The following is a 114936-nucleotide window of genomic DNA, read 5'->3' on the forward strand; positions in this document are numbered from 1 at the left end:
CCGCAATAGGCGTGGGCTCCCTGCTCAACCACGACGAGGACATCTGGCACGACTGGGCTCGGTCGACGATCAATGACACTCGCTCCCGTGGGTTCCTCAGCTACGCATCCCGGGTGATCGCCGACCTGGCCGAAGCCGGCGGCTGGGACGCCGAATACCCGCGCGATGTCTGGCGCATGCGCCGGCTCGGCTACGACGGAGACCGCACGCTGCGGTTCGGCGGTATTCCGCAGCCGTGGCTGCGGGATCTGGCCAAGCGGTGGGCCCGGTGGCGGCTGTCGACCGGATTGGGCCTGGAAGCCGGCGGCGGCAGGCCGGTCGTTGTGCTCACCCGCTTCGCCGGGTTCCTCGCCGACATCGGCGTCGAGAGCATCGACCGGATCGACCGGCCGGTGCTGGAGCGCTATCTGGCCAACCTGCGCGGCGACTCCATCGGTGCCCAACGTCGCGGGACCCATATCGGGCTGCTCAACCGGTTCTTCGCCGCCGTTCGCCAACACCGTTGGGACACAGACCTTCCCGCAGACGCGATGTTCTTCGCCGAGGACTACCCGAAACGCGACGAACGGTTGCCTCGGGCACTGGCCGAACAGGTCATGGCTCAGCTCGAGGATCCCGACAACCTCGCCCGATTCACCGATCCTGCCCACCGGTTGATCACGATCATCTTGATGCGTTGCGGGCTACGGATCACCGATGCGCTACGGCTGCGCCGCGATTGTGTGGTCGCCGACGCCGAAGGTGCTCCGTATCTGCGCTACCTCAACCACAAGATGAAACGCGACGCGTTGGTGCCCATCGACGTGCAGTTGCGCGAGCTCACCGCCGAACATCGCAACCGCACCGCCCAGCGTTGGCCGGCAGGCACGCCGGTGTTGTTCCCACGGCCGACGAAGAACATTGACGGCACCCACCCGATCGCCAGCCCCACCTACCGGATGGCGCTGTTGCGCTGGCTGTCCGTCTGCGACATCCGTGACGAGCACGGCCAGCCGGTGCACCTAACCCCGCACCAGTGGCGCCACACCCTGGGCACCCGGCTGATCAACCGCGACGTCCCACAAGAGGTCGTGCGACGCATCCTGGACCACGACTCCGCGCAGATGACCGGGCATTACGCCCGCCTGCACGACACCACCGTGCGCCGCCAGTGGGAGGCGGCCCGCAAGGTCGACATCCACCGCACCACAATCATTTTCGACCCGTCCGGTCCGATCGCCGCGGCCGCCTGGGCCAAACAGCGCCTCGGCCGAGCCACCCAGGCCCTACCCAACGGCTACTGCGGACTGCCGGTGCAGCAGAGCTGCCCGCACGCCAACGCACCGTTGACTGAACTAACTGGCCCAGCCGCGTGGCGTGGCGCGGCGTAATGCGCCGGCCCCGATAGCTTTCGGCCATGAACCAAGAGCCAGTACAAACCAGGGATGTAGCCCGTCTTGTTGTTTCTCGCTGTGGGGAGCTCGCCTCAACCGGCGATCTGGGTGAGCCTTACCGGTTGATCGACGCCGAGGGCGCCGTCGTGGAATCAGTGGCCGCGTTTCTACGGGAGCTGCTCGCGGCTGGGCGTTCTCCAGCGACGCTGCGTTCCTACGGCATGGACTTGCTGCGGTGGTGGAGATTCCTCGGCGCGGTCGATGTCGATTGGCGCCGCGCGACGCGGATCGAAGCGCGCGATTTCAGCTGTTGGATTCAGCTGACGGTCAAACACCGGAGAAGGCCATCGTCGGACCAAGTGGTTGCAACCGTGGAGTCGGTTGGGCCGCCGAACCCCGTAACGGGCAAGGCCGCCCTCGGCCCCGGGTATGCCCCGGCGACGATCGCTCACAGCGAGACGGTGCTACGCGGCTTCTACGACTTCCAGCGTGACCTCGGTGCCGGACCGATCTTGAATCCGTTTCCCCTCGATATCGCACGTCGGTCGGAGCGGGCGAATGCCCACCACAACCCGATGGAGGCCTGGAAGCACGACCGTGTAGGGCGCTATCGCCCCAAAATGCCGCAGCGGATTCCGCGGGCGATACCCGACGATCGGTTCAACACGCTGTTCACCGCGCTGCCGTCGAATCGGGACCGAGCAATGGTTGCATTCTGGATCTCAACGGGAGCCCGCGCGTCCGAGCTGCTGGGGGTTCGCCAGTGCGATGTCGACCCAGGCCAACAACTGATCACCGTGGTGCGCAAGGGTTCCCGCGCCATACAGCAACTGCCCGCGGCGGCGGACGCATTTGTGTGGCTCCGCCTGTATCAGCAAGACCTGCAGGCCAAGTTGCCGCGTGGCCGGACCCGGCCGCTGTGGTGGACACTACGCCGACCACACCGTCCGCTGACCTATCACGCCGCGCACAGGATGTTCGAGCGGGCCAATGCCTGCCTGGGCTCGGATTGGACGTTGCACGACCTGCGGCACAGCGCCGCGATGCGGATGGCGCGGGATCCGCAGATGACGTTGAGCGACGTGCAGTGGGTGATGGGCCACGCCCACTTGACCACCACCGAGTTGTATTTGACGCCCTCCAAAGAGGAGGTCGTAGCGAGTGTGCTGGCTCACCACGCGCGGCAAGCGGCGCGGCGCGAAGATCCGGTTCCACCGCCGCCGGCGCCGGGCTACGACCCGCAGTCGCTGAGCGTCCTGTTCGGGAGGTCGATGTGACCACGATCGCCAAACACGTTGCGCGCAAACCACTTGCCGTGGCGAATGCGACCAAGACTCAGATCAGCGGGCGGAACAAGCAGCTGCGCGAACGGTTCCCCGCCCGTCAGCCCGAGCATTGTGGGGCAGCCACGGCCGGAACCGCCCAGGACACCATGGTCAGGCTGACCTCCGGATTGTTTACCTCGGATGTCAAGGGGACCCAGGCGGGTCGACGACGCGGTGTGACCAAGCTGCTGGACTGGCTGGCGACGTTTCCGGGCGACACCTGGCAACAGCGTTGGGAACTCAGTGGCGTCGAGCAGCATCCCGGCAAGACCTGGACCGGGCTCTCACTGAGGTGGCTGCAGGAGCGCGGTCAGGACGCGTCGTACGACGTCGACGATCTGGCCTCGGGCCTGCTCGTGTTGATCTGCGGCGACGTCATCCGTCCGGGTGTGCCGTGGATGCTTACCCGCACCCACGCCCGGCTGGCCGGTGCGATGGCGCACATCAGAGACCCGCAAGGGTTCGCCCAGCTGCGGCGACTCGCCGAGACCCAACCGGCCAGCTCCGCCGTCGACGCGCGGGTCGCGGCGACCAGGATCGCGACCATCCTCGCGTGCAAGGGCGGACGTGTCGCCGACATCACTGTCGGCGACTGTGTCGAACTGGTCGACACCCTGCGCCAGGTACACGCTCGCGGCGGACAAAAGAAGGTCGACTTCTACCTACGCCTGCGTGCGATTGGCATCTTCCCCGACGATGCGCCGCACACGATTCGCGCATTCGGGCAAGCCACCGGGCGACTCACGATCGAAGAATTAGTGGATCGATATCCGTTGCGTTGCCGACCCATTCGCGACCTGCTTGTCGACTACCTGCGGGAACGTCAGCCGTCGCTGGACTTCGCCAGCATCGACGCGATCTCCCGCAGCCTGGCCGGGCTGTTCTGGGCCCGCATCGAAGCCATCGCACCGGGCATCGACACCCTGCAGCTGCCCCAGGACGTCATCCGGACCTGGAAGGACGACCTGGCCACCAAGAAGCGAACGATCACCAACGCCGCCGGTGAGCAGATCGAGGTCGCAACCCCGCGACTCAACGCCAAAGACGAACTACTCCGGGTGCGAGCGTTCTACCTCGACATCGCTCAATGGGCCGTCGACGATCCCGCCCGATGGGCCCGGTGGGCGGCTCCCTGCCCGATTGGCGACGCCGAGATCCGACGAGCCAAGGAACGCAAACACCGCAAGGCTCGGATGGACCAGCGCACCCGCGAACGACTGCCTGTGCTGCCGGTGCTGGTGCGCACCGCGAACGAGCGCCGCCGCACCGCACAACAGTTCTTGCAGGCCGCTGACCAGACGGTGTCTGGAACCCTGATCCCCGGCACCGACGCCAAATTACGGAAAGCGCACGTCCCCAAAGCCATAGGCCGCCACGTCTGGGCCGACGACACGGCCACGGGCAAACGGCGCAACCTGTCCTACGAGGACGACGAGGCGTTCTGGGCGTTCGCGACGATTGAAGTATTGCGACTGACCGGCATCCGCTGTGAGGAACTGCTTGAACTCAGCCACCACAGCATCACCGAATACCGCCTGCCCTCCAGCGGCGAAGTGGTGCCGCTGCTGCAGATCGCCCCCTCCAAGACCGACACCGAACGCCTGCTGCTCGTCAGCCCCGAACTCGCCGACGTGCTCAGCGCCATCATCACCCGCCTCCGCGCACCAAGCGGTGCGATACCCCTGGTGCCGTCCTACGACACCCGAGAGCGAGTCTGGAACCCGCCGATGCCGCTGCTGTTCCAACGCGCCATCGGCAACGAGCACCGCCCCTTCACACCCAGTGCGATCCGCAAACTGCTCATCGACGCACTCGCCGCCAGCGGGCTCACCGACGCCACCGGCGAACCGCTGATTTTCTCGCCCCACGACTTCAGAAGGATCTTCGTCACCGACGCAATCATGAGCGGGCTACCACCGCACATCGCCCAAATCATCTGCGGGCACAAGACAATTGACACAACCATGGGATACAAAGCCGTCTACCCCATGGAAGCGATCGAAGCCCACCGAGCGTTCATCGCTCGCCGACGGGCAACCCGACCCAGCGAGGAGTACCGGACCCCGACCGAGGACGAGTGGGACGACTTCCTCGCCCACTTCGAGAAGCGCAAGGTGTCGGTCGGGACGTGCGGCCGCGCGTTTGGAACGCCGTGTTTTCACGAGCACGCTTGCGTCCGATGTTCGCTTCTCCGGCCGGACCCAGCGCAACGACCACGCCTGGAAGAGATCCGCAGCAACCTCGAGGACCGAATCGAGGAGGCCAAACTTCACGGCTGGCTCGGCGAAGTCGAGGGACTCCAAGTCAGCCTCGCCGGGGTGAAAGACAAACTCACTCAGATCGACACGAGCCGTCGCCTCGCGGTCGACCTCGGAACCCCCTCCCTACCAACAAATGCGCGGCCACGATGAACGGATCGCTAAGTGCCCCAGCTAAGTTCAGAGAAGCCTGTCTGACCTGTCCGATGTTCCTCACCACCGCCGAGTTCCTGCCCCAGCACCACCAGCAGCGGCAACAGAGCCTGCAGCTGATCACCGCCGCCCAAGCCCGCGGACAACAACGTCTGGCCGAGATGAACCACCAAATCCTGCACAACCTGGACAACATCATCACCGCCCTCAACGATCCACAACCAGGGAAGGCCAAACATGCCGGCTGACAACAGCATCCACCTCATCCACGCCGCCCAGCAGCGGCACGAACACACCCGCGCCAAGGCCATCGCTGCGATGCACGAACTCGACCGGACCGGCGCCCTGCTCACCTTCGAATCCGTCGCCCGCCACGCCGGTGTCTCCCGCTCGTGGATCTACACCCAAACCGACCTCAAAGACGAGATCCGCCGGCTCCGCACCCAACACCGACCCGAGCCAAGCACACCGTTACCCGCCCGACAACGCGCCAGCGACGACTCCCCGCGGCAGCGCCTCGAAATCGCCAACCGCCGCAACCGCGAACTCGCCGACGAGAACCGGCGGCTACGCCGCCAACTGGCGTGCGCCCTTGGCCAACTCCGCGACGACACCGGCCGACATCATGAACCGACGCATCGCGATTCGGTAACAATCGGGCCGTGCTAACCGCCAAGCGATATCCATCTCCAACCGCGTCATGGACACCCTCCACGACACAAACCTGCAGGTCACAACAGCTACCGCGGCCAGAACTCCAGATAACAATCGAGTCACTCAACGCCCGCTACCGACGGGCGATCAAGGCTCGCGGCCATTTCCCCTCGGAGGCCGCGGCGCTGAAGTGCCTGTATATGGTGACTCGCTCCCTCGATCCCAAGGGCACCGGCCAGCAACGCTGGGCGGTCCGCTGGAAGCCCGCTTTGAACGCGTTCGCAGTAACATTCGCCAACAGAATGCCCGACCTCAACCGAGGATAGGGAAACGCCACTTACACCGAATTCCGGATGGACCCGTCGGCGAAGTGCGCGGCCACTTCGCCGGTCGTTAATCCTTTAGCGGTCAACGACAACACGATCTCGTCGATGCCGGTCAGCCGACGTTGGCGCTTCTTGACGATCTGCGGATCGAACGAGCTGTTGGTATCGCGCGGCACCTCGATCTCGACCGGTCCGATCTCGGTGAACACCGTCTTGGCCCGGGTGCCGTTGCGGGCGTTGCCGCTGCCACGTCCGACCGGGTCGTGCTTGTCATAGCCGAGGTGCTCGGCCATCTCTGCGTCCAGCGCGGTCTCCAATACATTCTTGGTGATCTGGTTGAGTAGCCCGTTCGGGCCGACCAGCTCCACGCCCTGCTCCTTGGCCTGGGCCAATAGTTGTTCAGCGAGCTGCTTTTGATCCACCTCGGTAGCCATGGGCTCGAGTGTTTCGGACATCATCAGTCCTTCCCGCCAAGCTCACGCTCGGCGTGTCAGACCAAGGTCAGATCCACCGCTGTTCAGACAGTCCCCATCCTCAGTTTCGATTGCAGGGACCAGATCTTGTTGAGCAACAGTGCCTTTGTGTCGTAACGGTGGTAGCCGACCACGGTGCGCACGATCGCCCAGTTCTTCTGCTCGACGTGGCAGCCGTCGTTTTTGTTTCCGGGCCGCGAGCGGGTGAAGGTGATCTGGCGCCGCTCGCACCAAGCCAGCAGGTGGTGGTTGATGAACTCGCTGCCGTTATCGAAAGCCCAGGATCGGGAAGGGCATGGTGGTGGCGATCGAGGTGCCTCACCAAAAAGTGAGCGCGAAGCGTGGGCTGGTGCCTCACGCATGGTGAGCGCGTGGGGGCTTGCACTACTTCGCCTTGGCCAATCGGTCGATTGACGGTTGCAATGCTTCCAGGTCGATGTGGCGGGCGGCGGCAAGGGCGTCGGTCTTGGTCTTGGCCAGGTCCAGTAGCTGCATTTGGATGGTGTTGATCTGCCGGGTCAAATCGGCCGGGTTGATGCCCTCGATTCGGGCGGACACATGCGAAAGCTGTTGCGCATCAAGTATTCCCGATTCCTGCAGACGTTGCCACGGCGTGGCCGGCGTGTCGTAGATGCGCGTGCGGCGACTGGCCGCGGTGGTGCTGTAGCCGATGGGCTTTTTCGTCGGGGTGAAGAAGTTGCACCGCAGCGACACCAGCTTCCACAGCCGGTTGAGCAGCTCCAGCTCCTCGGAGGTGTCGTAGCGCCAGTAGAACGCGTGTTTGCGCACCACGTGGTTGTTTTTTGACTCCACGTGCGCTTGGTCGTTCTTCTGGTACGGCCGCGAGTGGGTCTGGGCGATGTCGCGGGTCTGCAGCCAGGCGGCGACCTCGTGATTGATGAACTCACCGCCGCAGTCCAAAGCGAAAATCACCAGATCGAACGGGAACCGCTGTTGCAGCTCGTCGATGCCGGCCGTGATCCACTTCGAGGCGTTGTTGCGGATCGAGAAGTTCTCGGTCCAGCCGATCACCAGGTCGGTCATCGTCAGCGTGCGGGCGAACTCGCCGATCAATGTCGGGCCGCAGTGCGCCACGGTATCGGCCTCGATCACCCTCGGGGCCTCAGGTGCCTCATCGGCGCAGGTACGGATGGCGATCGAGTTACGCAGCAGCGGCGACGGTTTGGTCGTCGAGATGCCCTTGATGCGCATCCTGTCCCAGGGCCGGTTTCAGGTAGCGGTCCAGGGTGGCCGCGCTCATCGCCTTCAGCTCCGCTGATGCCGCCTCGGTGGCGAACGGCCTGTCAAGATCACCGGATTCAGCCAGCAGCGGCAGCCACAGACCCACCATGACCACCAGGTACTTGCCGCACGGCATGCCCATCAAGGCCCACACATACTCCAGCAGTGCCCTGGCGTCGTCGCTGAAGCCCCGCGGCCGCAACGTACGCCTGTCAACCTGCTCGGCCGGGTCCGGCAGCCTCGGGCCGGTCAGCATCCGCCGAGCCGTCGAGCGGCCCATCCCCGTGGTGGACACCACCCGATCCAAAATCTTGCTCTTGTCCGCCTTCAACGCCTTGCGGTACTGACCTCGCAGTTTGTTCGCTACCTGCCGCCTCGCAGCCATGTCGATCTTGCCTTCCACATCGGGCAGGCCTTCCGGGCCACGCGCTCAAAATAGGTGAGGCACCACCGCCGGCCACGCGCTCAAACTCAGTGAGGCACGCCGGACTATTGACAATTGGTCGATCTTTGTAAAAGATTGGTAATACCGTCTGTCCGGGGTATTCGGGAGCAGCCAGTTGCCCGGTCGACGGCCGTCAGTATCCGGGAATGACGGGCAAGGGATCCACGCTATGCAAAGCACTATGCAAGACGTTCCGCTTTCTGTGACATCGATCGTCAAGCATGCCAACTCCATTCACGCCGACCGCCGCGTCGTCACACCGACCGAGTCGGGCTACCGGGCCGCGACCTACGGCGAGGTCGGCCGGCGGGTCGGTCAGTTAGCTAATGCGCTGCATGACCTTGGCGTCACCGGCGATCAGCGTGTGGCTACCTTCCAGTGGAGCAACCAGGAACACTTGGAGGCCTATTGTGCGGTGCCGTCGATGGGCGCGGTGTTGCACACGCTCAATATTCGTCTTACCGCCGAGCAGCTTGGCTACATCGCCAACCACGCCGACGACAACATCGTCATCGTCGACATGTCGTTAGCGCCGCTACTTGCGCGTTCTTTGCCGGCCATATCGTCGGTGCACACGGTGATTGCGGTCGGTGAGGGCGATCCCGAGCCGCTACGGGCGGCCGGCAAGGCCGTCGTTTCGTACGAAGACCTGATCTCGACACATCCCACCGAGTTCGACTGGCCTGAACTCGATGAGACGTCGGCCTCGGCGATGTGCTACACCAGCGGCACCACCGGAAACCCCAAGGGCGTGGTCTACAGCCACCGATCCACCTACCTGCATTCACTGGCCGTCTGCACTGGCAACGGGTTGGGCATCGCTGAAGCCGACCGCATCTTGGCTATCGTGCCGATGTTTCAAGCCAATGCGTGGGGCCTTATCTATGCCGCGCTGATGGCGGGGGCCGAACTGGTACTCCCGCACCGATGGCTACAACCTGGAGCGCTGGTGGCCATCATCGAGGACACCCGCCCGACCGTGGCCGGTGCGGTGCCCACAATCTGGAATGACGTCCGGCACTTCCTGGGCTGCGAGCCCGGTCATGACATCTCGTCGCTGCGTCTGGTCGCGTGCGGCGGATCGGCGGTACCGGTGTCACTGATGCGCGGCTTCGAACGCGACCACGGCGTACCGATCGTGCAGGCGTGGGGAATGACCGAAACCTCGCCGCTGGCCACGGTGGCCAAACCGCCGACTGGGCTCGACGAAGACCAACAGTGGGCGCTGCGTGCCACCCAGGGCCGCCCGATATGCGGCGTGGAAATCCGGCTGCGCAACGACCAGGATCGCACCCTGCCGTGCAACGGAGAAGCGGTCGGCGAGATCCAAGCCCGCGGGCCGTGGGTAACTGGCTCTTATTTTCGCGACGACGACGCCGACAAGTTCGACCAGGGGTGGCTGCGCACTGGCGATGTCGGCCACGTCGACGAGCATGGCTTCTTGACGCTGACCGACCGTGCCAAAGACGTCATCAAGTCCGGCGGGGAGTGGATTTCGTCGGTCGAATTGGAGAATTTGCTGATCGCCCATTCCGGGGTACATGAAGCCGCGGTCATCGGTGTGCCCGACGAGAAGTGGCAGGAGCGTCCACTCGCTCTAGTGGTGGTCAAACCCGGCGCCGATATCACGCCAGATGAGCTACGTGCCTTCTTAGACGGCAAAGTCGCTACGTGGTGGATCCCGGAGCGCTGGGCCTTCGTCCCCGAAATCCCGCGAACCAGCGTCGGTAAATACGACAAGAAAGTGCTTCGGGCATGTTACACCGCCGGTGACTACAACATCGTGGAATTCGTCTAGCGACCAAGGTTCGCTAGACCCGGCAATGCAGCCGAATAATTAAGGAGGTTACATGGCAACCACACGTTACCATTCGCTGGGTGCCGGCGGGCTGAACTGGGAAAGCGTGCCACTCAGGCTGTTCGCTGGCGGCATCGCCAAACTCTGGGACCCCGCCAATATCGACTTCTCCCGCGACAGCGCCGATTGGGAGGCGCTTTCCGACCGCGAACGCGTGTACGTCACCCGATTGTGCGCGGGCTTCATTGCCGGAGAGGAAGCAGTCACCCAGGACATCCAGCCGTTCATGGCCGCAATGCGGGCCGAAGGCCGGCTCGGCGACGAGATGTACTTGACGCAGTTTGCGTTCGAGGAAGCCAAACACACCCAGGCGTTCCGCTTGTGGCTCGATGCCGTCGGGGTGCGCGACGACTTACATAGTTTCCTCGATCAAACTCCGGCATACCGGCAGTTGTTCGACGAGGAACTTCACGAATCGCTCAACACGCTCTATGTGGATCCCTCGCCGGCTGCCCAGGTTCGCGCTTCGGTGACGTACAACCACATCATCGAGGGCATGTTGGCGCTGACCGGCTACTACGCCTGGCACAAGATCTGCGTGGAGCACGGCATTCTTCCCGGCATGCAGCAGCTGATTCGGCACATCGGCGACGACGAGCGACGCCACATGGCATGGGGCACTTTCACCTGCCGGCGCCACGTCGCTGCCGACGACACCAATTGGACGGTGTTCGAAACGCGCATGAACGAACTCATTCCGCTGGGGCAGCGCCTGATCGACGAGGGTTCTGCACTGTATGGCGACGACATACCCTTCAATCTGTCAATCGACGAGATGAGGACCTATGCCACCGACAAGGGGATGCGCCGGTTCAGCACGATCAGCAGCGCCCGCGGGCGACCGCCCGAGGAAATCGACCTCGACTACTCGCCACTGCAGCTGGAGGACACCTTCGCGGACGAGGACGCGAGGGTGCTGGCCGGTTCGGCCTGACTTCGACGAGATCGGCGCCAGTGCGTAAAAACGCGGAATTTTTGCGCTGGAGTCGATTCGGCACTGCGAGTACCAACACTGCTCCAGCTTAGTTGCCGTCGCCGGTGCCACTATCTCGGCACGCTTCAAAGATCCGCGATGGCGCAACGCTCCAAGCGGCGGCGAGGCCAGTCATTGACCGCACGACCCGGAGGAGACGACACACGATGCGTCGACCACTTGAGGACGGCTACTTCACGATGCCCAACGGCGATGAGCAGCCGCGGTTGATCGGTTCCTATAGCCCTGCTGCCGACAAGTACTTCTTCCCCCGCCGCCGCCGCTGTCCGTTGACGGGCGGCCCGGTCGAGGATGTCCTGCTGTCACCAACCGGCGAACTGTACGCCTGGACCTACGTCGAGTCGGCGTGGATGGGCAAGTCCCGGTTCGGCTCCACAGGCGACGGGCACGGTGTCGGCCAAGTTGACCTACCGGAGGGCGTGCGCGTGCAATCCATCCTGCGTGGCGAGATGGGCGACTGGGAGATCGGCATGCCCATGCAGCTTGAGGTCTACCCCCTCATGACCGATGCCGATGGCACTGAGCTGTGCTCGTTCCGCTTTTGCCCTACTCGACGGGGGGCATCTCGGTGATGGCCCGCGACGTCTATGTGATCGGCGTGGGGATGGCCCCGTTCGGCCAGCCGGACGCCAACGCGGCCGACTTGGGCTTCGGGGCCGGTGTCAACGCGCTCGGTGACGCCGGCATCGGCTTCGATGAAGTCGGCTACCTCTACAACGGCTACATCGGCGCCGGTCTGCTCACGGGTGTCACCCTTGCGAAGGATCTCGGGCTTACCGGCATCCCGATCACCCACGTCGAGAACGCGTCGGCCACCGGATCGTGCGCCTTCCATGAGGCGGTCCAGGTGGTGGCGGGGGGGAGCGTCGATATCGCGATGGCGCTAGGGTTTGACGACCTCAATCGCGCCACTCGAGCTATCGGGGGCAGCAAGCCCGGCATTGGCCAGGTGATCCTCCCGGCGGCGTTTTTCGCCATGTGGGCGACACGTCGCATGCACGAAGTGGGCACGACGGTCGAGACCTTCGCCGCCATCGCGGCAAAGAATTGGAACCATGCGCGGCTGAATCCCTACGCGCAACGTCGGGCCGACCATGAGGTCACCGTCGAAGAGATCCTCGCCTCGCGCATGATTTCCTACCCGCACACTTCGAAGATGGCCTGCGCCGCTGGCTCTGGGGCTGCGGCCGCGATCGTCGCGAGCCGCGAGGCGGCAGAGCGCGTGGCCGGTTCACGCCCGCTGGTGAAGGTGGTCGCCAGCCAGCAGCAGTCCGAGCAGTTCGTTGACGGCCACATTTTCATGGGTGCGGTCGTCGGTCCGGGCGAGCTCACCGCGGCCACGGCAAAGGCCGCCTACGACGAGGCCGGTGTCGGGCCGGCCGACCTCGACCTCGCCCACGTGCACGACGCATTCCCCATCGAGGAACTGATGTATTACGAGCTGCTCGGGGTGTGCGCGGCTGGGGAGGGGGACAAGCTCGTCTCCGAGGGCGCGACCAGCCTGGGTGGTCGTATCCCGTTCTCGACCGACGGCGGGCTGATCGGGCGCGGTCATCCCGGTGGGCCGACCGGCCTGGCCCAGATCTGGGATGTGACACGGCAGCTGCGGGGCGAGGCGGGCCCGCTGCAGGTCGAAGGCGCTCGAACCGGGCTTGCTCACATGATGGGCGCGGGCTCGGTCTGTGTCATCCACATCCTGCAGGCCGGGCGGTGACGTCATTCAACACATCCGATAAGAGAGAAATCGCCCTGCGGGGCGACAGCATGGAAGGGAAATCGCGTGGCTGAGCTTAGCTTCGACGGGAGGGTCGCCATCGTGACCGGGGCGGGAAACGGTCTCGGCAAGGAGCATGCGATGCTGCTTGCATCACGCGGCGCGCGCGTGTTGGTGAACGATCTCGGCGGCAGCGTCGCCGGCGTCGGCGCGGACCTGACCGCGGCGGAGGCCGTCGCTCAGGAGATCGAAGCCGCCGGCGGTATCGCGGTCGCCGATGGTCACAGCGTGGCGACCCGAGAAGGTGGGGCGGCCATCGTGCAGGCGGCTCTCGACGCCTTCGGGCGGGTCGACATCGTCGTCAACAACGCGGGCATCCTGCGCGACAAGTCCTTCCACAATCTCACGCCGGAGCTACTCGATCCGGTGATCGATGTCCATCTCTACGGCACCATCTGGGTGACCCAGCCGGCGTTCCTCAGGATGCGCGAGCAGGGCTACGGCCGGATCGTCAACACCTCCTCCGCCGCCGGGATTTTCGGCAACTTCGGTCAGACCAACTACGGGGCCGCGAAGATGGGGGTCATCGGCTTCACACGGGTGCTCGCCCAGGAAGGCGCGAAGTACAACATCAAGGTGAACGCGATCGCGCCGATGGCGCGGACCCGGATGACCGAGGAACTCCTCGGGCCGATCGCCAAGAAGCTGGACCCGGCACTGGTCGCCCCGGTCGTCGCGTATCTCTGCCATGAATCCTGCGATCTCACGTCGAGGATCTTCTCCGTTGGGGGCGGGCGAGTGGCCGAGATCTTCATCAGTGTGACGAAGGGCTTCTCATCGCCGACGCTCGATATCGAAGCGGTCCAGGACAACCTTGAGGCGATCTGCGACCGAGAGGGATACCAGACTCCAACGCAGGCCAACGACGAGATCGGCCTCGTGCTTCAAGCGCTCGGCTGAACACGTACGTACGTTGAGGAGGACCATGCCATGGCCGTGATCGACCTGCTGCGCCAAGCGGTAGAGGACCGACCGGACAAGACCGCCGTCATCGCCGAGGACGGCGCGGCCACTTTCCGCGAGCTCGACGCTGCCAGCAGCCGGGTCGCCCAGCAATTGCACGCCGCTGGGGTGAGCCGCGGTCACAAGGTGGCGATGCTGCTCGCCAACGACCAAGCGATGCATTTCAATGCAGTGTATTTCGGCATCCACAAACTTGGTGCCGTGCCGGTGCCGCTCAATACCCGGTGGGCAGCGCCGGAAAAGCTGTTCGTGCTTGAGCACAGCGACGCCGTGGCGGTGATCACCGGTCTCGCCCACCGGGAGGTTCTGGTTGCGCTTGCCGAAGGCGAATCTGTCGAGATCGGCGGCCGTCCCGGTAGCTTCCAACTTGAGCACTTCTTCGTGACCGGCAGCGAGGCGCTGGATGGATTCACCCCCCTGGGCGACGTGGTGGGCGCGGGCTCTGCGGACGTGCCGCTCCTCGAGCCTTCCCTGAGCGCCGACGACCCGGCGGATCTGCTCTATACGTCCGGCACCACCGGGATGCCCAGGGGCGTGCTGGTGCCCGAGGGCAACCTCGCCGACGAGCCCGGCCAGGCGAGCCTCGGGCAGCTTCTCGGCGCGATGTTCGGCGAGAGCCTGCTTCATGCGGTGCCCTTGTTCGGTTTCACGGGCTGCCATGGCCTGATGCTGCTAAGCATTCGTGCCGGGGTCACGCAGATCGTGTTGCCGCGTTTTGATCCCGAGCAGTTGCTCGCGGCGATCGAGCGCTACCGCGCCACGTCGATCATGGGTGTGCCGACAATGCTGAATTTGGCCATGAAGCACCCCACGGTGGGTGATCACGACTACAGCTCGCTGCAGCTCGTGTTTTTCGGGGCGGCGCCGATCCAGCCCGACACCGTGCGCAAAATGCGGCAGGTGTGGCCCGGAGCGAAGATGCTGAACGCTTACAGCCTCACCGAGGCCGGTGCCGGCGCGGCCTGCATCCTCGGTCCCGACCCAGATGACATCCTTGCCCGGCCGGGCTCGGTTGGCAGGCCCGTAGGATGCGAGGTTGTCGTCGTTGATGACTACGATAACCCACTCCCCCCAGGCAAGGTCGGCGAGATCTGCTTTAAGTCGAAGATAGCTCGGCGCAGCTACTACAAGGGGGAGCAGCCCACCGCGGAACTTTGGAGCGGTGGACTGTTGCACACCGGCGACGTGGGTTATGTCGCTGACGATGGCTACGTCTATCTGACCGAGCGCAAAAAAGACATGATCCTGCGCGGCGGCTACAACATCTTCGCCATCGAGGTCGAGCGCGTGCTGCTCGAGATGCCCGAGGTGCTCGAGGCCGCAGTCATCGCGGTGCCGCATTCGGACCTCGGTGAGGATCTCCTAGCGGTGATCGCGCCCAAGCCCGGGTTCAGCGGCGGCGAAGGCGAACTCACCGCGGAGCGGATCAACCAGTTCTGCCGCCAGCACCTCGCCGACTACAAATGCCCGCGCCACATGGTCGTAGTGGACGAGCTACCGAAGAACGCCATGGCCAAGGTCATGAAAAACGAACTCCGACAGCGCTTCCGAGATCACCTGTTCGATCAAGGGGCCGAAAACAAATGAATGCTCCTTGAATATCGGCTTAACAGCGCGACGGCGGCCATTCCGAGCAGTGTCCGGCGCATAGCCACAGAAGAACCGTAAAGCGAGCGGATGGGGACGGCGGAAGATGCCAAGGCCGGTGAGACAGTGCTTACGCGGAATTGATGAGCGCTTCGGTGTGTGGATTGGTCGATCCAGGCGACGGTAAGGCCGTCCCTATTTCTTTTCGCGACAACAACTGTTTGAAGAGAAGATGAGGTGCCATGTCATGGATTTCATGCTCAGTCCAGAACAGGACGATTTCCGCCAGACTATACAGCAGTTCGTTACCGAACTGTCACCGCTGGCCAAGGTTCGCCAGGCGGTAACAACTGCGCCGGGATATGACATCGACCTTTGGTCTCGCATGAGTCGGGAACTGGGGCTGCCGAGTCTGCTCGTACCGGAGGAGTACGGCGGTGCGGCAGCAACGATGATCGAGGCTGCTGTCGCCATCGAGGAGCTTGGACGCGGCATCGTGCCGTGCCCGCTGTTCGCGACCGTCGCGCTCGGTGTCGCGCCGATCTTGATCGCGGCCAGCCAGGAGCAGAAGAGAGAACTGCTTCCAGAGATAGCCGCGGGCGCTCGTACAGTCACGACTGCTATCAATGAACCGGGTTGCGTTGACGGCTTCGGTGCTGTAGCCATGCGAGCGGCGACAAATGGCGACGCCGTCACGCTGTCTGGGACCAAGATTCATGTGATCGACGGCCATAGTGCGGACACCCTGCTGGTGCTCGCTCTGCCGCCCGGTGACTCCGCTGAGCCGGCATTGTACCTCGTTGACGGTAACGCCGTCGGCCTCACCCGTACACGCGTCGAGACCCTGGACATCACCCGACCGCTGGCCACCCTGACCTTCGACGCCGTCTCTGCGGTTCCCTTGGCTGGCGCGCACGGCGTCGCGCCCATACGCCGTGCGTTAGATGTCGCGAAGACGTTACTCGCAGCGGAGATGGTTGGTGGCACCGAGGGCGCTATGACCATGTCCGTCGAATACGCCAAGGTGCGTCACCAGTTCAATCGGCCCATCGGCTCCTTCCAGGCGATCAAGCACCGATGCGCCGAGATGGCAATCGAACTGGACAGTGCTCGTGCAGTCACTCTCTACGCGGCTCATCTGGCAGCGGAGGAGAGCGCTGACCTCGCCAAGGCGGCCCCCATTGCCGTGGCAACCGCCGCGGCCGGATTTGACTTCACCGCATCGTGGAATGTGCAGATTCACGGCGGGATCGGGTTCACCTGGGAGCACGACGCACACCTCTACTACCGGCGGGCGAAAGCCGACCGGGTACTGCTGGGCTCAGTACGCGAGCAATGGCTCGAGGTCGCTGACCGCATCGGGCTCTAAACACCGCCACATACTTCGTCGGCACGAACAGAGAAAGATGACATGTGGATGGGGACCCCCTCAGCTCAGACGCTCGTTGATATAGGCGTTAGAGGAATTTTTCAGGAGCTCGAGGAGGTCCCGATGACGATGGTAGGCGGTTTCGACGTGCGGCGACAGCAGATCACATTCGATTACGTCGATTATGACGGCTTGTTGCGCTGGGGTCAGATCGGTCCGGCGACCCGGAAAGCGTTGCGGAACTGGCTGGCTGAGCACTGCAGCGATGGGGACGGCCAGTTCGCGCTGGAGGGCTGCCCGGGGTGGCGGTATGTGTGCGAGGAGCTGGCCGCTGCTGGGATCTGCGCGCACCTGGGGGATGCGGCCGAGATTGCCGTCTTACCGGAGCCCAAGAAGCGCGCCAAGACCGACCGCGCCGATACTCGGTTGCTGCGTACGCTGTTGTTCGAGGACCGGTTCCCCGAGTCGTGGATCCTACCCGCACACATGCTGGAGATCCGCACGCTGGGCCGGTTGTACTACACGTTGATGGACGAGCGGCGGGCCTGGCAGCAGCGCATCCATGTCCAGCTGTTCCATCAGGGCTGTCCACCGATTCGGGCGCTGTTATCCGGCGCAGGCCGCGCGGCGCTGGACAGCGTCGACTTGTCGGCGGCGGGCCGGCGGTGCGTTGACACTGCGCTACGGCGCATCGATCAGCTAAGCACCGAGATCGACCCGCTGCCAAGCCAATTAGTCAACTTCGCCCGACGCCAAGCCGGGTGTCAGGCAATGCAGCGCCATTACGGCATCGGTTGGTTGTGCGCGGCGATCATCTGGTCCGAGGTCGGTGATGTCCGCCGATTCAGCAGTTCCCATCGGCTGGTGCGGTTTGCTGGGCTGGATGTCACCGTGTACTCCTCTGATACCAAACGCTCACCAGGGCACCTGTCGCGAGAGGGCTCACCCGAGCTGCGCTGGGCGGCGTTTGAGGCAGCCGAGTGCGCGAGCCGGCGCCGTTCCCTTGATTACGGTTACTACCACAAGCTGGCAGCCAAGCGCGACGGCCACAACGGCAAGAATCCCCACCCTGGCGGTGGAACGCAAAATTCTGCGCCGATGCTATCACCCGCTGCGTGCGTTCGAAGATGGCGCCCTGGCGCTGCCAGTCCCCGAACGCCAGGAGGTGGCCTCTTAAATGATGCGTTGCGCGCCTGCCATGCCCATTAATCACCTGATGCTAATCACCTGATGCCTGCGGCCAGCGCCCGTGTGGTTCCTGTCGCCACTCCGCTGTTGGGTGGACTTCCCGGAAAGATTGAGCGGCCGCGCCTTCGTTGCCCGCACGTCGGGCACCCCATCGATCATCAAGTTGCCGGATATCGTCCGTGGACTCAGATAAGGCTGGGCGCCGGCACACGCGACGCGCGTCTTTCGCCCCACATTTATGCACCGGAGGGCAGCAGATGACTTGAACCACACCGTCTTTTCCTGTTCCCCGGCGGCCAAGTATGCGGCGGATCCTCGTCGGTCTCAAGGTCGTTCGTCCTCGCTACGCTGCGGGCGCTCCGCCTTGACCCCGACCGCGGTCCACCGCCTTCAAGCGGTCGAAAACGAAGCAAAACACGCAAAAAATAACCCAATGGATCCACCTTTACGCGGGTCCTCAACACAGATAAGGGACGACGATTCGATATGGACCTGTCTTATCCCCCGTCAGCTGAGGCGTTCAGGTCACGAGTGCGCGACTTCATCACCGCGAACGTCCCTGCCGACTTCGCTGGAATCGGGGCGTTGGATCAAACCCGGCGGAAGGAGTTCATCCGAGAGTGGCGGAAGACGCTCGCGGACAACGGCCTACTCGCCGTGTTGTGGCCAAAGCGATATGGCGGAGCGGGACTGACCCCACTCCACCAAGTCGTGCTGGCCGAGGAGTTTGCTCGCGCCGGGGTACCCGCCGGAACTGAGAACGACATGTTCGGGATTCAGCTGCTTGGCAACACGCTTGTCGTCTGCGGCACCGAGGACCAGAAGAATTGGTTCTTGCCGCGAATTCTGTCCGGTGATGATCGGTGGTGCCAGGGGTTTTCCGAACCCGACGCGGGATCGGATCTGGCCAGCCTGCGGACGAGAGCGGTTCTTGATGGCGACGAATGGGTCATCAACGGGTCCAAGATCTGGACTTCAGTGGGACACCTCGCCAACTGGATCTTCGCACTGTGCCGCACCGACATGGATGCTCCCAAGCACCGGGGGATCTCATTTCTGCTCGTGCCGATGGATCAGCCCGGCGTGGAGGTTCGACCCATCAAGAATATAGTGGGCCAGTCGATGTTCAACGAGGTGTTCTTCACCGACGCCCGAACCGCTGCAGACAACGTTGTCGGGGAAGTGAACGCAGGATGGTCGGTGGCCATGACGCTGCTGGGTTTCGAGCGTGGAACAAGTGTCACCACCGACGCGATTCGCTTCCAAGCTGAGATCGACCGGCTCTTCGAGCTGGCGAAAGAACGAGGTAAGACTAACGACCCGCATATCCGTGAGCAGCTCGCTTGGTGCTATGGTCGCGTCGAGATTATGCGGTGTCGTGGGTATCAGGCGTTGACGCGCTTCTTACACGGTGAGTATCCAGGTCCCGAGGCCGCGATGACCAAGATCCTCTGGAGCGAGTTCTTCCAACGCGAGACCGAACTGGCGATGGAGATCCTCGAGACGGACGTGTTGACGCTGTCGGGCACGGGAACGAACGGCGCCTTGGCGACTGCGGATGTCGGAACACCGAATTCGTCGCTCGCGTGGGTTGAGTCGGCATTGGCGGCGCGAGCCGCCACGATTTATGCGGGCAGTTCACAGGTGCAGCGCAATATCATCGGCGAGAAACTGCTCGGCCTGCCCAAGGAACCGCGCCTCTAGGATCCGAACAATGCCGGAGCCCGTAGACACCAGTAGTGCCGCTTCCGGTAGATGGGCGGCCATCTCGAATGCGGAATACCTGCGCAAGTGGCTGGGCCTTGGTATCGCGATCGGCACTCGGCGACGCCTGAAAACTGACCCCGTGTCGACGCAGATTTTGACCCCTTCGACCGATTCTCGGCTTGGGCCGAGAGGAGAAAGGAGTTGTTGTCAGTGGACGATTGGCTGAGATCCGCAGACCGCCGCTGTTGAAGATGTTGCCGAAAAGCGGTTCTCCGCGCAGCGGTCACCGTGCCGGTGATGGGTGCGACCAACCGATAATCCATTTTGATGATCATCACCGGCTCGTCGTGACGAAGTATCTTGCGGGAACAGCGGATGACACCGGACCGGATCCGCAGCGTCTTAGGACGATGCGGGCTTGCTCTTTGAGCAGCAAGGCCTCTGTCAATGGCCATTTAGAAGTGTCGCTTGCCAGGGTGATGGGGCCACCTGATTGCCAGGGGGATGGGACCACCGTGGCGCGTTATTGAGGAAGCTCGTCGTCGTGGTCTGGGTCAAGCTGGCTGGGTCGGGTGCGTTGACGGTAGGACGGTCCTTCGATGACGAGGGTGTGGGCGGTGGCCGTGAGTCGGTCGATCGCTGATTGGGCCAGCAGGGTGTCGGCGGTCATGGTCAACCATTCGGAGGGTTCTCGGTTGGAGGTCACGATGGTCGTTTTGGCGCGGTGGCGTTCGACGATGATTTCGTAGAAGTCGCTGGTCTCTGTGGCGCCGAGGGGTCTGAGCGCAAAGTCGTCGATAATGAGGACGTCGATGGTGGTGAGTCGGCGGATCTCGGCGTCGACGGTGTTGTCCAGGCGGGCGGCGCGCAGCCGGGTGAACAGCTTGTCGGATCGGGCGAACAGTACGGAGTTGCGTCGGCGAATTACCATGTGTCCCAATGCTGTTGCCAGATACGTCTTGCCTACTCCGACCTCGTGTCAATGGCCAAGTAGAAGTACCCGCTGGTGGCCGGATAAAAGTACCCACCCCGTGCAGTGATTCTTAGATTGGTTGGGGGTTCTCCTTCCGGTGTTGGGCGTCCTTCATTCGGTAGGACTGGCCGTCGGTGATGACGACGGTGGCGTGATGCAGGAGCCGGTCCAAGATGCTGACGGCGGTGGTCTGCTCGGGCAGGAATCGACCCCACTCTTGGAAGGGCCAGTGCGAGCCGATGGCCAGGGAGCGGCGTTCGTAGGCGCCGGCGACGAGGCGGAACAGCAGCTGGGTGCCGGTGTCGTCGAGTGGGGCGAAGCCCAGTTCGTCGAGGATGATCAGATCGACACGGAGCAGGGATTCGATGATCTTGCCGACGGTGTTGTCGGCCAAGCCGCGGTAGAGGGTTTCGACGAGGTCGGCGGCGGTGAAGTACCGGACCTTGTGCCCAGCATGAATCGCAGCGACCCCCAGTCCGATCAGGGTGTGGGACTTGCCGGTCCCAGCCGGTCCGATGATCGCCAGATTCTGTTGTGTGCGAACCCATTCCAGGCTCGACAGGTAGTCGAACACCTTGGGCTGAATCGACGATGCGGCCACGTCGAAGGACTCCAAGGTCTTGGTGACCGGGAACCCGGCAGCCTTGAGCCGGTTGACGACGTTGGAGGCATCCCGTGCCGCCAGTTCGGTCTCGACGAGGGTCCGTAGCACTTCTTCGGGGGTCCAGCGCTGGGTCTTGGCGGTGATTAGGACTTCGGGGGCGGTGCGCCGGATCGCGGCGAGCTTGAGCCGCCGCAGCCCGGCGTCGAGATCAGCGGCGAATTGCGGAGTGGACAGTGGTGCAACGGGTTTGGTTGCCTTGGCTGGCGTGCCGTTCATGACGTGGCACCACCGTCTGCGGCCGGGTTGACCGTGTAGGCAGCCAGGGATCGGGTCGGGGCGACTGGGAGGTCCAGGATCAACGCATCCCCGGCGGGGCGGGGCTGCGGCGTTCCGGCGCCGGCGGCCAGGATGGACCGCACGTCGATCGCGCGGAACCTCCGGAACGCGACCGCCCGGCGAAGCGCGCCGACCAAGGCGTCGGTGCCGTGGGCGGCGCCCAACGCCAGTAGGACTTCCAGTTCGGAGCCCAGCCGAGTGTTGCCGATCGCGGCGGCCCCGACCAGGAATGCTTGAGCATCCTCGCCGAGTGTGCAGAACTGTTGCTCAGCATGAGTTTTGGGTCGTGGTCCGCGGCTAGGTTCCGGGCGGGGACCGTCGTAGTGATCGTCGAGGACTGATGCGCTGCCTGGGGCACCCAGTTCGTGCTCAGCCACGATCACCCCAGTCGCGGGCTCCACGATGCACAGCGCGCCGTGATCGACGACGACGGCCACGCTGGTCCCGATCAGTCGGGTGGGCACCGAGTAGCGGGCCGAGGCATACCGGACACACGACAGCCGGTCGACCTTGCGGATCACCGACGGTGCCCCGATTCGAAGTTGCAGCGACGGCAACGGTTGCAGGAGTTCCCGTTCGATCAGCAGTTGCTCATCGGGGACCGCACAGATCTCCGAATGCACCGCGGCATTGACCTCCAGACACCACGCCCTGGCCGCAACGTTGGCAGCACGCAGATCAACCGGCACCCCGGCGATGGCGGCGTCGGTGAGCAGCGGGACGGCGAGGTCGCGTTGGGCGTAGCCGCACAAGTTCTCCACGATGCCCTTCGATTTAGGGTCGGATGCATGGCAGAAGTCCGGCGCGAAACCGTAATGACCTGCCAGCCGGACGTATTCGGCGGTAGGGATCACCACGTTGGCGACCACGCCGCCCTTCAGACAGGCCATCCGGTCGGCCAGCACCCGGGCCGGGACACCACCTATCCCGGCCATCGCTTCGGCGATCAACGCCAACGTCGTGGACGCCTTCTGGTCGGTGGCGAACGCGACGAAGCGCCACCGGGAGAACGCCAGCACTGCGCAGAACAGGAACAACCCGGGTGCGGCTTGGGCCCAGTCGATCACCAGATACTCACCCGGTGACCACACCGCCGGGCGACGTCCCCGGTGATGTTCGTTGCGCCACAACACCTTCGCCTCAGCAACGAGGCGACGGAAGTTGCGTGCCGACCCGTCGTAACCGGCGGCCTTCGCGATCGGCAACATCCGCTTCGCCGACATCCGACCCGCCGACTTCTCGACACGCTCGGCGACCAGATCGGCCACCGCATCGTAATTGTGGGCCCGCTCGACCCGCGGCGGTGCGCTCTCACCGGCTTCGAATTTCTCGACGACTTTCTTGACGGTCCTATGGGTGGTGCCGCACAGCTGCGCGGCGCCGCGGTATGACCCGACTTGTTGATAAGCAGAAATGATGTCCATGCGGTCCCTCGCAGACTTCAATGGAACTCCCCGGTGGTGACGATGAGTGGTTGGCACCTTCACCGTCACCACCGGGGCCCGCAGTTCCTGATCGACACGACGAACACGGGGTGGGTACTTTTATCCGGCCACCAGCGGATACCTCCACTTGGCCACCAGTGGGTACTTTTTCATGGCCACGGACACCTCGCCGGTGATCACGCCGATGCGGCGTTCGGCGATGCACCAGCCGATGCGGGCGAGGGCTTCGTTGTGGGCGCTGTGGCGGTGCAGCATGCCGGGGGCCAGGTCGCGGCCGAACGGCGTGCGCGAGAAACCGTAGTAGGAGATCAGGTTGTCCATCATCGGGGTTGGGCCTCTTCGCCGGTGAGTAGGTCGAGCTGGCCGGGGATCTGGTCGGCCCCAGTCAGGGCGGCGTAGTTGACGCCGCGGGCCAGTTCGGTCTGATGCGCGGTCTCGATCAGCCGCGCGTAGTCGACACCAGTGGGTTTCGGTGGTATCGACGGGGTTTCGGGTTTGGCCTTGGGGTGCGAGTGCCGCCCGATGTGGTGCGGGATCGCTAGCCCCATCGGCACGCCGGCCAGACGCACCTCGATGCGGGTCAAATCGAACGGGTCGAATACCAGCTCCACCTTGCGCCCAACCAGTGCGGGGTCGACCTCGTAGCTGTTGCCGTGCAACGAGACGGTCGCCGTCTTGGTGACGCGGCGGTGCTCCTCCCACAAAAACGCCTCGGTGAGCGCCTCCGGGGCGGGCAGGCCGACCGGGCCAGACGCGCACCAGCGGGCCAGCGGGGTCTGCCCGGTTTCGGAATGGACGGTGCGGTGGTAGACAGTTTCGACCCAGGCCGCAAAGAGCCGGTTCAATTCGGCCAGATCGGCGACGTGGTGGCGTCCGGCGACGTCGGGCTCGCCGGTGATCTCGACCAGGAACTGCTCACGCACGGTCCTGAAAAACCTCTCTATCTTCCCTCGCCCTTCCGGCCGATGCGGTGTCGAATGCACCAGGCGCACACCGAGTTTCGCGCACGCCCTCAACAACCACGTGTCTATATAGGCCGATCCGTTATCGACATACACGGCCTTGGGGACGCCGCGCGAAGCCAGCGCCGGGCGCAGTGCGGCGGCCAGCCGCACGGTGTCCTCGGCATACCCCCACCGATAGCCGGGCAGCAGCCGGGAATGATCATCCAAGAACGCGAATAAATAGGTTTTACGGGCCGCGATCGCGATGCCGTGCAGCGCATCCCCGGTCCACAGGTCGTTGGGGTGCTCAGCCTCGAACCGGCCGAACACCGGCGCCGACCCGCAACCGGTGCCGGCGGTCAGCCCCAACCGGTGGAAGTTGCGTTGCAGGGTCCGCTCATCGGGCGCCCAGCCCAACTGGGTGAGCAGGATCCGGCGGATCGCCGCGGCGGTGCGGGCGGGGTTCTCCCGACGCAGCGCCACCGCCAGCTCCAGCACTTCGGCCGGGGTGCGCGGCGTGCATTGGCGCGGGCTGGGCACCAGCGCATCGAACCCGCCGGCACGCCAGTCCCTAATCCACCGATCGATGGTCTGCCGCGAGATCCGCACCCGCCGCCCAAACGGGTCGGTGTGCTCGCGCGACGCCAACTCGCGCACTATCTTTCCCCGCTCCTTGGTGGAGTGCGCCGGCTCGGCGGCCTCCCGGATCAACTGGTACCGGAACAATCCGATCACCCGGGCCCGCTCGGCCCGCACCCTCGCCTCATCATCGCCGACCACCACCGGCCGCCTCCTTTGCTGTCTTTTAAACACACGACAGCGCACAGGATTACGGCCTCATCTGCCTTGGCGGCAGGGTCGACTCGTGTTGCACCCACTCCCCGGGCCAGCCCGACGCCAACAACCGGCCACCGGAGACCGCCACCGCGACTTCGGCCAGCGACACCTCGGGCAGCGCGAACCGGCGCTCGATCACGGACGAGGACGAAGAAGATATCGCCGATTGGTCCGTTGCCGAAGACCGCACGACCGACCCGCGACAAGACCGATGGATATTCAGTGACATACGGCGTTGCATGAGTGACGTACGCGAGATAGGCGACACCGGCCAGCAAGAACCCGAGAATGCAGGCCATCGCGGTGAGCACTCGACGTGCGTTGACGCCCTGCGGCTTTCGGAAGACGTCGACTGTATTTGGAAATCGCCTCAACCCCGGTCAATGACGAACCCCCGTTGGCGAACGAACGCAGCAAGGTCAGGATCGTGGCGCCCATCACCAAGCCGTTGCCCTGCTGTACCGGCACCGTTCCGGCCAGGTGATGCGGGTCGTACACCGGTAATTCCCAAAATATTTCGCGAATGACACCCACCACGATCGTCAGACTGATCATGGCGATGAAGGAGTAGGTCGCCACCGCGAACGGCATTCCCGCTTCCTTTAAGCCACGCAGGTTCAGGTAGCAGATGACAAGCACCACGCCAACCGTGATGGCTAGGCTGTAGGGACCCAACACCGGGATCGCCGACACCACCGCCACCGTTCCAGCCGCCGACTGCACTGCCACCGTGACCACATAGTCGATCAACAGTGCAGCGGCCGCGACCTGCGCGACCCGGGGTCCGAAATTCTCCCGCGCGCCAACGCCGCCAGCCCGGCCTGGGGCAGCAGTTCGATCAAGATCTGCTCCGGGCCGTATGCGGTCGATGAGATTGCGTCCGGTGAAAGTGCCCCAAGCGCAACGGGATTCGACAACTTCTCGGATGTCAGGTTCTCGGTAATCAGCGGCTTTCCCAGAAAGACGCGCTTGGCTATGTCCCCGACAGTCGCCGGGATACGCTGCTTGCCAGTCGAAGTTGTCACGACCACATTCTTTACCCGAGGTTGAGCGCTAAGGAAGCACTTGGCAACGCCTTCGATGCATTCTGCCGCCCGCCCCCTCCACGCGGGTGCGCAAGCTAAGCGAGGCGGCCGGCCGCGGCGGCGACGCGCTCGTCAGTGGCGGTCAGCGCAACCCGCACATGCTGTGCACCGCGCGGGCCGTAGAACTCGCCGGGCGCCACCAGGATGCCGCGCGTGGCCAACCACGGATGCTGTCCCGGCATGGCTCACCGCGGGTGGCCCACAAGTAGAGTCCTGCTTCCGAATAGTCGATAGCAAAACCGGCTGAGCGCAGCGCCGGCAACAGGGCCGCCCGCCGCCGCGCGTACCGCTCGCGCTGCAGCTTTTCGTGATCGTCGTCGTCCAGCGCGGCCACCATGGCAGCCTGCACCGGCGTCGGCACCATCATTCCTGGCATGTCTGCGTACTGCCAGCAGTTCGACGACCAGGGCGGGATCACCGGCGACGAAACCGGCCCGGTATCCCGCGAGCGACGAGCTCTTCGAGAGCGAGTGCAGCGCTAGCAGCCCGGTGTGGTCGCCATCGCAGATGGACGGATGCAGCACCGACAATGGCTCGGCATCCCAGCCCAATCCCAGGTAGCACTCGTCGGAAGCCACCACAACGCCACGATCGCGCGACCACCCCACCACCTTGCGCAGGTGTTCGGCGCCCAGCACGCGCCCGGTCGGGTTGCTCGGGGAGTTCAGATACACCAGTGTCACCGATTGCGGGCCCAACTGGGTCAGCGAGTCCGCGAGCAGCACCTGCGCTCCCGCCAGCCGGGCGCCGACGTCATACGTCGGATACGCCAGTTCCGGCGCCACGACCACATCCGCTGGGCCCAGGCCCAGCAGGGTCGGTAGCCAGGCGATGAGTTCTTTGCTACCGATCACCGGCAGCACGGCCGCCTTGGTCAGCCCGGTGATGCCGAAGCGGCGGTCAAGGGCAGCCACTGCCGCTTCACGCAGCCGCGCAGTACCGGCGGTTGCCGGATAGCCCGGCGCGGAACTGGCGGCCGCCAACGCCTCTCGGATCACCGGCGCAACCGGATCTACCGGAGTGCCGATGGACAAGTCGACGATGCCGTCCGGATGGGACCCGGCCAGCGCCTCCGCCTCGGCCGACGTGTCCCAAGGGAAATCCGGCAGGGAGGCCGACACTCCCCTGCGAGCGGGTGGTACCCCCAGTCGGCCCATCCCGGGCTTCTGCAGCACCGGCGCGCTCAGTCGCCTTCGCCCTGCGGTGGCAGATCCTTCACCACTTGGGGATCGTTCTCGGTCATGCCGACCTTGGCCGCACCACCCGGCGACCCCAGCTCAACGAAAAAGTCGGCGTTGATCTGCGTGTACTGGCTCCACTGTTCGGGCACATCGTCTTCGTAGTAGATCGCTTCGACAGGGCAGACCGGTTCACAAGCCCCACAGTCGACGCATTCATCGGGGTGGATGTAGAGCATCCGAGCACCCTCGTAGATGCAGTCGACCGGGCACTCCTCAATGCATGCCTTGTCCTTGATGTCGACGCAGGGTTCGGCAATTGTGTACGTCACGGACGTCTCCTCAAGGTGTCCTCCATGTAATGCCCCGTGTGGGCTGCCGTTCGCATTGTCGCGGCGGTTCTGGACCGCTTCCAGACAAAGCGTTTGATTACTGATACTAGACGTTGCACATACACGTCAACCACTTGGCACGCCCGTCAGACCGCAGTGCTATGCACCTAGTCGCACCTAGTCGCACAGCGGCGTGGTGTGCCATTTCTGCTGCCCGGATGGCACCGGCGTACGCGACCTTGGTGTCGCTGTGCGAACAGGCCGGCTCGGGCTACCAGTTACCCCCTGGTTGATCAAGTTCCTGTGGGAGTCCGATGCCCCAGAATTGGGGCGAGGAGGACTCGATTCATGGCACGTCGACGGCATACACCGGAGCAGGTGGTCCGCAAGCTTCGTGAGGGTGAACGGCTGCTCGGTGAGGGCAAAGACCTCGGGGAGGTCTGCCGGCATCTGGAGGTCAGTGAGCAGACCTGGCATCGCTGGCGAAATCAGTACGGCGGGATGAAAGCCGAAGACACCAAACGGCTCAAGGAGCTTGAGCGGGAGAATCAGCGGCTCAAGAAGCTGGTCGCCGAGCAGGCCCTCGACATCGACATGCTCAAGGAGATGAGCCGGGGAAACTGGTGAGCCCCGACCGTCGGCGGCGAGCGGTGGTGATGCTCGTCGAGCGGTTCGGGGTCTCGCAGCGGCGTGCCTGCCGGGTGGTCGGCCAACACCGCTCGGTGCAGCAGTATGGGCCGCAACGACCCGATGGCGTCGAACAGCGGCTGCGCGCCTGACTGCGGGAGATCGCCATCAGCCATCCGCGGTGGGGCTGGCGCAAGGCGCACGCCATCGCCAAGTCAGAAGGCCTCGTGGTCAATCCCAAACGCACGCACCGATTGTGGAAAGACGAACGGCTGCAACGTCCGTCGAAGACCCGCAAGCGGCTGCGCCTGGGCCACAGTGCGGCGCACCGGCGCATGGCGGCGGCCCGCCCCGATCACGTGTGGGCGCTGGACTACCAGCACGACCTCACCGTCGACGGCCGCCAGCTGCGTTTCCTCAACGTCATCGACGAGTTCACCCGCGAGGCGTTGGCGACACGGCCACGTCGGTCGTGGAACGCCGATCAGACCACCGGACTGCTCGACGAACTGATCATGACCACTGGCCGCAAGCCCGAACACATCCGAATGGACAACGGACCCGAACTGACCAGTCACGCCCTCGCCGACTGGGCCCGCTTCGGCTCGGTAGGCGCCGTGTTCATCCAACCCGGCGCACCGTGTTCGGGGGCATTCAGGTTGAGCACTTGGGGGTAGCGATCCGGCACTGACGGTGATCAGTTCGTCGGCCGGTCGTTTCTGCGTTTGGTCTTTGTGGTGTCGGGGCGGCACGGTGATCACGTCGTTGTGGGCGGCGGCCCTCCCGATGTCTCTGGGCGGAGTCTGCGGGAGGGCCGTCTTCGCGCTTGGAGGCGCAGTGGTCACGGTAGAGGCAGATGTCGATGTGGTCGAGCGCAGGCTGGCGGCGGGCGAGTTGAGCTGCCCGGCATGCAGCAGCGTGCTGGCGCGTTGGGGGTGGGCCAGGCCGCGACAGCTGCGCGGTCGGGACGGGTCGGTGCGGTTGTGTCCTCGCCGGTCGCGATGCACCGGCTGCGGGGTGACGCATGTGTTGTTGCCCGTGACCGCGTTGCTGCGCCGTGCCGACACTGCGGCGGTGATCGTGTCGGCGCTGGCTGCCAAGGCGTTGCGGCGGCGGGTGGGGTTTCGCCGGATCGCGGCCGACTTGGCCCGTCCGGTGGAGACGGTGCGGGGCTGGCTGCGTCGCTTCGCCGAGCGGGCCGAGGCGGTGCGGTCAATGTTCACGGTCTGGTTGCGCGCGGTGGACCCCGATCCGGTGATGCCTGAGCCGGCCGGCGGGGTGGTCGCCGATGCGGTGACGGTGATCGCCGCGGTCGCGGGCCCATTTCGATGATCGACCCGACATATCACGTGATCGAGGACCCCGCGAAGGCCGGCAGGCCCGGGGACTCCGGGGAATCCGGGCAACGCAGCGAAACGTAATCTTTTGGCCGGATATCGGGCTGACCCGAGGGGTGTAAATGGCCGAAAGCCGGGCAGTTAGATTCGTTAACTAGTGGGCGGTGTACGTCATGCCCGCGGTCGACGGAAAGGACAGCTGTGAAGCGACTGGCAGCCGTGTTGGTGTCCGTGTTGGGTTTCGCATTCACCGCCAATGGTTACCGGGCGCTGACTAAGCGCCCGTACGGCTCGGTTTTCGCGTCGGAACTTCCAATGCAATCGCTCGGCGTCCAGGTCACGGCGCTGGCGGCGGTGGCTGGGGCTGCTGGGCTTGCGCCACGTCGGGCGAAAGGCCGACGAACCGCTGACCGCTGCGCTCGATGCCGGCCTGGGTCCCGAGCGTCGCACCGAGTCGGGCGATCTATGGAAGCGGCCCGCGCCCGCAGGTGCGACCGCGAAGAAACCTGGCGTGGGACGAATGCTGCGGATCTACCGTGACTACGCGCATGACGGCGATATCAGTTACGGGGAGTGCGGCTCCAGGAACCATCTCGACATCTGCTCCGGTCCAGGTCGGGCCAGTGGGGCGTCGGCAACGTCGGAACGGTGGCGCTTCGCCATTTCGTCGGTAACCCTGCGTACGAGGTGGTCGGCGTGCTCTGTAATCGTCCGGAAAAAGTTGGCAAGGATGCCGGTGAGCTCGTCGGCGCCGCGCCGATCGGTGTGCTTGCGACCACCGACAAGGAAGCCATCGAAGCGCTTGACGCCGATTGCGTGTTCTATGCGCCACTTTGGTCCGATCCCGAAGAGGTCTGCCGTCTGCTGCGCGGGGGCAAGAACGTCGTCGCCTCGGGTGGCGCATGGTGGTATCGAACCGAACACAGCAAGGCGGATATCGACAAGATCGACGCAGCGTGTCACGAGGGCGGTACTTCGTTCCACGCAGGTGGTATCAATCCTGGCTTTGCCGGAGACCTGCTCGTGCTGACGCTGGCCCGAATCGTCAGCCGGATCGACGCTATCCACATCTACGAGGTGGTGAATTTCGGCAAGGACACTTTGAAGTACCTGCACGAGATGGGGATGGGGAGCGATCCCGAAGAGTTTCTGGCCGGACCGAATCTCCTGGGGAACGCATGGCCGTTGTTCGCCCAGTCGATGGCCATGGTGGCGGACGGATTCGGCAAGACGGTCGACAAGTACACAACGGATGTAGAGTTAGGGACGGCCACGCGCGACATCCGGTACGAAGGGGGGCCGACCAGCGACATGCCAGGCTTTAAGGGCGTGATCAAGAAGGGAACAGTCGCCTCACAGCATCACAAGTGGACGACTTGGGTGGACAACAAGACCTTCATCACATTCCACGAGATGTACACGATGGACGAATACAATGCCATTGAGCCGCAGCCTGATTGGGGCGGTCACTATCACTATCGCATCGTGATCGAGGGCGACGAACCCACCGAGCTGATCCTCCAAGCGCCTCCGGATGCGCAGGGCAACTACCCGAAGCCGGGCTACACCTGGACCGCGATGGGCCCCGCGAACGCGATTCCAGCCGTTTGTGACGCCCCGCCTGGATTCCTCACCCATAAGGAGCTCGGGCTTGTGCCGCTGCGCGGCCTGGTGCGCTTGTAGCGATTACAAAACCGCTGGGCCCGAATCAGCCGGGAGACGGCGGGAGGATCCCGCGAATCCGGGCCGTGAGCCACGAGGCCACCGCTCAGGTTTTGCGCGCCGTCAATGAGCTTGCGGACCAGGAGGGTTCTCGCTCCGGCGGGTATTTCGTGCGGGCAGTGGGGGCGATGAAGCCACGTCATCCTTGCGGTCGGGGTCGCTGTCACCTCGGTGCCGGCGGTGTCAAAAATCTTCGCCGACCTGAAAATCCTGGACACACGGTTCAGGCAAGACGACTCTGCATCCGTGGCAGATGTTCTGGCACCTTTTCGCAACGGTGGCCTACTTCATCCTCGGGCTCAAGCTTGTTCCACGCGTCATCAAGCGCATCAACACTTCTCGCTGGAATGTCTTTGCGCGGCAGTCGCCCACCGGCTACCCCATAGCGGTCCTGCTGGCATACTGCGCAGTTGTCGGAGCCCTCGACGTCAACCTCGTCTTCGCGGCGTTCCTCGCAGGTTTTGCCGTCGCGCATAGGAAGCGCAGGATCTTCGCCGACGCGCTCGAGGCAATCGGCAAAGTCTCCTTCGCCTTCTTCATTCCCATCTACTTCGCGATCGTCGGCCTGAAGCTGGATCTCATCCGCGGCGTCTCGGTATGGATGATCGTCATCTTCATTGTCGGCACCTGCGCGATCAAAGTGATGTCGGTATCGCTCGCCGGGCGGTTCGCGGGTTTCCGGGGACTTGACCTGATCAACCTTGCGATCACCACCAACGCCCGCGGTGGCCCCGGCATCGTTTTGGCCAATGTCGCCTTCGACGCCGGCATCATCAGCTCAAAGTTCTACACCACACAGGTAATCGCAGCCGTGCTCACCTCCCAGTTCGCCGGTACTTGGCTCGACTACGTCATGCGTAAAGGCTGGCGGGACTGTCTGAACAACGGTGGATCTGATCTTGGTCTGTCACGCCGAGCGTGAGCTTGGCGGGAAGGACTGACGATGTCAGAAACACTCGATCCTGTGGCGATGGAACTGGATCAACGGCAGCTCGCTGAGCAGCTGCTGGCGCAGGCAAAAGAACAGGGTGTCGAGCTGGTCGGCCCGAACGGGCTGCTGAATCAGTTGACCAAGAACGTGCTGGAGACCGCGCTGGATGCCGAGATGGCCGAGCACCTGGGCTATGACAAGCACGACCCTGCCGGGCGCGGCAGCGGGAACTCCCGCAACGACACCAGGGCCAAGACGGTGCTCACCGAGATCGGCGCCGTCGAGATCGAAGTGCCTCGCGACACCAACAGCAGCTTCGAGCCGCAGATTGTCAAGAAGCGTCAGCGTCGGCTGACGGGTATCGACGAGATCGTATTGTCACTCACGGCAAAGGGATTGACCACCGGTGAGGTCGCTGCCCACTTCGCCGACGTCTACGGCGCCACGGTATCCAAGGACACGATCTCGCGGATCACCGACAAGGTAGTCGCCGAGATGACCGACTGGTGTAACCGGCCACTGGTGCCCGGGCGGATTCCACTCATCGTTGCGAATCAGTGAAGTGTGTACTGACGCTCCCATCGTCGCAGAAGTTCGGTCGGGGTGTTGTCCTTGAGGCACAGTCGTGGGCGGTCGTTGAGTTCATCGGCGATCTGCCGGAGTTGGCCGTCGTCCCAGATGCTGAGGTCGGTGCCCTTTGGTAAGTATTGGCGTACAAGCCCATTGGCGTTCTCATTACTTCCGCGTTGCCAAGGTGAGTGTGGGTCGGCGAAGTAGATCTTCAGCCCTGTCGCCGCCTCGATACGTTTGTGATGAAACATCTCGTTGCCCTGGTCCCAAGTCAGGGTCCGGCGCAGTTTGACCGGCATTTGGGTGAACGTTGCGATCAGGGCATCCCCGACATGCTGTGCCGAATGTCCATTCGGCAGTCGAATCAGCAGTGTTAGACGCATCTTTCGTTCCACCAGCGTTGCGACCGCCGACCGCTGCTGGGCGCCGACGATGAGGTCACCCTCCCAGTGGCCCGCCTGTCGGCGGGTTTGGACGCTCGCCGGTCGCTCGTGGATTGACCGCAGCTTGGTGAGTTGTTTCAGCGCGCCGTCGATAGCGCGATCCGTACCGAGGCCGACACGCTGGAGCGCATTCGGCGGCTGGCAGCCCACTACGACGACGCGACGATCGCGCGTCTGCTCGCACGGCAGGGCGTGATGACTGCGACCGGGCTGGCGTTCACCCGCGACCGGGTTGGCAGCCTGCGCCGCAAACACGGTATCGCCGGGCCGACCGAGCCTGTCGTACCCGTCGGCGACGATGTACGCATGGTCAGTATCGCCGAAGCCGAGACGCTGCTGGGGCACCTCCCGCGCCACTCTCTACCGGTGGCTGGCAAGCGGCTTCATCCACGGCGAGCAACATCGCCCTGGCGACCCGTGGCGGATCCGCATCGACCCCGAGCTACGCGCCAATATCACCCCAGACACACCCGACGGATGGGTTGGGCTCGAGCAGGCTGCCCGCCGACTCGGCGTGGCCAAACAGACCGTCCTGGATCGAATCCGCCGCGGAGAGCTCAACGCCGTCCACGTCAACCGTGGCCAACGCAAAGGCCTGGCCATCCAACTGCCGCTGCCGGAGGAGACCTTGTTCACTACGGCGCCATGAAACGCCGACAGCAGCTTGTCGCATCCGGTCCAGAACACCTAATCGCACCACCCGCCCGACCATGAACACCAACAACAACGCAGCATTCGGCCCGAATCTGGACCGAATGAGACAAACGACGAAAGGAAATTAGCAGTGAGAACCGGGATCGACCGGGTTGCCCAACTCGTCGCGCAGATCGATCGTTCGCTTGCGTTCATGAGTCTATGCGGTAGCGCTGACAGGCTCGGTTGGCACCAGGCCAGTTTCGGTGTGATTTTGCGGATTCCTTTGCGGCAGTTCGGTCGGTGGGTCGTGCAGCGATCTGCGTAGGTCGGCCAGCAGCCGCAGCCCGGCCGGGGTCATGGTGAACCCGCGCCATCCGGCGCTGGCGCGGTCGAGTACGGCCCACACCAGTGTGAGGCAGGAGTACTCGCCGGGCAGGCGGCCGATCACCTTGACTCTGCGCCGTGTTTCGCCGAAGGTGCGTTCGATGAAGTTGGAGTGTCGGGCCCTGGGCCAATGCTCACGGGGAAACCGCAGGTAGACGGTCAGCGAGTCGCGGTCATCGAGCAGGGCCCGCACTGCGGCCGGGTAGGAGTCGCGCCAGCGCTTGGCGAACGCGTCGGTCCTGTTTTGGGCGAGTTTGACCGCGGCGATGCCGGGTTCGACATCGGCTGGTAGGTCGAAGACCGCCCAATAATCGGCTTTGACGTCAGCTTGGGCATTCTTGGGCACCTTGGCCAGGATGTTTCTGGCGCGATGAATAAGACACCGCTGCCGCAACGCCGCGCCCATGGTGGTCTCGACCGCGCCGATCAGCCCGGGTGCGCCGTCGCTGATCACCAGCAGTGGGCACGCCAGGCCGCGTTCGCCGAGCCCGCGCAAGAACCCTTCCCAGGCCGCACCGGATTCCGAGGAGGCCGCCTCAAGCCCGACGAACACCGGTTTGCCGTCGGTGTCGATACCCCACGCGGCCAGTACCGGCTCGGCTGAGGCGCCTGCGTGGTATTTAAAGTGCGACCCGTCCAGGAACAGGTAATCGAGCTCGACGTCGTCGAGGCGGCGAGCGCTCCACTGCTCGAACTGAGCCGTTGATGTCCTCGCAGATGCGCGACACCGTCGACTTCGACACCGCGGCGGCCTCGCCGAGCGCTTCGACCAGGGTGGCCTCCACGTCGCGGACCGACAACCCGCGCACGAACCCGGCGATCACCAATGCCTCCAATGCGTTGGTCTTGGTTACTCCCTTGCCGAACAGCTGGGAGGCGAACCGCTCGGTGGTGCCGCGCATCTTCGGCCGTGCCAGCGTCACCGGTCCCGCGGTGGTCTTCACCGTGGTCGGGCAGTATCCGTTGCGCATCCCGGCGCGGGCGTCCGCACAGCTCGCGGTCCGCTGGTAGCGGTCCCGGCCCAAAAACGCGGCCACTTCGGCCTCGATGGCGGTCTGCAGCAGCAACCGGGCACCAAGCCGGGCTACTTCCTCGATCGCGCCCGCCAGGTCCTCGCCGCCGGCGAACACACCATCAATTTCTGCCTGCAACCGCTGCACAGGCGATACCCTCTTCGACACGGACGTAGGCTCCTTCCATCAGACTGGCCGGTCTTCGAGGGAACCTACGTCCGGATTCTTTTACACCGCGGCAGGGACACGACCTAGCGAGGACACTGTCGCGTTAGAGGACTTGCTGACTCCGACACTCGACGAGTTGGACACGATCGCTACCAATGGCGGTCTGGCGCGGGGCGTGCCGACCGGATTCGCTGATCTCGATGAGATCACCTGCGGGCTTCAGCCAGGAACCATGGTTACCGTTGCGGCTCGTCCGGGCGTTGGAAAAGTCCGTTCTAGCACTGGATTTCATGCGATCGTGTTCGCTCAGACATCGGATGGCCAGTGTCATCTTCTCGTTGGAAATGAGTAAGTCCGAAATTGTGATGCGGCTGCTGGCGGCCGAAGCGAGGGTCAAACTTGCGGATATGCGTTCGGGGCGCATGAATGACGATGACTGGATCCGGGTGGGCGGCACCATGAGTCAAATCAGCGATGCCCGGATTCGGCCCGTTGCTAGGAGGCGGAATTCGTGGCCGCGATTAACGGCGATCTAGCTAACTACGAGACCGTGGATAGGCTTGCGGGCATCGCTGGTCTTTCACCAGTGCCACACGATTCCGGGCGCGTCACGGGCAACCTGAAACGTCCACGCAGGTATGACCGGCGCTTACTCCGAGCCTGCTACATGGCTGCCCACAACAGTCTCCGCACCAGTCCAGCATCGCGTGCCTTCTACGACCGGAAACGAGCCCAGGGCAAACGCCACAGTTGTCGGCGTCGTCTGAAAACTGACCCCGTGTCGACGCGGTGGTTTCTAGGTGCGGTCGCAACACTTCTCTAGATTCTGGAGGTTGTGTTGGCATCGTCGCGTCGGGTGAAGAAGGGGCCGGGACGTCGTCCGCAGTCGGCCAAGCGTCAGCGGTTCATGGAGTTGCGGGCTCGCGGGTGGAGCGTGCGGGCCGCGGCCCGCGAAGTCGGTGTGTCCCGGTCCGCTGCGACGAACTGGACACGCGGTTACAAGACCTACCGCAACGGCGTCGCGGTCGGGTTCGTCCCGCCGCTAGATCGACTAGCGGTCCGCCAGATCAGCACGCGATACCTGTCCCAGGACGAGCGCATCGAGATCGCCGATCTGCATCACTCAGGGCTGAGGGTGCGGACGATCGCCACCCGACTCGGTCGAGCGCCGTCGACGATTTCGAGGGAGCTACGGCGCAACGCACCAGCCGGCCGCGGATATCAGCCCTTCGATGCCCACCGGCGAGCCACCGCGCGACGAGCACGTCACCACCGCCGTCGGGTCGACACCAACGACCAGCTCGGTAACGCGGTCGCCGAGCTGCTTCTTCAGCGTTGGAGCCCCCAACAGATCAGCCGTCACCTCCGCCACCGCTTCCCCGATGATTCATCGATGTGGTTATGCCACGAAAGCATCTATCAAGCTGTCTATCAACCGAATTCACGTTTCATGCGGCCCTCGCGATTAGCGCCGCACCGACGCTCACCGCTGCGCACCGGTCGAGATCACCGCCGAGCGCATCACCGCCAGAGTTGCCGGCGGCCGCGGTTCCAGCAGCCGATGCTCACCATCCACGACCGGTCCTTCTCGGCTGTCGACCGGTCTGAAGCCGGCCACTGGGAAGGCGACCTTATCATCGGTAATAACCACCTCTCGGCGATCGGCACTCTGGTCGAACGCCAGACCCGGATGCTGCGGTTGGTGCATCTGCCTCGCAGTGACGCCGACTCCCTGCACGCGGCCTTGGTGGCCCGCATGAAGGATCTGCCACCCACGCTGATGCGGTCGATCACCTGGGACCAGGGCACCGAGATGGCGCGCCACCTTGCCACCACCGACAAGCTCGGCGCGCCCGTCTACTTCTGCGACTCCAGATCACCCTGGCAACGCGGCACGAACGAGAACACCAACGGACTGCTGCGCGACTACTTCCCGAAGGGCGTCACCCTCATCAGCCACCCGCCGGAGCAGTTGTTGGCCGTCGAACACGAACTCAACCATCGCCCCCGCATAGTCCTCCAAGACCGTTGCCCCGCCGATCTATTCGCTGCCCTGTTAGTCTCGAGTGATCCGTCGGTGTTGCGACGTTGAGTAGAACCCACCCCGTCGTCAACACCTCACACCTCTGCCGCGTGGACCGGCCCTAAGTCATTACGTCACGATCGGCGGTGCCCTTGCCGCCGCGAGTGTCCTCACGGGCAAGACACTGCGAAAAGACCGCGCTTCGGCTCCATCACCGCGAATCGTGCGTCGGGCACGGCCACTCGGATGTCGGTGGAGCTCAACATCTCGAATCCGCCCGCCACGCAAGTGCCGTTGACCGCGGCGATGATCGGCTTGTACACGGGGAAGCGATGCAGGACGGCGTGGATTGCGTCGAGCTTGTCCAGAGAAGAATCCGGTTATTTCCGCCTGCATCCTGCGAGTCCGAGGCGGTCGGCGGCATCTCGCTGCCAGATGTCAAGACCCGGGTGTGTGCCAAGTGATAGGTCGACGGTTCGGCGTGTTCGTTGGTCGCCTGTCTACCGGATGGTCATGAGGCGTTCGGTCGGCCCGGTGCCTGTAGGTGAGGGCGGGGTGGCAGCCGCGGTGTTTCTGTGGGACGGTGCGGCGCTCGATTCGATGCGGCTGCGGCCGGTGCTCATTGCGGCGATCCCCTCTTCGGGTGCGTTTCAGTAGATCTGCATATCAGTACGCGGATCAATGAGGGGTCCTGCACTTGGGCCCAAGGTGAGGCGCGGCACCCCTCGCGCGTCGTCGGCGATGAGTTGCCGGCGGGCGTCTGCTGAGGCCCTGTGTTGGGGACGGTCTAGGTGCACGCGGCGAGGTGTGACTGCTGATCGGACTACGCAGGGAGCGATTTTTGGCCAACAGCGATACTGAATTCTAGGAAGAAAGGTTTCTGCAGATATCGGGCACCAACCGAGTAAGTCTAGTTTGCTGGCACCTTGAAACTCTGATAATCGTAATCAAGTCAGACTCTGGCCTGAATGATTCACGTTGTGCTCGATATCAGTAAGTACGCAGACGCGAATTGGCGCATGTCAGTACACCAGTACATGGTTGTTGAACTGCTGCAATATACGATTGTAGGTGTGGAAGTCAGTGTCTACTGAAACACTGAATTTATGAATATGAATCACTTTGCAAACAAGGTAGCCCAATTGGCTTGACGCTCACTTTCTGTAGTAGCTAAGCTGCATTGCATAGCCAAAGTTCATACAGCTGGTGGCATTGCTATCACCAGTTGTGGGAATCCAGTTGTGGGAATGGAGGTGAGCCCCATTACCACCTAAGTGACTGTGCAACGCACGACAAGTGCGCCGATCATAACGCGATCATCTAATGATCCATGAATTCGGAGGGGAACATGACTTGCAAGACACGACGCCGCGGTATCACGATCAAGCTCGGCATGGCCGCAGGTGCAGCTTTGGCCGCCGGGCTCATCCCGATAGCCAGCGCGGGCGCTGCCTGGGCGGATGAGCCAGACCCAGGGATCACAGTTGGGGGCGGCGGGTCTGGTGGAGTGTCCACCCCGATCGGTGGGGGCAGGGCGTCGACCGGCGGGTCCGGTGCTTTCAACGACAATGGCGGCGGCTTCGGTACTGGCACGTCGGGCGGTTTGACCGGTCCGGGCGGCGCTGGGAGCGGCGCTTCCACCGGCGCGGGCGGTGGTTTCACCCTGCCGGGATTGCCGGGATTTTGAGGTAGGCACCGCAGCGGGAATCGACATTTGACTGGCGTGGCCGCTAGCCGCGCAGCAACGGATGTCGACATGCGGGGCAAGCGGATGACGCACCCCGAAGCCTCGGGAGAGGACGTTTGCTTGGTGATTGGGACCGGTCGCCCGAGTCGCGCACATCGTGGCCGGGCGACCGCTCGTCGGCGGGTATGACGGTCGGCTGCCGAACACGCCTGGCGCCTGAAGCGGCCACCCATGATGCCGAGCATGAAGTGTTGGTGCGCGCGCCCAGTCGCAAAGTTCGTGATTGAGGCGTGACGGGCGGTCCACCACGCAACGCACGATGTCTTGCGGTCACCATCTTCCACCATCTTCGAGCCAGCGCCCGTTCACATCCGGCCACCAGGTCGGCAACGGGTCGCGGCGGGCAAGGCGGGCGGTTCATCGCGCTGCGCGGCGCACCAGACAGCGCGGTCGCCTGGCGTTTCTGCCGCGCGCTCGCAACGCCGTGCTGCGCCGCTTCATCGAGGCTGCAGTGCGCTTCATCGCGTCGATGAGGTCCTTGGCCTCGCCGATCGATTCCAAAATGGCCACCCGAGCTTGGCCGGCCTCCTTAGTCAGTGGTGTGCCCAGGAGCTGCCAGTCCGAGCGCAGCCAGTCGCGCGCCGCGCTGAGCGCTGATCTCACTTCGTCGATGCAGGCGCGGGCGTTCTCGAATAGTTCGGGACGAGTTGGCAGGTCAGCCATGGGTTGTCCTTTGCGGCGGGTTGTAGCGGGAAGCCGTGGGAGTGACGGCCGGCGAGGTTTTCACCAGCCGGCGTAGGCAAGGGGCAGGTCGGCGATGACTTGTCGGCGTGATTCGTCGAGGCTGGCAGCAATGTCGCTGAGGCCATTTGCGCCAAGTGATCGCAAGAGTTCGCCGCCGGGCTCAGAGTTGTAAAAGCTCACCATCGCCGCAAGGAACATCGCTTCGCCCGAGGACAGCCATCCGATAGCTGATCGGATCTCGTCGACCCTCGGCGAGAGATCCCACTTGCTGGTCGCGCTGTCCGGGGAAGTCTGGCCGTCGGCGAACCATCGGGGACCGGCGATCTCTACACCGCGCTGCCACGCTTGAAAAACGGTCTCATCATAGAAACGTGCTGACATGTGTTCTCCTCCTGAGCCGTTCATGAGTTTCTTCCAGGTGTGACAATCGTTATCCCGAGGGCACGGGCGGCGTCGCTGAGTCGACTGTCATAGGCGACCATGGCGGTCAATGGTGCTGTGGATGCGGCGATTTGAGCGGTGGCCAGGTGTATCGCATCGAGCGAGCGCAGCGCCGGATCGGGGTAGGCGGCCGCGGTGGCGCGGATGACCTGGTCGATTTCGAACCGATCCAGTCTGGCCAGCACAGAGGGGACAGCAGATAAGCCATTTGGGGCGACTGCGCGGATGGCTCTGGGGAGCTCCACTTCAGCCAAGGCAGATGTTATCCAACGTGTTTCGGTGCGTTCATCGAGCCAGTCAGCTAGAGCATCAGATTCGACTTCGATCCGGATCAGCTTGACCAGAGCCGAGGTATCCAGGTAGATCACCGGCTAATACCTTTCCTCGGCGCGCAGACGTTGCAATAGCGCGCCGGCGTCGAGATTGTCGTGCATCGGAACGGTCGGCCGCGGGGCTGGGCCGGCCAGCGTCGCCGGTTGCACTCTGCCGGCAGTGATCAACGCATCCAGTGGGCCGGCGGTAGCGGGGATTATTCGGGCGATGACTTCCCCGCGCTCAGTAAGCGTGATCTCTTCGCCACGCTTGACGCGGGCCAAGACCTTTGCCGTCTCTTGGTTGAGCATTCGGAGAGGTACTTCACTCATACCAATAATGTACTACATAGTTGTACTACATGCTATGGTGGCGCAACTGGTTCGGAGCGCCGGCGGCCCATGTCCACACGCCCGCCCCCGAGAATCAACCTATCGACGAAGCCGTTCAGGAACTCCGCGCCGGCCTCGTCGTCAGGCTCGCGGCCATCGGTGCTCACAAAGGGACCTATCCGTCTCTAGCTGCCTTGTCAGCTCAATTCTCACAGGTGGGGCAGAGATATGCGACGGTCAGCGCGTGGTTATACGGCCGAGCCATTCGCTTGATGCCGGCGGTCTGCGGGCGGTGCCGCTCAGTCAGTGCCGTCGTCCCGACCATTGGTGGCGCCAGCCACTCGGCCAACCTAGCCTTGACCTGCTCCGCCTGCTCCCGACTGTGGCACATGTCGTTTGCCATCTTTCCGAGTGTTACGCGGCAGGGGAGAAGGTCAAGTCCAGGGACGTGGTGTACGACGTCGTCGTGTGATTCTTCGACTTGGTGGTTTAGGCGGTCAGTGCCGCCGGGGTGTCCTCCTGTTCTGTTGATGGCGTGTGGTCGGCGCGGGATTTGCTGAGGACGTCGAGGCCGAGGTAGCGGCGGGATTCGGCCCATTCGTCGTGTTGTTCGGCCAGCACCGCGCCGACGAGGCGGATTAGGGCGTTGCGGTCGGGGAAGATTCCGACGACGTCGGTGCGCCGGCGGATTTCCTTGTTGAGTCGTTCTTTTATCCGGCCCTCGGGGGCGGGTCAACCCGTCGGGGTGGGATGTTCATCGATCGAGGCGCTGGAGGTGGTCGGTAAGGGCGTGGGCGACGCGGTCGTGGCGGGCGGCTTCGTCGGTCCAGCCGCGGCACTCGGCGTCGGTTCTGAGGGCCTGGACGTCGGCGAGTTGGTCGGTGAGCGTGTCGCGGAATTCGGGGGCGGTGACGTAGTTGTCGCAGGTTTCGCAGATGTTGGCATAAGGGCACGCGCCCGCGGATTCGTGGCGAGCGCAGTATCCGTGTGCAACGCGGGTTTTCAGCATTTCACTGTGCAGCCAGCCGACCTTGTCGGGCAGGATCGGTTTGCCGACCGGGGTGAGGGTGAACTGGCGGCGCATCTTGCCCATCGCTTCGTCGTAGGCCGCGCGCAGGGTGGGCGAGGCCAGGGTGGCGTAGCGGATCGTCATTTGTGGAGTGACGTGCCCGAGTAAGGACATCAAGGCCTGCAGACTCATCCCGGCGTTGGCGAGTTCGGTGGCCCAGGTGTGGCGCAACTGATGTGGAGTGACCATCAGGACGCCGCCGTCGGGACGGTGCAACCCGGCGGATTCAGCGGCGGTGAGCAGCCCGTTGCGCAGCCGGGTGTAGCCCAGGCGGCGTCCGTGCCGGGTGAACAGAAAGTCGGTGAGCACGCCGGTGCGTGGGTGCGGCAGCGGCCGGTGCGTGCCGCGGAGGGCGACCCACTCGTCGAGCGCGGCGAGGGTCGCGGCGGAGAGCGGGACCATGCGTTCGGTGGCGAGCTTGCCCAGTGGCACCTTCAGCCAGGTTCCGGCCGGTCCGTAGTCGATGATGCTGCCCAGTTCGAGGTCGAGCAGTTCCCCCGCCCGCAGGCCGGCACCACGCAGCACGGTCAGGCCGATGCGGGCGAACGGATCCTGCAGGTGGGCAACGGCGTTCATCACTGCCGCGTCCACATCGGGTGCTAGCGCGCGTGGCAACGGCTGGTCGAGTTTGGGGACGTCGGCGGCGAATACCAACCGCCGTGGTGGGGCCTGCGCCCAGCCCCAGGCGGTGATGTCGTCGAGCAGGTTGCGCAGACTGAGCACTGCCGACTGGGCCACCGCGGCCGAGACGGTGCGCCCGGCGCCCGCGGCGGCGCGCTGACCACGCCAGCCCCGGGTGCGATTCCATTTCAGGTAGCCCTCGATGCAGCTCCGGTCGAGTTCACGCAGGCTGATGACGTCGGGATGGTGAGCGGTGAGGTATTCGGCGAAGGGCAGCAGGTCGTTGATCAGCGACTCGACCGATTTGGGCCGCAGCACCGCCGCGCGCACGCCGATGTAGCGCAGCAACGTCTGACGGATCGGGTCGGGCATCTCCACCTCGGTGAAGCGCTGCTCGAGGCTACGGGCCCACCGCCGGCGTTTCGGCGCGGTGTCGATGACCGCGGTCTCGAACAACAGCTGCCGCAGGCTGGCCAGCCGCCCCCTGTATGCCCGCCGCGACGATGGCGGCACCACGGTACGTGACAGCGCGGCGTCGAAGTCGTCGAGCGCGTCGCCGGTCAGGTCGGCGACCATTCCGCCGTGGTGTGCCAGCACTACCGCCAGACATTCGCCGAGGACCGTCTCGACCCAGGAACTCCTCCAGCCCAACCGAATTCCCGCATTCCGCAACGCGGCGAATCCGCTCGGATCCCGGTCCTCCACTGCGCGGCCCAGCCCGGTCAACTGTTTGACCGCGGCCAGCTCGACGTCCAGCCGTAACCGGCCGGTGCCGATCGTGTGACAGATCAGCGGCCACGCCCCGGTGTCCCGTATCTCGGCGATCCGCTCGGCTGCCGGCAGCGTCATCCAGGCGTGCAGGTCGCGGTGGCGTGCGGTGAAGTCGCGAGCGATCCGAATCCGGTCGCGTACCGCCCGCCCGCTCAAACCCAGGGTGGCGACGTGGTCGAGATAATCCGCCACCACCTCGTCGGCGCCTACGGGTTGGCCGACCAACACCGTGGTCACTGCCGGGCTCCGGCCAACGTCGCACGAGCAGCACCGTATTCGGCGGCGAGCTGCTCGATCGACAAATGCACGTAGCGGGCCGTGGTCTCCGGCGAGACATGCCCCATCAACGCCCGCAACGCCAGCAGATCGATTCCGGCCGCCGACAATTCGGTGCCGTAGGTATGCCGTAAACGGTGCGGGCGGACTCTTGTGGCGCCAGAGGTCTCCCGGTGCCGACGGAACAGGCTGCGCAGCCCGGCCTCGCTGACCGGTGCACCGGTCGTCGGGCCGCGCAGCACTACGAAGCACTGCGGCGTCGCCAACCCCGGCGGCCGCTCCCATCGCAGGTAGGCGGCGAGCTCGGTGAAGAACGCCGCATCGACCGGGACATGACGTTCCTTGCCGCCCTTGCCGATCACCCGAAGCCGGCGCCGGCCCATATCGACGTCGGCGAGCAGCAGGCCACGCGCCTCGGCCGAACGCAGCCCTCCGAGTAGCATCACCAGCACCATCGCCCGGTCCCGGTGCGTTGCCAGTGTCGCCAGGAACGCGTCGACATCGTTGGTGGACAACGATTCCGGAAGACGCTGCGGCTGACGCACCAACCTACCGCCACTGCGTGCACGCCCGGGACCCAGATGACCGAGCAACCCCCGCTGCGACTGGCGCAGCCCCTGTCCCCGCCGCGGCGACGGCACCGGATTGTCGGTGCAGACACCGGTCATCACCAGATACTCGAATAACGCGCGCACTGCCGCGACCCGGCGGTTCACCGTCGAAGCTGCCGGCGGGGTCGACGAGCGGTGACCGCCGGTGGGCTGGTCCGTTCGGCGGACGCCTTGCCAGTCGATCCAGTCGAACACCAACGGCGCATCGACCGCGGCGAGCCCGACCGCTTGCTGGACGAGGAACCGGCTCAAATTGGCGACGTCGAATGCGTAGGCCCGCACCGTGGCCGCGCTGAACCCCCGTCCCGCCAAATGGTTGAGAAACGCGTTCACCGCGTCCTGCCCGTCCCAGTCGCCCTCCAGGACATATCCGCTGTCGCTCTTGAGTACCCGCATCGCCGCTCCGCCTTCCCCCACCGAGATGCAGACAGCATCCATCCGTGCTCAGCGCTTGTGCGTGAACCTCACGCTGCAGCCCGAACCGTGTCCCCGGAGAGCCGGTTAACGGATAGTGGGTTGTTGGACCAGATCTGCCGCCAAATTTGTTTGGGGAAGGCGGTGAAGGCGAGCAGGTCGGCGCGGGTGTCTTCGAGGTGGTCGGCGACCTTGGGGAGCTTGTCGGCCAGTGCGTCGATGATGCGGTCATATTGGGCTGCAACGGAACCGGCGTCAGGTTGATCGAAGACCGAATGCAGTAGTGTGCGTACCCACGGCCACGATGATTTCGGAGTGATGGCCATCAGGTTGGTGGCGTAGTGGGTGCGACACCGTTGCCACGATGCCCCAGGCAGGGTGGCGCCGATCGCGGCCACCAGACCGGCGTGGGCGTCGGAAGTGACCAGACGGACCCCTGATAGGCCGCGGGCGGTCAGCGACCGCAGGAAGGTCAGCCAGCCGGCCCCGTCCTCGGCGGTGGTGACGTCGATGCCCAGGATTTCGCGGTAGCCCTCGGCGTTGACCCCGGTGGCGATCAGCGCGTGCACGTTGACCACCCGGCCTGCTTCGCGAACCTTGAGCACCAGGGCGTCAGCAGCCATGAACGTGTACGGGCCTGCATCCAGTGGCCGGGTCCGGAACGCCTCGACCGCGGCGTCGAGCTCTTTGGCCATCACGCTGACCTGGGACTTCGACAAGCTGGTGATGCCCAGAGTCTCGACGAGTTTGTCCATCCGCCGCGTCGAAACGCCCAGCAGGTAGCAGGTAGCCACCACCGTGGTCAGGGCCCGCTCGGCGCGTTTGCGCCGTTCCAGCAGCCAGTCCGGGAAGTACGAACCTTGCCTTAGCTTGGGAATCGCCAGATCCAATGTGCCTGCGCGGGTGTCAAACTCGCGGTGCCGATACCCGTTGCGGGAATTGGTGCGCTCGCTGCTGCGCTGGCCGTAGCCGGCACCGCACACCGCGTCGGCTTCGGCGCCCATCAGGGCGTGAATGAAGGCGGCCAACAACTCGCGCAGCACATCAGGGTGCGTGGTGGTGAGTCGTTCGGCCAGCACGGCAGACAGGTCGATATCGTGGGCAATGGTCATCGCGTTGATTCCTTTGCTCGAGTGACTTTGGTCGGTCCCTCGAAGAATCACGCGATGACCTTCATTCATCCGGCTACGACACGCCGGTCATCACCGGCTCGTACACCACTCTGCTGGACGCAACTGGGGAGAACTGGCACCGTGACGAATTGACCACCAAGATAGAGTTCAACCTACGCCCATCCGCTTACGATCAGAGATCTTCAGGGTCACCAATGTCCGATAAGGCACCGCGGCACAAGCCTGCAGAACGGATGACAGCGGAACAGCTCCGCCGAGCAGCCGACGCTTGCCGAGACCTCGACGATCCGACGTTGATGGCGAAGGCTTGGGACGAGCCACCGCCGCCCGATATGCAAGCTTCAACAAACACACCGCGTCAATTCGGCCAGCTACAGAATCTCTCAGTTTCCGACACCTTCGATAATCCGCTGCCTGACGTGGAAGTCGCTGCGTGGGAAGCCGATTGTCCCCTTAGGTCCCAGACTCCAACGCGGGCGTCCGCCTTACGAAATGCAACGTCGCAATTGTTACTCAATGGCCGGCGCGCCCTTGAACACCCCGGACTTGTCGTTGGACAGGTGCATTGTGAACGTACCGCGCAGCCAGGGCGTGTTTGGTGTTGTAATAGGAGACTCGTTATGCAGCCGGATCAGCAGATGATAGAAGCACTGGTCAATTTGGCGACGAACGGCGTGCTGGACCGCATCGGCAACCGTGCCAAGCGTGCGCGGAATTGCGGCAGTGGGGACTGCACCCGCACCATCCTGAGCCGGGGAGCCCGTTTGTCGGCGACGACGCCGCTTTTAAGGAGGCGTATCCCTTAGTGCCGGCGGGGGATGCGGCGGTTGTCCGTTATCACTGGATCTGGGGCATTCTCAATGAATCTGGGGCACGACGTCAGTCCCAGGGGTTGACCAGGTCGACGCCCGTTCCGTCGAAGTGGCGAGTATTGCGGGTAGCCACAGTTGCGTGCCGGGACGCGGCGATGCCGGCGATCTGCACATCACGAATTTCCACCGCACGCCCACCTCGTTGTTGGGTGGCGGCGATGGTCCCAGCGGCAAACGCAGCCGTCAGGTCGAAGGATTGCACACGACCATCAAGGTCTTCGTCGAGGAGTTGAGAAAAGATCTCGTCGAGCCGCTTGCGTCGGCGGCTTGGCGTCAAAAGTTCAATACCAGTGCGTATCTCGAATACTGTTACCGATGTCGTCCAGATTGATTCGGTGGGCTGATTATCGAGCCATTCCACGACGGCCGGATCGGGTGTGTCCCGCATCAACGCGGAGAGCACATTGGTGTCCAGCACGATCATGATTCGTTGAACTGTGCCGGCTGGACGGGCTGTCCCCGCAGTTCGGGTATGTCCTCGGTCAGGCCCACGCCTTTGAAGCGTGACGCGATACGAGACCCGAGCCGCCCAGGCGGATTATCGACGTGCCGGACTGCGTTCCGTAAGATCTCGCGCACCTCCTCCTCGGTGCTGCGACCGTGTTGACGGGCTAGTCGCTGCAATTTGGCCTTGGTGTCGTCCTCAAGTTGACGGATGAGAATCTGCGCCACAGAGCGATGCTATCACGATATCGTTCAGATAGTGCGTTGACCTCGCCTTCATTGAGAATGCCCCAGATCCGGTTATAACGGACAGCGGTCACCGAGGAGTGTTTGATTCCGATGATGAGCGCCACGGAGAACCTGTACGCGGCCGCGTTGCTCGTAGATCAACGGACGACGACGAGGAACCTCTACGCGTCGTCCATAATGCAACTATGCCGTTCGGCGATGGAGACATCGGCGCGAACCATCTGGTTGCTCAGCGACCCCGACAGGAACGTACGGCGGGATCAACGGGACGCGGATTCGCTCGTGCCCGAGCGCATGGAGCCGACCATCGCACGGTGGATGAGTCTCTACGCCTAGGTGGCTCGGACGCGCTCGCCGATCTTCTCGTGGTGACGTTCGCGGCTTATCTGTAATCGTGTCACCCGCGACGGCTCGCGCCGCGGGTTGCGCATGGGCCCACTTATGGCTGTTGGAATGGCCACGGATTTGGCCACAGAACACGGTGGAACCGATGCGAACAAGAGGGACGGAGCGTCACAGCGGGAACGGCTGAACCTCGCTGACGTGCAGCTATGAGACCGTGCGCACTGGAGGAGACGGTGACCGGTTAGCTCATACCTTAGAGGTCGAATCGTGGCCAGTGAGCGGCGTCGTTGGCGGCATTTTTGCGCGAACATGCTGATTCAACGGCTCCAACCGCGAACCGTAGGCCAGGCCTGGTGGCTATCAGGTGTAGCTTCAGGGTGTGTTCTCAGGTGTTTATGTGGTAGCGTCTCAGGTAGATCAACGTGGAGGTGCGATATGCCAGTCTTGACCGTCTCTGCGGCGCAGCGGCTTGATGATGAGGCAGCGACGCTTTCGATCCGCGAGATCGCCGCGTATCTGCAAGAGGCCGTCGGCCAGCGCGTCGCGGCGGCGATGGCGGGCTTGGCTGACGCCAAGCAAATCGGCCGCTACGCGCGCAAGGGCGGCCCGGAACCTCACGGCGCGACCGAGCGCCGGTTACGTGAGGGCTACAAGGTCGTCAGGATGCTCGTCGATGCTTACGACGACAAGACGGCGCGGGCGTGGCTGTTTGGCACCAACACGCGCTTGGACGATCGCGCGCCGATCGAGGTGCTCGGTGCGGCGGTCGACACCGCGGAGTTCGCGATGGTTGTCCGGGCTGCACGGCAGGTCGCCAGCTTCCAGTCGTGATCGCGGCGCCCGAGCAGGGGCGAACCCTGTGGCGGGTCGGCTATTACGCTGACCCGCTCGGCTTCACTCCGCTGGAGCTGTACCAGTTCAGTCACCGTTTCGACGACGTCTACCGCCGGTTCCGCACGCTCTATTGTGCTGACTTGGCGGAAACGTGTCTTCGCGAGGTGCTAGCCGACTTCCGGCCGAACCTCGGCGCGCTGCGCCGCCATGTTGAGCGCTACGGACCTGAGGCTGCCCAAGACTTCACTGAGAAGCCGGTCACTGCGCAGTGGCGCATACAGCACGCCCTCGTTCCCACAGTCCTGAAGCTCGATGGCCCCTTGATCGATCTCACCGACGTGCCCACACGCCAGGAGATCGAGGATCGCCACGTCGAACTGCTGCTCGAGCACGACCTGCAGCACCTCGATCTGCGCGAGATCACCACCAGTCGCCGCGCCATCACGCAGACGATCGCCGCGGACCTTTTTGACCGAGGCGCCGGCGCCGTCCGGTTCCCGTCCCGCCTGGACGGCAACGCTTGCGTCGCACTCTTCGAGGGGCGCGGCACCGCGAGCTTGGCCGGAGACCCCATCGCGCTCACCGACCCGCCGCCCGAACCGCTCCTCAACGTCACCACGCCGTGGGGCCTAGTGCTTGAGCCAGCGCCGGTGAAACTGCTCTAGATTGGGATGCGCGCGGTGGTGCCCATCGGACCACACGCAAGCAAATTGGACTGCATCCAGCCTTTCAGTTGCGGTCGATAGTTCAGTTGGCGTCTCTATGAGATCCGCCGGGACCGCCGCGCTCTGTTCGGTAAGCGAAAACCATCGCACTAAGACTTCGCCCAAGTCCGCTTCTACCGACCAAGTAACCCGATCGGCTTGCCACGCAGATTGGGTTATCTCATGGGGCCAACATGGGGCCAACGAGCCAGACCGACTGATCCAACACGTCCGAATGCCGGTTGCGCTTCTGGTCTGACCGGCTGAAACACATTGGTGTAGGCCAGAACTCCGCCTGAAAAGCGGAAGGTCGGCGGTTCGATCCCGCCCCTGGCCACCGCGTAACAACGCCCAAATCTGATGCGGCCGATCGAGTTTGATGCCGCCCCTCTCCCCGCTACTGATGGCGGCAGGTGCCTTCATGCGCCTTGGCCAGCCAGTACACGGCCCGCTCGATCGCCGGCACGATGTCGGTGATCTCGATGGACCCCGCCGCGAACCGGCTCAGCGCCCCGTAGACGACGCCGGTCATGATGACGCCCAGGTCGTCGGCGAAGCGCTCATCGCAACCGCTCAGCACGGATTTCGCGGCCGGCACGACGACGTCGAAGCCGTGCTGGGTGAGTTCGTCGCCCCCGGGCCCGGCCTGGGCGCGCACGTAGGCCTGCAGCATGCGCGGGTGCTTCTCCCAGGGTTCGAAGATCGCCCGGAAGATCCACATCAGCCCGTTGTAGATCGAGTCGCTGTCGGCAGAGTGCGCGGCGACGGCGGCGTAGCGGTGCGTGTCCATCCACCACCGCAGGGCCGCGACGATGAGGTCGTCTCGGGTGGGGTAGCGCTTGTAGATGGTGGTGAGCGACATGCGGGCCCGCCTCGCCACTTCCCGCAGCTGGACGGCGTCATAACCCTCGGTGTCGATCAGGTCGACCACGATGTCGATCAGCGGATCGGGCGCGGCCTGCGGTGCCGTCTGCGACGTGTCGCCGCGTTGCGACGAGGCTTTACCGACCACGATAACGATGTTACTGTGCCAACCTGAGTAACGCAGTTACTCAGCGAAAGTGCAAGCGTCGACGCGCGGAGGAGCGCAGCAAGTGAGGGCGTGATGGGTGGTCTCGGGGGCAAGGTGGCGTTCATCACCGGGGTGGCGCGCGGGCAGGGCCGCAGCCACGCCGTCCGGCTGGCCCGCGAAGGCGCCGACATCATCGGCATCGACATCTGCGCCGACATCGACGCGAACCATTACCCGATGGCCCGCCGCGGGGAACTCGAGGAAACCATCGGGTTGGTCGAAGCCGAGGGCGGCAAGATGGTCGGCACGGTCGCCGATGTACGGGACTTTCATCAAGTCAAGGCCGCCCTCGACGTGGGCGTGGAGCAGTTCGGTCGCCTCGACATCGTCTGCGCCAACGCGGGAGTCGCGCCGGTCGCGTTTCGTCAGCTGAGCATCGAGGAGGAGTTGGCGCAGTGGCGCGCGGCGGTCGCGGTTAACCTCGACGGCGCGTATCACACCGCGTGGGCGGCGATCCCGCACCTGATCGCGGGGCAGCGGGGCGGGGCCATCGTGTTCACCAGTTCAACGGCGGGGCTGCGTGGCTTCGGTGGCCTGCAGGGCGGCGGGCTGGGTTACGCCGCCTCCAAGCACGGGATAGTGGGGTTGATGCGCGCCCTCGCGAACGCTCTGGCGCCCTGCAACATTCGGGTCAACACGGTGCATCCCACGGCGGTCCGCACGATGATGGCCGTCAATCCGGCGATGACGCAGTTCTTGGAAAGCTTTCCGGAAGGGGGCGCCCACCTGCAGAACCCGCTGCCCGTGGAGCTGCTCGAGCCCGAAGACATCAGCGCCGCGATCGCCTATCTGGTCTCCGACGAGGCCAAGTACGTCACCGGGGTGACCTTCCCCGTGGACGCCGGCTTCTGCAACAAGCTGTGACCGCCGCGATGCAACCACGGGCGGCGGGCCGGGTGTCCGGCAAACGGGTCGTGATCACCGGTGCGGCGCGTGGCATGGGCCGCAGCCACGCGGTGCGGCTGGCCGAAGAGGGCGCGGATTGTCTGTTGATCGACATCTGCGCGACTCCCGACGGCTTGGAGTACCCGCTGGCCACCGAGGAAGATCTGCACCACACTGCGAAACTCGTTGCCCAGCAAGGTGGCTCGGTGGTCGCGAAGGTCTGCGACGTCCGAGACGCCAACGCGCTGAAGGCGGCAATCGACGAAGGTGCCGACGAACTCGGCGGCTTGAACGCTGCGGTGGCCAACGCCGGGGTGTTGACGGTGGGCACCTGGGACACCACCACGGCCGAGCAGTGGCGCCTGGTGGTGGACGTCAACCTGATCGGCGCCTGGAACACGTGCGCGGCGGCGCTGCCGCACCTGCTGGCCGCCGGCGGCGGCAGCCTGGTCAACATCAGCTCGGCGGCCGGCATCAAGGGCACCCCGCTGCACACGCCCTACACGGCCGCCAAGCATGGCATCGTCGGAATGAGCCTGGCCCTGGCTAACGAGCTTGCGGCCCAGAATGTTCGGGTCAATACGGTCCATCCCACCGGGGTTCCCACCGGCATGGCGCCGGCCTCGATGCACCAACTCATCGTCGAGAAGCGGCCGGACCTCGGACCCATCTTCATGAACGCGCTGCCAATCCCCATGACGGAGGCGAGCGACGTCAGCAACGCGGTGCTGTTCTTGATCTCCGATGAGGCCCGTCACGTGACGGGCCTGCAGTTCACCGTCGACGCCGGCGTGACGATCAGGTAGCGGGGCACCATGGGCAGCCAAAGCCAGAGGCGTGAGCGGGGCGTGCGGGCCTTCGCCGAAGTGATGACCGTCGACCCGCCCGCCGATACCAGTCCGGTGGTGGCCGACGGCCTGATCGATTTCGTGTTCGCCGAGGTGTGGACCCGCCCGGGCCTGAGTCGTCGCGACCGCCGGTTCGTCACGCTGGCGTGCGTGGCCGGCGCCGACGCCACACCGGCCCTCGAGCAGCACGTCTATGCCGCGCTGAACAGTGGCGATCTGAGACTCACCGAAATGCGGGAAGCGGTGCTGCATTTCGCGGTCTATGCGGGGTGGCCGAAAGCTTCGCAGTTCAACATGGTCGTCGACGCGCAGTGGGAGCGCATCGCGCGGGAGCGCGGTGATGCCGGTCCGCCGCAGCCACCGTTGCTGCCGCTGGCCACGCCGAGCGATCCCGAGGCACGGCTGGCCGGCGGGGAGGCCGCGTTCCGGGAGATCAACTGCCTGCCGTTCGCGCCGGCGCGAGACAATCCGTACTCGGGAGCGGGCATCCTCAACTTCGTGTTCGGGGAGATGTGGCTGCGGCCCGGCCTGGGGTTGAAGGAGCGCCGCCTGATCACCTTGGCATGCGTGGGATTTCAGGACGCCCAGTACCCGATCGTGTCCCACGTCTATGCCGCATTGAAGAGCGGTGACGTCTCCTTCGACGAAATGGACGAGCTGGCGCTGCATTTCGCCGCTTACTACGGTTGGCCGAAAGGCTCCTACCTCAACCAGGTCATCGCCGAGCAGAAGCGACGTGTGCTCGACGAGGCCGGTTCGGATCCACCTATTTGAGCATGCTCCCGGCGTCGACGGTGACGGGAAGGCCGGTGATGTAACGGGATTCATCCGACGCCAGGAACAACACCGCGTTGCTGATGTCCACCGGCTCCACCCACCCGATCGGCAGCACGTGCATGAACTGCGCGGCGACCTTGAGGTCGTCGGGACCCGGGTTCTCCAAGTCGGGCCGAAACAGCTTCATGGTTCCCTCGTTCATGAACATCGGCGTGTTGACGTTGGTGGGGTGAACGGAGTTGACGCGGATGAAGTGCTGGCCCAGTTCGATGGCGAAGGTGCGCATCAGGCCGACGACGCCGTGCTTGGCCGCGATGTAGTGGCCCGTGTGCGGGTATGCCTTCAGCCCGCCGACCGAGCTGGTGAGGATGATCGACCCGCCCTGGCCTTGCGAAATCAGGTGCGGTACGGCGGCTTTGACCGTCTTCCAGACGCCGGAGAGGTTGACGTCGATCATGTCGCGCCAGTCGTCTTCGCTGGTCTTGTCGAGCGTCTGGCCGCCGTTGCCGATGCCGGCGTTCGCGCAGATGATGTCCAACCGGCCCAGCTGCTCGACACCGCCGTCCACCGCAGCTTTGAGGGCGTCGTAGTCCCGCACATCGACCTCGGCGGTCACGACGCGGCGATCGAGGCCCTTGATCAGGTCGGCAGTTTCGGCCAGATCGTCCGGCGTCGCGGGCGGAATCTCGCTGCTGCTGCTGATTGGTCTGCAGATGTCGACCGCGATGATGTCGGCGCCTTCCTGCGCCAGGCGCACGGCGTGACTGCGTCCCTGCCCGCGGGCCGCACCGGTGATGAACGCCACCTTGCCCTCGACTCGTCCGCCCACGATTGCACCTCACTGTCCGCAGAGGCCGGGCGGTGGCAACGGGCGCCACGCCCGGCATTAATTTGGTCGATCGATCAGGAAGCCTGGCAGCAATCCGCGGCGCTGTCAACGGGCCGTTGGCGCAAGCGTCCGAGGGGGCGGTGCGCGGGAGGGGTCGAGCGCGGCACCGGGGCCACGCTCACCTGGTGCTAGTCGCGGCGGGGCACCGTCGCGGTGGGCGCCTGCAGCAGGCTCAGCTGGTGTTGGACGAATGCGCGCAACTCCTCATGTCCCCGGGTCACGCCGACGGCGCTCTCATTGCACAGGCTGCGCGCCGTCTGTGCGATGAGCATCGAGATCGCCACCGGGGGATACTGCTCGAGGTCGACGCCGTTGGCGCGGAGCACCATCGTGACAGCGGCCGTCTCGATGTCGCGCACGCGCTCGGCGTACGCCTTGAGCTCGGCGCCAATTGCCTTGCGGTGATTGGCCAACGCCATGAACTCGGCATTGAGCACGGTCGAGGCGGGATCGCTGTTCAACAGCCAGAGCGCCGCCAGCGGATCGTCTTCGGCCAACAGGCCGCGCATGCGTGTCAGGGCCGCCTCCGCGCCGGTGCGCAGCACCTGGACGAACAGGTCGTCCATTGTCGGAAAGTAGTAATAGACCAGGGCCTGCCTGACCCCGGCCTCGGCGGCCACGCGCCGCGACGTGGCCGCGGCGTAACCCTCGGCGCGCATGACGCGGGCGGTGGCCTCGATCAGCTTGCCGCGCGCGCCGGCCTCGTCGTTCGCCTTGTTCCGCCGATCCGCCGTGGGGCGCGGGGTGCCCGGCCTGCTTGACCGGTCCGTGCGACGCGTGGTAGGCATACCGCATCCTAGCAATTTGGTCGATCGACCAGTTTTGCGACGTGATGGCCACGCGGGAGGAGCAGTGCGGAGCACGCCGACGGGCGTGCCGCGGGCGGCACGACCCCGGCGGCGGCCGCCCGGCTGCGCGTCCGGGCGGTTCCCCGCGCTGGAACTTCGGCACTCTCATGCCGGGAAAGGATTTGGACTCATGACCGATCTCGCCGGCGTCGACTACTTCACCGATGCCGACATCGCCCAGGACCCCTACGCGTACTGGGATTACCTGCGGGAGCAGGGGCCGGTGTTCCGCGAGCCGCACTATGGGGTGGTGGCGGTCACCGGTTACCAGGAAGTCCAGGCCGCCTTCAAAGACGTCGATTCGTTCTCCGCGGTCAACGCGATCGGCGGTCCCTTCCCGCCGCTGCCGTTCACACCGGAAGGCGATGACATCAGCGACCAAATCGACGCGCATCGCCACGAATTCCCGATCTTCGAGCACATGGTCGTCATGGACCCGCCCGAACACGACAAGGCGCGCTCCCTGCTGGGCCGGCTCCTGACGCCCCGCCGGTTGCAGGAAAACAAGGACTACATCTGGCAATTGGCCGACCGGCAGTTCGACGAATTCCTTGCCAACGGTCGCTGTGAGTTCCTCGCCGACTACGGCAAGCCGTTCGCCACGCTGGCGATCGCCGACCTCCTCGGGGTTCCGGACGAGGACCGCCCCGAGATCCGCCGCAACCTGGGGGCCGGCAACGCCCCGGGCGCCCGGGTGGGTGCCCTCGATCACGAGCCGGTGGGCAGTAACCCGTTGCAGTACCTCGATCACCTCTTCAGCGGCTACATCGCCGAGCGGCGAGAGCGACCGCGCGAGGACGTGCTCACCGGCCTGGCCACTGCGACCTACCCCGACGGTTCGACCCCGCCCCTGTTGGAGGTGGTCCGGCCGGCCACCTTCCTGTTCGCGGCCGGGCAGGAGACCGTGACCAAGCTGCTGAGCTCGGCGGTCCAGGTTCTCGGCGACCAACCCGAACTGCAGGAGCGCCTGCGGGCCGACCGCGACCTGATCAGCCCGTTCATCGAAGAGGCGTTGCGCATGCAGAGTCCCACCAAGGTCGACTTTCGGCTCGCACGCAAGACGACCACATTGGGCGGGGTGCACATCCAGGCCGGCACGGTCATCATGCTGTGCATCGGGGCGGCCAACCGCGACCCGCGAAAGTTCGACAATCCCAACGAGTTCCGGGTGGACCGCAAGAACGTCCGCGAGCACATCGCGTTTGGCCGCGGCATCCACACCTGCGCGGGCGCCCCGCTCGCGCGGGTGGAGGGACAGATCACCATCAACCGCCTTCTGGATCGGACCCGCGACATGGTGATCGGCGAGGCCAAGCACGGCCCACTCGGCCACCGGCAGTACCGCTACGAGCCCACCTTCCTGCTGCGCGGGCTTACCGAGCTACACATCGAATTCACCCCGGTGGACTGACCGCTATCCGAGCACCGGCAGCAATAGGCGCGACGACGAGCGCACCGTGTTCAGGCTCGAGGTGCCGACGCTGGCATGCCGGAAGTTCATCATCGCCGGCGTCGACGGGTCCTGGTCGTCACTGGTGAGCGTCAGGCGAATGCGGTGGCCGGCCTTGAACCGGCGCGCATTGGGGACCAACGGAATTCGGTATTCGACGTCCTCACCCAGCGGTACCGCTTGCGGGTGACGGCAGGGCAGCACCGGCGCGCCGGGGCGGCTCGCCGCGTCGTCGACCTCGCGCAAGCTGGCGCGCAGCCAGCCTGCGGTCACGGCGATCGTCTCCCCGTCCGGGGCCACGTCCTGCAGCATCGCCATCCAGGCGGTATCGATCGCCGTCGCCGACGCAACCAGCCGCAGCTCGATGTCGCCGACCACATCGACGTCCTGGGCCAGCGGCGCGCTGGTCCAGGCCAGCATCGGCGGCGGATCGACCTCGCTGGGTTTGACGCGGCCCAATCCGGAGCCCAGCACCATGAATTCGCGACCGCCCGCCTCACCCTCGTCGGCAGCCAACGCGCCGTCGGCGCGCAGCGCGAGTTCGTGATGCGGGGCCGTTGACGGCGGCCAGGAGGCGGCGGTTCGCCACTCGTCGGCGCCGGGCAGGAAATAGCGGATCGGCGGCCCCTCGGTGATGCCGGTGTCGCGGCCCTTCAGCCAATGGTCGTACCAGGCCAGCGCCTCGGTGTGCATGCTCTCCCAGGGCCAGGTCAGCCCGAACTTCCCAAGCATGCCCATCCGCACATCTGCGTTGTCCGACAGCCCCTCCCAGGTGGCGAACGTCGACGGCAGGTGTAACGGCACGTTCTCCCAGTCGCACCCCAGATACACCGGGATGTCGATCCGCGCGAGCAACGGCAACAGGTTTCGCTCCTCCCACCACTCGTCGCGCGTCGGGTGCTTGACCGCCGCCTCCTGCCACAATTCGTCCCACGGGTGGGGATCGTGGGGCAGCCTGAGCAGTTGGCGCAGCATGGTGACCGCCGCCTCGCCGTTCATGGTCTCGAATCTCTTGTGCACACCCGGACTGTTCAGCACGCGCCTCGCCAGCCCCAATGGCCTGCTGCGCCACAGCTTGTCGCTGCGCTCGGACGTCAGGCCCATCATCGCGAGGAACGGGGTGATGAATGACGAACTCAGCAGCCCGTGGTGGTTGGCACCCTCGTACAGGTCGCTCGTCACGGCAAGGGGAAAGATCGCTTTGAGGTGCGGTGGCCGCTCGACGGCTGCCTCGAGTTGGGTCATCGCGAAGTAGCTGATGCCGATCATGCCGACGTTCCCGTCGCACCACGGCTGAGCCGCGACCCACTCGACGAGGTCGTGTACATCGCGGCGCTCCTGCGCGTCGAAGAAGTTGAAACAGCCCTCGGAGCCGGAGGTACCGCGCAGGTTGGCGATGACGTGCACGTAGCCGCGCGGCACCCAGAAGTCTGTCCTGCCGGCCTCGATGAACCCCGCCGGCGCGCCCAGGTCCTGCATCTGCCGCGGATACGGCGAGGCGGCCAGCAGCGCCGGGAAGCGGCCTTCGGCATCCGGTCGGTGAACGTCGGCCAAAAGCGTTGTGCCGTCGCGCATCCTGATCGCGATGTTGATGTCGGTGTGAGTCCCGTACTGCGGCTCACTGAGGTTCCGGTATTCGCGGCCGGTGGTTTGGGGGCCGTTGAGTGTCGTCACAATTTCACGCTACGTTGAGACTAGTTTCAACGCAAGATGAGACTTCCGGTAGGGTGAAACGGTGCCCCGGCGACCGTTCTCCCCCGGTCCGCGTGACGAGCGCGGCGTGCTGGCGGCACGCATCCTGGCCGCCGCCCGCGACGAATTTGCCGAATGTGGTTGGGCAGGCACGGCCATTCGTGCCGTCGCCCGGGCCGCGGACGTCGATCCGGCGCTGATTTATCACTACTTCGGCTCCAAGGAGGGCCTGCTCGACGCCGCGACCACGCCACCGCAGAAGTGGCTCGACGCGGTGGCCGCGACCTGGGCGACGCCCAAAGACGAACTGGGCCGGCAATTGATCCGGACCGTGCTGGACACCTGGACCGATGAGGAGGTCGGTCCGATCCTGCGCGCGGTGGTGCTGACCGCCGCTCACGAAGGCAAGACCCGAGAGAAGCTGCGGTTGATCGTGGAGCGCGGCCTGATCGGTGGTTCCACTCTGGGCGCCGACGAGGAGGACCGACTGCGGCGCAGCGGGCTGATCGCCACCCAGCTGATCGGCTTCGCGTTGCTGCGCTACGTCTGGAAGATCGAGCCGATCGCGTCGATGCCCGACGACGAGGTGGTGGCGGCGGTGGCGCCGAACCTGCAGCGCTACGTCGAGGGCGACATCTCCTAGGGCTCACGCGACTCGGGGTGGCCAACGGCGACAATGGCCGGATGGCTGTTTTGCGCCGGTACCTTGCGCCCGTGGTCGTCGCGGGCTTGATCGCGGTGTCGGGCGTCGGGAGCGCCCAGGCCGGCCCCGATGTCCCGCCGGTGAGCGATGCGGCGCGCGCGGCCGGGTTCGTCGACGTTCGCAGTGTGGTCTCCGACGCCGTCGTCGACCTGCGCTACGCGACGACCAACAACTTCACCCACACGCAGCTCTACCCCTCGGATGCCCGCTGCCTGGTACATCAATCGATGGCATCGGGGCTGGCTGCGGCCGCGTCCGCGCTGCGGCCGCAGGGGCATCTCCTGGTGTTCTGGGACTGCTATCGGCCGCACGACGTCCAGGTCAAGATGTTCAACGCCGTCCCGAATCCGGCGTGGGTCGCACGCCCCGGGCAGTATGCGCGCAGCCACGAGTCGGGGCGTTCGGTGGACGTGACGTTCACGACGACGCAGCAGCCTTGCGCGTCCGGGCAGCATGCCGACGGCCTCTGCCTGGCCGACATGGGGACGGACTTCGACGACTTCTCCCCGCGCGCAACCGCTTTCGCGACCCAGGGCGTCAGTGCCGACGCGCAGGCGAATCGCGCGGCGTTGCGCAAGGCGATGAAGTACGGCGGCCTGGCCCCGTACTCGGGGGAGTGGTGGCATTTCGACGGCCCCGGCGCCGCGGTCGACCGGCCGATCCTCAACGTCCCGCTCGATTAGGGCATCTCATATATTGAGACTATGGTTTCATATCGCGAGCTGGCCGGTACCCTTCGGGCATGACGGAAGAACGCGGGGCCACCTACACGCACGGACACCACGAGTCGGTGCTCCGCAGTCACCGGCGACGCACCGCGGAGGACTCCGCGGCGTACCTGTTGCCGCACCTGAAGCCCGGCTTGTCGCTGCTTGATATCGGCTGCGGACCCGGGACGATCACCGCCGACCTCGCCGCCCGCGTCGCACCCGGGCCGGTGACCGCCGTCGACCGGTCGGCCGACGTGCTCGGCATGGCCCGCGCGGAGGCCGATCAGCGTGGCCTGTCGAATGTCTCGTTCGCCACCGCCGATGTCCATCGGCTCGACTTTCCCGACGGCGCCTTCGATGTCGTGCACGCGCACCAGGTGCTCCAACACGTCGCCGACCCGGTGGGCGCCTTGCGCGAAATGAAGCGGGTGTGCGCACCGGGCGGCGTCGTGGCGGCCCGGGACGCCGACTATGCCGGGTTCATCTGGTTCCCGCAGCTGCCGGCGCTGGACCTGTGGCGCGAGCTCTACCAGCGGGCCGCCCGCGCCAACCGCGGCGAACCCGACGCGGGGCGGCGGTTGCTGTCCTGGGCCCAGCGGGCGGGCTTCGCCGACATCACCCCCACCGGCAGCGTGTGGTGCTACGCGACTCCCGCGGCCCGCGAATGGTGGGGCGACATGTGGGCCGACCGAATCCTGCACTCGCGGGTCGCGCGCGACCTGCTCGATTCGGGGCTGGCGACGGTGGCACAACTCGAGGAGATCTCCGCGGCGTGGCGCGCCTGGGCGGCAGCGCCGGACGGCTGGATCGCCATCCCGCACGGCGAAATCCTGTGCCGGGCGTAGCCGATCGGGGCGAGGAAGGGGCCGACACGGGCATGTTTCGCCTGGTCAGCCGAGCGGTATTGGCATTCTCTTTTTTTGCAAGTACGTTATTCAACGATGGATAACGCTGCTCAGACACCATCCGGCATTCCGCTTGCGCCGGTCTACGGCCCCGGGGATATCGCGGCGACCCCGCCGCCACCCGGGGAGTTCCCCTTCACCCGAGGCAACTTCGCGTCCGGCTACCGCGGCAAGCTCTGGACGTTCCGCCAGTACTCGGGATTCGGCACCGCCGAGGAGTCCAACCGCCGTTACCGCTACCTGCTCGAACAAGGCGGGACCGGGCTGTCGGTGGCGCTGGACCTGCCGACCCAGTGCGGGTACGACTCCGACGATCCCGAGTTCGGCGAGGAGGTCGGCCGGGTCGGCGTCGCCGTCGACACCCTGGCCGACTTCGAGATCCTGTTCGACGGCATCCCGTTGGACAAGCTCAGCACCAGCATGACGATCAACGGAACGGCGGCGATCCTGCTGGCGTTCTACGTCGCCGCCGCCGAGAAAAAAGGCGTGCCCCGCGCGAAGCTGACCGGCACCATCCAGAACGACATCCTCAAGGAGTACGCGTCGCGCGGCACCTGGATCTGGCCACCGGAGCCGTCGCTGCGGCTGATCGCCGACACCATCGAATTCTGCGCGGCCGAGGTGCCACGGTTCAACGCGATCTCGGTGGCGGGCGCCCATTTTCGCGACGCCGGGGCCAACGCGGTGCAGGAGATGGCGTTCACCCTGGCCGACGGGGTGACCTACTGCGACACCGTGGTGGAGCGCGGTCGCATGACCATCGACCAGTTCGCGCCGCAGATCTCGTTCTTCTTCTACACCCACGGCGACTTCTTCGAGGAGATCGCCAAATACCGTGCGGGACGGCGCCGCTGGGCGACGATCGTGCGCGAGCGCTACGGGGCGACCACGGCCAAGGCGTCGATGTTCCGCTTCGGCTGCGTCTGTGGGGGCGCGTCGCTGTATGCGCCACAGGCGCACAACAACATCGTCCGGGTGGCCTACGAGGCCATGGCCGCCGTGTTGGGCGGCGTCCAGTCGATGTTCACCGCGGCCTGGGACGAGCCGTTCGCCCTGCCCACCGAGGAGACCACGACCCTGGCGCTGCGCACCCAGCAGATTCTCGCGCACGAAACGGGTGTGGCCAGCGTCGCCGACCCGCTCGGCGGCTCATACTTCGTCGAGGCGCTGACCGACGCCACCGAGGCCCGCATCGTCGAGATCATGCATGACCTGGAGCGCCACGGCGGCATGGTGCACGCCATCGAGGACGGCTACCTGCAGGGCCTGATCGCCGACGAGGCCTACCGGGTCCATCAGGACATCGAAGCCGGCGCCCGGCCCGTCGTCGGGGTCAACCGGTTCGTGACCGACGAACCGGAGCCGGACGTCGTGACCTACGAACTGGACGCCGAAGGGCGCGACCTGCAGCTCAAGCGACTCTCCAAGGTGAAGTCCGAAAGGGATTCGGCCGCAGTCCAATCCAGTCTTGCGGCGCTATCGCGTGCCGCCGAAGGGGACGACAATCTGATGCACAAGCTGATCGACTGTGCCAACGCTTACTGCACGGTCGGCGAAATGGTCTCCGCGCTCAAGGCGGTGTGGGGCGAGTTCCAGCAACCGGTGGTGTTCTAGTGGCCGCCCGGATTCTGGTCGCCAAGCCCGGCTTGGACGGACACGACCGCGGCGCCAAAATCGTCGCCCGCACGCTGCGCGATGCCGGATTCGAGGTGATCTACACCGGCATCCGGCAGCGCATCGAGGACATCGCCTCGATCGCCGTCCAGGAGGACGTGGCGGTCGTCGGCCTGAGCATCCTGTCCGGTGCCCACCTGGCGCTCACCGCCCGCACCATCGAAGCGTTGCGGGCCGCCGACGCCGCCGACATCGCCGTCGTGGTCGGCGGAACGATCCCGCACGCTGACGTGCCCAAGCTGCTGTCCGCGGGCGCCGCCGCGGTATTCCCCACCGGGACACCGCTGGACGACCTGGTGCGCGAAATCCGTGCGCTCACCGGCACCCCCGAACCCGCTGCAGAAAAAGAGGAACAGTGCGCGTCGGAGTGATGATCGGCGCCGAGCGTGGCGATATGGCCCGCAAGGTGCACAAGCTGGCGGCCGATATCGAATGGGCCGAATCCGCGGGCCTGGACACCGCATGGATGCCGCAGGTGCCCGACGACTTCGACTGCCTGACCATGGTGTCGCTGATGGCCGCCCACAGCTCACGCATCGAGCTCGGCACCGCGGTGGTGCCGCTGCAGGCCCAGCATCCGATCGCCCTTGCCCGCCAAGCGCTCTCGACGCACGCGGTGTCCGGCGGACGGCTGGCACTGGGCGTGGGACCGTCGCACCACTGGATAATCCGGGACATGCTCGGCCTGCCGTATGACAAACCGGCCGCCTACACCCGCGACTACCTACAGGTGCTCAACGCCGCCATCGCCGGGCCGGGACCGGTTGACGTCGAGAACGATTCGTTCTCGGTGCACAATCCGCTCGCGATCGGGGCCGACACCCCGATGCCGGTGCTGGTCGCCGCGCTGGGGCCGGTGATGCTGCAGATCGCCGGTGAACTCGCCGACGGCACCGTGTTGTGGATGGCCGACGAGCGCGCGATCGGTGACCACATCGCCCCCAAGATCACCAAGGCCGCCGCGGATGCCGGACGCCCCGCACCGCGGATCGTCGCGGGGATCCCGGTATGTCTTTGTGCACCGGCACAAGTCGACGAGGCCAAGGAGCGGGCCAACCGCATCCTGGGCGAGGCCGAGGTGTCCCCGAACTACCAGCGTCTGCTCGAACGCGGCGATGCCCGCGACGTCGGTGATCTCTGTGCGGCCGGCGACCCGGAGGCGATCCTGGCGCGGATGCGCAGCTTCGCCGATGCCGGTGTGACGGATCTGTCGGTGCGGCTGCTGCCGATCGGTGACAACCGCGACGAGCTGGTCGCCTCCAAACGGCGAACCCGCGAGATGATCGCATCGCTGGCAAGGGAACTGCGTTGACCTCTAGCGGTCCGCTGGCCGGGATACGGATCCTCGAGGTCGGCACCATGCTGGCCGGTCCGTATGCGACCATGCTGCTCGCCGACCTCGGCGCCGAGGTCACCAAGATCGAGCCGCCCGGCGGCGAGATCTCACGCGGTGTCGGGGCCACCTACTTCGCCAGCCTCAACCGCAACAAGTCGAGCGTCTGTCTGGACCTCAACTCCGAGGCGGGGCGGCAACGCCTGGGCGAGCTGGTCGCGGAATCCCACGCGCTGCTGGTGAACCTCAAACCGTCGGCCATCCGCCGGCTGGGGCTGACCTACGAGCAGCTGCGCCGGCACAACGAGCGGATCGTTTGCGTCGCGATCACCGGCTTCGGTCTGCACGGCGGCGATGACCCGGCCTTCGACTACGTCGTCCAGGCGGGTTTCGGCATCGCGGCGTTGACCGGTGATCCGGACGGTCCGCCGACGCTGCCGGGTTATTCGTCGGCCGACAATTCCACCGGAATGTGCGCCGCGCTCGGGCTTTTGGCCAAGGTCGTCTCCGGCACCGGTGGGCAAGTGGACGTGTCGCTGCGCGACGTCATGCTGTCGCAGCTGAACTACCATGCGTCCGCGTACCTCAACAGCGGTGTCGAGCCGCAGCGCCACCCCTATGGGGCGCACTCGTATTACGTTCCGGCCCAGCTGTTCCCGACGGCCGACGGGTATCTGGCGCTGTTCATCACGCACGACGGTTTCTGGAAATCCTTCGCCAGTGAGGCGGGTATCGGCGGCTTCGAGACGATGGCCGAACGGGTGGCCCGCCGCGATGAGGTGCTGGCGGTCGTCTCGGCGATGCTGGCGACCGACACCGCCGCCGGGTGGGAGCGCCGGCTGCGTCCGCTCGGGGTGCCGGCGGCGGCGGTCAGGACGCTGCCCGAGGCGCTCGACGCGACGCCCGAGGTCATCGTCACCGCGGGGGATTTCCGGCTCGTCGGCAGTCCCATCCACGTGTCGGGTTACCAGCCCGAATACCGGCCGCCGCCGGAGCTGACCGAGGGCTGACCGCGACCGCCGCCGACCGTGAAGTTAGTTTCACGCTCGGGCGCGACCGTGAAATTGGTTTCACGGTCGCGCTCAGGCACGCGGTCCGGTGAGGTGGGACTCGGCGAGCTTGCGGAAGGCTGCGACCAATCGGCTGCGGTCCCCGGCGCGCGTCGCCAGCACGACATGGCACGGATCGACGCCTTTCAGCGGCACCGTGGTGATGTCCGGCCGCAGGCTGTTGCCGTGGAAACCCGCCGTGATGGCCACGGCCTGTCCCGAGGCGATGAGTTCGAACTTGTCCTCGAGCGCGTCGATTAACGGGCCGTCGGGTGCCCGCCGTCCGTCGGGTCGCGGGTCGATGCGCCAGAAAGCGCTCCACGCCGGGTCCGAGTTGCGCACGCGGGGCATCGGCTCGTCGGCGATGTCGTCGAGGGTCACGAAATCCCGGCCGGCCAGGCGGTGGTCAACGGGGATCGCCAGCACCCGCGGCTCGTCGTACAGGACCGTCACGTGCAGCCCGTCGGTGGGGAACGGCAGCCGCGTCACCACCGCGTCTACCCGATGGCCGAGCAACGCGTCAAGCGCCTGACCCCAATCCAGGTGTGTCACTTGCACTTCGGCGTCGGGGTGTTCGCGGCGCATCTCGCGTACCGCGGGGGTGACGATCATCCCGGTCGTGTATCCGATCGTGATGCGGCTCGGCTGGGCGGCGGCCCGGGCCTGGGCGGCGGCTTGCGCGGCCGAACGCAGCAGGGCCCTGGCCCGCGGCAGGAACACCTCGCCGGCCTCCGTCAGCGTGGTGCCTTGCGGCGTGCGATCCAGCAGCCGGACGCCGAGCTGGTGCTCGAGCCGGCGAATCTGCCGGCTCAGCGACGGCTGCGCGATCCGCAACGCGCCCGCGGCGCGTCCGAAGTGTCGCTGCTCGGCCACCACCACGAAGTATCCGACCAGCCGCAGATCGAGGTCGATCACCTGCGATGCAGAGTCGGTCATGCGCACAGTGTAACCGTCAAGCACTCCGCCTTGGACCGCGATTTCACAGCTGATGTGCGGTGATGCGCTTTTCGTATCGCGCCATCCGGAATAGGTCTTGGACGTCTGGCCGGTGTGGTCATTGACTGGATGTCGCGACAGTCAACCCAAGCGAAGGGACCACCATGCATGTCTTTGTGACCGGCGCGAGCGGACACATCGGTTCGGCCGTCGTCGACGAGCTCGTCCAAGCGGGGCATCACGTCACCGGACTCGCCCGCTCCGACGAGTCGGCCGCCGCGCTGGCGACGAAGGGCGTCAGGGTGCACCGCGGCGACCTCGACGACCTCGATGGTTTGCGATCCGCCGCCGCGGCGTCCGACGGAGTCATCCACCTCGCCTTCAAACACGACTTCGACGACTTTCTGGGCGCCGCCGAGGCCGACCTGCGCGCCGTGCAGGCCATCGGGGAGGTCCTCGTCGGCTCCGACCGCCCGTTTGTCAGCACCTCGGGCACCCTGCTTCTCTCGCTGCTGGGGCATGGCGGTCTCGGAACCGAACAGGACACGCTGCCCGGCGGGCCGCGGGTCGACTCGGAGAACGCGGTGATCGCTTTGGCCGAACGCGGTGTGCGCTCGTCGGTCGTTCGGTTATCTCCTTTGGTCCATAGCGATCTGGACCGCCATGGATTCACCAGCCACCTGATCGACACCGCGCGCACTACCGGGGCGTCGGGCTACATCGGTGACGGGGCGAACCGCTGGCCCGCGGTCCACACGCTCGACGCCGCGCACCTGTACCGGCTGGCTCTCGAAAAGGCGCCCCCGGGAACGCGATTGCACGGAGTGGCCGACGAAGGGGTGCCGTTCCGCGACATCGCCGCCGTCATCGGCCGTCACCTGGATGTACCGACGGTCAGCATCCCCGCGGAAGAAGCCGGTCATTTCGGCTTCCTTGCCCTCTTCGCGGCGCTGGACAATCCGACGTCGAGTGCGCTGACGCAGAAGGTGCTCGACTGGCAACCCGAAAATGTCGGACTGCTCGAGGATCTCGACGCCGGTCACTACTTCGTCGGGTGAGCGACGCCGTGGCTGATTCGGCCGTCGGTGCGGCCCGAGAAGCGTTGGGGCCGGTGGGCGCTTGCCTGCCGGTCTCATTCACCAGCCCGCCGCATGTGCGGCTGCTAAGGGAGGCGGCGGGTCGGCTGCAACGGGCCGGATACCGCGCGGTGTGGACCAACGAGGTCATCGGCAAGGACGCGCTGGTGCAACTCGCCGTGCTGCTGAGCGGCAGCGAGCGAACGGTGTTCGGTACCTGCATCGCCAACATCTGGGCCCGGCCGGCTCAGACCATGCATGCCGCGGCCGCCCAACTGGCGCAGGCGTATCCGGACCGAATTGTGCTCGGACTCGGGGTCGGCTACCCGGAGCAGGCCGCCAGCGTCGGTCAGGAGTGGGGCAGCCCGCTGGCCACGATGCGCGAGTACCTCGGCCGGATGAACAGCCCGACCTGGCCACCGGCGCCCGACGCGGCGTACGCCCGGATTGTCGCCGCGAACGGACCCGAGATGCTCGCACTGGCGGGCGACCTCGCCGACGGGGCTTTTCCCGCCGGTCTGCCCACGGAGTTCACCGCCCGGGCCCGGCGGGCGCTCGGACCGGACAAGCTTCTGGTCGTCGGACTGTCTGTCGCCCGCGACATCCAGGGCGCGCGGGACGCGGTGTCGGTCCGGCTCGGCGTGCCGTCCTATGCGGCCAGGCTGGCCGAGTTGGGCTACTCGGCGCGCGACCTCGACGAGGTGAGCGATCGCCTGGTCAAGGCCCTTGTCGCGCACGGTGATCCGGCCGGCATCGCTGCCAACGCCCGGGAGCACCTGGCCGCCGGCGCGGACCACGTCACGCTGCTGCCGCCAATCGGCGGTGAGTTCACCGAGGGGATGGCGCACCTCGAAGAGCTGGGCCCGGCGCTGTTCGAGGCGTAGTTACGGAGTTTCACCGGCGGGCACCACCGCCGAAACGACCAGCTGCAGATATGGACGGTAGAGATTCACTCCGTCGAGATGGCTGCCGAGCGTGACACCGTCATTGACGGCAAGGATGACGCGGGCCAGCTCATCGGCCGGCATCGCGAGCGACGCTCCCAGTCTCGCAACGTTTTTGGCGATGAATTCGGCCAGTGAGCGGATGGTCTCCAGTCGCTGTGCGGCGAGCCTGTCGCGCGCCGCCGGGCTCCGCAGTAAGAACAACGTGAGTTCGTAGTTGAGCGCGGCACGGTTGGGATCGCTGCTGGCCTGGCTCCACCGGGCGGCGAGTTCGTCGATATCGATGTCGCCGAGCCGACTGAAGGACTGGATGATCTCGGCGAAGCCGTCGAGGAACCGTTGGCGTTGCCGGTCGGTCACCGCAAGGAACAACTCTTCTTTGGCGCCGAAGTGGGAGTAGATCGCGCCGCGGGTGTACCCGGCCGCATCGGCGATGTCCTCGAGGGCGGCGCCGCTGAGGCCTTTGCGCGCGAAGATCTCCTCCGCGGCATCGAGCAAGAGGCCGCGGGTGTGCTCGAGGCGTCGTTCCCTCGTCCACCGTTCCGCCACCGGCCCATCCTCCCACATTGCGGCGCACCTGCCGCGGTCCATCGAAATCGGCGGGCGCGCAAAGCTATTGATTACTCACGCTGTCCAATCTCACCGTCCTCGTGACGAAGCCGCGTCTCGACGTCTGCGGCGCGACCCCGAGCCCGCCAGTGTGATGTCCACCACTTTAATACATCATTGTATATTTCATACATCAATGTATAAGGTGACACCCGTCACAACCAAGCGGATACCGCACTCTCCGCTCCGGTACGACCGTCACCACGATGAGGAGATCGGCATGAGCCAAGTCGCCCGACCGGGACAGTGGGTGGAGCGGGACGCAGGGCTGGGCCTTGACCGACCAGACCTCGACGCCTTCAACATGTCCATCTCAACCGACCGCTATACGTCGCGGGAGTACGCGCTGCGGGAGCAAGAGCGCATCTGGATGCGGGTGTGGCAGATCGCCGGCCGGATCGACGAGCTGCCGAATGTGGGTGACTGGAAGCAGTACCGCGTCTTGAACCAATCGTTCGTGATCGTGCGTGGCAAGGACGAGAAGCTACGCGGATTCGTCAACGCCTGCCGGCATCGCGGGAACATCCTGTGCAATGCCGCGGCCGGAAACGCCAAGCGCGGCTTCCTGTGCCAATACCACCTTTGGTCCTACGACCTGGACGGCAAGTTGCGTGGGATGCTGCGGGAGAACTTGGCCGGCCCTATCGACAAGACCGAGAACTCGCTTCTGGAAGTCCCCGTCGACACCTTCGGTGGATTCATCTTCCTCAACCCCGACCCAAATGCCCAGCCGCTCAGCGAATTTCTCGGCCCTGAGGTTATGGAACTGCTGGCCCCCTACCACCTCGACGACATGGTCACCGTGATGAACGTCCGGGAGGCCTTGGACTGCAACTGGAAAGTCGTCATGGACGCCTTCGAAGAGGGCTACCACATCAACGGCATCCACCCGCAACTCCTCAGTGTGCTCGTCATCGACCCGACGACCGCCCGGTACCGGTTCTTTGAGAACCACAGCGTCGCGGTCGCCCCGTTCGAAGTGAAAGGCGCCAGCGCTGAGAAGCAGATCGAGGGCATCCTGAACCTGCCGGACACCTTTCCCTCGACGGTCGCGGTCATCCCCCGCTTCCAGGAACTGGTCGCCGAATACCGTGCGCCGGACGGCTCGGTCGAGTTTCCCGACGGCGTCACCGCGCGCAAGCTGCTTCAGCGGGCCACCCGCGACACCCTGACCGGCATGGGCCTCGACGTCAGCGGCCTCACAGACGACCAGATGAGCGACAACCAGGGCTGGGTGCTTTTCCCCAACTACTTCATGACCGTCCGCGCCGGCGAATGTCACGTCATCATGGCGATGCCTCACCCCGACGGCGACCCGAACCGGTGCGTCTGGCACGTCAGCAGCTACATGTACCTGCCGCCGGAGCATCGCGACGCCTTCAGGGTCCCGCTGACCGAAGTGGACGAACCCGGCAGCTACAAGTACTTCGAAGCGCTGCAACAGGATTACGAGCAGATGCCGCGACAGCAACTCGGCCTGCGCAACAGCAGGCTGGACCACATGTCGCTGGTCAAAGAGGAAGTCGTCATCGCCCACTACCACTCGGTCGTGGACCGCTACATGGCCGATGGCGCCGCAACCACGGAGAGAGTCGAATGAACATAGCAGAGCGCATCGCCCACCATCGCCGGATGGCCGAGGCCTACCGCGACGCCTACCTGCGTCAGGGAGTCCAAAGCGGTGAAGCGTTCGCCGACGCGTGGCAGTTCGCCGAAGACGGCATCTACGTCTCGCCGTACTTCACCGGTGACCAGGTGTTCAAATTCAGTGAGTTCCCCGAGGACACCGCCCGTGCCTCGACCATGGAGGCCAAGGCCTACTCGCTCACCTTCCCGGACTGGAAGCCCGCCGACTTCAAATACTGGCCGGCCGAGAACGGTGTCGTCATGAAGACCCGCTGGGAGGGTCACACCAAGGACGGCGTCCAGATGGGCTTCTACTCATACAGTTTCATCGAGACCAATGACGCGGGTGAGTTGACCCGTTGGGAGACCCACGTCAACGACGAGTACAACGCCTTCTTGGACGTAGCCATCGGAGTGCACGGTCCGTTCCACGGCACCGGAGAGTACGTCGAAGCACTCGAGCGTTGCCTGGCGAAAGCCGGGGTGTCGGTGTGATTGTCTTGCTCGAGGTCGAGGATGTCATCGAATCGCACACCGGCCGGTCGCGCGCGGTGCTGCAGTACTGCACCGTCACGAAACGTCTGGTCGACGAAGCGAAAGAACCCGGCTTCTCGGTGAGTAGTTGGGGGCCGCTGGCGGAACTGGTCGCCGTCGAGGAGTTCCAACGCGTCGGCGCCTTCAAAGAGGTGATGGACTGGCAAGGCTATGTCGAATTCCTGACCGCCTGGGCAACGTCGTCGAAGTGGGAGTGCTCGTTCAAGAACATCACCGAGTCCGGGGGCCGTGTGTTCCTCGAACTCGAGGAACGCAGCGAAGTAGGCGATTTCAGCAGCGTCGTCAACTCGCTGTCGGTATACGAGTTCACCGACGACGACAAAATTCGGCGCATCGACCTTTACCTGCAGATGACGCCCCCGCAGCCGGAGATGTTCAAAAGCTTTGAGGGAGTGGAACCGCCGCAGTGAAGGCCGACGACATCGACACGAGGGACTTCTTCACCGACAACGAGTTGCTCGCCGAGCCATACGGCTATCTCGCGGCCATGCGAGAGGAATGCCCGCTGCGCCGCGAGCCTCACCACGGCGTGGTGATGGTCACCGGATACGACGAGGGTGTAGCGATCTACAACGACACCAAGAGGTTCTCGTCGTGCATCTCGGTGACGGGTCCGTTCCCCGGATTCCCCGTGGCACTGGACGATCGTGGCGACGACGACATCACCGAGCTGATCGCGGCGCGGCGTTCAGAGCTGCCGTTCAACGACCAGTTGCCCACCTTCGATCCGCCGGCGCACACCGCGCACCGGGCGCTGCTGTCGCGGATGATCACCCCCAAGCGGCTCAAGGAAAACGAAGAATTCATGTGGCGCCTCGCCGACCGGCAGCTGGACGTCGCACTCGGCGGTGACCGGTGTGAGTTCATCGGGGAATTCGCTTCCCCGTTCGCGATGCTGGTGATCGCGGACCTGCTGGGTGTGCCCGAGTCGGATCACGAGGAATTCCGTGCCGCGCTGCTCAGCGAGGCGGGCACCATCGGCAGCAGCGAGGGCGACACGATGCGTCATTCGCCGCTGGAGTACCTCTACGACAAGTTCACGGCCTACATCGAGGACCGGCGGCGAAACCCGCGCGGGGACGTACTGACCGGAGTCGCATCAGCCACGTTCCCCGACGGCAGCACGCCGGATGTGATAGACGCGGTGCGCGTGGCGGCGAATCTTTTTGCCGCGGGCCAAGAGACGACGGTGCGCTTGCTCAGCGCCGCCGTGATGATGCTGGCCGAGAGTCCACGCCTGCAAAGCAGCTTGCGTGCCAACCGCGAACTCATTCCCGACTTCATCGAGGAGGCCCTGCGCTACGAGAGTCCGGTGCGCGGCGACTTCCGCTTGTCCAAGTGCCCGGTGACCGTTGGCGGGGTCGAACTTCCCGCGGGCACTACCGTGATGCTCGTCAACGCGGCACTCAACCGCGATCCGCGCAAATTCCCCGAGCCCGATGTGTTCGACATCCACCGCGCAAACGCGCGCAGCCATGTCGCGTTCGGCCGGGGCCCGCATGCCTGTCCGGGGGCGCCGCTGGCACGCACCGAGGCGCGGGTGAGCCTTGAGCGGCTTCTTGCCCGCACCAACGATATTCGGATCGACGAAGAGAAGCACGGCCCCCCGGGTGACCGCCGCTACCGGTATCTGCCCACGTTCATCTTGCGGGGACTCACCCGGCTACACATCCGATTCGAGTAGCGAGATGCCATTTTCGGGAACCACCGCGATCGTGACGGGTGGCGCTATGGGACTGGGCCTGGCCATCACCGAGGCCCTCACTGCCCGCGGCACCAAGGTCGCTATCTTCGACATTGCCGCCGAGCCGGTGCAGGCGCAGGTGGCTCGGCTGAACGAAAATGGTGCCGCCGTCACCGGCCACGTGGTCGACGTGTCCGATCGCGCCCAGGTCGAGTCCGCCGTGTCCAAGGTGCGGACCGAACTCGGCCCGGTCCTGATGTTGGTGAACAACGCCGGCATCGAGCAGTTCGGCAAGTTCACCGAGATCACGGACGAACAGTGGGATCGGGTCATGGCCGTCAATCTGCGTGGCCCGTTCATCTGCACGCAGGCCGTGTTGCCGGACATGCTCGATGCCCGGTGGGGCCGCATCGTCAACATCTCGTCCTCCAGCGCCCAGGGTGGTCAGGCGCGGATGGCCGCCTACGTCAGCTCCAAGGCCGGTGTGATCGGCCTGACCAAGAGTCTGGCGCTGGAACTGGGCCCGAAAGGAATCACGGTCAACACCATCCCGCCGGGCATGGTGGTGACCCCGATGCTCGAGAAGGCGATCGCGGAAGGCAGGTTCACCGCCAGCTTGGAGCACTTCGCGAGCATCACACCGGTGCGCCGGGCCGGCCGTCCGGAGGATATCGCCAACGCGGCGATATTTCTGTGCCAAGACGAATCGTCCTACATCACCGGCCAAGTCATCGGCGTCAACGGAGGGCGGAGAACATGAGCGACGAAAGCGCGGCGCGGCAGACCCTGGCTCCACTGGCCGCCGATCAGTGGGGCGATGCCGAGTACGCGGCTTTCGGTGTCCTGCTGGGGATCCCGGGCGAGAAGGTGCCCCGCGCCGGTTCGGGGCACACCCTGGACCCGTTGAAGTTCGACATCATCGGCGTGCTTGCCCGCCACCCCGGGCTGGCGCAAGCATTCTTGACCTTCAACGGTTTCCTGTTGCAGCGCGGCGAGCTGTCGCCGCGTCTGCGTGAGTTGGCGATCTTGCGCGTCGCCCACATCCGCCGTTCGGCCTTCTTCTGGGGTGAGCACACCAGATTGGCCGTGGACAGCGGCGTGCCGGAGCAGGACATCGCGAGGCTCGCCGGTGGCAATGAGGGGTTCTCCGGCGCCGACCTGCTCACCCTGGAAGCGACCGACGAAATGCTCGCCGACGGGCGGGTGGACGGCGGGACCTGGGAGCGGCTGGTCGCGGCGCTCGATACTCACGCCGCGATGGAACTGATCTTCGTCGTCGGCACGTACACCATGTTGGCCATGGCTTTTCAGACCTGGGGGCTTGCGCCTCCCCCCGGTAGCGCGCCGTTGCCCCGAACCTGAAAGGCCGCCGCCGCGCGAGTGTGCAGCTGGCCGCACACTCGGTGCCGAATGTGAAACTGGCCGCACACTCGACGCCAACTGGCCCGCGCTACGTCCGGCCGGCCAGCTGCTTCTGCTGATAGAGCCGCGCCCATTCGGCGCGCGACCGGATGGACACGTCCACGTCAACGGCGTTCGCGCGCAGCGCTTTCACGGTCGCTTGGTCGCGAGGAGTCCGCGCAAACGGGTCCCAGCCGAAGAACCGGCAGGCGTTGCCCCAGGTGATCTTGTTGATGTCGGAATCGTCGGCACCGGCGGCATTCAGCTCGGCCAGCACCCGCTCGGGCGCGTCCGGCCAGAAGCAGTCGGAGTGCGGATAGTCGCATTCCCAGGCGATGATGTCGATACCGATCTCGTGCCGCAGCTTCAACGACGTCTTGTCGGTGACGTAGCAGGCCAACGAGTGTTCGCGGAACACCTCGCTGGGCAACTTGTCCCCGAAATCGCGGCGCAGCCACTTCTGGTTGGTGTAGTGGCGGTCGCTGCGGTCCAGATAGAACGGGATCCAGCCGATGCCGCCTTCGGAGAACGCGAACTTCAGCTCGGGGTAGCCGCGCATGGCGGGACCCCACAGCAGGTCCTGCGCGCACATCGCCGAGACCTGGGTGGCCAGGATGATCAGGTTGTCGATCGGCGCGTCCGGGGCCATGCTGATCGCCCCGAAGCCGGTGCCGATGTGCAGACACATCACCACGTTCTGCTCGGAGAGCGTGCGGAAGACCGGGCCCCAGTAGTCGTCGTCGTGGTAGCTCGGAAGCCCTTCCAAATGAGGGAGTTCCGGCATGGTGACCGCCCGGCAGCCCTTGGCCGCCACCCGGCGGATCTCGGCGCACATGGCCTCCGGGTTCCATGTGGGCAGGATCGCGATCGGAATGAAGCGGTCGGGGTAGGAGCCGGCCCACTCGTCGATGTGCCAGTCGTTGTAGGCCGACACCATCACCAACGTCGTCTCCTCGCGGTGCATGTTGAGGTGACGCGCGGAGAAACCGGTGAAGGTCGGGAAACACATCGACGCCAGGATGCCGTTGCGGTTCATGTCGCGAACGCGCTCATGGACGTCGTAGACGCCGGGACGCATCTCGGCGAAACCGGCCGGGTCACGGCCCCATTCGTCGGCCGGCCACGACACCACGGCGTTGAGCCCGCTTACGCCCTGCGGCCGGCCCTGATACATCCACTGGTCGACGCCCTTCTCGTCGACCACGACGATCGGGGCCTCGTCGCGGTAGCTGGCGGGGACGTGCCGCAGGAACATGTCGGGCGGCTCGACCACATGGTCGTCGATGCTCACCAGGATCAGGTCATCGACATTCATGAGGCTGAGCGGCTCTGCTCGCTGGTCGTCTCGAGCAATCGGGGGATGGGCGCGGGATCCAGCAGCAACGCATCGGACATGTGCAGCCGGCCGGCGTCGGCCATCATGTTGTCCAGGACGGCCTGCAGGTCGTCACCCTCGAGCTCGTAGAGGGCGACGTACGGCCCGTTCCCGTCGACCGGGCGAAGCCGGCGCGCCGCGACGATACCGTCGAACGTCAGCAGTTGCGGTATGTGTATTTCGTCGTACCAGGTGTTGTACTCGTCCTCGCGATCCGGCGAACTGGGCCGACTCTCGACGTACATGATGCCCTTGGCCATCGCCGCCACCTCTCTTCGGGCTGCTACTCGTAGCGCACCGTGACCGAATCCGTGTCCGGCACGCCCTGGCAGGTCAAAATGTAGCCCTCGGCGACCTCGTCGTCGTCCAGGGCGTCGTTGACCCGCATGGTCGCGTGGCCCTCTTCGAGCTTGGCCATGCACGTGCCGCAGTTGCCCGCCTCGCAACTGAACGGCGGCTCCAGACCGGCGCGCCGCGCGCTCTGCAACAGCGTCTCGCCGGGGACCATCGGCACCGAGACCTTCTTGCGGTCCAAGTGGATGGTCACCGTCCCCGCCCCGGAGCCGTTTGACGGATCTGTCACCCGTGGGGTCTCCTCGATGCTTCTGGTGACCGTCACTGCCACCGCCCTCCCGTACTTGCATTCTTCACTATAGAGAATACTATTCTCACAGAGCGATAGGATCTTCTCAAGCTTGCGCGGATGTCAGGTCGGCCCGGCCTGTCAGGGAAGGACGGGACGTGACCGAGCCGGCTGCGGTCGTGTTCGAGGACCAGCGATTCGGCCTGGCTCAGCTCGACGCGCTGGCCGACGGCTGGGCCGCGAGCCTGGCAAAACGCGGCGTCGCCCCGGGGCATCGGGTCGCGGTGATGGCGTCGAACCGGCCGGAATTCGTCGCCGCGGTGCTGGGCATCTGGCGGCTGTCGGCAACGGCGGTCCTGATCAGTCCGGCATGGAAGCACGGCGAGGTCGACCACGCGCTCGCGCTGACCGAACCCGCCCACGCCGTCGGTGACCATCCGGTGCTGGCCGGGGCGATGCCGATGCTGCACCTCGACGAGCCGGTCGCACCCGGAAAGCCGTTGTTCGGGACGCCGCCGCCCCGGTCCGACGCGGTGCTGGTGTTCAGTTCCGGCACCACCGGGCTGCCGAAGGCCGTCCGGCACACCCACGCGGCGCTCGATGAGGCGGTGCGGCACTGGCGCGAAGCGTTGCGGCTGACGCCGCGCGATCGGATTCAAGTCGCCACTCCACCGTCACACATCCTCGGGCTGCTCAACATCCTCACCGCGCTGCGTACCGGGGCGTGGGTGCGGCTGCATGCCCGGTTCGAGGTCGACCGGATGCTGCATCACATCGAAACCGACCGCATCACAGTGGAAATGGCGGTCGCACCCATCGCACTGGCGATCGCCTCGCATCCCGCGCTCGAGTCGTATGACCTGTCCTCCCTGCGCTACTTCATGTGGGCGGCCACGCCGGTCAGCCCCGAGGTTGCGCAGACCGTGACCCGGCGCACCGGTGTCGGCTGGGTCCCGGCCTACGGAACCACGGAACTGCCTGTCATCGCCTGCAATCCGATCGAGGGCGCACGGCTGGACGCCGTCGGGCGCCCCGTGCCGGGCGTGCAGGTGCGGGTGGTCTCACTGGAGACGGGGGAGCCGGCCGGCCCGGGCGAAGCAGGTGAGATCCAGGCCCGGTCCGCGTCGCTGATGGCCGGTTACCTGCCGGCCGACGCCACCGCCGAGGTGATGCACGACGGGTGGTACCGGACGGGCGACGTCGGCTGGCTCGACGCCGACGGCTGGCTGCGGATCACCGACCGACTCAAAGAGATGATCAAAGTGCGCGGGTTCCAGGTCGCGCCGGCCGAAATCGAGACCGTGCTGCACGGCCATCCGGCCGTCAAAGACTGCGCGGTGTTCGGCGTACCCGACGGCATCAACGGGGAAGCGGTGGTCGCCGCGGTCGCGACCCGCGCACCCGTCGATCCCGGCGAGCTCGCCGCCCGGGTCGATCAGCGGCTGGCTTCCTACAAACGCCTGAGCCGCGTCGTGTTCGTCCCCGACATTCCCCGCCTGCCGTCGGGCAAGGTGCTGCGCCGAGTTCTGAAGGAGCGCTATGGATGTACGTCTGACAGCTGAACAGCAGCAACTGCGCGACGCGGCCGCCAAGCTCGCCGACGACCTCGGACCCTCGGCGGTCCAGGACCTCGACGATCGGAGCCGGATTGCGCGTCTGGACAAGCAGATTGCGGCGACGGGGTGGCGATCGCTGCGCTCCGACGGGGCTTCGGGTGTCGAAGTGGCCGTCGTCGCCGAGGAATTCGGGCGCCGGCTGGTCGACACCCCGTTTCTGGGTCCGGTGCTCGCCGACGACCTGGCCCGCCACGTCGGCGCCACCGGCGCGGGTGCGACGATCTCGGTCGACGGCCGCGCCATCGACGCGCGGGGCGCCCAGCGGGCGCTGAGTCTCTCCGAGGGCCAGGTCCTGGCCGCCGACGTGCTGGACTCGAGGGTCGGCGTGGATTTGACCCGCACGGAGGCGAACGTCGCGGGAACGCCGGTGGCGCTGGGCGACGTGTCCGCCGACGTCGCGGCGCAGTGGCGGGCGCTCGCGCTGGTCGCCACGACGGCGGACCTGGTGGGGATCGCCAGGGGAGCGCACGCGGTCGCCTGCGACTACGCCAAGATCCGCGAGCAATACGGCAAGCCGATCGGGTCATACCAGGCCATCGCCCACCTGCTCGCCGAAAGCCTTGCGCTGATTGAAGGTTCGATCAGCGTATCGCGGCATGCCGCCTGGGCGGTCGACGAGCTGCCCCCCGCCGCGGCGATCCGGGCCGCGCAGGTCGCGAAGATCTACTGCGCGCGCGCCACCCGCACCGTCTGTGAAACGGCCATTCAGGTGCACGGCGGCATCGGCAACACCTGGGACTGCCTGGCGCACGTGTACCTGCGGCGCGCCCTGATATCGACCGAGCTGTGGCCCGTCGCGTTGAAGGAGATCGATCTTGGACTTTCGTGACTCGCCGGAGGAAGCGGCCTTCCGCAAGCGGCTGTCGTCGTGGCTCTCCGTGCACGCAAGGGAATTCGCGGGCTCCGGTGACGAGTACTGGGCCCGTCAGGCGGAGTGGCACCGGGCCCTGTACCGGGAGGGCTTCTTCGGGCTGTCGTTTCCCCGTGAATACGGCGGGCAGGAGCTGCCGCCGGTGTATGACGTCATCGTGGATGAGGAGCTCGCACGAGCCGGCGCCCCGCCGCGCCCCAGCGTGGGCTACCTGATCTACGGGATCGGTCGGCACGCCAACGACGAAGTGCGGCAACGTTTCCTGCCCGGGATCATCAACGGCACCGAACGATGGTGCCAGGGCTTCAGCGAGCCCGGAGCCGGTTCCGACCTCGCCTCGCTGACCACCACCGCCCGCCTCGCCGGTGACACCTACGTGGTGAACGGGCACAAGATCTGGACCAGCTACTCCGATGTCGCGGACTGGTGCCTGTTGCTGGCGCGCACCGACCCGGAGGCCAAACGCCACCGCGGCCTGTCGGCGTTCGTGCTGGACATGAAACAGCCCGGAGTGCAACAGCGCCCGCTTCGCATGATCAACGGCGTGACCAACGAATTCGGTCAGGTGTTCTTCGACGACGCGAAGATACCGGCGGACCGGATGGTCGGTGCGCCCGGCGACGGCTGGGCGGTCGCGATGACCGTCGTCGGGCACGAACGCGAACCCTCGACGCTGGGCTACGCCGCCCGATACGGCAAGCTGGTCCGAAACCTCTACGCCCGCAGCCGAAATTCTGGGGGCCCGGCTCCCGAAGAGCTCGCGTGGGCGGCGGTCCAGTCGGAGATGTTGACCCATCACGTGCGGCGACGGCTGTCCGAACAGCTCGACGGCGTCTCGCACGGGCCGGAGGGGTCCCTCGACAAGCTGCTGATGACGTGGGTGGAGCAATCGGTCGGACACGCCGCGCTGGCGGTCACCGGCACGGGCGATCCGGACCTGCTCAGCGCCTACCTGTACAGCCGCGCGCAGAGTGTGATGGGCGGGACATCACAGATACAAAAGAACATCATCGCTTCACGCATCTTGGGATTGTCGGAGTGATCGCGAACGCGGGCGAAGCCCGGGTGAAGCGGGTCACGACCATAGAAGGGGAGTGATCGCGAACGCGGGCGAAGCCCGGGTGAAGCGGGTCACGACCATAGAAGGGGAGTGATCGCGAACGCGGGCGAAGCCCGGGTGAAGCGGGTCACGACCATAGAAGGAGAGTGATCGCGAACGCGGGCGAAGCCCGGGTGAAGCGGGTCACGACCATAGAAGGAGAGTGATCGCGAACGCGGGCGAAGCCCGGGTGAAGCGGGTCACGACCATAGAAGGAGAGTGATCGCGAACGCGGGCGAAGCCCGGCTGAAGCGGGTCACGACCATAAAAGGAGTCTGACGTGTACGACATGCCTGCCGAAATCGACGTCCAAGCCGACGGTCCGCTGCGGATCATCACCTTGAACCGGCCGGAGTCGCTCAACTCGGTCAACGACGACTTGCACGTCGGGCTCGCGCGACTGTGGCAGCGGTTGACCGACGACCCGACGGCCCGCGCCGCGGTGATCACCGGCGCCGGCAGGGCGTTTTCGGCCGGCGGCGATTTCTCCTACCTCAAGGAACTGTCGGCCGATGCCGAGCTGCGCGCCAAGACGATCCGGGACGGGCGCGAGATCGTCCTGGGCATGGCGCGCTGCCGAATCCCCGTGGTGGCCGCGGTGAACGGCCCGGCGGTCGGCCTGGGCTGCAGCCTGGTGGCGCTGAGCGACATCGTCTACATCGCCGAGGAGGCCTACCTCGCCGACCCGCACGTGCAGGTGGGGTTGGTGGCCGCCGACGGCGGCCCCCTGACCTGGCCGCTGCACATCAGCCTGCTGCTGGCCAAGGAGTTCGCGTTGACCGGCACCCGCATCAGCGCACAGCGCGCCGTCGAGCTGGGGCTGGCCAACCACGTGGCGTCCGATCCGCTCGCGGAGGCAATCGCCTGTGCCAAGAAGATTTTGGGGCTGCCCCAGCAGGCGGTCGAAAGCACCAAGCGGGTGCTCAACATCCACCTGGAGCGGGCGGTGCTGGCCAGCCTGGACTATGCCCTCTCGGCTGAACAGCAGTCGTTCACCACCGACGACTTCCGGTCGATCGTGACCAAGCTGGCGGGCGGCAAGAACTGATCCGCTCTGCTCGCGACGCGACCGTAACGCCAGGGAGATTTTTCGCCGATTTTTCGCCATGGCGTTACGCCCGCGGTCAGTCGGTCAGTCGTGCAATCGAAGGAACGCACGCATGACGCGGTCGAACTTCCCCGGCTCTTCGATGAAGGGCATGTGGGCGGTCGACTCGAACAGCTCGAACCGCGAGCCGGCAATGCGCTGGTGCATGTCCCACATGTGCTCGGGCACGCACTCGTCGAACCTGCCGGCCAGGATGAGGGTGGGCAGCCGGATTTCGGCCAACCGGTCGAACACGTCCCAGTCGCGGATGGTCCCGACGATGCGAAAGTCACTCGGCCCGAACATCGTCTCGAAGATGTCGGTGCCCATCTCGGCGAAGGCCGCCAAAAGCTCTGGCGGCCAAGGACGTAGGCGACACAGGTAGGTTTCGTTCCAGGTGCGGATCGCGGCCTGGTATTCGGCCGTGTACGTCGTGCCCGCGGCCTCGTGGCGTTCGATGGCCGACTGGGTGGCCGGATCGAGCCCGGATTTGAGCCGGGCGACCATCTCCGCGAACTGCGGTATGGACGCGATGCTGTTCGAGATGGTGAGGCTGGCGGCGCCCGACGGCACGTCGAGCGCGTACTGCTGCGCCAGCATCCCACCCCACGAATTACCGAAGATGTGAAAGCGGTTGAGTCCCAGCCCCTGCACCACGGACCGCATCTCGGCCACCGACCGCTGCATGGTCCACAACTCGCGGTCGGACGGGCGGTCGGACTTGCCGCAGCCCAGCTGATCCCAATAGACGACTTCGCGCTCGTCGGCCAGCCGTTCCAGCGAACGCAAGTAGGTATGGGGTAGGCCGGGCCCGCCGTGCACCACCAGAAGCGGAAGGCCCGCTCCGCCTCCGACGCGCGTGAACCACACGTTGCCGCCCGGGACCGCGATCATTCCCTCCACTGCGGACGACGCCTCCCTAACTTGGTGAGCAGACGCAAAGTCGCGGCCTGCGATGCCGGTATATGCGATTTTGCGGCTGCTCGCGAGCCCAGCTCTCCTTGCAACGCTGACTCTCAGAATGAGAGAATAGTGTTCTCATACGCTGCGGGGGCCCTCGAGCACTCGCGACGCGCTCGCCGAACTGGAGAAGAACCGTGCCTGAAGCCGTCATCGTGTCCGCCCTGCGCACCCCCATCGGCACCGCCCGCAAGGGCACGCTGCGCGACACCAGTGCCTTCGACCTCGCGCACCACGTGGTCTCCGAAACGGCGAAGGACCTGGATTCCGCGCAGGTAGACGACGTGATCCTCGGCGAAGGGCTCTACGGCGGCGGCGTGATCGCGCGCCACGCCGCCATCACGGCCGGCCTGACCCAGGTTCCCGGCCTGGCCAACAATCGCCACTGCGCGGCCGGCCAGGCGGCGGTGCAGAGCGCGGCGGCAAGCGTGCGCGCCGGAATGGATCAGCTTGTCATCGCCGGTGGCGTGAACTCCGCCTCCACCTCCCCGCGGTCCCGCATGCAGGTGGACGGCGAATGGGTCGACTGGTTCCCGCCGACCCACCCGGACCGCCCCGACGCCCCGAACATGGACATGTCGATCACCGTGGGCTGGAACGCCGCCCTCAAGGCGGGCGTGAGTCGCGAGGAGATGGACGCGTGGGCGCTGCGTTCGCACCGCAACGCGATCGCCGCGATCGACGTGGGCCGCTTCAAAGAGGAGATCGTCCCGATCGAGACGCCGCACGGGCTGTTCGCGGTCGACGAACACCCGCGCCGCGACACCACCATGGAGAAGCTGGCCGCACTCAAGCCGCTGCACCCCGAGATCGAGGGCTTCTCCATCACCGCCGGCAATGCCTGCGGCGCCAACGACGGTGCCGCCGCGCTGACGATCGCGAGCGACCAACTCGGGCTGCCCGCGCTGGGGACCGTGCGGTCCTGGGCGTCAGTCGGCGTCGACCCCGCGATCACCGGGCTGGCGCCGGTGGAGGCGATCCCGAAAGCGCTTGCCCGTGCCGGGCTTTCCATCTCGGACGTGGATCTGTTCGAGATCAACGAGGCCTTCGCCGCGATGTGCGTGGCCACCGTCAAGCTACTCGACCTTGATCCGGACAAGGTCAACGTCAGCGGCAGCGGATGCTCACTCGGGCACCCGGTGGCGGCGACGGGCGCCAGGATGCTGGTCACGCTGGTGCATGAATTGCGCCGTCGTGGCGGCGGATTCGGGGTATCGGCCATGTGCGCGGGCGGCGGGATGGGGTCCGCGACCGTCATCGAGGTCCCAGCCCCCTAAATGGAGATCGCCGACTTGATCGCCGGCGCGCGCAACGGATCTCCGCGCGCGACGGGTCGGCTCCTCTCCCTCGTCGAGGGTGAGCGCCGCGACGAGGTGCTGGCGAGCATCGAGCCGGCCCCGGTCAACGTCATCGGCATCACCGGGCCCCCGGGCGCCGGCAAGTCCACGACGATCGCCGCTCTGGTCGGCGCCTACCGGGAACAGGGCCGCCGGGTGGCGGTGCTGGCGGTGGACCCGTCGTCGCCGTTCAGCGGTGGTGCGCTGTTGGGCGACCGGATACGAATGGCCGCGCACATCAACGACTCCGACGTGCTGATCAGGTCGGTGGCGACCCGCGGTCACCTCGGGGGACTGGCCGCGGCGGTCCCCGCCGCCATCCGCCTGCTGGGGGCGATCGGTTACCACGTGGTCCTGCTGGAGACGGTGGGGGTGGGGCAGTCCGAGATCGAGATCGCCGCCGTCGCCGACCCCACCGTCGTCATCCTCAATCCCGGTGCGGGCGACGCGGTCCAGGCCGCCAAAGCGGGCGTGCTCGAAGTCGCCGACATCGTCGTCGTCAACAAGGCCGATCGCGAGGGTGCCGCGCAAACCGTGCGCGACCTGCGGGCCGAGACGGACGCCCCGATCGTGAGTCTCATCGCCGACCGCGGTCACGGCGTCGCGGAGCTGGTGACCGCCATCGAAGACCATCACCGCGCCGACAGTCGTGCCCGCCGGCTGGCCCGCGCCAAAGCGCAGATCCTGTCGCTGGCGCAGACCCGCCTGAGGAGCCGGCCGGAGCTGGACCGGCTCGCCGAAGCGGTCGTCGACGGCGGCCGGGACCCGTACTCGGCGGCCGAGCGGCTGCTGTCACCGACCACTCAAGACCCGGACTGACGCCTGGCGTTGTCCCCCAATCGGGGGAACGGCGATTCATCCCGTTTGCGGACCGATCGGCGGAGGCCCGGCCGCGCCGATCTCCCTACGTTGATCTTGTGCTCGACGGCACGATCCGCCATGAGTTAGGAGACCCGGCAATGGCTCGCACACCCGAACTGTCGGCCGCACACCTCGGTGAACAGCTGGAGCTGTACCGCCGGATGTGGGTCCTGCGACTGCTCGACATGGCGCTGGAAGAGTCGCGAATCGACGGCCTGCTCAACGGCCCCATGGTGGCCGCGTTCGGCCAGGAGGCCGTGGCCGTCGGCACGATCGCGGCGCTTCGACCGGGCGACATCATGAGCACCGCGATCCGGCATTTCGAACACGCCCAGCGAGTCGGTCGGGTCCTGCCGTTGGGACCGGCCATCGCCGAGCTGATCGCGCCGAGCCCCGTCGCGGCCGGCGGTGTGCCGGAGAGCCCGTTCGCGACCGAATGGAAGCAGATCTTCGCCGCGTCGGACCCGGTGCGGCGATCGATGGTGTTCGCTCTCGGTGACGCGTATGCGCAGCAGGTGGCCGGCGGCGGCAAGGTCACGCTGTGCGTCATCGGCGACGACGCCGTGAACTCCGCCGAGTTCAAGTCGGCCGCGGCCATCGCGCTGACGTGGCGCCTCCCGGTGGTGTTCGTCGTCGAAGACATTCGCGACGGGTCCGGTGTGCGCCGTGGTCCCCGCGAGCGCCACGGATTGCCCGTGCTGGCAGTCGACGGCAAGAACGTTGCGGCGGTGCATGACTCGGTCGCCCAAGCCGTGCAGCTGGCCGGCTCCGGCGGCGGCCCTCGCCTGGTCGAGGCCGTCACCTATCGGACCAACCACCCCGCCGGGGTCGATCCCCTGGTTTACGCCCGGCGCCAGCTGACCCGCGCGGGCGTCAGCGCCGCGCACCTCTACGAGGTGGAACGACGGGCCCGCCGCCTGGTGGCCGAGGCCGCCGCGTCCGCGAACGCGCAACTGCGCGCGGAGCGTCCGGCACCGGTGAGCGAACCGGGCCACTGGTCGCCCGCTAGCTGAGCAGACCTTGCCGCATCGCCTCGGCAACGGCGGCCGCCCGATCGCTGACGCCGAGCTTCTCGTACAGGCGCTGCACGTGGGTCTTGACCGTGGACGGCGCCACAAACAGCTCCGCGGCGATCACGGGGATGCTCTGACCGCGCGCAATCCGGTTGAGCACCTCGCGTTCTCGCGCGCTGAGCACGGGGCCCGTCGGTTCCGCGCGGTGACGGATCTCCGCGGTGAGGCCGCCCACCAGCGCGGGCGCCACCACGTCGCGGCCCTGCGCGCAGTCGAGCACGGCCTTGACGATCTCGCTGCGCGTCGAGTCCTTCAACACAAACCCGGCGGCGCCCTGCTGCAGCGCCTGGTACACGATGGCGGGCTCGTCGTGCGCCGAGATCAACAGGACGCGGGTCGGCAATTGCTGGCTCCTCACCGCCGCCGCCACTTGCCCGCCATCCATGCCGGGCATCCGGAAATCGAGCAGCGCGACGTCCGGCGAGTGCTGCTTGATCAATTCCAGTGCCGTCGAGCCATCCTCGGCCTCCGCGACGACATTCACCGAACCGCTCGACGAGAGCGCGCGCACGACGCCCTCCCGAAAGAGCGGGTGATCGTCCCCGACGACCACCCGCACCTTGTCGGACGATGCGGGGCCGGCCATGGCGATGAGTCTAGCCCGCAAAGCGTCGGCGGCAATCGGCTGAAACTCTGATGCGCGTCGGTGCGGTTTGCCCCGACGGAGCCGTCGCGGATGAGTACTGTGTTCGCGTGGCAATCGCCAGTGACGCGGAACTGGGTCGGGTGCGCCGGCTTCACCAGCTGCGCTCGTACCGGCTCGCGGCGGTCCTCCGGATCGGTGTGGTGGGCCTGATGATCGCTGCGATGATCAGCGGCACCCGGCGCTCCGAGTGGCCTCAGCAAACTGTGCTGATCGTCGCCTACACCGTGGTCGCGCTATGCGCTCTGGCGCTGGCATTTTCACGGAGTCGACGTTGGCTCGGCCGGGGCCGGCTGGTCGGGGCCGCCCGCTTGGAGCCGTTCGCGTTCACCGTCATCGACGTTGTCGTGCTGACGGTCTTCCAAGTGCTGTCAACCAACGGGCTCCACCCGTTGCTGATCATGACGGCCCTGCCGATCTTGATAGGGCTCGATGTCTCGTCCCGGCGGGCGGCGGTGGTGCTGATCTTCTCGATGGTGGGGTTCGGGATCGCGGTGCTCGAGGACCCGGTGATGGTCGGGTCGATCGGCGTCACCGAAGCCACGTTCCGATTCCTGCTCTACGGGTTCTTGTGTGTCACAGCGTTTGTGGCCGTGCGCGTCGAGGAACGGCATACCCGCTCGATCGCCGGGCTCAGCACCCTGCGCGAAGAACTGCTCGCCCAGACGATGACCGCCTCCGACGTGGAGCAGCGCCGGATCTCGGAATCCATCCACGACGGGCCGCTGCAGGACATCCTGGCCGTGCGCCAGGAGCTCGTCGAATTGGATGCGGCGATGCCCGGCGACGAGCGAGTGGGGCGCGCACTGGCCGGACTGCAGATGGCGTCGGAGCGGTTGCGGCAGGCGACCTTCGAGCTGCATCCGGCCGTTCTCGAGCAGGTCGGCCTGGCGGCCGCGGTCCAGCAGTTGGCCACCTTCGCCGCCCGGCGATCGGCTATCGAGATTTCGACGGACATCGACTACCCGATCCGGTCCGACATCGACCCGGTGGTGTTCGGGGTGGCGCGCGAGTTGTTGTCCAACGTCGTGCAGCATTCGCAGGCCCGCAGCGCGTCGGTCACGCTCGGGATCACCGACCAGACCTGCGTGCTGCATGTGATCGATGACGGCGTGGGATTCAACGACGCGACGGTCGCGCGCCGCCTCGGCGAGGGCCACATCGGATTGGCCTCGCACCGGGCCCGCGTGGAGGCCGCCGGGGGAGTCTTCGCCTTTCTCGATGCTCCGGTGGGCACCCACATCTGCGTCGAGTTGCCGATCGCTAAATAAATCACTCGTCGGGTGTGGGCCCTGTGGATGCAATTGCGGCAATTGTCGTGCGTAGGCCCCACACTCAATACCCGTGAACCGCTATCGCAGGTCGACGGACTTCCCGGTGGCGGCGGCATGGCCGGCTCGGTATCCGAAAACCATTGCCGGGCCCAGGGTTCCACCCGCGCCGCCGTAGGCGCGTCCGGTGACTCCGGCCATCGCGTTGCCGGCGGCGAACAGGCCCGGTATCGGTTCACCGTCGACGTGCAGCACGCGCCCGTCGCGGTCGGTGCGCGGTCCGCCCTTGGTGCCCATCGCGCCGATGCACACCGGCACCGCGTAGAAGGGGGCGGTGTCGATCGGGCCGAGGGTTTTCCCGGCGAGTGTGGTCGCGCTGTCGTCGCCCCAATAGCCGTCGTAGGCGCTGGAGCCGCGCCCGAAATCGGGATCGGCGCCTTCGGCGACGTGGCGATTCCAGTCCTCGACGGTGCGGACCAAGCCGGCCGCGTCGATGCCGGTCTTGGCGGCCAGCTCGACGAGGTCCGCGGACTCGCAAAACCACTCCGGAACGCGCTGTCCCGGTTCGGTGCCCAGGAATCCATAGCGCTGCAGGTGGATTGAATCGAACACCATCCACCCGCGGTCGTTGACGTACCCGCCGCGCGGATCGAGGTAGTGGAAGGCGCCGGCCATCGAGTTGTAATCGCACGCCTCGTTGACGAACCGGCGGCCCGCCGAGTTGACGATGATGCTTCTCGGCCGGGTGCGTTCCAGCCGCACGCTGCGGCTGCGTGGCTTGCCTTCGATGGTGTCACCGGGGATCTGGACGATCGGCACCCACCACGCTTCGCCCATGTTGGCCAGGTCGGCGCCGTGCGCCATCGCCATGCGCAGGCCGTCTCCGGTGTTGTTGGGCGGGGACACCGCCCCGTGCATCGGGCCGCGCAGGAATGCCTGGACCAGACCCGGATCCCATTCGAAGCCGCCGACACCCAGGACGACCCCGCGGCGCGCGCGCACGGTGATGGTTCGCTCGGGCACCGCGATGCGCACCCCGACGATCTCGCCGTCCTCGGCGATGAGCTCCTCGGCCCGGGCGTCGGTGTGCGGTGTGACCCCGACGTCGAGCAGCCCCTTGAGCAGGCCCGCAATCAACGCCGTGCCGGCGACGCAGAGGTCGCTGCCCTCGTCGATCGTCACATGCAGGCGCGCCCTGGTTTCGGCGTCGATACCGACGTTGGACCAGTCGGCCGGAAACGAGGTGATCCGCTTGCCCCACTCGCCGATCTGGTTCAGGTCGAACGGTCCCGCGCTCAGTGAGCGGCCCCCGCCGGGCCGTCCACCCGGCAGCTCTGGTCGGTAGTCGGGGAAGCCGGTGGCGATCTCGAAGCGCAGACCGCTGTGTGCCTCGACGAAGTCGAGCATCGCCGGGCCGGTGTGCACGAACGTTTCCACCAACTCGTCGTCCATCGAGCCCAGAGACTGCGCGCGCAGATAACGCAACGCGTCCGCGGGTGTCAATTCGCCGTCGGGGCAACGGTTATGGGCGGGGATCCACACCACGCCCCCCGACACCGCGGTGGTCCCCCCAACGGTCGGCGCCTTCTCGAAGACCTCCACCGAGGCGCCCGCGGCGGCCGCCGACAGGGCGGCGGTGAGCCCGGCGCCGCCGGTGCCGAGCACGACGACGTCGACTTCTTTGTCCCAGGACATGGGCTGCTATCCCTTCAGCTCAGCAGCTCGGACAGCTGCTTCGCGGCTTTGACGACCGCATCTTTTCCGCGCATCACGACGTCTTCCCGGTGCGAGATGAGGTTGATGCAGGTGGGAGGGGACGGGGCCGGGCGGCGCACCGCCACGGCGAGCCCGTAGGTGTTCGGCTCGATCTCTGCGTACGTGGTCACCCAGCCGCGTTCGCGTGCGCGGGTGACCAGCTCTCGTTCCCCCGGGCGCGGCGGCATGCTTGCGAGCAAGGCGATTCCGGCGGCGCCGCGGTTCAGCGGATAGCGGCTGCCTTCGTGGAAGGACAGTTGGTAGGCCACGTGGCTCGGCACGATGACCGCGATGGCCACCTGCTGGTCACCTTCGGCGATGAGCAACGACACGGTGGTGCCGAGTTCGTCGGCCAGCGCGCGCAGCGTCGGGAGGCTGACTTGGCGGACGTTGCGATCGAATGACGCGCCGAGCACCGCGAGCCCGGCCGCGGGCCGGTAGCGACCATCCTCCCCCTTGGCCACCAGCCGGAACTCCGCCAGCGTCGTCAGCAGTCGGTAGGCGATGGTGCGATGCACCCCCATTTGGTCGGCGAGCTGTTGCACCGTGAGCCCGCCGGGGGAGTCCGCGACCATCTGTAGCGCGGTCAGTCCCCTGGCCAGCGTCTGCGAACCCGTTCCCGAACCCGTCACAGCCTTGACAGACCCACGTCCGAGAGCGAAGCTCTATATATAACGCACATCAATGTGCGATATTAGCACACCGGATACGGCAAAAACGAGAACAAGATTTCCCATCTTTCGGCCGGAGAGGAACCGTGGCGGAGTTCGAGAGCATCTGGAGCGATCTCCAGGGCGTCGCGTTCGAGCAGGGCTACCTCGACGCCGGGGGGGTGCGGACCCGCTATCTCCGGGCCGGGGATCCCGGCACGCCGGTGCTGGTGCTGTTACACGGATCCGGCGGCCACGCCGAGGCCTACGTCCGCAACCTGGCCGCGCATGCCGAGCACTTCTGGACGTGGTCGATCGACATGCTGGGGCACGGTTACACCGGCAAGCCGGGCCACCCTCTGGAAGTCCGCCACTACGTCGAGCACCTGATGGCGGTCCTGCGCACCATCGGCGTCGACCGCGCCTCCATCAGCGGTGAGTCGCTGGGCGGCTGGGTGGCCGCCCGCGCCGCCATCGACCACCCCGACGTCGTGGACCGGCTCGTCCTCAACACCGCCGGCGGCTCCCAGGCCGACCCGGTCGTGATGAAGCGGATCATCACCCTGTCGATGGCCGCGGCCGAGGACCCGGCCTGGGAGACGGTGCAGGCACGGATCAAGTGGTTGATGGCCGACAAGTCCAAGGACTACGACGACTTGGTCGCCAGCCGCCAACGCGTCTACCGGCAACCGGGATTCGTCGACGCCATGCGCGACATCATGGCGCTGCAGGATCCGGAGATCCGGGCGCGCAACATCATCGGTCCCGACGAGTACGGCGCGATCACGGCGCCGACGCTGGTGCTGTGGACCAGCGACGACCCCACCGCGGACGTGACGGAGGGCCGCCGCATCGCGTCGATGATCCCCGGCGCGCGCTTCGAGGTGATGCCCGGGTGTGGGCACTGGCCGCAGTACGAGGACCCCAAGACCTTCAATCGTTTGCATCTCGACTTCCTGCTGGGGCGGTGATGGTCGGGGCGGGGCGCGAGCCGGCGGGAATCGAGACCGACGTTGTCGTGGTCGGAGCCGGTCCGGTCGGCCTGACGTTGGCCAACATTCTCGGCCTGCAGGGCATCCGCACGGTGGTGGTCGAAGAACGCGACACCCTGATCGACTATCCGCGCGGGGTCGGGCTCGACGACGAGGCCCTGCGGACATTCCAGTCGATCGGGCTCGCCGACCGGGTGGTGCCGCACACGGTGCCCAATCAGATCCTGCGTTTCGTCGACGCCAAGCGGCGCGTGCTGGCCGAAATGGCCCCGCCCGACGCGCGATTCGGATGGCCGAAGCGCAACGGCTTCGTCCAACCGCTCGTCGACGCCGAATTGCTTGCCGGCCTGGACAGATTCGAGCACGTCGAGGTGTGGTGGGGGCGCCCGATGGCGGCGTGCCAGGAGAGCGACGACGGGGTCACCGTCGAACTCGGCGGGGAGCGCGACCACGAAACGTCCAGCCTGCAAGCGCGTTACGTGGTCGGTTGCGACGGTGGTCGCAGCATGACCCGCCGCATGATGGGTGTCTCTTTCGACGGAACCACCTCGTCGACCCGCTGGCTGGTGGTCGACGTCGCCAACGACCCGCTCGGCCATCCCAACAGCGAGGTCGGCGCCGACCCCGAACGCCCGTACGCCTCGATCTCGATCGCGCACGGAATTCGCCGATTCGAGTTCATGATTCACGCCAACGAGACCGACGAGCAGGCCGAGGACCCGGAGTTCCTGACGCGGATGCTGGCCCGGATGGTGCCCCATCCCGACCGCGTCGACGTGATCCGGCGGCGGGTCTACACGCATCACTCGCGGATCGCCGGCGCGTTCCGCAGGGGCCGCATGTTACTGGCCGGGGACGCCGCGCATCTGATGCCGGTATGGCAGGGCCAGGGCTACAACAGCGGGATCCGGGACGCGGCCAACCTGGGCTGGAAGCTCGCCGCGGTGGTCAGCGGCCGCGCCGACGACAAGCTCCTGGACACCTACGACGTGGAGCGCCGCAAACACGCGCGGGCGATGATCGACCTGTCCACGATGGTGGGTCGCGTGATCTCGCCGACCAACCGCCGGGTGACCGGCGCCCGCGACCTGCTCGTGCGGTCGGCGTCAATTGTGCCGTCGCTCAAGCGGTATGTGCTCGAGATGCGGTTCAAGCCGATGCCGCGCTACGAGCAGGGGGCCGTCGTGCATGGTGCTCCCGGCCGGGCGGATTCGCCGGTGGGCACGCTGTTCATCCAGCCCCGGGTCGATACCCGCGATCGGCAGAACGTGCTGCTGGACGACGTGCTCGGGGACTGGTTCGCGGTGCTGTGCTGGAACAATCACCCCCGCAGGATTCTCGGCGACGTCGCCTTCGCGAACTGGAAAGCGCTGGGCGCCCGGTTCGTTGCGCTGCGGCCGCTGACCCAGCTGCACTGGACCGGACACGACGATCCCGATGTCGTGGTCGTGGGGGACCGCGACGGGGCCGTCAAATCCTGGTTCGACACCCACCAGGAATCGGTGTTGTTCCTGCGTCCCGACCGGTGCGTCGCCGGCGCCTGCATCGCGCAGCGGGCGCCCGACCTGAGCGCCGCGCTCATCGATGCGCTCACGCTCACGCCCCGAGGGGGTGATCCGCAAAGTGGCACTGGCTCTGTGCTGTATGTCGCACAGCCCGCTCCTGAATCTTCCGGGGCCGTCGCGGGACCTGCTTGACGACATCGAAGGCGCGATCGGCGACGCGCGACAATTCGTCGACGACTACGACCCCGAACTCGTCGTCATCTTCTCCCCGGACCACTACAACGGCTTCTTCTACAAGATGATGCCGCCCTTCTGCATCGGTACGAGCGCCACCGGGGTCGGGGACTACGGCACCCACGCCGGCCCGCTCGACGTTCCGGAGAAGCTCGCGACCGAGTGCGCGAAAGCCGTGCTGGACGCGGGCGTCGACATCGCGGTTTCGGCCTGCATGGACGTCGATCACGGCACCGTCCAGCCGCTGGAGAAGCTGTTCGGCGAAGCCACCTCTCGCCCGGTCATACCCGTCTTCATCAACGCGATCGGCGTGCCGCTCGGGCCGATAGGTCGGTGCCGGGCGCTCGGTACCGCCGTCGGCCACTACCTGGCCACGCTGGACAAGCGGGTGCTGCTACTGGGATCCGGTGGGCTGTCCCACAGCCCACCGGTGCCGGCCTTGGCCACCGCGTCGCCGCCGGTGCTCGAGCGCATCGTGCACGGCCGGCCGATGACACCCGAGCAGCGCCAAGCGCGGCAGGCGGCCGTGATCGAGGCGGCCAGGAGCTTCGCCGCCGGCGACAGCGACCTGCAGGAACTGAACCCGGTGTGGGATCAGCGGTTCCTCGAGATCATCGATGGCGGCCGGCTGGGCGAACTCGACCAGTGGTCGAACTCGTTCGTGGCCCACGAGGGCGGCAGCTCCGCGCAGGAGATCCGAACCTGGGTCGCCGCATTCGCGGCGCTGGCGAGCGCGGGCCCCTACGAGACCGTCGGCCGCTACTACAAGCCGGCCGCGGAGTTGATCGCCGGTTTCGCCATCAGGACGGCGGTGCCGAAATGACCGCGGCGCCGGATGGTTTCGACCGCGTCGTCGACGTGCTCGTCGTCGGATCGGGCGGCGGCGGCATGACGGCGGCGCTGACCGCCCAGGCCGCCGGACTGGACACGCTGGTGGTGGAGAAGTCGTCCTTCTTCGGCGGCTCCACCGCCCTGTCCGGCGGCGGCATCTGGGTGCCCGGGGCGCCCGCCCAGCGCAGGGAGGGTTACGCCCCCGAACCCGAACGCGTCGTCGAATACCTGCGCCGGATCACCGACGGACTGGTCAGCGAGGCGCGCATCCGGCAGTACGTCGAGTCCGCCCCGAAGATGCTGGAGTTCCTCGAACGGCTCTCGGGGTGGTGTGAGTTCGTCTGGAAGCCCGGCTATGCCGACTATTACCCGGAACTGCCCGGCGGATCCGAACTCGGCAGCACGATCAACGTGCCGCCCATCGACCTGCGCACGCTCGGCCGCGACGAGCAGCGGCTGCTGCAACCCCTGGCGCTGGCCCCGAAGGGAATCTGGCTGGGGCCCAAGGAGCTTCGCACGTTCTACCGCATCCGGCAGTCGTGGGCCGGCAAGGGGGTGCTGCTGAAGCTGATCGCGCGGATGGTCCGGGCGCGGGTTTTCGGCGAGCGCATGGCGGCCATCGGCCAATCGCTGGCCGCCCGGCTCCGGTTGACCATGCGCGAACGCGGCATCCCGCTGTGGCTGGACTCGCCGATGACCGAGTTGCTCACCGACGCCGCGGGATCGGTGACCGGTGTGGCGGTCGGGCGGGACGGGGATATCCGGCGGATCGGGGCGCGGCTCGGCGTCATCCTGGCGTCCGGTGGCTTCGACCACGATCTGGCCTGGCGCAAGGAACTCCTGCCCGTCGTGGACCAGGACTGGAGCTTCGGAAATCCCGCCGCCATGGGTGACGGCATCCGTGCGGCCCAAAAGCTCGGTGCGGCGACGGAACTGCTCGACGAGGCATGGTGGTTTCCCGCCATTCAATGGCCGGACGGCCGCATGCAGTTCATGCTCAACGAGCGCATGATGCCCGCGCAGTTCATCGTCAACGGCGACGGCAAGCGCTTCATCAACGAGGCGGCGCCCTACATGGACTTCGGCCACGCGATGATCGACGGCCAGCAATCGGGGGTCACCCACATCCCCTGCTGGTTGATCACCGACCACCGGTCGTGGAATCGCTACGTCATCGGCGGGCACCTGCCGATACCGAAAATCCCGGGCGCGCCGGTGCCCACCGGGCGCCGGGTCCCGGCGGCCTGGCTGGAATCGGGCGTGGTCAAGGCGGCCATGACGTGGCAGGAAATGGCGGACAGGATCGGTGTGCCGGCCGCGAACCTGGCCGAAACCGCCCGCCGATTCAACGAACTCGCCCGCACGGGCCACGACGACGACTTCAACCGCGGGGACAGCGTCTACGACAACTACTACGGCGACCCGACGCTGCCCAACCCGAACCTGTTCCCGCTGGGCAACCCGCCGTACTACGCCTTCCGGATCGTCCTCGGCGATCTCGGGACGTCGGGTGGCCTGCGGACCGACGAACACGCGCGGGTGCTTCGCGACGACGACACCGTGGTGCCGGGGCTCTACGCGGTGGGTAACACCGCGGCCCCGGTGATGGGGCGTAGCTACGCCGGCGCGGGGGCGACCATCGGCCCGGCGATGACCTTCGGCTTCGTCGCGGCGAATCACATTGCCGCACATGCGGCCAAACGGACCCTTAGTTCTCATAGGAGGTAACGATGAAAATCTCGCTGTTCTACGAGTTCGCCCTGCCGCGGCCGTGGGCGCCCGACGACGAACACGTCATGATGCAGGAGTGTCTCGACGAGGTCGAGGCCGCCGACAAGGCGGGCTTCTCCACCGTGTGGCTGACCGAACACCACTTCCTCGAGGAGTACTGCCACTCGACGGCACCGGAGATCTTCCTGGCCGCGGCCAGCCAGCGCACCAAGGACATCCGCCTGGGGTTCGGCATCATGCACCTGCCCCCGGTGGTCAACCACCCCGCCCGGGTAGCCGAACGCATCGCCACCTTGGACCTGCTCTCCAACGGCCGCGTCGAGTTCGGCACCGGCGAATCGTCGTCCGTCGGTGAACTCGGCGGATTCAACATCGACCCCGCCGACAAGCGCGCCCAATGGGAGGAGGCGCTCGAGGTCTCGATCCGCTGCATGATCGAGGAACCGTTCGCCGGCTTCAACGGCCAACACGTCCAGATGCCGGCGCGCAACGTCGTTCCCAAGCCGCTGCAGAAGCCGCATCCACCCGTCTGGGTCGCCTGCACCCGGCCGGCGAGCGTGCAAATGGCCGCCCAAAAAGCGATCGGCGCACTGAGTTTCGCCTACACCGGTCCCGGGCCGCTGACCGAGCGGGTGAACGGCTACTACAAGGAGTTCGAAGAGAGCGGCGTTCCCGTCACACCCCGGATCAACCCGAACATCCTGGCCATCGGGGGCGACCTGTCGATGATGGTCGCCAAGACCGACGAGCAGGCGCTGCAACGGCTGGGGAAGGGCGGCGGATTCTTCTCGTTCGGGATCATGCACTACTACATGACGGGCGTGCACACCCCCGGGCGGACCGGCGTGTGGAAGCGGTATCTCGAAGAGGTGGAAAAGGATCCGACGCTGGCCTACGGGCCCGGGCGCGGCGCGATCGGGTCGCCGGCGACCGTCCGGGAATTCCTGCGCGGGTACGAGGAGAGCGGTGTCGACGAGATCATCCTGCTGCTCAACCCGCGCAGCCACGAGGGCACCATGGAATCCATCGAGCTGATGGGCTCCGAGGTGCTGCCCGAGTTCATCGAACGCGACGCCAAGGCGGTCGCCGAGAAGGCGAAGCGGCTGGAACCCGTCATCGAGAAGGTGGAAGCGCGGCGGCCGGCACCGACCGCGCCGCAGTTCGACGAGAAATACTCGTTCGGCGGCCTGCCCACCGGTCGGGGCGGTAAGTTCACCGCCAGCGAGATCCCCGAAGCCATGGCGGAGATCAACGAGGGCCGCGTCCAGGCGGCGCAGCGGCTGAAAGAACAGCAGCAGAAGAAGTGACCCCGGACGGTCGCTGAATGAGGAGCCGGTCTTGGGATCGATCGACGAGCTCTGGCGCTACGACGGCCGCCGCGCGGTGGTGACCGGATGCGCCTCGGGCATCGGCGGACACGTGGTGCGCCAGCTCAGCGAACTCGGCGCGGACGTCATTGGGCTGGACAAGCGTCGACCCGATATCCCGCTCAACGACTTTCGTGAGACGGACCTGGCCGACCCGGGATCGATCGATGAGGCCGCAGCGGCGATCGGCGGGCCGGTCGACGCACTGTTCAACGTCGCCGGCCTCTCGTCCGGGATCGGTGACCCGGTGCTCGTCGCCACAGTCAACTTCCTGGGCCTGCGTCAGTTGACCGAGGCGCTGGTCCCCAAGATGGCTGCGGGATCCTCGATCGTGAGCGTCTCCTCGCTCGCGGCCGCCGCCTACCGCGAACATGCGGCTGCGGTGGCGCCTCTGCTCAACACCGCGACAATGCGGGAAGGCATCGATTGGTGTCACGCCAATCGCGAGGGCTTGGGCAACGGTTACCAACTGTCCAAAGAGGCGATCATCTTCTACACCATGCGAAGCGCTACACCGCTGGGGGCCAAGGGCATCCGCATCAACTGCACCGGCCCGGGGGTCACCGAGACGCCCATCCTCGACCAGCTTCGGACGGCCTACGGGCAGGGTTTCCTGGACGACATCCCGAAGCCGTTGGGTCGGGTATCCGGCCCCGCCGAGCAAGCCGCGGTGTTGCTCTTCTTGAACAGTGCTGCGGCGAGCTATATCACGGGACAGGTCATCTGGGTCGACGGTGGAAATGTGGGCGCCGCTATCGCTCGTGAACTCGAGGAAGGAGCCCCGTGGCCGACTTGACTGATTTTCGCCGGGTCGCGCGTGACGTCTCTAATTGGGGACGGTGGGGAGACGACGACGAGCTCGGCACACTGAACTTCATTACCGAGGATAAGATCGCCCGGGCCGCGAGCCTGGTCCGGCATGGCAAGGTGTTTCCGCTCGGGGTCGACTTCGGCTCGTCGGGACCGCAGGGCGCCTTCGGCTTTCGGCACAACCCCATGCTTCTTATGACCGTGGACGGTGGGGATGCGAGCTCGCTTGCCCAATATGGTCCCGGGTGGACGCAAAACGCGACAGCGAAGCAGTTGGGTAACTACTTCGTCGACAACCTGTTTCGCTTCAACGAAGACATGATCATCATGCCGCTGCAGGCGGCCACCCAGTGGGATGCGTTCTCACACGTCTACTACGAAGGCAAGCTCTACAACGGCTTCTCGTCGGGCTCCGTGACGAGTATGGGGGCCTACCACTGCAGCATCGACAAGGTCGACGTCAAGGGCATCACCTCGCGTGGCGTGCTGCTGGACCTCGTCCGCCACCGCAACGCGGAGGTCTTCCTCGAACAGGGCAATCCGATCACCCCCGAAGAACTCGATGACGTCGTTCGTGCGCAGGGCGTGACGATCGAGAGGGGCGACATCGTTCTGATCCGGACCGGTTGGTGGACCAGGTTCTTGCAGACCGGTAACAAGACGGAGCCCTTCTCCGGTCTGCACTGGCGCTGCGCCTCGTGGCTGCACGACCACGAGGTCGCGGCGGTCGCCTCGGACAACCTCCAGGTCGAGGACCCGGTGTCCGATGTCGAGGGCGCATTTCTACCCTTGCATCTGCTGTGCCTGCGCGACATGGGGCTCATGCTCGGCGAGTACTGGGACCTGACCGGGCTCGCAAACGATTGCGCCGCCGACGGCGTCTACGAGTTCCAGCTCATTGCACCGCCTCTGAGATTCGTTGGGGCAGTGGGCTCTCCGGTCAACCCGATCGCGATCAAGTGATGGACTTTCACTGCAGGACCACGCTGGTCGACGGCCTGGTCACCGGCTACTTGGAGGCCGGTGAAGGCGATCCGGTGGTGCTGCTGCACGGCGGCGAGTTCGGTGCCGGCGCCGAACTCGGCTGGGAACGCAACATCGCCGCGCTGGCCGCTCGGTACCGGGTGCTGGCACCGGACCAGCTGGGCTTCGGGCAGTCGGCGAAGGTCATCGATTTCGTCGACGGGCGCGGAATGCGTATTCGGCACGTGGCACGGTTCTGCGAGCTGCTCGGCGTCGAGTCGGCGCACTTCGTGGGCAACTCGATGGGCGCCATCAATCTGCTCACCGACGCCACCTCGGACACACCGCGGCTGCCCGCCCGCAGCCTGGCGATCATCTGCGGGGGCGGCGAGATTCAGCAGAACCAGCACTTCGAAGCGCTACAGCAATACGACGCGACGCTGCCGGGTATGCGGCGCATCGTCGAGGCCCTGTTTCATGACCCGGCCTATCCCGCCGACGACGAATACGTGCGGCGCCGCTACGAGTCGAGCACCGCACCGGGGGCATGGGAGGCGATCGCCGCGGCCCGGTTTCGTCGCCCGGGTGCCGCTTCTTCCGCCACGCCCTCGAGTGCCCGGCCGTACGAACGCATCACGGTGCCCACCCTGGTCGTGGAGGGGGGAGCCGACAAGTTGCTCCCGGCCGGCTGGGCCGCCCAGATCGCCAAGGCGATCGACGGCGCCCGGTCGGTCGTCGTCGACAAGGCCGGACACTGCCCGCAGATCGAGCAGTCGACCACGGTGAACCGGCTGCTGCTCGACTTCCTCGCCGACGCCTGAGGCTCAGAACACGTAGTCCAGCCGGGTCTGCATGCCGGCCTCTTGGTGATAGGTGTTGTGGCAGTGCAACTGCCACAGGCCCGGATTGTCGGCCACCAGCACGGCGAGCAGCTTCTGCTTGGGCAGCACCATGAGGGTGTCCTTGCGCGCACCGGGACTACCGTCGGCCTTGATCAGCTGAAACGTGTGGCCGTGCAGGTGCATCGGGTGATACATCATCGTGGTGTTGTCGAACGTGATGGTGGGCCGATCGCCCTGGCGGATGTGCAACGGCTCGGTGTCGCTGTAGGGCTTTCCGTTGATCGTCCAGTTGTATTGGGTCATGTTGCCGCCCAGCACGACCGGGAGGTTCAGGCCGGGCTGCGGCCGGCCCAGGTTGACCGGCGTTGTCGCGGTGAACATTTCCACCGTGCCCACCCGTCGGTCGAGTTCGGCCGGGTGGAACCCCGGGTCGGGTGCGCTGCCCGCGCCGGTGGACAGCAGCGTTCGTGCCAGGGCGTTCTTCCCTTCGGCGAGCGCGACCAGCGGAAAAACACCGTCGGCTGCGGTCACGATGACGTCGTAGCGCTCGGCCATGCCGATGAGCAGGGCGTCGACCCGGACCGGCACCACGGGATAACCGTCGGTATGCGTGACCGTCATCGAATGGCCGGCCAGCGCGACGCGAAACGTGGTGTCGGAGCCGGCGTTGATGAAGCGGATCCGGATGCGCTGTCCCGGCTTGGCGTTGAAGGTCATGGGCGCGGCGGGAATTCGGCCGTTGACCAAGTAGTAGGGGTAGGCGATGTCCCCGGCGTCGCCGCCGAGCAGATCGCTTCTGCCGACGCCGCCCCCCGGCGCCGCGGCCGGCGAAGCCGGCGGGCCGCTCGAGGTGGTGCTGGTCGACGTTGACGAGGTCTCACCGGTCGACGACGTGGTGGTCGGCGTCTCACTGGTCGTGGTGGTGCCAGTGGTGGTCGCGCTCGTCGTGGTCTGGGGGGCGCTAGGCGGGCCGGGCTTGTTGGGGCTGGTCAGTTCGGTGTAGAGCTGCTGCGGCGACTTCCCGACGCCGTCGGTCCAATCATCAAGGACGACAATCCATTCGGCGTCATAGTCGCCTTCGGTCGGGTCGTCGACGATGACCGGCAGGTAAAGGCCCGTGTCGGCGTCCAGACCGGTGTGCGGATGCGCCCAGTAGGTGCCGGCGTCCGGGACGGAGAACCGGTAGGTGAAGTCCTGGCCGGCGGGGATGTTGGGGGTGGCGGGCGCGGCGCCGTCCATGTCGTTGCGCAGCGCGATGCCGTGCCAGTGCACCGACGTCGGGCGGTCGAGCCGATTCGACACCGTCACCGCCAGCTCGTCGCCGATCCTGGCCCGGATCGGTGAGCCCGGGATGGCGTTGCCGTAGGCCAGGGTGCGCACGACCGGGCCGCCGAGGTCGACCTGAACCTGCTGGGCGGTCAGCCTGGCGGTGACGGTGCGGCCGCTGTGCGGCCGGGCGGCCTCGGCCGCGGCGATGGCGGCGGCCAGCTGAGCGTTGCCGGACGGCGGGGGCTTGGACTGACTGCACGCCGCCAGTGCGAATCCGCCGGCGATGCCGGCGGCGATGAATCCGCGCCTGGTGAGCCGACCGCCGGGGACGGTGGTCTCGCTCGTGGGAAGCACAGACATACCGCTCCTCGTCGTCGTCGATCACTGGCGATCTATACGCTGCTCGGCCACGGGTCTCAGCGCAACTACCTTTGCGGTTGATGTCGAGATTGCCGCCAAGGTCGTGCCGTCAATGGCAACCACGGCGCCGACGGCAATCTCGAGATGGCGGGGTCCCTACTGTGCGCCGCTGGGCGCCTGGGAAGCCATCCATTCGCTGAACGTGGTGGGGTAGACGACGACGTCTTCGCCATCGACGGGAACGATGCTGCGGTCATCGAGCACCGCACCGTAGTAGCGGGCGTCATTGTCGGTGACCACCTGGCGCTCATCGCCGGTCACGGCGAACCGGGTCCGGATGAAATCGTCCATGCCGCGCTTCTCGGGGCCGGCGATGTTGGTCAGCCCATTGACCGGGTCACCGGTCGTCGCGCGGGTCACCGCCGTGGCGACATCCGCGGCGGCGATCGGCTGGAACGCCCCGTGCGGCGCGCGGACGGTGTCGCCGTCGGTCATCGAATCGGCAATGCCGTCAACGAATTCGAAGAACTGGGTCGCCCGCACGATCGAGTACGGGGCTCCCGATTCCACGATTTCTTTCTCCTGGGCGATTTTGGCTCGCATGTAGCCACTTTCGGCCGTCCGGTCCGCCCCCACAATCGAGAGCGCGACGTGATGCTGCACGCCGGCCGCCCGCTCCGCCTCGAGGAGGTTGCGGGTCGAGGTGGTGAAGAAGTTCAGAACGTCCTCGTCGGCCCAGGACGGCGAATTGGAGACGTCGACAACCGTGTGGACACCGGCCAACGCTTCGGCAACCCCTTCGCCCGTCACGGCGTTGACCCCCGACCTCGGCGAGGCCGGGACGGCCTCGTGGCCCAGCTCGGTGAGCTGGGCGACGACCTGTGATCCGATGAGTCCGCTGCCCCCGACGACCAAGACCTTCATGACCACGCCTCCCGCGTCTCCCGATGAACCGGCCCACTCAGCATGGCGCTTGCACAGGCGGTGCGGAACCCTCAATGTCTGCGCGAGGCGATGCCGAGGGACGGCAGTCCTTAAATCAACTGCTTGACTTAACGCTCGCGGCACCGATTAACTCGTCGGGTGGTCAACGAATTGGATGGCAAGGTCGCCATCGTCACCGGCGGTGCGTCCGGCATCGGCCGCGGGATCGTGGAGCGGTTTGCGGCCGAGGGGGCCCGGGTCGTCATCGCCGACATCGAGGCCGACCGGGGGGAGGAGTTGGCCGCCACGCTGGGCCCTCAAGTCCTGTTCAGGAGGACGGACGTCTCCGATCCCGAACAGGTCGGCGCGCTCGTCGCCACCACCGTCGAGAAATTCGGCGGACTGGACGTCATGGTGAACAACGCCGGGATCTCCAGCCCGCTGCGCCGGCTGCTCGACGACGACCTGTCCGACTTCCACCGCGTGATGGGGGTCAACGTGCTGGGGGTGATGGCCGGTACCCGCGATGCCGCCCGACAGATGGCCGACCGCGGCGGCGGGTCGATCATCAACCTCACGTCGATCGGCGGGATCCAGGCGGGCGGTGGCGTGATGATCTACCGCGCCTCGAAGGCGGCGGTCATCCAGTTCACCAAGTCCGCGGCAATTGAGCTGGCGGGCCACGAGATTCGGGTCAACGCGATAGCGCCGGGCAGCATCCCGACGCCGATCCTGGCGTCGTCGGCGGTCGACGTGGACCCGGCCGAGCTGGCGCGGTTCGAGGCGCGGATTCGCCAGGGGATGCGTGACGACCGGCCACTGAAGCGGGAGGGCACGCCAGACGACGTCGCCGAGGCGGCGCTGTACTTCGCCACCGATCGGTCGAGGTATGTCACCGGCGCCGTGCTGCCGGTCGACGGCGGGACCTCCGCCGGCAAGGTGATCCGCTCGCGCAGGAGCGAGTGAGGTTGCGCGTCAGGGCTCTTTCGCGGGATGTCCCGCGTGGGTTTCCAGCCGCAGCTTGGCCAGCGCCTCCGCGCGCTCGAGGTCCTCGGTGCCGGCGCTTTCCGCGATCATGCTGTGGGAATGCGTCAGCACGCTCAACACCGCCTCGCTGGGAAGGTCGGGGAACTGGCGCGCCAGCACCTCGGCCGCCCTCCGCAACTCGAAGAGTTTGGGATACGCCCGTTCCGCCGGCGTCGGCGGCACCACGCGGGTGACGTCCTGGGCGTGCTGCAACACCGCGATCGTCTTCTTGCCGTCCTTGATCGGCGAATTCATCGGGGTCCAAACCTTATAGACGAACTCGCCCGGAACCTGCGGGTCGGGAATGTCGTAGCGCTGCACACCCAGCCAATGCCGGACGCCGCGGCGAAGGACGAACTCCAGCGACGCCGAGACGTTGGCCACGCCGTCCGCTTCCGGGTCGGCCGGGTTGTCGGGGAAGGCGTCGAACAGCTGGCGGCCGAGCAGATTCTCCCGCGGGTGCCCCGACACGCGTTCGCAGGCCGCGTTCACCGCGCGGATTCGCCAGTCCGCATCGCACAACAGGTACGGCGCCCACTTCGACTGAAACCATGCCGAGCCCTCGATCGCCGAGACACGGTTGGCTGACAACATGGCTTACCCCCACCAGTCCTTCACTGTCCTGACACCACCACGCTCCCGACGCAAGAGCCATCGTGACCCGGTCGGACCCACTCCGGCGAGGGACCTTTGTCACCCGATGTTCGCCAAGTGGCATCCAGACGACGGCCGCCGATGCAGCCCGGGAAATTAAATCAATCGCTTGACTTAATCGAAGGGCCGCGGTTGACTAGCCGGGTGACCACCATCGGCCGGCCCGTTCGCACCGAGCGGGCCAGCTCCACCCAGGAAGCGATCTTGGTTGCGGCCGAGCGCCTCTACGCCGAGCACGGCATGTTCGCGGTATCGAACCGGCAGGTGAGCGAGGCCGCCGGCCAAGGCAATAACGCCGCCGTCGGCTACCACTTCGGCACGAAGGCCGACCTGGTCCGGGCGATCGAACACAAGCACCGCGGACCGGTCGAGCGGCTGCGCGAGCAGATGGTGGCCGAGTTGCTCGAGTCGGGTGGTTCCGCCGAATTGAGGGACTGGGTGGCCTGCCTGGTGCGTCCCCTCACCGATCACCTGGAGGAGCTCGGCAATCCCACCTGGTACGCGCGGTTCGCGGCGCAGGCGATGACCGATCCCGCGTACTACCACATCATCGTCAAGGGCGCCCTGAGCTCGCCTTCCCTGGTGCAGGTCGTCGAGGGCATCAACCGCTGCCTGCCGGACCTGCCGGCCGAGGTGCACTTCGAACGAAACATCATGGCCCGCAACCTGTTGATGCATACCTGCGCCGACCGGGAACGCGCGCTCGCCGCGGGCGCCTCACCGCCCCGGCGTTCCTGGCGGGCCGCCGCGTCGGGCCTCATCGATGCGATCGTGGGCCTGTGGCTGGCGCCCGTGACGCCGTACCAGTGAAAGGTCTGCAGATGAAAGTGACTGTCGACCAAGACGCATGCGCCTCGTCGGGGAACTGCGTGATGAACGCCCCCGACGTGTTCGACCAGCGCGACGACGACGGCGTCGTCGTTCTGCTCAACCCCAATCCGTCGGCCGAGCAGGCCGAGGGCGCGCGGCGAGCCGCCGCGGCGTGCCCCGCGCTGGCCATTCACATCGAGGAATGAGATGTCCGAGACGATGACGAACACTTCTGCGACCGAGGCGGCCGCGGAGATCCCCGACTACCCGATGCCCAGGCAGAAAGGCTGCCCCTTCGCCCCGCCGCCGGGTGTCATGGCACTGGCCGAAGCGCGCCCGCTGTCCCGAGTCCGGATCTGGGACGGCAGCACGCCGTGGCTCGTCACCGGCTATGAGCAAGTGCGGGAGCTGTTCTCGGATTCGCGCGTCAGCGTCGACGACCGGCTGCCCGGCTTCCCGCACTGGAACGCGGGCATGTTGTCCACCGTGCACAAGCGTCCACGGTCGGTCTTCACCGCCGACGGCGAGGAGCACACCCGATTCCGTCGCATGCTGTCGAAACCCTTCACGTTCAAGCGCGTTGAGGGCCTGCGCCCGACCATCCAGCGGATCACCGACGACCACATCGACGCGATGCTGGCCGGCCCGCAGCCCGCCGACGTCGTCACCGCGCTGGCGTTGCCGGTCCCGTCGCTGGTGATCAGCCAACTGCTCGGCGTCCCGTATGAGGACGCCGACATGTTCCAGCACCACGCCAACGTCGGGCTGGCGCGCTACGCGACCGGCGAAGACACCGTCAAAGGTGCCATGAACCTCAACAAGTACCTCGCGGAGCTGGTCGAGGCGAAAATGGCGAACCCGGCGGAGGACGCGGTTTCCGACCTTGCCGAGCGCGTCAAGGCCGGCGAGCTCAGCGTCAAAGAAGCGGCCCAACTGGGCACCGGCCTGCTGATCGCCGGGCATGAGACCACCTCGAACATGATCGGTCTCGGGGTGCTTGCCCTGCTGACGAACCCGGACCAGCTGGCCGTCATCCGCGACGCCGAGGATCCCAAGGTCATCGCCAGCGCCGTCGAGGAACTGCTGCGCTATCTGAGCATCATTCAGAACGGGCAGCGCCGCGTCGCGCTCGAAGACATCCACATCGCCGGGGAGACCATCCGCGCCGGCGAGGGCATCGTCATCGACCTGGCCCCGGCCAACTGGGATCCGCACGCCTTCCCCGAACCCGAACGGCTGTACCTGCACCGCTCCGGGGCCGACCGCAACGTCGCCTTCGGCTACGGCCGGCATCAATGCGTGGGGCAGCAGCTCGCCCGCGCCGAGCTGCAAATCGTCTACCGCACCCTGTTCCGGCGCGTCCCCACCCTCGAATTGGCCATCCCCGTCGAGGACGTGCCCTTCAAAGACGACCGGCTCGCCTACGGCGTCTACGAACTTCCGGTGACCTGGTAGCCCCCCAGGCCGCAACTGTCCCAATGCCGATCCGAATGGAGGGGTCAACGATGACGACTCACACCAGCACCGTTTCGCTCTACCCGCCCGGAGGCTTCGGCGCCCCGAAGGACCGCCGGGGCCACGCCTCGGACGCGGACGTCGGCCTGCCGGCGGGAACCGTGGTGTTTTCCGCGGACAATCACATCTCGCTGGCGGACGACATCTTCTACCAACGCTTTCCGGACGACCTCAAGGACAAGGCGCCGCGGATCTGGTACGAGGACGGTGCCTACCAGGTCGGCCGCAAGGGCCAGTCGTTTTTGCCGGGTGACTTCAGCGCGGTGCTGATGCAGTACGACGACCTGCCCGGCGCGGCGAGCACCAACATCGAGGCCCGCATCCAGGAACTGCATGACGACGGGGTCGACAAGGAACTGGCGTTCCCCAACGCGATTCTGGCGCTGTTCCACTACCCGGACAAGAACCTGCGCGAACTGGCCTTCCGCATCTACAACGAATACATCGCGGAGCTGCAGGAGCGCTCGGGCGGCCACTTCTACGGCGCCGGCCTGATCAACTGGTGGGACCCACAGGGCACCCGCCGGACACTCGACGAGCTGAAGTCGTTGGGGCTCAAGACCTTCCTGATGCCGCTGAACCCCGGCAAGGACGACGACGGCAACCCGATCGACTACGCGAGCACGTCCATGAGGCCGGTTTGGGACGAGATCGAGGCCGCCGGCCTGCCGCTCACCCACCACATCGGCGAAACGCCGCCGAAGAGCCCGTGCGAGTTCAACAGCGTCGTCGTCGGCATGATGATCAACATCGACGGTTTCCGGGAGACCTTCTCCAAGTACATCTTCGGCGGCATCCTCGATGATCACCCGGCTCTGCGGATCGGCTGGTTCGAGGGCGGCATCGCCTGGGTTCCATGGGCACTGCAGGACGCCGAGCACTTGGTGGCGTCCTACCAGCACATGTTCAACCGACCGTTGCAGCACGACGTGCGGTACTACTGGGACAACCACATGAGCGCGTCGTTCATGGTCGACCCGCTCGGTCTGCAGCTGATCGACAAGATCGGGGTGGACAAGGTCATGTGGTCCAGCGACTACCCGCACAACGAAAGCACCTACGGCTACTCCGAAAAGTCGCTGGCCGCCGTTGTCGAGGCCGTCGGTCCCGCGGACGCCGCGAAGATCGTCAGCGGCAACGTCACGAAATTCCTGGGACTGTAGGGCGGCCGGATGACGACCTTCGCGCAAACGGGCGCGGGCACCAGCAGCCTGGTGATCCCCGAGACGCCCGACCTGGGCCGCATGCGCCGGGAGACCGGGGCACGGCTGCGCTCGGCCATGGCCGAACGCGGTGTCGACGCCATGATCCTGCTGGGCAACAGTGCGGTGGTCTACGCCACCGGCACCAGTTGGCCGCTCGGTGACGCGGGTCTGTCCTACGTGGAGCGTCCGGTGGCCGTGGTGCTCGCCGCGGACGAGTGGCCGCACCTGTTCCTGCCGTTTCGCGAGGGCGCCTCGCACGAGTCGGACCTGCCCGCCGACCATGTGCACGGCCCGGTGTATCTCGAATTCGACGAGGGCGTCGAAGACTTCGCTCGCCTGCTGGCCGGCCTGATTCCCACCGCGGCGGTGATTGCGGTCGACGAATGCACCGGCGCGATGACGCGCGCCGCACAGGCGCTGTTCCCCGGCGGTGCGCCCGTCGACGCCGCGGCCATCGTCAGCGCCGCCAAGTCGGTGAAGACACCGGACGAACTGTCGTGCATGCGCACCGCCATCCGGATCACCGACGAGGCGATGGTCGAGGTGCACAAGCGGCTGGCCCCGGGAATCCGCCAAATCGACCTGTCGGCAAGCTTTCTGCGGCGAGCCTTCGAGTTGGGTGCGACGGCCAGCATGCTCGAACCGATCTGGCAGGTGATGCCGCCGAGCAAGGCCGACGGTGTCTGGACCACGCACGGCGACCTGGCGTTGCCCCTGCTGAGCACCGAGCGCGAACTCGCCGAGGGCGACGTGCTGTGGACCGACGTCAGCATCACCTATCGCGGCTACTGCTCCGACTTCGGACGGACCTGGATCGTCGGCCGGGATCCGTCGCCGCGCCAACGGGCGCAGTTCGACAAATGGTTCGAGATCATGTCCGCCGTCCTGAGCGTCGCCAAGGCCGGCGCCACGGCGGCGGATCTGGGGCGGGCGGCCACCAACGCCAATGGCGGCCGCAAGCCGTGGCTGCCGCACTTCTACCTGGGCCATGGCATCGGGGTGAACGCCGCCGAAATGCCCATGATCGGAACGGATCTGGGCCAGGAATTCGACGAGAACTTCGTCCTGCAACCCGGCATGGTGCTGGTCTTGGAGCCCGTGGTGTGGGAGGACGGCACCGGCGGGTACCGCAGCGAAGAGGTCCTGGTGATCACCGAGGAAGGCTGGATCCGATTGACCGACTACCCCTATGACCCCTATGGCTGCCATGTCAGTTGACGTCTGCCCGGACGACCGCGCGCTGCGCTCGGGTCGCCGCCGGCGTGTGCTGGAACAGATGGCGGCGCACGACCTCGACGTCCTGGTCCTCGGCCGCCAGGCCAACGTCCGTTATGTCACCGGTGCGCCGCAGTTGTGGGTCGCGGGCACACGCCCGTTCGGCCCGACGTGTGTGCTGGTCCGCGCGACCGGGGCGATCCATCTGCTCAGCACATGGGACGAAGGTGTCCCCGAGGACATCCCACACGAGAACCTGTACGGCATCTCGTGGAACCCGATGAACACGATGTCGGCGCTGCGGCGCATCGATGGCGCCGCGACCGCGCGTCGCGTCGGAACCGACGCGATATCACCGGTGTTCGCCCAGCTGCTGCCGACGGCGTTTCCCGGCGCGGAGCTCGTCGACGGCGAACTGGCGATGCGCGCCGCCCGCCGCATCAAGACGGCCGAAGAAGTGGTGTCGTTGCGGGAGGCGATCGCGGTGGCCGAAAAGGGTCTGGCCGCCGCCGTTTCCGAACTGCGGCCGGGCGTCAGCGAGCAGACGCTCGCCGGGGCCCTGCTCGAGGCCGTCGCGGCCGGCGGGGTGAGCACCCCGTCGAACCAAGACGTGGCGTGGGTGACCTCACCCGATCACCCGTGGCGGACGGCTGGCAGCGATCGTGTTCCGCGCCGCGTCAAAGACGGTGACCTGGTGGCGTTCTCGGCCGGGGTGCTTGCCGGCGGCTACATGGGCGAGGTCGGGCGAACCTGGCCGGCGGGCGAGGCCCGCGGCGCGGATGCGGTGTATCGGCGATGGGAACGCCTGTGGGACAGCCTGCTGGCCGCATGCCGACCCGGAGCGGGCGCGGCCGAACTGCTGGAGGCCTATCAGGCTGCGGGGGAGCCGGCGCCGCCGATGCCGGTGGCCCGCGGGCTGGGTATGGGCTTTGACCCGCCGGTGATCTCCAAGCACCTGCCCGCGACCGCGGCCGCCGAACGATTGGAGCAGGGCATGGTGCTGGCGGTCACCGGCTATGTCTGGGAGCGGGGCGTCGGCGCCGTCTTCGGTCGGGAAGCCGTATTGATCTCCGCCGACGGGCCCGAGGTTCTGACATCCAGCCCGTCGTGGCGCGAATAGCCATGTCCGGCAAGCCCGGCCCGCCGGCCGAGGAGATCATCAAGTACCACAAGGACCCCGAAACCCGCATCGCCACCATCACGTTCGATCGCCCCGGTCAGCTCAACGCCCCCACCATCGCCGCGCGCCTGCGCTACGCGGACCTGTTGCACCGCGCCGCCGTTGACGACGAGGTCAAGGTGCTGGTGGTGCGCGGATCCGGCGAGGACCTCGGCTCGGGCGCGGATCTCGTCGAGGAAATGGCGGCGCAGAACTCGGCGGACCAGCGTCACCGGCTCGCCGAGTACCGGATCGACGACGAGGACGTCCGCTTTCCTCCCGAGGGCTCGTTCCGGCATGGCGCCACCCTGGGCCAGTGGTACGCCAACCCGAACTCGGGGATACGCGGCCTGCAGGACTTCAAGAAGATCAGCATCCTCGAGGCCAAGGGCTACTGCTACGGCTGGCACTTTTATCAGGCGGCCGACGCGGACCTGGTGATCTCCAGCGACGACGCGCTGTTCGGGCATCCCTCGTTCCGCTATTACGGCTGGGGGCCGCGGATGTGGTGGTGGGCGCAGACCATGGGGATCCGGAAGTTCCAGGAAATGGTCTTCACCGGAAGGGCTTTCACCGCGGCCGAGATGTACGACTGCAACTTTCTCAACAGTGTGGTGCCCCGTGACGAGCTCGAGGCGGAGGTGGAGAGGTACGCGCTGGCCTGCGCACGCAATCGCCCCACCGATACGGTGTTCATGCAGAAGGTCTTCTTCGAGATCATGAAGCAGTTCCAGGGCGAGTACCTGGGCAGCATGCTGAGCGGCTTCTTCGAATCGATGGGCGGCCGCGTCCGGCCGGACGGTCCCGACGACTTCACGCTCGGCGATGCCATCGAACGGGGCCTGGGTACGGCGGTGAAGGCCAACGACGACAAGTTTCCCCCGGACTGGCGCCTGAGCAAGAAGGGGCGCAAGCGCAAGGACAGCCCCGACGAGCGCGGCCGGAAGCGGAAGCGCTAGTGGCGGAGTCCGCCGTGGAACCTCCCTTGACCGGGTACACCGTGGTCGATCTGTCCACCGGCATAGCGGGCGCCTACTGCACCAGGCTGCTGGCGGACGGCGGGGCGGACGTCGTCAAAGTCGAACCGCCGGAGGGTGATCCGCTGCGTTCCTGGTCCGCCTCGGGCGCCGTCATACCGCCCGGCGGCGACGGGGCGCTGTTCGGCTTTCTGGCCGGGTCGAAACGCAGCGTCGTCGCCGATCCCGGCATCGCCGACGATGTCGAGCTGGTCGACCGGTTGCTGACGTCCGCGGATGCGGTGGTGTGGTCCGGCGGCTCGAAAGTCGCGGAGAGCGCGGACTTCGCGCCCGCGGTGATTCACCGGCGCCATCCGCATCTCACCGTCGTCTCGATCACCCCGTTCGGGCTGGACGGGCCCTGGCGCGGCCGGGCGGCCACCGAGTTCACGCTGCAAGCATGGTCGGGTGGGATCATCGGCCTCGGGCGCGGTGAGGCCGACCGCGCCCCCGTGTTCGTCGGCGGGCAGGTGGGCGAGTACGTGGCCGGCCTCTATGCGAGTGTGGCCGTCCTGGCATCGCGCCACGGCCGCAACGGCGACGAGCCGGGCGAACTGGTGGACCTGTCGATGCTGGAGACCCAGATCCTCTCCCTGACCTACTATCCCGTCACCTATTTCGAGATGCTCGGGCGGCCGTGGCGGGACGCGCGTCGCGTCACCGTGCCGGGCGTGGCGCGCGCCAAGGACGGCCTGGTCGACGTCGGCTGCGGGACGGCGCAGCAGTGGTTCGACCTGTGCGCGATGGTCGGGCACCCGGAATGGATCGATGAGGATTCGTCGCTGACGATCACCGAGCGGGCCAACATCAAGGCCGCCGAGATCTACGCATGGTTCGAAGAGAACACGGTCGACGAGATCCGCGAACTCGCAACAGCATTCCGCATTCCTAACGCTCCGGTGGCCAACGGCGCCAACATCGCGTCGCTGGACCACTTCCGCGCGCGGCGCTCCTTTGTTCGCAACCCGGGCGGGGGGTTCCGGCAGCCGGGCCCTCCCTACCGCATGGTGCCGGCGCTGCTGCGCGAGCCGCACGCGGCGCCGCGGCTGGGCGAGCACACCGCGCGGTACCGCGCCGCGCAGGCCGTGACACGGCCCGCGCCCACCGGATCGGCGAATCGGTTGCCGCTGAGGGGGCTTCGGGTGCTGGACATGACAACGTTTTGGGCGGGCCCCTGCTGCACCCATATCCTGGCGATGCTGGGCGCGGAGGTCATCCACGTCGAGTCCACCCGCCGCCCCGACGGGACGCGGCTCATCGCGGGCGTACCCGTCACCGAAAATCAGTGGTGGGAGAAGTCCCCGATCTTCGCGGCGCTCAACACCAACAAGAAGGGCCTGACGCTGGACCTGCAAAACCGGCGCGGCCGGGACATCTTGCGCCGGCTCATCGCGACCTGCGACGTGGTCGTGGAGAACTTCACGCCGCGGGTGCTCGACCAGATGGGGCTGGATTTCGCAGCCCTACAAGCCATTCGGCCCGACATCGTGGTGGTCCGGATGCCGGGGTTCGGCCTGGACGGGCCGTGGCGTGACAACCCGGCATTCGCCTACGTCATCGAGGCCGCGTCCGGACTGACGTGGCTGACCGGGTACGCCGACCGCACCCCGTATGACCCCTACTCGATCGGCGACCCCAACGCGGGCGTGCACGCCGTGAACGCGTTGCTGTTGGCGCTGGAGCACCGGCGCCGCACTGGCCAGGGGGTGTTTGTCGAGGCGGCGATGGTGGATGCCGCGCTCAGCATCGCCGCCGAGCAGGTCATCGAATACTCCGCCTACGGGGCGCTGCTGCAACGGGCGGGCAACCGGGGACCGACCGCGGCGCCCCAAAACCTCTACCGCAGCGCCGACACCGACGAATTCGGCCTGCGGGACTGCTGGGTCGCGATAGCCGTGAGCACCGACGAGCAGTGGAACGGTCTGTGCGCGGCGATCGGATCGCCCTCGTGGGCAGCCGATCCCGAGCTGGCCTCCGCAGCCGGCCGCAGCGAGCACCACGACACCATCGACAAGGGACTGGCCGAATGGTGTGAGCGGCGAGGCGGCGACGAGATCGTGGCAACCCTGTGGGATGCCGGCGTCCCGGTGGCCAAGGTCATGCAGCCACACCGCCAGACGGAGCTCGAGCAGCTCGCGTTTCGCGGCTTCTTCGAGGAAGTCGACCACCCGGTGAACGGCCCGGCTAGGCTCAGCACCGTGCCGATGAGGATTTCATCCGGGCCGTCGGAATTCCACACCCGGCATGCGCCGCTGCTCGGCGAGCACAACAACGAATTGCTCGCCCAACTGGGGTTGAGCGACGCGGAGATCGCCGGCTTGGAAGCCGACGGCGTCATCGGCCGCGCACCGGCGATGTGACCCACGATGGCGATCGATCCCTCGGACGTCTTGCTCACCGGCCGCGTGGCGGTGGTCACCGGTGGGGGAGCGGGCATCGGTCGCGGCATCGCCGCCGGGATGGCCGCCTTCGGCGCCGCAGTGGCGATCTGGGAACGTGACCCGCAAACCTGCGCTGACGCCGCGGAATCGCTTGGCGCCCTGGGAATCGTGGCCGACGTGCGGGATGGCGCCCAGGTCGACGACGCGCTGCAGCGCACGAACGCCGAACTGGGCACCCCGACGATCCTGGTGAACAACGCCGGCGGGGTGTTCTCCTCGCCGCTGCTGGAAACCAGCGAGAACGGCTGGGATGCGCTCTACCGGGCCAATCTGCGCCACGTGCTGCTGTGCACCCAGCGCGTCGCGAGGCAGATGGTGTCAGCGGGCGTCGGCGGCAGCATCATCGCGATCACCTCGATCGAGGGCGTGCGGGCGGCGCCGGGCTATGCGGCGTACGCGGCGGCCAAGGCGGGCGTGATCAACTACACCCAGACCGCCGCGCTGGAACTGGCGCCGCACGGCATCCGGGTCAACGCGATCGCGCCCGACATCACGCTTACCGAAGGCCTGGCGAAGCTGGGCGGTGAAGCCGCGCTGAGCGGGATCGGCCACGTCGTGCCGCTGGGGCGCCCCGGTCATGTCGACGAAATCGCCGGCGTCGCGGTGTTTCTGGCATCGGGGATGTCGTCATACCTGACCGGGCAGACCCTGCACGTCGACGGCGGCACGCACGCGGCGAGCGGTTGGTATCACGACCCGCAGACGGGCGCCTACCGCCTGGGTCCGTCCGGCTAGTGGCTCCACCCCTGCGCGGCCTGGTCTTCGAAGGTGCGGTCGATGCGCTCGAACCGGCGACGAATCGAGGCACGGGCGGCTTCGTGCGGGAGCACGTAGAGGCGGTTGGCCAGGATCGCATCGGCCGTCAGCCGGGCGACGTCGTCGACGCCGACGCTCTCGTCCTGCGTCGGCAACGTCGCGGCGGCCGCCTCCGGTGAAGACGCCAGCCCGTAGTCCGCGCCGCGGATCCGTTCCGAGTTGGACACCAGCCTGGTCTCGACGACCATGGGGCACAGCACCGATACGCCGATGCCGTCGTCCCTGACCTCGCGCGCGAGCGTCTCCGCCAGGCCGACCACACCGTATTTGGCGACGCCATAGGTCCCCAGGCCCGCGTTCGGAACCAGGCCGGCAAAGGACGCGGTGAACGCCATGTGCCCGCCCGTGCCCTGTTCGAGCAGCCGCGGCAAGAACGCCTCGACCGCGTGGATCGAGCCCCACAGGTCGATGTCGATCACCCAGCGCCAGTCGTCGTGCGTCATCTGCGCGATCGGACCGGCAACCACGATGCCGGCGTTGCTGAAGACGACGTCGACGCGGCCCAGCAGGCGGAAGGACTCCTCGGCGAGGTGCACCATCTCGTCGAGCTGCGAGACGTCGCACACCACGCCGTGCGCGTCGAATCCCTCGCCGCGCAGGTGATTTACCGCCTGTTCCAGCGCGGGCTGATCCACGTCGGACAGCACCACGCGGGCTCCCCGGCGGGCGAATTCGGTGGCTGTGGCCAGACCGATACCGCTCGCACCGCCGGTGACCACCGTTCCGCGACCTTCGAACCCGTCCATGGGACGGCACTCTATTTCAGGCAGCTACCGGCATCGATGGGCAGGGTCACTCCGGTGATGTAACGGGATTCGTCCGAGGCGAAGAACAGCACCGCATTGCTGATGTCGATCGGTTCCACCCACGGGATGGGCAGGATATGGAACATCTGACAGATCGGCGCCATGTCGTCGGGACCGGGATTCTCCAGGTCCGGGCGGAACATCTTGAAGGTGCCCTCGTTGTGCAGCATCGGCGTCTTGACGTGGGTCGGGTGCACCGAGTTCACCCGAATCATGTGCTGCCCCAACTCGACTCCGAAGGCGCGCATCAGCCCGACGACGCCGTGTTTGGCGGCGACGTAATGACCGGTGTGAGGGTAGGCCTTGAGCCCGCCGACCGAGCTGGTCAGGATGATCGAACCGCCCCGGCCCCCCGACAAGAGATGCGGCACACCGGCTTTCACGGTTTTCCACACCCCGGCCAGGTTGATGTCGATCATCTCCGTCCAGTCTTCCTCGCTCGTCTTGTCCAAGGTGTCGCCGCCGTTGCCGATTCCGGCGTTGGCCACGATGATGTCGAGCCGGCCGAGTTGTTCGACTCCGCTGTCCACCGCGGCCTTCAGCGCCTGGAAGTCGCGCACGTCGACTTCGGCGGTGACGATCCTGCGGTCGTGCCCCTTGACCAGGTCGGCCGTCTCGGCGAGATCCTCGGGCGTCGACGCGGGGATCGCAGTGTCGGTAACGCCGTCGCGGATGGGCTTGCAGATGTCGACGGCGATGATGTCGGCGCCCTCCTGCGCCAACCGCACCGCGTGGCTGCGGCCCTGACCGCGGGCCGCTCCGGTGACGAAGGCGACTTTGCCCTCAACACGTCCGGTCATGGTTACCTCAACTCCTGACTAGTGATCGCACGGCCGATCGCGAAGGGCCGCAACCGCATCCCCCGGGCCGCCGCCTTCGCACTCTGTCACCGCCCCGTGGCGGGTGTCAATGACGAATCCGTTTTGGCTATTTATGGTTCTGAATATTAGAGAATATGATTCTCGGCAGCAAATGCGGTGCGCTATGTGATCAGCACCGGGAGTCGTGGCGGCGTTGTGCGTCGCGCTAGCCGACGAAACCGCGCGAGCAGAAGTCCCAGACCTCGTCACCGGTGATGGGGTGGACCGTCGCGTCGTCGGAGCCGCCGCTGGATTGGGCGATGAACATGACGGTCTGCATGGTCATCGCGGCCATGCGCTTCGGATTGACGCCCTGGCGCAATTCACCGGCGTCGAACGCCGCTTCCATCAGTTCGGTCAGCAACGCCAGCAGGGGGGCGTGCGCGACCTTGACCTCGGCCGGGTGCGTGACCAGCAAACGCGGCGCGAAATCGGTGAACAGCGGCCGCTTGGCGGTGGGATCCGGACGCGAGGCCTCATAGAGCAGCTGGACGGCAACCTTCAGCCGCTCCAGCGGATCGGTCTGGCTTTCCGTGGCGGCGCGGATCTGATCGGCGGAGCGGCTCAGGGCGTCTTCGAACAGCGCGAGCAGCAACTCGTGCTTGCCGTCGAACTGCAGGTAGAAGCTGCGCAGCGACTGGCGGGACCGGTCGACGACCTCCTGCACGGTAAAGTCCGTCGAGCCCTTCTCGATGATGATGGCCTGGGCCGCGTCGAGGAAGCGCTGAACGCGTTGCGCGGCACGCAATTTCGCCGTCTTGATCGACCTCTCGACGGCGCGCTGCTTCCAGGCTGGCTCTTCGCTGGGGCTGGTCACAGCCGGCTCGGCTGGTTGCCGCGAGGGGAGAACATGGTTGGACTCTACCGGAGAACGCCGTGACATCGCTGCGCTCGACCCCCTCACGGATCACATGTCGGAGATTGTAACTTTCTCGTCACGAGAATACTATTCTCTTAGACGTGTGTATGGAAGCGTAATCATTAAGAGCGAACCGGGCCGTCGGCGGAAATCCTGATCTACCGGCGCGGGAAGTGCTCACGACCACTGCGGGGAGTCGCGTGCAGCTCACCTTTGACGCCGACGTGGAGGCGTTCCGCGCCGAATTCGTCGCCTTTCTTCAGGCGCATTCCCCATCGGAGGCCGAGGCGTTCGAACGGCCCCGCTCCAGCTCGCACGTGCCGGCCTGGGCCCGGCGCTGGCAGCGGCTGCTGTTCGACAGCGGATGGCTGCTCCCGGGCAATCCGCCCGAGTTCGGCGGGCGCAACGCCACGCTGTTGCAGCAATACGTGTACTTGGAGGAGTTGGGGCGGCGGCGCATCTATCAAAGCTTCAACCCGCAGGGCGTCGGCATCATCGCCGCCTCGTTGTTGACCTTCGGCACGCCCGAGCAGAAGCGGAAGTGGGCGGTCCCGATCCTGCGGGCCGAGATCACCGCGTCGTTGGGAATGAGCGAGCCAGGCGCGGGTTCGGACCTGGCTTCGCTGAAAACCCGGGCGGTGCTCGACGGTGATCACTTCGTCGTCAACGGCCAGAAGGTGTGGACGTCCGGCGCCCACGACGCCGACGTGCTGCTGACATTCGTGCGCACCGACCCAAAGGCG

At 66.1% G+C, this 114936-nt stretch carries 106 protein-coding genes, 1 tRNA gene and 15 pseudogenes (2 of these 122 running past the window's edge); 76 read left to right on the forward strand and 46 right to left on the reverse strand.

Annotation, left to right across the window (positions count from 1 at the left end):
- The 6 genes from U8D42_RS00290 to U8D42_RS00315 form a co-directional block, all read left to right on the forward strand.
- Positions 1 to 1370: the 3' portion of a tyrosine-type recombinase/integrase gene (locus U8D42_RS00290; protein ID WP_224189100.1), read on the forward strand. Its footprint begins 76 nt before the window's first position; only the last 1370 of its 1446 coding nucleotides appear in the window; the start codon falls outside the window, past its left edge; the stop codon is at positions 1368 to 1370.
- Between the two features lie 125 nt (positions 1371 to 1495).
- Positions 1496 to 2650 (forward strand): tyrosine-type recombinase/integrase, encoded by a 1155-nt coding sequence (locus tag U8D42_RS00295; protein ID WP_007168440.1) that lies wholly within the window; start codon positions 1496 to 1498, stop codon positions 2648 to 2650.
- Positions 2647 to 5109 (forward strand): site-specific integrase, encoded by a 2463-nt coding sequence (locus tag U8D42_RS00300; protein WP_007168441.1) that lies wholly within the window; start codon positions 2647 to 2649, stop codon positions 5107 to 5109. The genes U8D42_RS00295 and U8D42_RS00300 overlap by 4 nt, the downstream gene beginning before the upstream one ends.
- Before the next feature lie 53 nt (positions 5110 to 5162).
- Positions 5163 to 5357, forward strand: coding sequence for a hypothetical protein (locus tag U8D42_RS00305; RefSeq protein ID WP_007168442.1), 195 nt, complete (start codon positions 5163 to 5165; stop codon positions 5355 to 5357).
- Complete coding sequence (locus tag U8D42_RS00310; protein ID WP_007168443.1) at positions 5347 to 5778, forward strand: DUF6262 family protein; 432 nt, start codon at positions 5347 to 5349, stop codon at positions 5776 to 5778. The genes U8D42_RS00305 and U8D42_RS00310 overlap by 11 nt, the downstream gene beginning before the upstream one ends.
- Entirely contained in the window at positions 5772 to 6089 is a 318-nt protein-coding gene (locus U8D42_RS00315) for a transposase (RefSeq protein ID WP_075630241.1), read from the forward strand. Before U8D42_RS00310 ends, U8D42_RS00315 begins: the two co-directional genes overlap by 7 nt.
- Positions 6090 to 6124: 35 nt before the next feature.
- Here U8D42_RS00315 and U8D42_RS00320 read toward each other — a convergent pair.
- The 4 genes and pseudogenes from U8D42_RS00320 to U8D42_RS00335 all read right to left on the reverse strand — a co-directional run.
- A pseudogene (locus U8D42_RS00320) lies at positions 6125 to 6523 on the reverse strand (transposase); the annotation flags it as partial.
- A gap of 143 nt (positions 6524 to 6666) precedes the next feature.
- Positions 6667 to 6834, reverse strand: a pseudogene (locus U8D42_RS00325) (integrase); the annotation flags it as partial.
- A 112-nt stretch (positions 6835 to 6946) separates the two neighbouring features.
- Positions 6947 to 7774 carry an integrase catalytic domain-containing protein gene (locus U8D42_RS00330; RefSeq protein ID WP_224112851.1) on the reverse strand — a complete coding sequence of 276 codons (828 nt, stop codon included), beginning with the start codon at positions 7772 to 7774 and terminating at the stop codon, positions 6947 to 6949.
- Between the two features lie 25 nt (positions 7775 to 7799).
- Positions 7800 to 8084, reverse strand: a pseudogene (locus U8D42_RS00335) (integrase catalytic domain-containing protein); the annotation flags it as partial.
- A gap of 334 nt (positions 8085 to 8418) precedes the next feature.
- On the opposite strand from U8D42_RS00335, the gene U8D42_RS00340 reads away from it, so the two are divergent.
- From U8D42_RS00340 to U8D42_RS00380, 9 genes are all read left to right on the forward strand, one after another.
- Positions 8419 to 10047, forward strand: a complete 1629-nt coding sequence (locus U8D42_RS00340; protein WP_007168449.1) for a long-chain fatty acid--CoA ligase — start codon at positions 8419 to 8421, stop codon at positions 10045 to 10047.
- Between the two features lie 52 nt (positions 10048 to 10099).
- Positions 10100 to 11041 (forward strand): R2-like ligand-binding oxidase, encoded by a 942-nt coding sequence (locus U8D42_RS00345; protein ID WP_007168450.1) that lies wholly within the window; start codon positions 10100 to 10102, stop codon positions 11039 to 11041.
- Positions 11042 to 11247: 206 nt separating this feature from the next.
- The gene (locus U8D42_RS00350; RefSeq protein WP_007168451.1) at positions 11248 to 11673 is read left to right on the forward strand and encodes a Zn-ribbon domain-containing OB-fold protein; all 426 of its coding nucleotides are present in this window, start codon (positions 11248 to 11250) and stop codon (positions 11671 to 11673) included.
- On the forward strand, positions 11673 to 12815 hold the full coding sequence (locus U8D42_RS00355; protein WP_040622299.1) for a thiolase family protein: 1143 nt from the start codon (positions 11673 to 11675) through the stop codon (positions 12813 to 12815). Before U8D42_RS00350 ends, U8D42_RS00355 begins: the two co-directional genes overlap by 1 nt.
- Before the next feature lie 66 nt (positions 12816 to 12881).
- Positions 12882 to 13775: an SDR family oxidoreductase gene (locus tag U8D42_RS00360; protein WP_007168453.1), complete on the forward strand. Its 894-nt coding sequence runs from the start codon at positions 12882 to 12884 to the stop codon at positions 13773 to 13775.
- A gap of 30 nt (positions 13776 to 13805) precedes the next feature.
- On the forward strand, positions 13806 to 15425 hold the full coding sequence (locus U8D42_RS00365; RefSeq protein ID WP_007168454.1) for a class I adenylate-forming enzyme family protein: 1620 nt from the start codon (positions 13806 to 13808) through the stop codon (positions 15423 to 15425).
- A 247-nt stretch (positions 15426 to 15672) separates the two neighbouring features.
- Positions 15673 to 16794 (forward strand): acyl-CoA dehydrogenase family protein, encoded by a 1122-nt coding sequence (locus tag U8D42_RS00370; protein WP_050790029.1) that lies wholly within the window; start codon positions 15673 to 15675, stop codon positions 16792 to 16794.
- Between the two features lie 123 nt (positions 16795 to 16917).
- Positions 16918 to 18003, forward strand: a complete 1086-nt coding sequence (locus tag U8D42_RS00375; protein ID WP_224112852.1) for a transposase — start codon at positions 16918 to 16920, stop codon at positions 18001 to 18003.
- 465 nt (positions 18004 to 18468) lie between these two features.
- Positions 18469 to 19686, forward strand: coding sequence for an acyl-CoA dehydrogenase family protein (locus U8D42_RS00380; protein ID WP_007168458.1), 1218 nt, complete (start codon positions 18469 to 18471; stop codon positions 19684 to 19686).
- A gap of 526 nt (positions 19687 to 20212) precedes the next feature.
- On the opposite strand, the pseudogene U8D42_RS00385 reads toward U8D42_RS00380, so the two are convergent.
- The 9 genes and pseudogenes from U8D42_RS00385 to fdxA all read right to left on the reverse strand — a co-directional run.
- A pseudogene (locus tag U8D42_RS00385) lies at positions 20213 to 20662 on the reverse strand (ATP-binding protein); the annotation flags it as partial.
- 70 nt (positions 20663 to 20732) lie between these two features.
- The gene (istB, locus tag U8D42_RS00390) at positions 20733 to 21542 is read right to left on the reverse strand and encodes an IS21-like element helper ATPase IstB (protein ID WP_007172566.1); all 810 of its coding nucleotides are present in this window, start codon (positions 21540 to 21542) and stop codon (positions 20733 to 20735) included.
- The gene (gene istA, locus U8D42_RS00395; RefSeq protein WP_079669096.1) at positions 21539 to 23047 is read right to left on the reverse strand and encodes an IS21 family transposase; all 1509 of its coding nucleotides are present in this window, start codon (positions 23045 to 23047) and stop codon (positions 21539 to 21541) included. Before istA ends, istB begins: the two co-directional genes overlap by 4 nt.
- A gap of 162 nt (positions 23048 to 23209) precedes the next feature.
- Positions 23210 to 23371 (reverse strand): annotated as a pseudogene (locus U8D42_RS00400) (ExeA family protein); the annotation flags it as partial.
- A complete protein-coding gene (locus U8D42_RS00405; protein WP_007168461.1) occupies positions 23368 to 24774 on the reverse strand; it encodes a DDE-type integrase/transposase/recombinase in 1407 nt (468 codons plus the stop codon). The pseudogene U8D42_RS00400 and the gene U8D42_RS00405, both read right to left, overlap by 4 nt.
- 46 nt (positions 24775 to 24820) lie before the next feature.
- Positions 24821 to 24973, reverse strand: a pseudogene (locus tag U8D42_RS00410) (hypothetical protein); the annotation flags it as partial.
- Positions 24966 to 25853: pseudogene (locus U8D42_RS00415) on the reverse strand (DNA-binding protein); the annotation flags it as partial. The pseudogenes U8D42_RS00415 and U8D42_RS00410, both read right to left, overlap by 8 nt.
- 95 nt (positions 25854 to 25948) lie before the next feature.
- Positions 25949 to 27034: pseudogene (dapC, locus tag U8D42_RS00420) on the reverse strand (succinyldiaminopimelate transaminase).
- Positions 27035 to 27096: 62 nt separating this feature from the next.
- Positions 27097 to 27423: a ferredoxin gene (gene fdxA, locus U8D42_RS00425; protein ID WP_007168467.1), complete on the reverse strand. Its 327-nt coding sequence runs from the start codon at positions 27421 to 27423 to the stop codon at positions 27097 to 27099.
- A 348-nt stretch (positions 27424 to 27771) separates the two neighbouring features.
- Here fdxA and U8D42_RS00430 point away from each other — a divergent pair, with 348 nt between their 5' ends.
- The 7 genes and pseudogenes from U8D42_RS00430 to U8D42_RS00465 all read left to right on the forward strand — a co-directional run.
- Complete coding sequence (locus tag U8D42_RS00430) at positions 27772 to 28050, forward strand: transposase (RefSeq protein ID WP_007168468.1); 279 nt, start codon at positions 27772 to 27774, stop codon at positions 28048 to 28050.
- Positions 28047 to 28202 carry a hypothetical protein gene (locus U8D42_RS00435; RefSeq protein WP_154074411.1) on the forward strand — a complete coding sequence of 52 codons (156 nt, stop codon included), beginning with the start codon at positions 28047 to 28049 and terminating at the stop codon, positions 28200 to 28202. Before U8D42_RS00430 ends, U8D42_RS00435 begins: the two co-directional genes overlap by 4 nt.
- A 75-nt stretch (positions 28203 to 28277) precedes the next feature.
- Positions 28278 to 28727 carry a DDE-type integrase/transposase/recombinase gene (locus U8D42_RS00440; RefSeq protein WP_007168470.1) on the forward strand — a complete coding sequence of 150 codons (450 nt, stop codon included), beginning with the start codon at positions 28278 to 28280 and terminating at the stop codon, positions 28725 to 28727.
- A gap of 403 nt (positions 28728 to 29130) precedes the next feature.
- Positions 29131 to 29364, forward strand: a pseudogene (locus tag U8D42_RS00445) (hypothetical protein); the annotation flags it as partial.
- 596 nt (positions 29365 to 29960) lie between these two features.
- A complete protein-coding gene (locus tag U8D42_RS00455) occupies positions 29961 to 31070 on the forward strand; it encodes an NAD(P)H-dependent amine dehydrogenase family protein (RefSeq protein WP_007168472.1) in 1110 nt (369 codons plus the stop codon).
- A 316-nt stretch (positions 31071 to 31386) separates the two neighbouring features.
- Positions 31387 to 32031 carry a cation:proton antiporter gene (locus tag U8D42_RS00460; protein ID WP_230493326.1) on the forward strand — a complete coding sequence of 215 codons (645 nt, stop codon included), beginning with the start codon at positions 31387 to 31389 and terminating at the stop codon, positions 32029 to 32031.
- 48 nt (positions 32032 to 32079) lie between these two features.
- Positions 32080 to 32562, forward strand: a pseudogene (locus U8D42_RS00465) (transposase); the annotation flags it as partial.
- Positions 32563 to 32594: 32 nt separating this feature from the next.
- On the opposite strand, the gene U8D42_RS00470 reads toward U8D42_RS00465, so the two are convergent.
- The 3 genes and pseudogenes from U8D42_RS00470 to U8D42_RS29300 form a co-directional block, all read right to left on the reverse strand.
- Positions 32595 to 33410, reverse strand: coding sequence for an IS30 family transposase (locus U8D42_RS00470; protein ID WP_007168475.1), 816 nt, complete (start codon positions 33408 to 33410; stop codon positions 32595 to 32597).
- A gap of 85 nt (positions 33411 to 33495) precedes the next feature.
- A complete protein-coding gene (locus tag U8D42_RS00475) occupies positions 33496 to 33777 on the reverse strand; it encodes a hypothetical protein (RefSeq protein WP_136244823.1) in 282 nt (93 codons plus the stop codon).
- 129 nt (positions 33778 to 33906) lie between these two features.
- Positions 33907 to 35254 (reverse strand): annotated as a pseudogene (locus tag U8D42_RS29300) (IS256 family transposase).
- A gap of 76 nt (positions 35255 to 35330) precedes the next feature.
- Between U8D42_RS29300 and U8D42_RS00490 the strand changes: the two are divergent.
- From U8D42_RS00490 to U8D42_RS00500, 3 genes and pseudogenes are all read left to right on the forward strand, one after another.
- A pseudogene (locus U8D42_RS00490) lies at positions 35331 to 35733 on the forward strand (DnaB-like helicase C-terminal domain-containing protein); the annotation flags it as partial.
- Positions 35726 to 36020 (forward strand): annotated as a pseudogene (locus tag U8D42_RS00495) (transposase); the annotation flags it as partial. The pseudogenes U8D42_RS00490 and U8D42_RS00495, both read left to right, overlap by 8 nt.
- A gap of 72 nt (positions 36021 to 36092) precedes the next feature.
- A complete protein-coding gene (locus U8D42_RS00500; protein ID WP_420492649.1) occupies positions 36093 to 37346 on the forward strand; it encodes an IS30 family transposase in 1254 nt (417 codons plus the stop codon).
- Positions 37347 to 37447: 101 nt separating this feature from the next.
- On the opposite strand, the gene U8D42_RS00505 is transcribed toward U8D42_RS00500, so the two are convergent.
- Entirely contained in the window at positions 37448 to 37543 is a 96-nt protein-coding gene (locus U8D42_RS00505; RefSeq protein WP_230484118.1) for a hypothetical protein, read from the reverse strand.
- A 247-nt stretch (positions 37544 to 37790) separates the two neighbouring features.
- Here U8D42_RS00505 and U8D42_RS00515 point away from each other — a divergent pair, with 247 nt between their 5' ends.
- Positions 37791 to 37934, forward strand: a complete 144-nt coding sequence (locus U8D42_RS00515; RefSeq protein ID WP_155250266.1) for a hypothetical protein — start codon at positions 37791 to 37793, stop codon at positions 37932 to 37934.
- A gap of 1447 nt (positions 37935 to 39381) precedes the next feature.
- Here U8D42_RS00515 and U8D42_RS00520 read toward each other — a convergent pair.
- The 8 genes and pseudogenes from U8D42_RS00520 to U8D42_RS00555 form a co-directional block, all read right to left on the reverse strand.
- Positions 39382 to 39687, reverse strand: coding sequence for a hypothetical protein (locus U8D42_RS00520; protein WP_007168485.1), 306 nt, complete (start codon positions 39685 to 39687; stop codon positions 39382 to 39384).
- A gap of 60 nt (positions 39688 to 39747) precedes the next feature.
- A complete protein-coding gene (locus U8D42_RS00525; RefSeq protein WP_007168486.1) occupies positions 39748 to 40089 on the reverse strand; it encodes a hypothetical protein in 342 nt (113 codons plus the stop codon).
- 20 nt (positions 40090 to 40109) lie between these two features.
- Positions 40110 to 40517: a type II toxin-antitoxin system VapC family toxin gene (locus U8D42_RS00530; protein ID WP_007168487.1), complete on the reverse strand. Its 408-nt coding sequence runs from the start codon at positions 40515 to 40517 to the stop codon at positions 40110 to 40112.
- 3 nt (positions 40518 to 40520) lie between these two features.
- Complete coding sequence (locus U8D42_RS00535; protein WP_033711258.1) at positions 40521 to 40793, reverse strand: type II toxin-antitoxin system Phd/YefM family antitoxin; 273 nt, start codon at positions 40791 to 40793, stop codon at positions 40521 to 40523.
- A 489-nt stretch (positions 40794 to 41282) separates the two neighbouring features.
- Positions 41283 to 41501 (reverse strand): annotated as a pseudogene (locus tag U8D42_RS00540) (transposase); the annotation flags it as partial.
- A 46-nt stretch (positions 41502 to 41547) separates the two neighbouring features.
- Positions 41548 to 43491 (reverse strand): tyrosine-type recombinase/integrase, encoded by a 1944-nt coding sequence (locus tag U8D42_RS00545; RefSeq protein ID WP_007172497.1) that lies wholly within the window; start codon positions 43489 to 43491, stop codon positions 41548 to 41550.
- Entirely contained in the window at positions 43488 to 44537 is a 1050-nt protein-coding gene (locus tag U8D42_RS00550; RefSeq protein ID WP_007172498.1) for a tyrosine-type recombinase/integrase, read from the reverse strand. The genes U8D42_RS00545 and U8D42_RS00550 overlap by 4 nt, the downstream gene beginning before the upstream one ends.
- 116 nt (positions 44538 to 44653) lie before the next feature.
- Positions 44654 to 45667 (reverse strand): annotated as a pseudogene (locus tag U8D42_RS00555) (IS256 family transposase); the annotation flags it as partial.
- A gap of 641 nt (positions 45668 to 46308) precedes the next feature.
- On the opposite strand from U8D42_RS00555, the gene U8D42_RS00560 reads away from it, so the two are divergent.
- Positions 46309 to 46494, forward strand: a complete 186-nt coding sequence (locus tag U8D42_RS00560; protein WP_132160383.1) for a hypothetical protein — start codon at positions 46309 to 46311, stop codon at positions 46492 to 46494.
- Positions 46495 to 46567: 73 nt separating this feature from the next.
- On the opposite strand, the gene U8D42_RS00565 is transcribed toward U8D42_RS00560, so the two are convergent.
- Positions 46568 to 46984: a type II toxin-antitoxin system VapC family toxin gene (locus U8D42_RS00565; RefSeq protein ID WP_007168492.1), complete on the reverse strand. Its 417-nt coding sequence runs from the start codon at positions 46982 to 46984 to the stop codon at positions 46568 to 46570.
- A complete protein-coding gene (locus U8D42_RS00570; RefSeq protein ID WP_007168493.1) occupies positions 46981 to 47232 on the reverse strand; it encodes a FitA-like ribbon-helix-helix domain-containing protein in 252 nt (83 codons plus the stop codon). Before U8D42_RS00570 ends, U8D42_RS00565 begins: the two co-directional genes overlap by 4 nt.
- Positions 47233 to 48033: 801 nt before the next feature.
- Here U8D42_RS00570 and U8D42_RS00575 point away from each other — a divergent pair.
- The 3 genes from U8D42_RS00575 (at position 48034) to U8D42_RS00585 (ending at position 49473) form a co-directional block, all read left to right on the forward strand.
- A complete protein-coding gene (locus tag U8D42_RS00575; RefSeq protein ID WP_007168495.1) occupies positions 48034 to 48429 on the forward strand; it encodes a hypothetical protein in 396 nt (131 codons plus the stop codon).
- The gene (locus tag U8D42_RS00580) at positions 48426 to 49097 is read left to right on the forward strand and encodes an RES family NAD+ phosphorylase (protein ID WP_007168496.1); all 672 of its coding nucleotides are present in this window, start codon (positions 48426 to 48428) and stop codon (positions 49095 to 49097) included. The genes U8D42_RS00575 and U8D42_RS00580 overlap by 4 nt, the downstream gene beginning before the upstream one ends.
- Before the next feature lie 317 nt (positions 49098 to 49414).
- A tRNA-OTHER gene (locus U8D42_RS00585) sits at positions 49415 to 49473 on the forward strand.
- A 60-nt stretch (positions 49474 to 49533) separates the two neighbouring features.
- Here the strand turns inward: U8D42_RS00585 and U8D42_RS00590 are convergent.
- Positions 49534 to 50148 (reverse strand): TetR family transcriptional regulator, encoded by a 615-nt coding sequence (locus U8D42_RS00590; protein WP_322861645.1) that lies wholly within the window; start codon positions 50146 to 50148, stop codon positions 49534 to 49536.
- Between the two features lie 93 nt (positions 50149 to 50241).
- Between U8D42_RS00590 and U8D42_RS00595 the strand changes: the two genes are divergently transcribed.
- Genes U8D42_RS00595 through U8D42_RS00605 form a run of 3 tightly spaced genes read left to right on the forward strand, consistent with a single transcriptional unit; the run spans position 50242 to position 52715 of the window.
- On the forward strand, positions 50242 to 51072 hold the full coding sequence (locus tag U8D42_RS00595; protein WP_322861644.1) for a mycofactocin-coupled SDR family oxidoreductase: 831 nt from the start codon (positions 50242 to 50244) through the stop codon (positions 51070 to 51072).
- An 8-nt stretch (positions 51073 to 51080) separates the two neighbouring features.
- Positions 51081 to 51899, forward strand: coding sequence for a mycofactocin-coupled SDR family oxidoreductase (locus U8D42_RS00600; protein ID WP_322861643.1), 819 nt, complete (start codon positions 51081 to 51083; stop codon positions 51897 to 51899).
- A gap of 9 nt (positions 51900 to 51908) precedes the next feature.
- Positions 51909 to 52715, forward strand: coding sequence for a carboxymuconolactone decarboxylase family protein (locus U8D42_RS00605; protein ID WP_322861642.1), 807 nt, complete (start codon positions 51909 to 51911; stop codon positions 52713 to 52715).
- Here the strand turns inward: U8D42_RS00605 and U8D42_RS00610 are convergent.
- Together U8D42_RS00610 and U8D42_RS00615 are read right to left on the reverse strand one after the other, a co-directional pair.
- Positions 52708 to 53547, reverse strand: coding sequence for a mycofactocin-coupled SDR family oxidoreductase (locus tag U8D42_RS00610; RefSeq protein WP_322861641.1), 840 nt, complete (start codon positions 53545 to 53547; stop codon positions 52708 to 52710). The two genes, U8D42_RS00605 and U8D42_RS00610, sit on opposite strands and share 8 nt — an antisense overlap.
- A gap of 188 nt (positions 53548 to 53735) precedes the next feature.
- A complete protein-coding gene (locus U8D42_RS00615; protein ID WP_322861647.1) occupies positions 53736 to 54290 on the reverse strand; it encodes a TetR/AcrR family transcriptional regulator in 555 nt (184 codons plus the stop codon).
- A 295-nt stretch (positions 54291 to 54585) separates the two neighbouring features.
- Between U8D42_RS00615 and U8D42_RS00620 the strand changes: the two genes are divergently transcribed.
- A complete protein-coding gene (locus U8D42_RS00620) occupies positions 54586 to 55866 on the forward strand; it encodes a cytochrome P450 (RefSeq protein ID WP_322861640.1) in 1281 nt (426 codons plus the stop codon).
- A gap of 3 nt (positions 55867 to 55869) precedes the next feature.
- On the opposite strand, the gene U8D42_RS00625 is transcribed toward U8D42_RS00620, so the two are convergent.
- Positions 55870 to 57579, reverse strand: coding sequence for a CocE/NonD family hydrolase (locus U8D42_RS00625; RefSeq protein WP_322861639.1), 1710 nt, complete (start codon positions 57577 to 57579; stop codon positions 55870 to 55872).
- Between the two features lie 61 nt (positions 57580 to 57640).
- Between U8D42_RS00625 and U8D42_RS00630 the strand changes: the two genes are divergently transcribed.
- From U8D42_RS00630 to U8D42_RS00660, 7 genes are all read left to right on the forward strand, one after another.
- Positions 57641 to 58240 (forward strand): TetR family transcriptional regulator, encoded by a 600-nt coding sequence (locus U8D42_RS00630; RefSeq protein ID WP_322861638.1) that lies wholly within the window; start codon positions 57641 to 57643, stop codon positions 58238 to 58240.
- A 41-nt stretch (positions 58241 to 58281) separates the two neighbouring features.
- On the forward strand, positions 58282 to 58983 hold the full coding sequence (locus U8D42_RS00635; RefSeq protein ID WP_322861637.1) for a M15 family metallopeptidase: 702 nt from the start codon (positions 58282 to 58284) through the stop codon (positions 58981 to 58983).
- Positions 58984 to 59042: 59 nt separating this feature from the next.
- Positions 59043 to 59855, forward strand: a complete 813-nt coding sequence (locus U8D42_RS00640) for a methyltransferase domain-containing protein (protein ID WP_322861636.1) — start codon at positions 59043 to 59045, stop codon at positions 59853 to 59855.
- Positions 59856 to 59951: 96 nt separating this feature from the next.
- Positions 59952 to 61529 carry a methylmalonyl-CoA mutase family protein gene (locus U8D42_RS00645; RefSeq protein ID WP_085240649.1) on the forward strand — a complete coding sequence of 526 codons (1578 nt, stop codon included), beginning with the start codon at positions 59952 to 59954 and terminating at the stop codon, positions 61527 to 61529.
- A complete protein-coding gene (locus tag U8D42_RS00650; protein ID WP_085240648.1) occupies positions 61529 to 61960 on the forward strand; it encodes a cobalamin-dependent protein in 432 nt (143 codons plus the stop codon). Before U8D42_RS00645 ends, U8D42_RS00650 begins: the two co-directional genes overlap by 1 nt.
- A complete protein-coding gene (locus tag U8D42_RS00655; RefSeq protein ID WP_322861634.1) occupies positions 61945 to 62901 on the forward strand; it encodes an LLM class F420-dependent oxidoreductase in 957 nt (318 codons plus the stop codon). The genes U8D42_RS00650 and U8D42_RS00655 overlap by 16 nt, the downstream gene beginning before the upstream one ends.
- A 47-nt stretch (positions 62902 to 62948) precedes the next feature.
- Entirely contained in the window at positions 62949 to 63932 is a 984-nt protein-coding gene (locus U8D42_RS00660) for a CaiB/BaiF CoA transferase family protein (RefSeq protein ID WP_322861646.1), read from the forward strand.
- A 72-nt stretch (positions 63933 to 64004) separates the two neighbouring features.
- Here the strand turns inward: U8D42_RS00660 and U8D42_RS00665 are convergent, their stop codons facing one another.
- Positions 64005 to 64907 carry a LysR family transcriptional regulator gene (locus tag U8D42_RS00665; protein ID WP_090418220.1) on the reverse strand — a complete coding sequence of 301 codons (903 nt, stop codon included), beginning with the start codon at positions 64905 to 64907 and terminating at the stop codon, positions 64005 to 64007.
- Positions 64908 to 65071: 164 nt separating this feature from the next.
- On the opposite strand from U8D42_RS00665, the gene U8D42_RS00670 reads away from it, so the two are divergent.
- Both U8D42_RS00670 and U8D42_RS00675 read left to right on the forward strand, forming a co-directional pair.
- Positions 65072 to 65965 carry an SDR family oxidoreductase gene (locus U8D42_RS00670; protein ID WP_322861633.1) on the forward strand — a complete coding sequence of 298 codons (894 nt, stop codon included), beginning with the start codon at positions 65072 to 65074 and terminating at the stop codon, positions 65963 to 65965.
- Between the two features lie 8 nt (positions 65966 to 65973).
- Positions 65974 to 66867 carry an LLM class flavin-dependent oxidoreductase gene (locus tag U8D42_RS00675; protein WP_322861632.1) on the forward strand — a complete coding sequence of 298 codons (894 nt, stop codon included), beginning with the start codon at positions 65974 to 65976 and terminating at the stop codon, positions 66865 to 66867.
- Here U8D42_RS00675 and U8D42_RS00680 read toward each other — a convergent pair whose 3' ends face one another.
- Positions 66868 to 67476 (reverse strand): TetR/AcrR family transcriptional regulator, encoded by a 609-nt coding sequence (locus U8D42_RS00680; RefSeq protein WP_085240658.1) that lies wholly within the window; start codon positions 67474 to 67476, stop codon positions 66868 to 66870. It lies immediately after the preceding gene.
- Positions 67477 to 67756: 280 nt separating this feature from the next.
- On the opposite strand from U8D42_RS00680, the gene U8D42_RS00685 reads away from it, so the two are divergent.
- Genes U8D42_RS00685 through U8D42_RS00710 form a run of 6 tightly spaced genes read left to right on the forward strand, consistent with a single transcriptional unit; the run spans position 67757 to position 72763 of the window.
- On the forward strand, positions 67757 to 69136 hold the full coding sequence (locus tag U8D42_RS00685) for an aromatic ring-hydroxylating oxygenase subunit alpha (protein WP_322861631.1): 1380 nt from the start codon (positions 67757 to 67759) through the stop codon (positions 69134 to 69136).
- The gene (locus U8D42_RS00690; protein WP_085240642.1) at positions 69133 to 69657 is read left to right on the forward strand and encodes a hypothetical protein; all 525 of its coding nucleotides are present in this window, start codon (positions 69133 to 69135) and stop codon (positions 69655 to 69657) included. Before U8D42_RS00685 ends, U8D42_RS00690 begins: the two co-directional genes overlap by 4 nt.
- Complete coding sequence (locus U8D42_RS00695) at positions 69657 to 70127, forward strand: hypothetical protein (protein ID WP_431523894.1); 471 nt, start codon at positions 69657 to 69659, stop codon at positions 70125 to 70127. Before U8D42_RS00690 ends, U8D42_RS00695 begins: the two co-directional genes overlap by 1 nt.
- Entirely contained in the window at positions 70124 to 71401 is a 1278-nt protein-coding gene (locus U8D42_RS00700; protein WP_322861629.1) for a cytochrome P450, read from the forward strand. Before U8D42_RS00695 ends, U8D42_RS00700 begins: the two co-directional genes overlap by 4 nt.
- 4 nt (positions 71402 to 71405) lie before the next feature.
- Complete coding sequence (locus U8D42_RS00705) at positions 71406 to 72161, forward strand: SDR family NAD(P)-dependent oxidoreductase (protein WP_322861628.1); 756 nt, start codon at positions 71406 to 71408, stop codon at positions 72159 to 72161.
- The gene (locus U8D42_RS00710; RefSeq protein ID WP_322861627.1) at positions 72158 to 72763 is read left to right on the forward strand and encodes a carboxymuconolactone decarboxylase family protein; all 606 of its coding nucleotides are present in this window, start codon (positions 72158 to 72160) and stop codon (positions 72761 to 72763) included. The genes U8D42_RS00705 and U8D42_RS00710 overlap by 4 nt, the downstream gene beginning before the upstream one ends.
- 88 nt (positions 72764 to 72851) lie before the next feature.
- Here the strand turns inward: U8D42_RS00710 and U8D42_RS00715 are convergent, their stop codons facing one another.
- From U8D42_RS00715 to U8D42_RS00725, 3 genes are read right to left on the reverse strand one after another with little or no spacing between them, the layout of a single operon-like run.
- Positions 72852 to 74117, reverse strand: coding sequence for an amidohydrolase family protein (locus U8D42_RS00715; RefSeq protein ID WP_322861626.1), 1266 nt, complete (start codon positions 74115 to 74117; stop codon positions 72852 to 72854).
- On the reverse strand, positions 74114 to 74437 hold the full coding sequence (locus tag U8D42_RS00720; RefSeq protein WP_322861625.1) for a DUF4286 family protein: 324 nt from the start codon (positions 74435 to 74437) through the stop codon (positions 74114 to 74116). The genes U8D42_RS00715 and U8D42_RS00720 overlap by 4 nt, the downstream gene beginning before the upstream one ends.
- 23 nt (positions 74438 to 74460) lie before the next feature.
- Complete coding sequence (locus U8D42_RS00725; protein ID WP_085240636.1) at positions 74461 to 74796, reverse strand: 2Fe-2S iron-sulfur cluster-binding protein; 336 nt, start codon at positions 74794 to 74796, stop codon at positions 74461 to 74463.
- Positions 74797 to 74918: 122 nt separating this feature from the next.
- Here U8D42_RS00725 and U8D42_RS00730 point away from each other — a divergent pair, with 122 nt between their 5' ends.
- The 4 genes from U8D42_RS00730 to U8D42_RS00745 all read left to right on the forward strand — a co-directional run bounded on the left by U8D42_RS00730 (position 74919) and on the right by U8D42_RS00745 (position 79394).
- Positions 74919 to 76322: a class I adenylate-forming enzyme family protein gene (locus tag U8D42_RS00730; protein ID WP_322861624.1), complete on the forward strand. Its 1404-nt coding sequence runs from the start codon at positions 74919 to 74921 to the stop codon at positions 76320 to 76322.
- Positions 76300 to 77205 (forward strand): acyl-CoA dehydrogenase family protein, encoded by a 906-nt coding sequence (locus U8D42_RS00735; RefSeq protein WP_085240634.1) that lies wholly within the window; start codon positions 76300 to 76302, stop codon positions 77203 to 77205. The genes U8D42_RS00730 and U8D42_RS00735 overlap by 23 nt, the downstream gene beginning before the upstream one ends.
- A complete protein-coding gene (locus U8D42_RS00740; protein ID WP_085240633.1) occupies positions 77192 to 78289 on the forward strand; it encodes an acyl-CoA dehydrogenase family protein in 1098 nt (365 codons plus the stop codon). The genes U8D42_RS00735 and U8D42_RS00740 overlap by 14 nt, the downstream gene beginning before the upstream one ends.
- 337 nt (positions 78290 to 78626) lie before the next feature.
- The gene (locus U8D42_RS00745; RefSeq protein WP_085240632.1) at positions 78627 to 79394 is read left to right on the forward strand and encodes an enoyl-CoA hydratase/isomerase family protein; all 768 of its coding nucleotides are present in this window, start codon (positions 78627 to 78629) and stop codon (positions 79392 to 79394) included.
- A gap of 84 nt (positions 79395 to 79478) precedes the next feature.
- Here U8D42_RS00745 and U8D42_RS00750 read toward each other — a convergent pair whose 3' ends face one another.
- Positions 79479 to 80327 (reverse strand): proline iminopeptidase-family hydrolase, encoded by an 849-nt coding sequence (locus U8D42_RS00750; RefSeq protein WP_322861026.1) that lies wholly within the window; start codon positions 80325 to 80327, stop codon positions 79479 to 79481.
- 203 nt (positions 80328 to 80530) lie between these two features.
- Between U8D42_RS00750 and U8D42_RS00755 the strand changes: the two genes are divergently transcribed.
- The 3 genes from U8D42_RS00755 (at position 80531) to U8D42_RS00765 (ending at position 83604) form a co-directional block, all read left to right on the forward strand.
- Entirely contained in the window at positions 80531 to 81670 is a 1140-nt protein-coding gene (locus tag U8D42_RS00755) for a thiolase family protein (protein WP_322861011.1), read from the forward strand.
- The gene (gene meaB / locus U8D42_RS00760) at positions 81671 to 82549 is read left to right on the forward strand and encodes a methylmalonyl Co-A mutase-associated GTPase MeaB (protein WP_322861010.1); all 879 of its coding nucleotides are present in this window, start codon (positions 81671 to 81673) and stop codon (positions 82547 to 82549) included.
- Positions 82550 to 82689: 140 nt separating this feature from the next.
- Positions 82690 to 83604, forward strand: a complete 915-nt coding sequence (locus tag U8D42_RS00765; RefSeq protein WP_208859294.1) for a thiamine pyrophosphate-dependent enzyme — start codon at positions 82690 to 82692, stop codon at positions 83602 to 83604.
- Here the strand turns inward: U8D42_RS00765 and U8D42_RS00770 are convergent.
- Positions 83597 to 84250: a response regulator transcription factor gene (locus tag U8D42_RS00770; RefSeq protein WP_322861009.1), complete on the reverse strand. Its 654-nt coding sequence runs from the start codon at positions 84248 to 84250 to the stop codon at positions 83597 to 83599. The genes U8D42_RS00765 and U8D42_RS00770 overlap by 8 nt on opposite strands.
- 107 nt (positions 84251 to 84357) lie before the next feature.
- Between U8D42_RS00770 and U8D42_RS00775 the strand changes: the two genes are divergently transcribed.
- Positions 84358 to 85578 carry a sensor histidine kinase gene (locus U8D42_RS00775; protein ID WP_322861008.1) on the forward strand — a complete coding sequence of 407 codons (1221 nt, stop codon included), beginning with the start codon at positions 84358 to 84360 and terminating at the stop codon, positions 85576 to 85578.
- An 81-nt stretch (positions 85579 to 85659) separates the two neighbouring features.
- Here the strand turns inward: U8D42_RS00775 and U8D42_RS00780 are convergent, their stop codons facing one another.
- Both U8D42_RS00780 and U8D42_RS00785 read right to left on the reverse strand, forming a co-directional pair.
- Positions 85660 to 87273 (reverse strand): FAD-dependent oxidoreductase, encoded by a 1614-nt coding sequence (locus tag U8D42_RS00780; protein WP_322861007.1) that lies wholly within the window; start codon positions 87271 to 87273, stop codon positions 85660 to 85662.
- Between the two features lie 14 nt (positions 87274 to 87287).
- The gene (locus U8D42_RS00785; protein ID WP_322861006.1) at positions 87288 to 87965 is read right to left on the reverse strand and encodes an IclR family transcriptional regulator; all 678 of its coding nucleotides are present in this window, start codon (positions 87963 to 87965) and stop codon (positions 87288 to 87290) included.
- 125 nt (positions 87966 to 88090) lie between these two features.
- Between U8D42_RS00785 and U8D42_RS00790 the strand changes: the two genes are divergently transcribed.
- The 8 genes from U8D42_RS00790 to U8D42_RS00825 are packed head-to-tail and all read left to right on the forward strand — an operon-like array spanning position 88091 to position 97237.
- Positions 88091 to 88954, forward strand: a complete 864-nt coding sequence (locus U8D42_RS00790; protein ID WP_090418190.1) for an alpha/beta fold hydrolase — start codon at positions 88091 to 88093, stop codon at positions 88952 to 88954.
- A complete protein-coding gene (locus U8D42_RS00795; RefSeq protein ID WP_322861005.1) occupies positions 88954 to 90672 on the forward strand; it encodes a bifunctional 3-(3-hydroxy-phenyl)propionate/3-hydroxycinnamic acid hydroxylase in 1719 nt (572 codons plus the stop codon). Before U8D42_RS00790 ends, U8D42_RS00795 begins: the two co-directional genes overlap by 1 nt.
- A complete protein-coding gene (locus U8D42_RS00800; protein ID WP_322861004.1) occupies positions 90620 to 91537 on the forward strand; it encodes a 3-carboxyethylcatechol 2,3-dioxygenase in 918 nt (305 codons plus the stop codon). Before U8D42_RS00795 ends, U8D42_RS00800 begins: the two co-directional genes overlap by 53 nt.
- Positions 91534 to 93273, forward strand: a complete 1740-nt coding sequence (locus tag U8D42_RS00805) for an FAD-binding protein (RefSeq protein ID WP_322861003.1) — start codon at positions 91534 to 91536, stop codon at positions 93271 to 93273. Before U8D42_RS00800 ends, U8D42_RS00805 begins: the two co-directional genes overlap by 4 nt.
- Before the next feature lie 2 nt (positions 93274 to 93275).
- The gene (locus tag U8D42_RS00810; RefSeq protein ID WP_090418178.1) at positions 93276 to 94583 is read left to right on the forward strand and encodes an LLM class flavin-dependent oxidoreductase; all 1308 of its coding nucleotides are present in this window, start codon (positions 93276 to 93278) and stop codon (positions 94581 to 94583) included.
- 31 nt (positions 94584 to 94614) lie between these two features.
- On the forward strand, positions 94615 to 95439 hold the full coding sequence (locus U8D42_RS00815; protein ID WP_322861002.1) for a coniferyl-alcohol dehydrogenase: 825 nt from the start codon (positions 94615 to 94617) through the stop codon (positions 95437 to 95439).
- Entirely contained in the window at positions 95427 to 96416 is a 990-nt protein-coding gene (locus U8D42_RS00820; RefSeq protein WP_322861001.1) for a cyclase family protein, read from the forward strand. The genes U8D42_RS00815 and U8D42_RS00820 overlap by 13 nt, the downstream gene beginning before the upstream one ends.
- Positions 96416 to 97237, forward strand: a complete 822-nt coding sequence (locus U8D42_RS00825) for an alpha/beta fold hydrolase (protein ID WP_322861000.1) — start codon at positions 96416 to 96418, stop codon at positions 97235 to 97237. Before U8D42_RS00820 ends, U8D42_RS00825 begins: the two co-directional genes overlap by 1 nt.
- Positions 97238 to 97240: 3 nt before the next feature.
- Here the strand turns inward: U8D42_RS00825 and U8D42_RS00830 are convergent, their stop codons facing one another.
- Together U8D42_RS00830 and U8D42_RS00835 are read right to left on the reverse strand one after the other, a co-directional pair.
- The gene (locus U8D42_RS00830) at positions 97241 to 98887 is read right to left on the reverse strand and encodes a multicopper oxidase family protein (protein WP_322860999.1); all 1647 of its coding nucleotides are present in this window, start codon (positions 98885 to 98887) and stop codon (positions 97241 to 97243) included.
- 156 nt (positions 98888 to 99043) lie between these two features.
- Positions 99044 to 99811, reverse strand: a complete 768-nt coding sequence (locus U8D42_RS00835; RefSeq protein ID WP_322860998.1) for an SDR family oxidoreductase — start codon at positions 99809 to 99811, stop codon at positions 99044 to 99046.
- 159 nt (positions 99812 to 99970) lie between these two features.
- Here U8D42_RS00835 and U8D42_RS00840 point away from each other — a divergent pair, with 159 nt between their 5' ends.
- The gene (locus tag U8D42_RS00840) at positions 99971 to 100777 is read left to right on the forward strand and encodes an SDR family NAD(P)-dependent oxidoreductase (protein ID WP_322860997.1); all 807 of its coding nucleotides are present in this window, start codon (positions 99971 to 99973) and stop codon (positions 100775 to 100777) included.
- Between the two features lie 9 nt (positions 100778 to 100786).
- Here U8D42_RS00840 and U8D42_RS00845 read toward each other — a convergent pair whose 3' ends face one another.
- The gene (locus U8D42_RS00845; RefSeq protein WP_322860996.1) at positions 100787 to 101431 is read right to left on the reverse strand and encodes a PAS domain-containing protein; all 645 of its coding nucleotides are present in this window, start codon (positions 101429 to 101431) and stop codon (positions 100787 to 100789) included.
- A gap of 204 nt (positions 101432 to 101635) precedes the next feature.
- Between U8D42_RS00845 and U8D42_RS00850 the strand changes: the two genes are divergently transcribed.
- The 9 genes from U8D42_RS00850 to U8D42_RS00890 all read left to right on the forward strand — a co-directional run bounded on the left by U8D42_RS00850 (position 101636) and on the right by U8D42_RS00890 (position 111587).
- On the forward strand, positions 101636 to 102301 hold the full coding sequence (locus U8D42_RS00850) for a TetR family transcriptional regulator (RefSeq protein WP_322860995.1): 666 nt from the start codon (positions 101636 to 101638) through the stop codon (positions 102299 to 102301).
- Between the two features lie 11 nt (positions 102302 to 102312).
- Entirely contained in the window at positions 102313 to 102507 is a 195-nt protein-coding gene (locus U8D42_RS00855; RefSeq protein ID WP_085242455.1) for a ferredoxin, read from the forward strand.
- 1 nt (position 102508) lies between these two features.
- Positions 102509 to 103756 carry a cytochrome P450 gene (locus U8D42_RS00860; RefSeq protein WP_322860994.1) on the forward strand — a complete coding sequence of 416 codons (1248 nt, stop codon included), beginning with the start codon at positions 102509 to 102511 and terminating at the stop codon, positions 103754 to 103756.
- A gap of 161 nt (positions 103757 to 103917) precedes the next feature.
- Entirely contained in the window at positions 103918 to 104979 is a 1062-nt protein-coding gene (locus U8D42_RS00865; RefSeq protein WP_211279257.1) for an amidohydrolase family protein, read from the forward strand.
- 9 nt (positions 104980 to 104988) lie between these two features.
- Positions 104989 to 106239, forward strand: coding sequence for a M24 family metallopeptidase (locus tag U8D42_RS00870; RefSeq protein WP_085242422.1), 1251 nt, complete (start codon positions 104989 to 104991; stop codon positions 106237 to 106239).
- Positions 106229 to 107356 carry a M24 family metallopeptidase gene (locus U8D42_RS00875; RefSeq protein WP_322860993.1) on the forward strand — a complete coding sequence of 376 codons (1128 nt, stop codon included), beginning with the start codon at positions 106229 to 106231 and terminating at the stop codon, positions 107354 to 107356. The genes U8D42_RS00870 and U8D42_RS00875 overlap by 11 nt, the downstream gene beginning before the upstream one ends.
- Before the next feature lie 2 nt (positions 107357 to 107358).
- Entirely contained in the window at positions 107359 to 108354 is a 996-nt protein-coding gene (locus tag U8D42_RS00880) for an enoyl-CoA hydratase/isomerase family protein (protein ID WP_090418168.1), read from the forward strand.
- Positions 108354 to 110771 (forward strand): CaiB/BaiF CoA transferase family protein, encoded by a 2418-nt coding sequence (locus tag U8D42_RS00885; RefSeq protein WP_322860992.1) that lies wholly within the window; start codon positions 108354 to 108356, stop codon positions 110769 to 110771. Before U8D42_RS00880 ends, U8D42_RS00885 begins: the two co-directional genes overlap by 1 nt.
- A gap of 6 nt (positions 110772 to 110777) precedes the next feature.
- Positions 110778 to 111587: an SDR family NAD(P)-dependent oxidoreductase gene (locus U8D42_RS00890; protein WP_085242419.1), complete on the forward strand. Its 810-nt coding sequence runs from the start codon at positions 110778 to 110780 to the stop codon at positions 111585 to 111587.
- Here the strand turns inward: U8D42_RS00890 and U8D42_RS00895 are convergent.
- From U8D42_RS00895 to U8D42_RS00905, 3 genes are all read right to left on the reverse strand, one after another.
- Positions 111584 to 112414, reverse strand: a complete 831-nt coding sequence (locus U8D42_RS00895) for an SDR family NAD(P)-dependent oxidoreductase (RefSeq protein WP_322860991.1) — start codon at positions 112412 to 112414, stop codon at positions 111584 to 111586. The genes U8D42_RS00890 and U8D42_RS00895 overlap by 4 nt on opposite strands.
- Before the next feature lie 11 nt (positions 112415 to 112425).
- Entirely contained in the window at positions 112426 to 113274 is an 849-nt protein-coding gene (locus tag U8D42_RS00900; protein ID WP_322860990.1) for a mycofactocin-coupled SDR family oxidoreductase, read from the reverse strand.
- Positions 113275 to 113500: 226 nt separating this feature from the next.
- Entirely contained in the window at positions 113501 to 114151 is a 651-nt protein-coding gene (locus U8D42_RS00905; RefSeq protein WP_322860989.1) for a TetR/AcrR family transcriptional regulator, read from the reverse strand.
- A 242-nt stretch (positions 114152 to 114393) separates the two neighbouring features.
- Between U8D42_RS00905 and U8D42_RS00910 the strand changes: the two genes are divergently transcribed.
- Positions 114394 to 114936 carry the beginning of an acyl-CoA dehydrogenase family protein gene (locus U8D42_RS00910; RefSeq protein WP_322860988.1) on the forward strand. It continues 633 nt past the right edge of the window, so 543 of the gene's 1176 nt are visible here — the first part of the coding sequence; its start codon is at positions 114394 to 114396; its stop codon lies beyond the right edge, outside the window.

The organism is Mycobacterium europaeum, assembly GCF_034555895.2.
GTDB classification, from domain to species: domain Bacteria; phylum Actinomycetota; class Actinomycetes; order Mycobacteriales; family Mycobacteriaceae; genus Mycobacterium; species Mycobacterium europaeum.

What these genes read in the sequence shown, in the direction of transcription:
- U8D42_RS00430 (WP_007168468.1), top strand. Translation starts at nt 27,772, where the DNA reads ATGGCACGTCGACGGCATACACCGGAGCAGGTGGTCCGCAAGCTTCGT.
- U8D42_RS00660 (WP_322861646.1), top strand. Translation starts at nt 62,949, where the DNA reads ATGCTGGCCGGTCCGTATGCGACCATGCTGCTCGCCGACCTCGGCGCC.
- U8D42_RS00800 (WP_322861004.1), top strand. Translation starts at nt 90,620, where the DNA reads ATGTCGCACAGCCCGCTCCTGAATCTTCCGGGGCCGTCGCGGGACCTG.
- U8D42_RS00870 (WP_085242422.1), top strand. Translation starts at nt 104,989, where the DNA reads ATGACGACCTTCGCGCAAACGGGCGCGGGCACCAGCAGCCTGGTGATC.
- U8D42_RS00835 (WP_322860998.1), bottom strand. Translation starts at nt 99,811, where the DNA reads ATGAAGGTCTTGGTCGTCGGGGGCAGCGGACTCATCGGATCACAGGTC.
- U8D42_RS00825 (WP_322861000.1), top strand. Translation starts at nt 96,416, where the DNA reads ATGGACTTTCACTGCAGGACCACGCTGGTCGACGGCCTGGTCACCGGC.
- U8D42_RS00670 (WP_322861633.1), top strand. Translation starts at nt 65,072, where the DNA reads ATGCATGTCTTTGTGACCGGCGCGAGCGGACACATCGGTTCGGCCGTC.
- U8D42_RS00830 (WP_322860999.1), bottom strand. Translation starts at nt 98,887, where the DNA reads ATGTCTGTGCTTCCCACGAGCGAGACCACCGTCCCCGGCGGTCGGCTC.
- U8D42_RS00515 (WP_155250266.1), top strand. Translation starts at nt 37,791, where the DNA reads ATGAGGCGTTCGGTCGGCCCGGTGCCTGTAGGTGAGGGCGGGGTGGCA.
- U8D42_RS00600 (WP_322861643.1), top strand. Translation starts at nt 51,081, where the DNA reads ATGCAACCACGGGCGGCGGGCCGGGTGTCCGGCAAACGGGTCGTGATC.
- U8D42_RS00330 (WP_224112851.1), bottom strand. Translation starts at nt 7,774, where the DNA reads ATGCGCATCAAGGGCATCTCGACGACCAAACCGTCGCCGCTGCTGCGT.
- U8D42_RS00575 (WP_007168495.1), top strand. Translation starts at nt 48,034, where the DNA reads ATGCCAGTCTTGACCGTCTCTGCGGCGCAGCGGCTTGATGATGAGGCA.
- U8D42_RS00340 (WP_007168449.1), top strand. Translation starts at nt 8,419, where the DNA reads ATGCAAAGCACTATGCAAGACGTTCCGCTTTCTGTGACATCGATCGTC.
- U8D42_RS00765 (WP_208859294.1), top strand. Translation starts at nt 82,690, where the DNA reads ATGGCTCGCACACCCGAACTGTCGGCCGCACACCTCGGTGAACAGCTG.
- U8D42_RS00520 (WP_007168485.1), bottom strand. Translation starts at nt 39,687, where the DNA reads ATGGCTGACCTGCCAACTCGTCCCGAACTATTCGAGAACGCCCGCGCC.
- U8D42_RS00805 (WP_322861003.1), top strand. Translation starts at nt 91,534, where the DNA reads ATGACCGCGGCGCCGGATGGTTTCGACCGCGTCGTCGACGTGCTCGTC.
- U8D42_RS00690 (WP_085240642.1), top strand. Translation starts at nt 69,133, where the DNA reads ATGAACATAGCAGAGCGCATCGCCCACCATCGCCGGATGGCCGAGGCC.
- U8D42_RS00710 (WP_322861627.1), top strand. Translation starts at nt 72,158, where the DNA reads ATGAGCGACGAAAGCGCGGCGCGGCAGACCCTGGCTCCACTGGCCGCC.
- U8D42_RS00665 (WP_090418220.1), bottom strand. Translation starts at nt 64,907, where the DNA reads ATGACCGACTCTGCATCGCAGGTGATCGACCTCGATCTGCGGCTGGTC.
- U8D42_RS00595 (WP_322861644.1), top strand. Translation starts at nt 50,242, where the DNA reads ATGGGTGGTCTCGGGGGCAAGGTGGCGTTCATCACCGGGGTGGCGCGC.
- U8D42_RS00620 (WP_322861640.1), top strand. Translation starts at nt 54,586, where the DNA reads ATGACCGATCTCGCCGGCGTCGACTACTTCACCGATGCCGACATCGCC.
- U8D42_RS00880 (WP_090418168.1), top strand. Translation starts at nt 107,359, where the DNA reads ATGTCCGGCAAGCCCGGCCCGCCGGCCGAGGAGATCATCAAGTACCAC.
- U8D42_RS00310 (WP_007168443.1), top strand. Translation starts at nt 5,347, where the DNA reads ATGCCGGCTGACAACAGCATCCACCTCATCCACGCCGCCCAGCAGCGG.
- U8D42_RS00875 (WP_322860993.1), top strand. Translation starts at nt 106,229, where the DNA reads ATGTCAGTTGACGTCTGCCCGGACGACCGCGCGCTGCGCTCGGGTCGC.
- U8D42_RS00705 (WP_322861628.1), top strand. Translation starts at nt 71,406, where the DNA reads ATGCCATTTTCGGGAACCACCGCGATCGTGACGGGTGGCGCTATGGGA.
- U8D42_RS00370 (WP_050790029.1), top strand. Translation starts at nt 15,673, where the DNA reads ATGGATTTCATGCTCAGTCCAGAACAGGACGATTTCCGCCAGACTATA.
- U8D42_RS00380 (WP_007168458.1), top strand. Translation starts at nt 18,469, where the DNA reads ATGGACCTGTCTTATCCCCCGTCAGCTGAGGCGTTCAGGTCACGAGTG.
- U8D42_RS00355 (WP_040622299.1), top strand. Translation starts at nt 11,673, where the DNA reads ATGGCCCGCGACGTCTATGTGATCGGCGTGGGGATGGCCCCGTTCGGC.
- istB (WP_007172566.1), bottom strand. Translation starts at nt 21,542, where the DNA reads ATGAACGGCACGCCAGCCAAGGCAACCAAACCCGTTGCACCACTGTCC.
- U8D42_RS00780 (WP_322861007.1), bottom strand. Translation starts at nt 87,273, where the DNA reads ATGTCCTGGGACAAAGAAGTCGACGTCGTCGTGCTCGGCACCGGCGGC.
- U8D42_RS00305 (WP_007168442.1), top strand. Translation starts at nt 5,163, where the DNA reads ATGTTCCTCACCACCGCCGAGTTCCTGCCCCAGCACCACCAGCAGCGG.
- U8D42_RS00560 (WP_132160383.1), top strand. Translation starts at nt 46,309, where the DNA reads ATGCAGCCGGATCAGCAGATGATAGAAGCACTGGTCAATTTGGCGACG.
- U8D42_RS00525 (WP_007168486.1), bottom strand. Translation starts at nt 40,089, where the DNA reads ATGTCAGCACGTTTCTATGATGAGACCGTTTTTCAAGCGTGGCAGCGC.
- U8D42_RS00550 (WP_007172498.1), bottom strand. Translation starts at nt 44,537, where the DNA reads ATGCGGGTACTCAAGAGCGACAGCGGATATGTCCTGGAGGGCGACTGG.
- U8D42_RS00645 (WP_085240649.1), top strand. Translation starts at nt 59,952, where the DNA reads ATGGATAACGCTGCTCAGACACCATCCGGCATTCCGCTTGCGCCGGTC.
- U8D42_RS00810 (WP_090418178.1), top strand. Translation starts at nt 93,276, where the DNA reads ATGAAAATCTCGCTGTTCTACGAGTTCGCCCTGCCGCGGCCGTGGGCG.
- U8D42_RS00715 (WP_322861626.1), bottom strand. Translation starts at nt 74,117, where the DNA reads ATGAATGTCGATGACCTGATCCTGGTGAGCATCGACGACCATGTGGTC.
- meaB (WP_322861010.1), top strand. Translation starts at nt 81,671, where the DNA reads ATGGAGATCGCCGACTTGATCGCCGGCGCGCGCAACGGATCTCCGCGC.
- U8D42_RS00720 (WP_322861625.1), bottom strand. Translation starts at nt 74,437, where the DNA reads ATGGCCAAGGGCATCATGTACGTCGAGAGTCGGCCCAGTTCGCCGGAT.
- U8D42_RS00365 (WP_007168454.1), top strand. Translation starts at nt 13,806, where the DNA reads ATGGCCGTGATCGACCTGCTGCGCCAAGCGGTAGAGGACCGACCGGAC.
- U8D42_RS00350 (WP_007168451.1), top strand. Translation starts at nt 11,248, where the DNA reads ATGCGTCGACCACTTGAGGACGGCTACTTCACGATGCCCAACGGCGAT.
- U8D42_RS00860 (WP_322860994.1), top strand. Translation starts at nt 102,509, where the DNA reads ATGTCCGAGACGATGACGAACACTTCTGCGACCGAGGCGGCCGCGGAG.
- U8D42_RS00855 (WP_085242455.1), top strand. Translation starts at nt 102,313, where the DNA reads ATGAAAGTGACTGTCGACCAAGACGCATGCGCCTCGTCGGGGAACTGC.
- U8D42_RS00635 (WP_322861637.1), top strand. Translation starts at nt 58,282, where the DNA reads ATGGCTGTTTTGCGCCGGTACCTTGCGCCCGTGGTCGTCGCGGGCTTG.
- U8D42_RS00890 (WP_085242419.1), top strand. Translation starts at nt 110,778, where the DNA reads ATGGCGATCGATCCCTCGGACGTCTTGCTCACCGGCCGCGTGGCGGTG.
- U8D42_RS00895 (WP_322860991.1), bottom strand. Translation starts at nt 112,414, where the DNA reads ATGGACGGGTTCGAAGGTCGCGGAACGGTGGTCACCGGCGGTGCGAGC.
- U8D42_RS00345 (WP_007168450.1), top strand. Translation starts at nt 10,100, where the DNA reads ATGGCAACCACACGTTACCATTCGCTGGGTGCCGGCGGGCTGAACTGG.
- U8D42_RS00565 (WP_007168492.1), bottom strand. Translation starts at nt 46,984, where the DNA reads ATGATCGTGCTGGACACCAATGTGCTCTCCGCGTTGATGCGGGACACA.
- U8D42_RS00685 (WP_322861631.1), top strand. Translation starts at nt 67,757, where the DNA reads ATGAGCCAAGTCGCCCGACCGGGACAGTGGGTGGAGCGGGACGCAGGG.
- U8D42_RS00375 (WP_224112852.1), top strand. Translation starts at nt 16,918, where the DNA reads ATGACGATGGTAGGCGGTTTCGACGTGCGGCGACAGCAGATCACATTC.
- U8D42_RS00735 (WP_085240634.1), top strand. Translation starts at nt 76,300, where the DNA reads ATGGATGTACGTCTGACAGCTGAACAGCAGCAACTGCGCGACGCGGCC.
- U8D42_RS00505 (WP_230484118.1), bottom strand. Translation starts at nt 37,543, where the DNA reads ATGTTGAGCTCCACCGACATCCGAGTGGCCGTGCCCGACGCACGATTC.
- U8D42_RS00640 (WP_322861636.1), top strand. Translation starts at nt 59,043, where the DNA reads ATGACGGAAGAACGCGGGGCCACCTACACGCACGGACACCACGAGTCG.
- U8D42_RS00535 (WP_033711258.1), bottom strand. Translation starts at nt 40,793, where the DNA reads ATGAGTGAAGTACCTCTCCGAATGCTCAACCAAGAGACGGCAAAGGTC.
- U8D42_RS00605 (WP_322861642.1), top strand. Translation starts at nt 51,909, where the DNA reads ATGGGCAGCCAAAGCCAGAGGCGTGAGCGGGGCGTGCGGGCCTTCGCC.
- U8D42_RS00845 (WP_322860996.1), bottom strand. Translation starts at nt 101,431, where the DNA reads ATGTTGTCAGCCAACCGTGTCTCGGCGATCGAGGGCTCGGCATGGTTT.
- U8D42_RS00770 (WP_322861009.1), bottom strand. Translation starts at nt 84,250, where the DNA reads ATGGCCGGCCCCGCATCGTCCGACAAGGTGCGGGTGGTCGTCGGGGAC.
- U8D42_RS00750 (WP_322861026.1), bottom strand. Translation starts at nt 80,327, where the DNA reads ATGATCGCGGTCCCGGGCGGCAACGTGTGGTTCACGCGCGTCGGAGGC.
- U8D42_RS00900 (WP_322860990.1), bottom strand. Translation starts at nt 113,274, where the DNA reads ATGACCGGACGTGTTGAGGGCAAAGTCGCCTTCGTCACCGGAGCGGCC.
- U8D42_RS00795 (WP_322861005.1), top strand. Translation starts at nt 88,954, where the DNA reads ATGGTCGGGGCGGGGCGCGAGCCGGCGGGAATCGAGACCGACGTTGTC.